Below are 100861 nucleotides of genomic sequence, written 5' to 3'. Positions count from 1 at the left end.
TCACCTCTTACCATTCCGAACAGAGTAGTTAAGCCCGTTAGCGCCAATGGTACTACAATCGTGGGAGAGTAGGTCGCCGCCTTCTTTGAAAACCCTTCATTACTATAATGAAGGGTTTTTTTTATGCCTTATAAGTAAGTATCTTATAGAAATGTGAAAGGATCATGGTAGATCAAACAGAATACTTACTTTACACCTTATACGAGAGTAAACTTCAGATTATAATATGAAAAAAGTATTTAAATATTTGAGTATTGTACTCATTGCACTACTAGGATTGGGTTATGTGTATATAAAATATACTACAGCAGAAGAAGGGGAACTAGCTCCTGATTTCGAAACAACGCTAATTGATGGATCATCATTTAAATTATCTGATCAAAAAAACAAATATGTATTGTTAGATTTTTGGGGATCTTGGTGCGCACCTTGTATAAAAGAAAACCCTAAAATAGTAAAACTGTATAAAAAGTATCCAAATAAACTTACTATAGTCACTTTGGCTTTAGAAAAAGACTCCTTAACATGGAGGAAAGCAGCAAAAAGAGATGGATTCGAATGGAAAAACCAAATAGTACATCAAAATAAATTTGTAATGTTATCTCCAATAGCAAGAATGTATGGGGTCTCAGAAATACCAACTAAGTTCTTAATTTCACCAGATGGAAAACTTATAGGTGAACGTACTTTTGAGGAAATAGATCAATTGTTATCTAATGTTATACTACAAAAAGAATAAATGATGAACTAATCAATATTTATGACCAGTATTTTATAGCTTTACTGCTTTTAATAGTCTAATGATACAACAATCTCCCATAGAAGAAAGGTGGAACTGGATAACTCATGGTTTTGGCTTTATACTATCTATAGTCGGCCTTTTCTTATTAATAATATACAATTCTAACAAAACGTCTTATGGTATTATAGGTATTCTGTTGTATTCGGGTTCATTATTGTTTTTATATTTTGCGTCTACAGCCTATCATTATTCTTCTAATGTCTCCTTAAAAAGAAAGTTCAGAATAATGGATCATATAGGGATCTATCTACTCATAGCAGGGACCTATGCTCCAGTTACATTAATAACTTTAATACATAGTAAGGGAGTATTGTTGTTTATTCTAGTCTGGTCATTTGCATTAATTGGTTCTGTATTGAAACTTTTTTTTACAGGTAAGTTTGAAATCGTTTCGATTATTTTATACTTATTGATGGGATGGTTAATTATGTTAGATATTCAAACATTATCAGATATTGTAGGATCTGCAGCTATTAATTATTTAATGTTAGGAGGAGGGGCATATACCGTTGGAATAATTTTTTATGCCTTAAAAAGAATGCCTTTTGCTCATGTAATATGGCACTTATTTGTTCTAGCAGGAAGTATATTTCATTTTTTGTTTATCCTTAAATTTATCATATAACTTACTTCAATTTTAACTACTTTGACAAAGTTTTTTTTAGAATTTTTAAGCTCCTTTTTATGAAGCTTTACAAATTGCAGTATGAATATAAGACTCTATTTTCTGAAAAAACTCTTCTTTTTTGAAGGGTTTTCTCATATAGTCGCAAAAGCCAGAATCTGGATTAAGTATTTCTTCAATAGTATCCTTGGTATCTGATGCTGTTAAGGCTATAATAGGGACATCTAGATTGAATTCTCTAATTTTTCGCGTAGATTCTATTCCGCCCATATTAGGCATGTTTAGGTCCATTAAGATAAGGTCATAATTCTTTTCTTTAGCCATTTTGATAGCTATAAGTCCATCATCGGCTATCTCAGAATGGTACCCTCTTGCTTTTACAATATTTTGAGTAACAATTTGATTTATCTTATTATCCTCGACAATTAGAATAGTGTAACTCTCATTATTTTTTAATGAAATATATTTTTCAGGAGTATCGATCTCAATTTTTTCTTCTTTTTGTTGATGGATTTCAAATGGAATAGTAAAATGAAAAGTGGCGCCTTGATCCGGAATACTTTTTACTTTAATAGTACCTCCATGCAGCTTAACAAGCTTTTGAACGATATTTAATCCAAGCCCCGTACCAGTTACATGATCTGTGGCACTTGCTTGTGAAAATTTCTCGAATATTATTTCTTGTTTGTCAATAGGTATTCCTCTTCCATCATCTTTTACTTCAAATGTAATTTCAACAGTGTTATCTGTTATAGTCGGGTTCTTAAAATTTAACCAAATGTTTCCATCTCTTGTAAATTTATTGGCATTACTAATCAGGTTGATAAAAATTTGCGACAATCTTACTGGATCTCCAATTAGTGTTGCCGGAATAGTATTGTCAACGTTAAGATGAAGCGTATTTCCATTTTTTTCTGCTTGATACTCAAATGAATTTTTGATGTCATCTGCCAAATTTTTAATGTTATAAACCGATTTATCAAGACAGATTTCGTAAGACTCCATTTTTGTAACTTGAAGTACGTCGTTAATAAGGTTAAGTAGATGATCTGCAGAAAACTTCATTAGTTTTATGAAATTGTAGTTCTCTTCATCTTTGATTCTTTCCATAAGAATAGATGATAACCCGATTACCCCATAAAGAGGTGTTCTAAGCTCATGACTAACAGTAGATATAAATTTAGTTTTAACCGCTGCCAGACGATCAGATTTTTCTTTTGAAATTTTAAGTTCTTTATTTTTTAGGGCTAAGGACTCACCTAGAACTTTTGTTTTTTTATGATTGTAGATGAAAAAACAGAACAATATTAAACACAATAAAAGTAGAGAAAGTGTAAATATGGATATGGTTTTGGATTGTTGGGCTTTTTGAGTTTCTAAGGTCTTTTTTTCCTCACTTACAATTAACTGTTTTTTAAATCTATTAGCCTCTAACTTTTCTATCTCAAGTGCTGTTTGATGATGTTTGGTATATTTTTTTAGTATTACATATGCCTTATCTTCTCTTCCGATTTTGATCAATAGGTTTTCATATTTTTGATAGATTATCATGGCTAACCTAAACAATTCGTTCTTTTCGGCTATTGATGCAGCTTGTTCAAAATATTTTATCGCAGTACCATGTTTTCTATTATAGCCATAATACTCGCCTATACTAGTGTATGTCATAACCAATTTTGATGTGTGTTCAGGATTGTCATCAAAATACTTCTTGCATATTTTTAAGAGCCTAAATGCTCTATCATAGTGTTTGGTTTTTAAATAAATGTTTGCAAGGTTTAACTCTAATATATGTTGGGAGTATTCATTTAGATCTGTAGAGTTTTTGTAGATGTAGTTTATTCTTTTAAGGGCTCTACCGGGCTTATTAAAGCCATCTAAGTATACCAAAGCGATATTGTTATTAATATCTATGGCCAACTCTGGAAACCCTTGTAGTTCTTTTACAAATAAATCTGCAATCTTATAGTTTTCAAGAGCTTCTTTGTAATCTTTAGAATTAAAATAAATTTTTCCTAGTAGATTATACAGACTTCCTTTTAAATAATATTGCTGATTGGTATTGAATTTTTCTGAAACGTCTATAAGTGTTTCGGTAATCATTATGCTATTGGCTCTTCCGATAGAATTTATGTGTTTTTCGGTATGAATGATAGTGTTCTCTAATTCAGAAAACGACATGTCTTCATATTGTTGGGCATTTGCAAAGGAAAAAAATAGATTTATCCACACAAAGCATATATAATACCTCTTGATTTTAGAGCTATTCATTAGATTTTAAGTTTTGGGGCGCCTAAATATATCCAAAATATATTAAAAATCGGTTGAAATGCATAAAAAATATGATGAAAAACCATAAATTATAGATAATTAACCATTATTTAGTAGGAATTAAACTTCATTTTTTGATGTATACCCATTGATTTTGATATTATGATTATTAATAATATAATATATTGATCTCTACTTTTTTACGAAGTGAAAAAAGTGAATTAAGGATGATGGGTATGAATTGTTTGTTTAATTATCTATAAAATCCTTATATTCTAAAAAGAAAGTCTCGAGCTTTTCCATATGATCATATAGAAAAATCATTACTTGTTCCCAGCAATTTTTATTATGAATGTTTACATTCAATAATTCTACATAAATACGGGGTATGATTTTGTAATTTTCTAGTTCATAGTGCTCATCATAGAGAATAGCCTCTAGGTATTCTGATACAAGGATAGTTTTTAAACTTACAAATTTATCATAATAATATGCTCTAACAATCTCATCTGAAGGCTCTATGTCAATAGATACTTGTGCTTTTTTTGTAGTAAAAGAAAATTTTAAAGTTACATCTTTGATTTTGGTATTGTATAATAGCCATTTACGAGGGTATTCTTTCCCGAACGCTGTCCAGAACTCTTGTCTAATTTGTTTGGATTCCTCTCGATTATACATGTTTAAATTAAGAATGCGGTGGCCGTTGCAATAAGAATAACCATTAATTTTGTGATATTAAATTTATGGCCTTCATTACTTTCAAAAAGAATAGTAGTAGAAACATGAAGAAATATACCAATAACTAATGCTGTAATTTCTTTATAATATTTTTGTATCATTTCAAAATGTTCACTAATAAAGGTGCCTAAAGGTGTCATCAAAGCAAAAATTAATAAAGCGAAAACTATAGCATACGTTTTAATTTTTGTTTTTAACAAAAATGTTGTTAAAATCATCGCTACCGGGATTTTATGAATAATGATTCCGGCAAGAATTCCATCCGTATGATGAATAGGAAAACCTTCTAAAACTGCATGTATCCCTAAACTAATAAATAGTAGTTTAGGAATTTGATATGTACCTTTATCAAGGTGTATATGACCATGTTCTGCACCTTTGGAAAAATATTCGAGTATCTTTTGTAGTAAAATACCTATCATAATCCAAATCCCTGTTTGCTTGGCAAAATGGTTATCTTCAAAAACTTCGGGTAGGAGATCAAAAATAGTAATTGCTAATAAAAAAGCACCGCTAAAAGCTAGAAGTAACTTTAAATTTTTCTGATTAGAAGGTTTAAAAATAAAAACTATTAAACTCCCAATAAATACTGCCGCTATGGATAAAATATAATTGTACACTTTACTTGAAGATTAATATAAGTCTATGAGAAGTTTGTTTATTAAATTTTTGCAATTGATAATCTCCAAAAATATCGAGCAAATCAACATTAGCTTTTTCAAAATAGGTTTCGAAATCGGTTAGGGTAATAGCCTTTACTTTCTCGGTAAAGAAAAAATCCTCATTCTGATCTCTAAATCTAATCTCTTTAAGAATATATCCATCGTGTACATACCTTTTTATGTTAAAGATAATTCCGTTACTTTCTTTTGTTTCTTCGGGCACCAAATTTTGGATAACATGATCCACATTCATAAAATCGATAACCCCAAAGCCCTGTTCGGTTAAATTAGATTTTATTGCCTTTATAGTACTAAGATTGTCTTCTTCTTTATCAAAATATCCAAAACTTGTAAATAAATTAAATACACCCGAGAATTTCTCAGAATAAGGTTTACACATATCATGTACCCTAAATTTTAATGTTTCATTTTCAAATTGAGAAGCGTAATCAATACTGTTTTTAGATAAATCTACTCCCGTAACATCGTACCCAAGAGAGTTAAGATAGATACTATGGCGACCTTTTCCACAAGCCAAATCAAGAATTTTTTCTCCTTTTTCAAGGCTAAGGTAACTTGTTAAGTTATCCATAAATTCTCTAGCCTCGGTACGACCTCTGTCTTTATATAATGTATGATAGTATGGTGTATCAAACCAAGATGCATACCACATTGTTGAATCTTTTAGCATAGGGCGCAAAATTAATGTATTTTTGTCTTTTAATTATAGCGAATTCGAAGATAGTGAGTAATTCATTTAAAATGGTAGCCAAAACCTTTTTTGGTTTTGAAGAAATTCTTGCAAAAGAACTTAGAGATTTAGGAGCTCAGAAAGTAGAGATAGGAAATAGAATGGTCAGTTTTTATGGCGATATAGGTTTTATGTATAAAGCAAACTTGTGTTTGCGAACTGCATTGAAAATTTTGAAACCTATTGCTTCCAAAAAAATACGAAATGAAAATGATTTGTATGATTTTGTGCAAGATATAAGGTGGAAAGAACTTCTAGACACAAATGATACATTTGCTATTTATGCTACGGTGAATTCTACTATTTTTAACCATTCTCGTTTTATTTCTTTAAAAGCAAAGGATGCTATTGTAGATAAGTTTAGAAAAGAGACAGGTAGAAGACCTAATGTAGATACCGATTACCCAGATTTAACTATTAATATCCATATCCAACAAGATTTATGTACAATATCGTTAGATAGTTCTGGTGGTTCGTTACATCATAGAGGATATAGAACCGTAACCAATATAGCGCCTATTAATGAGGTGCTGGCGGCTGGTTTGTTATTATTATCGGGATGGGATGGACAAAGTGATTTCTTAGATCCAATGTGTGGTAGTGGAACTCTTGCTATAGAGGCTGCCATGATTGCATGCAATATTCCTGCTAACTTAAACCGAAAAGAGTTTGCTTTTGAGAAATGGTTAGATTGGGATATGGATTTATTTGAGAAAATAGAAGAAGTGTGTCTTAATAAAACTAGAGATTTTCACCATACTATTATTGGAATGGATAAAGCACCATCGGCTGTTAAAAAAGCGCAAACTAATGTTGAAAATGCAAACTTAACAGAATTTGTAAAAATAAAAGATGGTAATTTCTTTGAATCAGACAAAGAAGTTGAAGGATCGCTACACATGGTATTTAATCCTCCTTATGATGAACGATTAGAAATTAACGTTGAAGAATTCTATTCGAAAATAGGAGATACACTCAAAAAGAACTACCCGGGAACTAATGCCTGGTTTATTACCGCTAATCTGGAAGCATTAAAATATATTGGATTACGACCATCTAGAAAAATTAAAGTTTTTAATGGGAAGTTAGAATCAAGATTAGTTAAGTACGAAATGTATGCAGGTAGTAAAAAGGCTAAATACCAAAAATAAGAGTAGTGTATTAGTTTGTGGATAGCATTAAATTAGATCGTTTTAGAATAGTTTATGTTTTTGTTAAGAAAGTATTATTGAAATTACAATAATTTTCTACTTGCAAATATTAAACTATTCACTAATCATCCTGATTTGATATGCACACAAAACTCACACAAGCTTTTTTAGTATCTTTTTTATTGATAATTTCTTGTCAAATTTTCGGACAAAGATCCAATCAAAAAACCACTACACCTTCAGTTTTTACCGACTCTGTTTTTTCAGGTCTTAAAATGCGTAATATAGGCCCTGCCTTTATGTCGGGACGTATTGCTGATATTGCAATACACCCCAAAAATGAAAACATTTGGTATGTTGCGGTAGGTTCTGGCGGAGTATGGAAAACAGTTAATTCTGGTACTACATGGAATCCAATTTTTGATGACCAAACATCTTATTCTATAGGGTGCGTAACAATAGATCCTAATAATAATAATACTATTTGGATAGGAACAGGCGAAAATGTAGGAGGCCGCCATGTAGGATACGGAGATGGAATTTATCGAAGTGATGATGGAGGAGCATCTTGGAAAAATATGGGATTGCAAAAATCCGAGCATATCTCTAAAATAATAGTACATCCGGATAATGCTAATGTTATATGGGCAGCGGTTCAAGGGCCTTTATGGAAAAAAGGAGGAGATCGAGGATTGTATAAATCAATTGATGGCGGTAAAACTTGGAAAAAAACACTAGGAGATGATGAATGGGTTGGTGTAACAGATGTATTGGTAGATCCAAGAGATCCAAATGTAATGTATGCCGCTACGTGGCAGAGACATCGAACTGTAGCTGCTTATATGGGGGGAGGACCCGGTTCTGGAATTCATCGTAGCGTAGATGGTGGAGAAACCTGGAAAAAACTGAACAATGGATTACCAAAATCATGGATGGGTAAAATAGGATTGGCTATTTCACCACAAAAACCAGATATTTTATATGCCGCAATAGAATTGGATCGGCGAACTGGAGCGGTGTATCGCTCGGCAGATAGAGGAACTACTTGGGAGAAAAGATCAGATGCCGTATCTGGTGCCACAGGACCACATTATTATCAAGAACTATATGCTTCTCCACATCATTTTGAGCGTTTGTATTTGGTTGACGTACGAATGCAAATATCAGAAGATGGAGGAAAAACGTTTAATAGAATGAAAGAAGAATATAAACATTCAGACAATCATGCTATTGCATTTAAAAAGAATGATCCTGATTACCTTTTGGTGGGGACAGATGGTGGTTTGTACGAAACATTTGATCTTACTCAAAATTGGAGGTTTATAGATAATTTACCCGTTACCCAATACTATAAAATGGCAGTGGATGATGCCGAACCTTTCTATAATATTTATGGAGGTACTCAAGATAATAGTACACAAGGAGGACCGTCAAGAACAGATAATGTACACGGAATTCAAAATTCTGATTGGAAAATAGTGCTCAATTGGGATGGACATCAACCCGCTACAGAACCGGGAAATCCTAATATTATGTACGCCGAACGGCAAGAAGGAAACTTATCTCGTGTAGATTTAAGTACGGGAGAAGTAATTGATATCCAACCGCAACCAGGAGCAAATGAAAATTTTGAACGTTTTAACTGGGATGCTCCTATTTTGGTAAGTGCCCATAATCCATCTAGGATTTATTTTGCTTCTCAACGATTATGGAGATCAGATAATAGAGGAGATCAATGGACAGCTATTTCTGGAGATTTAACTAAAAACCAGGAACGAATAACTTTACCAATTATGGGCAAAAAACAATCTTGGGATGCTCCTTGGGATTTTTTGGCAATGTCTAATTATAATACAATTACCTCGATCGCAGAATCACCTAAGGCAGAAGATATTTTGTATGTTGGAACTGATGATGGAAGTATCCAGGTTACAGAAGATGGTGGGAGTAATTGGCGTAAAGTAAATGTAGGTAGTATTTCGGGTGTTCCAGCTACAGCATTTGTAAACGATATTAAAGCAGATCTTTTTGAAGTGAATACGGTATATGCAGCTCTAGACAATCATAAGTATGGGGATTTTAAGCCTTATTTGATAAAAAGTATTGATAACGGTAGAAGCTGGAGATCTATTTCGGGAAACCTTCCTAAAAGGACAATCGTATGGAGACTGGTGCAAGATCATGTAAATCCTAATTTATTATTTGCAGCAACAGAGTTTGGAATATATTTTACTGTAAATGGAGGAACAAAATGGGTGAAATTAGTAGGGGATATGCCAACAATTTCTTTTAGAGATATAGCGATTCAACGAAAAGAGAATGATCTTATTGGAGCTTCTTTTGGAAGAGGTTTTTTTATACTTGATGATTATACTTCATTAAGAAATGTTACTGAAGCAAAATTAAAAGAAGAAGGTGTATTGTTTCCTGTTAGAGATGCATGGTGGTATATACCAAGACCAAACCTTAGTTTTGATGATAAAAAAGGAAGTCAAGGGGCATCACATTATGTTGCTCCCAATCCTGATTTTGGAGCGGTATTTACATATTATCTTAAGGATGGTTTAAAAACAAATAAAGAGAAACGACAAGAAACCGAAAAGAAAAATAAAGGAAAAGATATTGTATTTCCAGGATGGGATGCTATAGAAGCAGAACGAATAACGTCTACACCAAAGGTTGTTATTAGTATAGCCGATAGTAATAATAATGTTGTAAGAAGAATAACTGGACCTGTGACATCAGGATTTCATCGAGTTGCATGGGACTTAAAATACCCAGCTCCCGATGCAATCTCAATATATAAACAAGAAAACCCTTTTAATACTCCTCAGGGGTTTATGGTTCCTCCTGGAAGATATACGGCAACGATGTCTAAAGTGGTTAATGGGGAGGTAACATTATTATCTGAGCCAGTTTCTTTTGAGGTAAAGCAACTTCGTAAAGGAACCTTACAAGGAGCAACTCCCGAAAAAGTATCAGAATTTTGGAGAACTTATGAAAATACAATTAAAAAGGTATCTGCTTTAGAATTAAAATTGGATAAAACCGATAAAAAAATAAAGGCAATGAGTAAGGCTCTAGATAGAGTAAATACTGCACCAGGTAGTTTGGATTCTCGTCTTGTAGGATTAACCAAGCGATTTGCAGAAATACAGAAAGCATTTGCAGGTAACCAATCTAAGCAACAAGTAGGTGAAAAAAATAAACCTACTATAGGTTCTCGAATGTTTGCTATTTATAGAGGTGTAGAACGTTCTACTTATGGACCAACAGATACACATCTTAAGACTATGCAAATTATTACTACACAAATGGAATTCATCTCTTCCAAATTTGAAGCTTTGCAAAATGAAATAAATGTGTTTTCAAAAGCACTACAAGATGCTGGAGCTCCTTTTGTTGAAGACTAATTTGAAATTGATTAAAAAGTTTAATGAAATTACTATATACACTAACCTTAAACTAAGTTTTTTTATGAAATCTATTATCAACTATATTACGGTATTATTTTCTTTTTTGTGTATAATCAGTTGTAAAGAAAATAAGTCAACAACTCAAGAAAAACCTGATAATCCGGAAGAATTAACAATAGCAGAGGAATCTTCTGTTACGATTAAAAGAGAAGAAATCACATATAACACTGATTCATTATCTATGAAAGGTTATGTGTCTTTTGATGAAAATATAACTGAAAAACGCCCAGGAGTTATTGTTGTACATGAATGGTGGGGACATAATGATTATGTACGTGAAAGAGCTGATATGTTGGCAGAGTTGGGATATGTGGCATTGGCAGTTGATATGTATGGAGATGGTAAACAGGCTAGTCATCCAGATGATGCAGGTAAATTTGCAATGAGTGTAATGGGTAATATTGACTCGGCGACTGCTCGTTTTAATGCTGCTTTAGAAATGTTAAAATCACATCCATCTGTAGATGCCGATAAAATAGCAGCAATAGGATACTGTTTTGGAGGTAGTGTGGCATTAACTATGGCTAATGCCGGTATAGATTTAGATGCAGTGGCGGCCTTTCATAGTGGAGTGCAGTTGCCTATTATGCCAAATGAAAAGCTAAAAGCCAAAGTATTGGTTTGTAATGGCGCAGATGATCCTTTCGTTTCTAAAGAATCTGTTGTAGCCTATAAAAGTGCTATGGATAGTATAAATGCAAGTTATAAGTATATTGCTTATGAAAATACTACGCACTCGTTTACGAGTAAAGCTGCTGACTCGTTAGGAAAAAAATTTAATTTACCATTAGCGTATCAAAAGGAGGCAGATGAAAAATCATGGAAAGAACTTCAAGAGCTTTTAAAAGAAGCATTTTGATACATAAACAAAGTCTCATATCTATTTAAATATGAGACTTTGTTTTATCTTTTCTTTTTGAAAAATGGTATCAGGTAACTTATAGAATAATTATAGCCTACACCGATACTACTAAAATCATTTGTTCTTCCAAATCCAGGAATATAAAGATTATCAAATCTATCAGGTGTTTTTTCACTTACCAAACTTCTTAAAGAAACACTCGCACCTAAATAGACGTTGTTAAAAAGTTCGGTCTCTATACCTAATACTAATTCTATCCAGCTTGCATTCAAACCATTTTCCTCAATGCTTTCGGTAATACGATTTACCCCAAAGTAATTAGTACCTGTAAATATGGCGTATTCATTTAGAGTTTGATCAAAAGTAGAAAAGCCATATCGCACACCAGCATAGATACTATTTTGCATCCCATACCAATTATCATAAACATTAAAATCTATTCCCGCTCGAATATAGCTTCCTGATCCTTCTACATTTACATTTTCTTCGTCTCGAATAAGAGATTCATTACCAATTTCTCCGGCAATATAAAATTTCTTATATATCCTATAATCACCTACAATTTCAAAACCAGAGTATTTACTATCAACTCCAGAACGAATAAGCTTACTAATATCAATACCAGCTCTAAGCCCATACTTTTCTGCAGGGGGTAATGTATCTCTTGCAGATATTTTCTTTTGTTCTTCTTCTTGCCCCGTTATATGACCAGAGATCAATATTATACTAATGAAAAATAAATACGTGCGCAGTTGCTTCATCGGTTACGTCTTCTCTTTGTACAGTTATATTTTGAATCCAACTACCATCATCTCCTGCTACAGGAGGCGAAATAGTGAGACCTTCATAATTTATTTTAAATCCACAAGCACTACTTACATATTCTTCTACTGCTGTATATTGAAAACTAACAGTATCAGTATTTGATGGAGTTTCATCATTGGTGGTATTAGAATCTATTGTAAACTCATATTCGGTTATAGGTTCATTTGTTCGAAGTGGAATCATAATAGAATCTGTAACAGATGTCAAAGTAAAAGGAGCTTCTACTCCAACTGCTTTTACCTGAAGTTCTGAAGGTGTTTTTACCTCTGTTGCATTATCAAAGTTGATAAACTTTATAATAAGTAGAGGAGTAGTGGGAGTACCTTCTGCACAGATATCATCTCTTTCACAACCAACATTTAGAAATAATAAAAATACAGATGCTATAATTGGTATTATATATTTGTACGATCTCATGTGCTATCTTTTTTCTAATAAAACCACATTTTCTACATGGTATGTTTGAGGGAACATATCTACGGGTTGTACTTTACTAACTTTATATGCTCTATCTAATAACGCAAGATCCCTAGCCTGTGTTGCACTATTGCAACTAACATACACTATTTTTTCTGGAGAGATGTTCAATAATTGCTCAACTACATCCTTATGCATCCCATCTCTAGGAGGATCGGTAATAACAACTTCTGGTTGACCATGCTTAGATATAAAATCTTTGGTAAACACCTTTTTCATATCTCCCGCATAAAATTCGACATTATCAATGTTATTATTACGCGCATTTTCTTTGGCATCTTCAATAGCTTCAGGAACAGCTTCAACACCGATCACTTTCTTAGCGTTTTTGGCAACGAATTGAGCAATAGTTCCTGTTCCTGTATATAAATCATATACTAATTCATTACCAGTAAGGCCAGCAAAATCTCGAGTTACCTTGTACAATTGATACGCTTGTTTAGAATTGGTTTGATAGAATGATTTGGCATTAATTTTAAATCGTAGCCCTTCCATTTCTTCCTCTATAAAATCTTTTCCTGTATGGCAAATCACTTCTTGATCATATATAGTGTCATTTCCTTTAGAGTTTACTACATATTGCAGTGATGTAATTTCTGGAAACTCAGAAGCTATGTAATCTAGTAATAAATTCCTTTTTTCAAGATTTTCTTTAAAAAACTGAACCAAAACCATAATTTCTCCAGTCGAGGCAATGCGAATCATTAAGGTTCTTAGAAAGCCTTCCTGACTTCTTGGATTATAGAACTCAAGATTATTTTGAGTGGCAAATTCATTTACTTTATTTCTAATAGCATTACTTGGGTCTTCTTGAAGATAACATTTTTTTATATTCAATATTTTATCCCACATGCCCGGCATATGAAACCCTAATGCATTTCTATTTTGAATTTCAGTTTTACTTTGGATTTCTTCAAGTGTAAGCCATCTACTGGCACTAAAAGAAAACTCCATTTTGTTTCTATAAAAATACTGATCTTCAGATCCTATTATGGGGTCAACTTCAGGTAATTCTATTTTACCTAATCTAGTAAGGTTGTTTACTACCTCTTTTTCTTTATAGGCGAGTTGATGTTCATACCCCATAAATTGCCATTTACAACCACCACATGTCCCAAAATGATCACACTTAGGATCAACTCTCTTGTCCGACTGTTTGTGAAAAGTTGTGGCAGACCCTTCATAATATGCTTTGCGTTTTTTTGTGGTTTGAATATCTACTACATCACCCGGAACAGCATTGTTTATGAATATAACTTTTCCGTCAGGAGCTTTGGCAACACTTTTTCCCTTAGCACCTGCATCAATTACCTCAATATTTTCAAAGACTTGTCTTCTGTTTTTTCTTGCCATAGCGCAAAAATAAGAATAGAATGCATATACTTAATGATTATTCAAAATATCTTATAAAAAGAAACAAAAAAATGAACCTATTTCGAATTTCTGCGTCAATAGAATAGAAATGAATAAGAAAACAGCTCATAAAGTATTTGATTCTTTGCTGGTATTGCAATGCCAATCAGGAAATAAAAAGGCAATGGCACTTTTGGTTAAGAGGTGGCATGCTAGATTATGTAAACATGCGTATTGGTATACCTATGACATTGAGATTTCTAAAGATATTGTTCAGGATAGTTGGAGTAAAATTCTTTTAAAAATTAGTACCCTTAAGGATCCCAATAGTTTTGGGAGTTGGGCATTGACTATAGTTACTCGAAACGCGATTAATTGGTTACGGAAGCACAAAAAAGAATTAACCCAACTTAAAGAGTATCGAGATCAACATGATATAGATCAAAGAGAACACTATACTAGTAATTCTGAAAATGTATTAGTGCAGTTAAAAAAAGAAATCAAAAAATTACCTAATGAGCAACAAATAGTTCTTAATCTTTTTTATCTCGAAGAGTATAGCGTAAAACAAATAAGTGACATAGTACATGTATCGACAGGAACCGTTAAATCACGTTTGTTTACAGCTAGAGAAAAATTGAAATTAATTCTTAAAAATAAATATGATGAAAAATAAAATGACAGAAATTGATGAATTGATTAAAGAAACTTTAACTCAGGAAGAAGCAAAATTTTATGATGAGTTAGATGAGCAAAACCTTTTTGAAATGATTGGGGGTATTTTTAATACCAAACACCGATGGATTATAATCTTAATGAATATTGTAATGCTAATAGCATTTGTGTTTTTGGTGTATAGTGTGGTACAGTTTTTTAATGCCGAAACTACAAATGAGCTTATAAAATGGTCGACTGCTGGTTTTGTTTGTATGATGTTTGTATCTATGATAAAGATTTTTTCCTGGATGCAGATGGATAAAAATGCTCTGCTAAGAGAAATTAAAAGATTAGAACTACAAGTTTCTTCTCTTGCAGGGAAAGTATCCTAACAGTATTGTTTTATGAAGGGTACGACTGATGTTTTATCAAAAACAAAAAAAATAAGGTATTAACGAGTCTAAAATAAAAAATTCGGTAAAGTTTTATTAATTTTGCAATTCTCTTAGGGATGATTTCTCTCCCACGCTGAATTTTCGAATCTTGTCGAAAGGATAAAGGTAGAGAAGGAATAGTTATTTTATCAATTTAAATTATTAAAAAAATGGCTGTTTTAGAAAAAAAATCGTCACAACATTCAATTGAGTTAGAAGATAAGTACGGAGCTCATAATTATCATCCTTTACCTGTGGTTTTAAGCAAAGGAGAAGGTGTATATGTTTGGGATGTTGAAGGAAAGAAATATTACGATTTCTTAAGTGCATACTCTGCAGTAAATCAAGGGCATTGTCATCCTAAGATTGTTGGAGCAATGGTAAATCAAGCACAGACATTAACATTAACTTCTAGAGCATTTTATAATGACAAATTAGGAGAGTATGAAAAGTTTGCTACTGAATTTTTTGGTTTCGATAAATTGCTACCTATGAATACTGGTGCTGAAGCAGTAGAGACAGCGCTAAAAATTTGTAGAAAATGGGCATATGAGAAAAAAGGTATATCAGAAAATGAAGCTCAAATTATTGTTTGTGAAAATAACTTTCATGGTAGAACAACTACGATAATTTCATTTTCTAATGATCCTGTTGCTCGAAAGAATTTTGGGCCATATACTGAAGGGTTTATTAAAATCGAATACGATAACCTTTCTGCTTTAGAATCAGCATTAGAAAATAATAAAAATGTTGCAGGATTTTTGGTAGAACCTATACAGGGTGAAGCAGGTGTTTATGTACCTTCTGAGGATTATTTGGCAAAAGCAAAAGCACTTTGTGAGAAATACAATGTGTTGTTTATGGCCGATGAAGTACAAACGGGTATTGCTAGAACCGGTCAATTATTGGCTGTAGACTATGGAAATGTAAAACCAGATGTTTTGGTATTAGGAAAAGCATTGAGTGGAGGAGCATATCCTGTTTCTGCAGTTCTTGCAAACGATCATATCATGAATGTTATTAAACCAGGTAATCATGGTAGTACTTTTGGAGGTAATCCTATTGCTGCTGCGGTTGCTGTGGCTGCTCTTGAAGTGGTTAGAGATGAAAAACTGGCGGATAATGCTTTCAAGATGGGAGAATTGTTTAGATCAGAGTTAAATAAGTATATAGAAAACTCGAAGATTGTAAACTTGGTAAGAGGGAAAGGATTGTTAAATGCAATTGTTATTAATGACGATGAAGAAAGCGAAACTGCATGGAACATATGTGTTGCGTTAAAAGAAAATGGTCTTTTAGCCAAACCAACTCATGGTAACATTATTCGTTTTGCACCGCCTTTAGTAATGAATAAGGAACAACTTTTGGAGTGTGTTGATATTATTACCAAAACGCTAAAGGAGTTTGAATAAATACAGATTGAAATTATAGATAAAAAGAAGGGAGATAATAGTATCTCCCTTTTTTATACTTGTATGTATACTATTGATTTAATATTTCTGACCAAGGCATCATAGCCCCGATAAAGATAAAATACCCAAGAATTATTAAAAAGTATATTGAGCTTAGTATAACACCAACTAAAGCACATATTTTACCCGCTTTTAAGTTCTCATATCCCGAATACAAATCTGGATTAGCCAAATACAGCTCTTTTGATTTTTTAGCTAATACTAATGCTATAATACCGAAAATTAATCCAAAAATTCCGTAGCAAAAACAAGTTACAATTGAAACAATACCAAATATTAAGACCAATGTGGCATTTGGTAGTTGTTGTTTAGTTTCCATAGAGGTTTGATTAAAGTTTAAAAATAAAATTGATAATAATAAGAAGACTATTTGAAATATAAAAATATTGTAATACTCGAGCACCATTTTTTAATTTAAACAGCACATGAGCGATTAAATATCCTATCATTAACAACATTGGGATAAGTGCAGGGTACATATAAAAAGAGGCTATTACATCTCCTTTAAGAAGTAAAATAAAACTTCGTTGAAGTCCACATCCTAAACAGTTAATGTGTATTAACTGTTTTGTTGGGCAAGACAACATGTACGATTCTATAAAATGAATAAACTCTTTCAACTTATCCTTGTGTAAATAAAAACTGCCTAGATTTTACATCCAGACAGTTTTGCAAATTATATAAAGTATACGGTTATCCTCCGTATTGTCTCATTAATTCTTGTTGCATTTCCATAATACCGTCGTATCCAACAGTTGCAAATATGAAAATAACATATATTAAATAGATAACACTTAATATCAACCCTATTATAGCTAGGATTTTTCCAGTTTTTACATTTTGATATCCTGAATATAACTCAGGATTTTCGTTATATACAGCAGTAGCTTTTTTTGCCATTATTATAGCAACGATAGCAAAAATAAGTCCTAAGACACCGTAACAACAGCATCCTAATATTGATAGAATACCAAAAACTAAAATAAGGGTGGAATTGGGTAACGTCTGTTTTTCCATAATTTAATGTGATTAGTTAAAAAATAATTTTCATTTTAATTACATAGCTTATTACCATAGTAACAATCGAAGTAATCATTAGTGTAGCTTTAATAAAGCTGTCATATTTAAATTTAACGAAAAGGTTAAATCCTAAAAAAGTTAATAACAATAATAAAGGGTAAATAGCTGGATACATATGAAATGCTCCAGCAAATTCACCTTTTAATAAAAGTGCAATTGACCTTTGCATACCACAACCTAAACAATCAACGCCAAAAAGCTTTTTGTTTAGACACGGGAGCATGTATTTTTCCAAAAGCGAAAAGTTTAATTATTTATTGCAATATACATAATTAAGTTATTTATCGTATTCATGCTTACAAAAATCTAAGAATTGATATTTTTGCATCTATGAATTATAATAAAACAAAGAAAATAGCTAGTATACTTTTGATTATGACTGGTGCCATAGCTTTAATTAGTGAAATAGGTGCTGATATAAAAAATTATTATGTTCAGAGTATAGGTGTGGTAGTATTAATGTTGGGTTTGTTTCTTATTAATTCTGGATTATCATCCAAAACAACATTAGATTCTAAAGAATATTTTGAAGAAGAAGAATGATTAAAAAAGGAGATATTGTATCTGTATTAGATGAGCCTATTTCGGGTAAGGTAATTTCGGTTACTTCTGAAGAAGTTGTTATTGATACTGAAGATGGTTTCGAAATGACATTTTTTATTCGAGAAGTGGTTAAAATCGAATCTGGAGAAATGGTTATCCCTTCTTATGAAGAGGTGAATAAAAACCTCCAGGAAAAAGAAGTTTTTAAGAAAAAACCAAAGAGGCCAATAGCAAAACCAAAAGAACGATATGTACCCGTTATGGAAGTGGATTTACATATTCATAAGCTAGTAAAATCCAGCAAAGGGATGACCAATCATGATATGGTTATTTTACAATTGGATACCGCAAAGAGACAGCTTGATTTTGCTATTCATAAAAGAATACCTAAAATTGTTTTTATACACGGAGTAGGGCAAGGGGTCCTTAAAGAGGAATTAAAATATCTTTTTGGACGTTATGATAATGTGAGAGTATCTGATGCTGACTATAAAAAGTATGGTCTAGGTGCTATGGAAATTTACATTGTTCAAAACCCTAAATAATTCACTATTTAGCAATTGTGATTTCATCTGCGCCAAATTCGATTACTTCTTGCCTTACCTCAATATCTTCACCTAGTAAAGTAACGTTTGTTATAGTAATACTTCTAGTATACGTTATTTCGGTTGCAGTTTGACTTATTTCTACATAGTTAATTGTAACTGTACCATTAGAAGCTGTTAGTTCTCGTGTTACAAGAATATTTCCTGGAGGAACACTTGTGCAAAAATAAGCTTGACCATCGATAGTGGTATCAAATTTTCTATACACTAATACACTTGTGGTGCCATTTAGTGCAAAAGTAGATGTAAGTGTTTCAGGAACTGTGTTAAGCTCAAAAGTCGTACTGGTAAAACCTAGAGAAAATGCTTGATCAATAGTAGAATCTATCTTAAAAAAGACAAAATCATCTCCATTAGAACAATTCTCTAAAGTAGCTGTAAAACTGAAATCATCATTGATAATATCGCCTTCGCTGCATCCTATCAATAACAAACTAAAAATGCAAATTAAAAATACTCTATTCATCATAATATCATCTATAAAGTAGTGGTTCTAGCAACAGTAGTTTCTTTAAAACCAAAAGAGAAATTATCATCTTGAAAATCACCATTATTATCTATAAACTCTATTTGATTGATAATTATGGTTGTCCTATACGTGGTTTGAATTGTATTGTCAAGAGCTGGTGCTACCATAACAGCAGTATTGGTTGATTGTGCATCCAAATAAAACAATGCTCCTGTGTTTGGATCTCTATCATCTCTAGGGTTTCCATTTTCATTAGCATCTTCATTTCTAGTCAAAATACCATCGTTGTCGTCGTCTTCTTCTAGGTAATCAGGAATTCCATCCCCATCGGTATCTCTAGGGTTATCATTATCAGGAATATCATTTGGTATTTCTACACTAGTTAAGATATTATCATTATCATCATCCTGATCTTTATAATTGGGGATCATATCCCCGTCTGTATCATCATCATCTAGGTTTCCATTTCCATTTATATCCTCATCCGCAGCATCAATACCATCATTATCATCTTCTAGAGCAATAATAGTTTCAATTTCTGCCATACCAGAAGAACTAATCAATTCTTCTGTAATGATAATATCGCTAGAAGGAATGATAGAACAATAATAATCAGAAGTAATAGCACTATTAAATTGTCTGTAGATTAAAGTATTTGTTCCATCACTTAAATCAAGTGTTATAGGAGCAGTGGTTACTTCAGTTTCAGAAAAAAGATCACTAACGAAATTATAAGATATTGCTTCGTTTACACTTTGATTAATTTTGAAAAACACAAATTCATTTTCTCCTGCGCCATTACACAATTGAAGATCAACATCATCAAACTCAAAACTGGTTACAATAATATCACCGTCATCACAGGATAAGAAAGCGATGGATAAAAATAAATATAAAAGCTTTTTCACAGACATATATTTTTGGCTACTTATTTTAGATTATCTAATTTCTAACTTAAAGACGAAAGAAAATAGTAATTGTTTTCGTAAACCAAATATTTAACAAATTCAGACAAAAATAAAGTAATTGAAAGATTATAACGAGTCTTGTGAAAAATAATTTTATTTAAACTAGTTTTGCAATTGTAAAAATTACGGATACCATAAAAAATGGAGTGAGTTTTTACAGAATTGATTTATTTTCTTGTATAAATTATAAATTATTTGATTTTCATGCAAAAGGTTTATTTTGATAGTGCAGCAACAACAAAGGTAAGACCAGAGGTTATCAAAAAAATGATTTCTGTTCTTGAAGAAGATTATGGTAATCCCTCTTCTAGTCATGGGTTTGGACGTTCTGCTAAGAACCATATAGAACAAGCTCGTAAAAATATAGCTGGTTATTTAGGAGTGAAGGCTTCAGAGATCATATTTACATCTGGAGGTACCGAAGCAGATAACTTGGCTATTCATAGTGCGGTTAGGGATTTGAAAGTAAAACATATTATTACATCCAAAATAGAACACCACGCTGTATTGCATACGGTACAAGAAATAGAAGTATATAATGAAGATGTTCGTGTAAGTTACGTTGATATACAAAATGATGGAAGTATTGATTATGCTCATTTAGAATCATTATTAAACTCTTTTGATGGGCAAACTTTAGTTAGCCTAATGCACGTAAATAATGAGGTAGGGACTATTCTAGATATAAAACGAGTAGGTGATTTATGTAAAGAACATCAAGCTTTGTTTCATAGTGATATGGTGCAATCTGTTGGGCACTTAGAAGTAAATTTGAAGGAATTAAATGTCGATTTTACCGCAATTAGTGCTCATAAATTTCATGGACCTAAGGGTGTAGGGTTTGCTTATATTAGGAAAAACTCTGGATTAAGACCTTTGATTTTTGGAGGAGAGCAGGAGCGAGGTTATCGAGCAGGTACAGAAAGTGTACATAATATAGCAGGGATGGATGAGGCTTTAAAACTGGCATATGAAAATTTAGAAGAGGAACAAGCTTATGTTGTAGATTTAAAACAGTATTTTGTAGATACTTTAAAAGCTAATATTGAAGGAGTTAAGTTTAATGCCAATTGTTGTGATGCTGGTCATAGTACGTATACATTGATCAATGCTTGTCTTCCGATTTCAGATGAAAAAGCCGGAATTTTATTATTTCATTTAGATATTAATGGTATTGCCTGTTCTAAAGGTAGTGCGTGTCAAAGTGGAAGCAGCAAGGGGTCTCATGTACTTACAGAGATTTTGTCTGAAGAAGATTTGCAAAAACCTTCTGTACGTTTTTCTTTTTCAAAATATAATACCAAGAAAGAGGTAGACTACGTTGTGCAGGTGATAAAGGATTTTATGGCGTAAAGCATCTTTTTTTTGTGATTACAAATTAAGGTTATCAAGACATGAATTGTATTCATGTTTTAGATATTTAATTTAGTATCTTTCTATTTCATAATTTAAAATGATAGAATCATGAAAAAAAAGTTGGCAAAAACAGAAATTTCTCTACAGGATATCTTGGTTGTTAAAAGAATGACGATTTTAGAAAAATCAGCTCAACAAATGATATATGGAAAAGAAGGGTGCGGTGGTACTTTTGCCAAAAACCCTTGCTTTGATTAATAAAAATTGAAGTTTTAAAACTTTATGCCAAGTCTTACATTAAAAACTCTAGGAGTCAAAACATTAGGGATGGCAAATTGTCTTCTACTGGCAGCATCTCTTACAAAAGTATTGGTTATAGAATTTTGGTTGTCGAAAAGATTGTAAATCTCGAAACCTAGATTAAATTCTTTAAAATTATTGAAAAAATTACCCTGCTTTAATCTTTTATTCGCGTCAACGACGACATAAGATACACCAAGATCTGCTCTTCTATAATCAGGTAATCTCGATTGAAATTCGTAAGGGTCTGCATAACTTGGTGATCCACCAGGAACTCCTGTTTGATACACTATATTTAGATACCCCTTTAAACTTGGGATTGAAGGAATATAATCTTGTAAAAGCACACCTATTTTGAGACGTTGATCTGTTGGTCTTGAAATATACCCTCTATCATCAATATTCTCTTCGGTTTTTAGATATCCTAGGCTAACCCAGCTTTCTGTTCCTGGAACGAATTCTCCATTAAGTCTAAGGTCAATACCTTGAGCAAAAGCTTCGGCATTATTCCTTGCTCTATATCTAATGCGAACATTTTCAATAGTATAAGGGTTAACGTCAGTTAGTTTTTTGTAATAAATTTCGGAGGTTAGAATAAAAGGTCTATCCCACATTTTGAAACTGTAATCATTGCCTAAGACAATATGTATTGATTGTTGTGCTTTGACTTCTGGTCGCACCACTCCTAGAGAATCTCTTAACTCTCTATAAAATGGTGGTTGATGGTATAGCCCTCCTGATGCTCTAAAAATCATGTCAATATCCCAGTCGGGTTTGATAGCAATTTGAGCTCTAGGACTAAATACTATTTGTGAATCTGAACCAGCTACAGTATTTCCCGAAATATTCCAGTTGTGTGCTCGTATACCGATATTTGCCCATACCTCATTTTCTTTAATATTAGATCGAATACTATATTGAGCATATCCCGAAATACGATCAATTTGCGCATCGTTGGTAGCTCTTATGCTTACAAAAGGAACAATTGGGCTAGCGAATGGAGTATAGGGTTGGTCATTTACAATATCAATGATAGGAGGTCTTATCGAAAACCCAGCAGAATCTATAATTTCAAATTCTTGTAAACGGTCTCTAATGTCTTCATGGGTATATTTAACACCCCAATCAAATTGATGATTATCAGTAATATAAGTTCCTTTGTGTTCTAAATTAAATATTAAGGCATCAAGATCATTACGGGCATGAGTAAGTTGTGAACCTATACCTTCACTAAATTCTACCTCTCCAAGATCTTCACTTCCAATATCGGTATTAACGGTACCTAGTGCATAAGCTGCAAGAATATCATAGTGTTCCTGTTCTTGAGTTTGGTAAGCAGATCCTATAAGTTTAAGAGTTAAATTGTCATTAGGTTTATAGGTTCCTTTTAATGCGCCAAAATATGTGTCATAACGATCCTCTTCTTGCCCTTGGTAATTAACAACAAGTGCTTGCACGGTTTGTAGCGTACCAAAATTCACCTGTTCTCGTAGGGGTTGATAATCATATTTATTAATCGCGAGATTACCTAGGAAACCTAATTCAAATTTATCAGAAAAATTATAAGACAAATATGTTTGTACGTCAGCAAATAATGGTTGAAAATTAGTTTCAGTTGCTTTTGAATTTACCAATAGACTATTGTCTCTATACCGAAGGCCAATAATACCCGAAAGTTTTTTGTTTTTTGAAATTCCACCTACAGATGCACTACCACCTAGTAAACTTAAATCTATAGTAGCTCCTAATCTAGTCGGTCTTTTATAAGTAATATCTAATACCGAAGAAAGTTTATCGCCATATTTTGCTTGAAACCCTCCTGCAGAGAAATCTACACTGCGCACTAAATCGGTATTCACAAAACTTAATCCTTCTTGTTGTCCTGATCGAATTAAAAAAGGACGATAGACTTCAATTTCATTTACATAAACCAGATTTTCGTCAAAGTTTCCACCCCGAACAGAGTATTGTGTACTCAGTTCATTGTTAGAGCTTACTCCAGGTAAACTCTTAAGAAGTCCTTCAACACCCGCATTGGCAGATGGAGTGGTTCTAATAGTTTCTGGATCTAATGTGATGATTCCTTCAACTGTTTTTCGTTCGCGACCAGAAATTATGACTGTACTTATTTGCTCTACATTAGTGTTAAGCACAGGGTTGAGTTCATATTCTTGATTTTCTTCAAGATTAATAGTAAACTGTAAACTCTTTAAAGCGATATGTGTGATACTTATTTGTACCTCTTGATTTGCTGGGATACTTAACGCATACACACCATTTTGATCTGATTGTGCTCCAGATTTATTGTATGTTACATTTGCTCCTTGTACAGGAACTTTGTTTTCGTCTAGAATGACTCCTTTTAATACTGCCGTTTGAGCAAAAGCATTAAAGCTATTGACGACTAAGAATATTAATAAGAGAAACGGAAAGGGATTTTTCAAAAAATAAGAAGGTTTTAAGGTTTTCTAAAGAATGTTGTTTCAAATGTTGCTCTATTTCCTACATTATCTAACACCACAAGTTTAAAATTATTTTCTGAATCGATAATAATTTTATCATTAAAATCATAAACTAGCATACCGGTTTTGTAATCGTATTCCATTAAAATAAAATCACCGTTGATAGTACCTCGATAGCTTTTTATACCAGATTCTGAGTCGTTAATTTTTATTTTTAAATGTGTAGCACTAGAAATCCATTTTTTATCAGAGACATTTATGGGTACAATAGTTGGTTTTTGAGTATCCGAAAAAAGAGAATATTTACCAAATGTTCTAGTTCTTGTCGAGAAACGATTTCCTTTTTTCGACGTTCTAGAATAAGAAGGTTTATTTTTACCATTTACTCTACCTATATAAAGTTTTTTCTTGTCTTCTTCTTTATAGCGAGAAACATCAAAAACCATGGTCATATTCTTGTGTAGTGGCGTTTCGTTATTATGGATTGAAGCAGTTTCTCCATTCACTGATAAATCAAGATAGGTATCTTCATACACACTTCCTTTTGGAATTAGCAAATCAAAAACACCTGAGTTGTAGGTGAAGTTTTTATTAACTTCTACCAAATCTGGTGTAACTGGTTTGTCTGGAGCAGTAACTATTTTAGTTTGTTTTCCCTCAATAGGTATATCAATGACAGTTGTATTGTTTTTAAAATCTTTTACAAATATTTTGTAGCTATAAGAAAGACTATCTTTAATGTTTACAAAACCATTGTTTTCTTTAATTTTAAAAACGGTTAAGGGGTTATTAGGTTCTATAAATAGTTTGCTAATTCTACTACGGTTTCTCTTGTAATAGCCATAATCAATTAACCTGTTCACATATCGTGTTTCGGAAAAAGAAAAACGATTCATTTCAAATTTTAAGTTTTCTTTTCCATTAATCTGAGTTAGGATTTGATAAATGCCATTTTTATTGGCGGCCATATCTTGTTTGTCTATAGTAGAAATACCAAAACCAATATTACCCAAGGCATTAATACTTTCTGCTTTAAAATTACCATCTTTTTGAGGAGTAAGCTTAAGTCTATAAGGCTCTTGCTTTCCATTTACATGAGCATTTTTGTCTTTACTATATGCCCATAAACTATTTACAATTGGTTTTTGAGTATCCTTAACATCCATTCCAAAACTCATTGGATTCATAGGCCTAGATCTAGAATCTCTGATTTCAAAATGAAGGTGAGGGCCAGAGCTTCCTCCAGTATTTCCGCTAAGTGCAATGGTATCTCCTTGTTTTACTTGTAAAGCATCTGATTTTGGAAAAAGTTCTATTTCATAAGATTCTTTTGCATACTGTCGTTCTTTTACAAAGGCTTCAATTTTTGGAGAAAACCTTTTTAAATGTGCATATACAGAAGTATATCCATTTGGATGTATAATATATAAAGCTTTTCCATATCCTCCATGAGAAACTTTTATGCGACTCACTCTACCTTTTGCAGTTGCATATACATTAAGCCCTTCTTCACCATTGGTTTTCATGTCTAGTCCAGAATGAAAATGGTTTGATCTTAGCTCTCCAAATGTTCCTGATACTACAATTGGGATATCAAGTGGCTGAATAAAGTAACCTTTTGCAATGTCTTTTTGGCCATAACAGACAGAAATCCCAAAAATGATATACCATATGTATTTATACATAAACGATTGTAAAATATGTGTTAATTAACTATAAAACTACTTATTTTTTTGGAGTTAAATACTTTGTAATGCTTTATTAACAGCATCATTTAAATAGCCCCCAGAAATTATTTTTGTTCGTGCCTTATCAACGTTGTTTTTCATGTTTTGGTAATCTTCTAAAGATAAATTTTTTAAAACATCACTTAAATCTTTTAAATTGGATATCGCAATACCTAAATTATTCTCTAAAATAAAAGTACTAATCGCTGCCTTGTCCCAAACAATTACGGGCAGGCCACATAGGATATATAAAGATGTTTTATGCGGGTTGTTAAATTTTAAATACTCTCCATATTGACCACTACATTCTTGAGTAGAAATACCATCCCAGACTAAACCAAAAGACCCCTCAATACGATAAGCTACCACATCTGAAGGAAACGCACCTTGATATGATAGAATTGATTCTTCTTTGGGTACTTTTAGTTTTTGATAATCAAAACCAATGCCATAAAGTTTCATTTTATACTCCTGCTGATGTAGTGTATCCAAGTCGAAAATGTAAGAATTTTTACCTTCACCAAAGCCTCCTGCATAAACAATTTCATATGGTTTCTCACCTTTGTTAGTGTCATTCTGTCTTGGTAGGCCATCATTTAAGATATAGTCAAATATTCCTAAGACAATGATTGGAATATCTACTGCTTGTTCCAAAAACCAATTTTTCATTGCATTATTATGTACTATAATAGCATCAGACCCAACAATTTTTTTCAATTCTTTTGAGGCGTCGCCTGTACGTCCTTTTAGAAACCTAACATCATGCACTATAGTTATTACTCGACATCTTTTTATACGAGCCATAAACATAACATAACCTCTAAATTTATTCAAAGGATATTGGGTGCAAAGAGTACTCTTATAAGGTAATCTTAGTAAAGCGAGACTTATTCCAAAAAAGTTTTTGATGGTTCCTATTGCAGAGTTCGGAATCGAAGATTGTTTAAAACCAAGGTTTTTAAACCCCATTTCTTTTAAAATAGCTTCACAATCAGTTTTAGCTTTTCCAGCAGCATTAAATAAAGATTTATAATTTCTGGAAATGAAATAACCTATCATATTTTAATTTAGTTTCTGGAAGGAAAGATACATACATTTTATTTTTTTATACTATATATTATTAAGATAATTGCCGTGATTATTAATTGATGAATAATGCTAAAGGTTGATTGACCATAAAACCTTAGATTTGACCATTGGTAAATGATTAGACAGCGAGAAAATTATAAAAATGTTGGAAGTGAACGAGAAAAAATATGATTATTTAATAGTAGGAGCGGGCTTATTTGGAAGTGTTTTTGCTCACGAAATGACTAAGAGAAATAAGAAATGTCTGGTTATTGATAAACGAGATCACCTTGGAGGTAACGTCTATTGCGAAAAAAAGGAAGGGATTAATGTACACAAATACGGAGCACATATATTTCATACTAATGATAAGAAAATATGGGATTATGTAAATCAATTTGCAACATTTAATAATTATATTAATTCTCCGCTCTCATTATCTAAAGGTAAATTGTACAATTTGCCTTTTAATATGAATACGTTTTATCAATTATGGGGTACCAAAACTCCAGAAGAGGCAAAAGCGGTAATTAATGAACAAATTGCAAAATATGGTACTAAGTCTCCCAAAAACTTAGAAGAACAAGCTTTATCGTTGGCCGGTAAAGATATTTATGAAACTTTTATCAAAGAATATACAGAGAAGCAATGGGGTAAAAAAGCTACAGAGCTTCCTGCGTTTATAATTAAACGGCTACCAGTAAGGTATACATATGATAACAACTATTTTAATGATATCTATCAGGGTATTCCTATAGGAGGATACAATACAATTATTGAAGGATTGCTATCAGGAATAGAAACAAAAACTAATATTGATTTTTTTGAAGATAGGGTTCAATTAGAATCTTTGGCTGATAAAGTGGTATATACAGGAAAAATAGATGAATTTTTTGACTATAAATACGGCCAGTTAGAATATAGATCATTACGTTTTGAACATGAATTAAAGGAGATAGATAATTATCAAGGAAATGCAGTAGTGAATTATAATGATAGTGAATATGCATTTACAAGAATAATTGAACATAAACATTTCGAGTTTGGAAAACAGCCCAAAACAATTATTACCCGAGAGTACCCCGAAAATTGGGACAGAACCAAAGAAGCATACTATCCAATAAATAATGATGACAATCAAAGGATTTATAAAAAATACAAAGAAGAGGCAAAAGGGATGCAAAATATCATCTTTGGTGGTAGGTTAGCAGAATATCGTTATTACGACATGCATCAAATAATTGCTTCTGCACTTACCAAAGTGACTGAAATTTCGGAGTTATAGATTAATAAACATTGGCTTTAAAATTAGTTTAAAAACTATTGGGTTTTTTCAATTGGTATGTTAACTTTGTGTAACGAAGTATTGTGTAAAATTTATTAATGAGTGATTTGATTGAAATTGTTGATTCTCTTGAGAATAGGATAAGCAAGCTGCTGCATAAGTATGAATTAATGAAGCAGCAAACGGCTAGTCTTAAAGATAAAATACAAGAGTTAGAGGCAAAATCTAAACTTCAGGATAATCAATTAAAGCATTGGGAGGAGAAATTTAGTGCACTCAAAAATGCTAATGCAATACTAGGCAGTGATGAATATAAAAGGGAGACCAAACTCAAAATAAACGCTTTAATAAGAGAGATAGATATGTGTATAGCGCAACTCTCTGAATAAGTTATATATGGCAGAAAAGCTTAAAATCAAATTATCAATAGCAGATCGTGTATATCCGTTAACCATAAACCCTGATCAGGAAGAAGGTTTGCGAAAAGCAGCGAAAAAGATAGATGCTATGATAAAACAATTTGAGCAAAGTTATGCCGTTAGAGATAAGCAGGATGTATTAGCTATGTGTGCGTTACAATTTGCTGCTCAGGTCGAACAAAAAGTAATAGATAAAGATGATGATATGGATACCGTTGCAAATAGACTAAGTGCGCTTAGCGATTTGTTACAGGACCATATGTCATAACGTTCATTAAAATAAATAAGGTTACTGCCTGCACTAGTTGTAATTTTGATAAACTCAACAAGAATTAATTAAAAAGGGTGAGTTTAAGTTGTAAAAGCGCGCCGCCATTGAGCGGATTCTTGAGCAATTTGTTAGCCCTAAACCTGTTTTTACAGAGTTTATACAGAACCTTTACTAGTGCAGGCTTTTTTTATATATAAATACTAACATGGATTATGGATAACACTATATTTTTGATTATTGCTTCAGTTGTGGGGTTAGTAGTAGGTTTTATTATTGCTAAGGTGCTGGAGCGTAGTAAAGCGTCAGAAATTATTAAAAATGCAAAGAAGACATCATCGAGTATCATAAGAGAAGCAAAGAGCGAAGGTGAGTCGATGAAAAAGGATAAAATACTACAAGCAAAAGAAAAGTTTATTGAACTAAAATCTGAGCATGAAAAAGTAATATTATCCCGTGATAAAAAAATTGCTGAAGCTGAAAAAAGAACCAGAGATAAAGAATCTCAAGTCTCTAACGAATTATCAAAGAATAAAAAGCTAAATGTTGAGCTAGAGGAAAAAACTAAGAACTATCAACAGCGTAATGATTATTTAGAAAAGAAACAAGCTGAGTTAAAGAAGCTCCATAAAAGCCAAGTACAGCAATTAGAAGTTATTTCAGGTTTATCTGCTGAGGACGCTAAAGAACAATTAGTAGAATCTCTAAAAGGACAAGCTAAAACTGATTCTATGGCCCTTATTCAGGATACTATAGAAGAAGCTAAATTAACTGCACAGCAAGAAGCTAAGAAAATCATTATTAATACAATTCAAAGAATAGGAACAGAAGAAGCTATAGAGAATTGTGTATCGGTATTTAATATCGAGAGTGATGATGTAAAAGGAAGAATTATTGGTAGAGAGGGTAGAAATATTAGAGCTATAGAAGCTGCTACTGGTGTTGAAATCATAGTTGATGATACTCCAGAAGCAATAATTCTATCATGTTTTGATTCTGTACGACGTGAGGTTGCTCGCCTTTCTTTACATAAACTGGTTACCGATGGAAGAATTCATCCCGCCAGAATAGAAGAAATCGTTAAGAAAACGAGAAAGCAAATTGATGAAGAGATTATTGAAGTTGGTAAACGTACGGTAATAGATTTGGGAATTCATGGATTACACCCTGAGCTTATTAAGACTATCGGAAGGATGAAATATAGGTCATCTTACGGTCAAAATCTTTTACAACACTCTAGAGAGGTAGCTAAATTATGTGGTGTTATGGCAGCGGAGTTGGGTTTAAATCCTAAACTAGCCAAAAGAGCAGGTTTACTTCATGATATAGGTAAAGTACCAGATGCAGAGACAGAAGTACCACATGCGATTTTAGGTATGCAGTGGGCAGAGAAATATGGAGAGAAACCAGATGTATGTAATGCTATTGGGGCTCACCATGATGAAGTAGAAATGACAGCTTTGATATCGCCTATTGTGCAGGTTTGTGATGCTATTAGTGGGGCAAGACCAGGGGCGAGACGTCAGGTATTGGATTCGTACATACAGAGACTTAAGGATTTAGAAGAAATAGCTTTTGCTTTTGATGGTGTTAAAAAGGCTTACGCTATCCAAGCAGGTAGAGAGCTAAGGGTTATTGTAGAGAGCGAGAAAGTAAATGATGAAAGAGCATCAAGTCTTTCTTTTGAAATTTCTCAGAAAGTTCAAACCGATATGACATATCCCGGCCAAGTAAAAGTTACAGTTATTAGAGAAACGAGAGCGGTTAATATTGCTAAGTAATAAGTAATACCAGTTTTTGTTAGAAATAGAAAAAAGGAAAACATTATGATGTTTTCCTTTTTTCATGTTTAGTGAGCATTGCATCTTTCCATAGTAGCGCTTCGGGCATTGTTTTAAAACATTCCAGGTTATTTTTATAAAAGGATCCTTCCATTTCGCATAATAACTTTTGTCTAGGATTCTTAGAAACCACGGCAATACCAATAAGTTTTTGAATTTTTTTAGTCTCGTAATATACTGTAGGATTAACCGAATAAGAGTTAACTCTGTTAGAAATGTAAATAAAGTTTTTATTACTAAAATGTTCTTTTACAAAATCTAATAGTATGGCGTTATGTTTTGGCATAACTATAAAACCTTCAGAGATAGTGTTGATGAGATAGCTATTGTAAACTTCAACTTTTGTAAAGCTTAAATCGTAGTATTTAACCATATTCTTAAGTATAAGTAACTGGATTTAAGTATGGTTAATTTTACTTAAGGTACAATAAAACCTTCAATTTTTAAAATTAAAGATTCGTAATGATAGAAAAAAACGCGTCAATCTTTATACTTTTCAAGAATATCATCTTTCCATTTTAATGCCGCTTTTAAAGTGTCAAATTGCTTAAACTCTTTACTGAAAAATGTTTTTTCGTATTTGGCATGAGCTTTTTGAATAGGATCTTTAGAAACAATCGCAAACCCTTTTAGTGATTTTACTTTGGCTGTATTAATATATATGATAGGGTCTACAGAATAGGAATTTATACGATTAGTTATATAAACAAAAGGGGTATTTTGAAAATGCTTTTTGGCAATATCAACGAGAATAGCATTGTTTTCTTTATCAACAACAATACCTTCGTTCATGACAGCAACTGCATAATTATCATGCAGTTCTAATTGACAAAAGCTCAAATTATGTTTAATCATTATAATTAGTTGACTTGTATAGTTCAAAAAACCTCTTTTTATACAAAAGAGGTTTTTTGATTATGAAATTACGTAATAAAGCCTAAGACTCGGTTGATTTTTCTGCTTTGTTAATTTTGATTGTTAACTCTCCAGAATCGTCATCCATATCCATGAATATACTATCGCCTTCTTGTAGCTGAGCATTAATAATTTCCTCTGCTAGCGCGTCTTCTATATATTTTTGAATAGCTCTTTTAAGCGGTCTTGCGCCATATTGTCTATCAAAACCTTTTTCGGTGATATAATCCTTAGCTTTTTCACTTAGGGATAGCTTATATCCAAGGCCTTCGATTCGACCGTATAATTTATCTAATTCTATGTCAATGATCTTATGTATGTCTTCTCTTTCAAGAGCATTAAATACAATAACATCATCAACTCTGTTAAGAAACTCAGGAGCAAAAGCTTTTTTAAGTGCATTTTCGATTACACCTTTTGCATAATCTTCGGCTTGAGTTTTCTTGGCAGAGGTTCCGAAACCAACACCTTGACCAAAATCCTTTAATTTACGAGCACCAATATTGGATGTCATAATGATAATGGCATTTCTGAAATCTATTTTACGCCCTAAGCTATCCGTTAAGTATCCATCATCCAACACTTGTAACATCATGTTAAAAACGTCAGGATGTGCTTTTTCAATTTCATCTAATAGGATTACTGCATAAGGTTTACGTCTTACTTTTTCGGTAAGTTGTCCTCCTTCTTCGTATCCTACATATCCCGGAGGTGCACCTATAAGTCTTGAGACAGCAAATTTCTCCATGTATTCACTCATATCAATTCTGATAAGCGTGTCTTCACTGTCAAAAAGCTCTTTAGCTAATACCTTTGCTAGTTGAGTTTTTCCAACTCCAGTTTGACCAAGAAATATAAAAGATCCTATTGGTTTATTAGGATCTTTAAGACCTGCACGGTTACGCTGTATAGCTTTTACGACTTTCTTGACAGCTTCGTTTTGACCAATTACCTTGCCCATAATAAGATTGGGTAATTCCGCCAATTTATTACTTTCCGTTTGTGCAATACGATTAACAGGAATACCTGTCATCATTGAAACAACATCTGCAACATTTTCTTCGTCTACGGTTTCTTTATGAAGTTTAGATTCTTTTTCCCATTGTTCTTGAGCAATTGCAAGTTCTTTTTCTAGATTCTTTTCGTCATCTCTAAGTTTAGCAGCTTCTTCATATTTCTGTTTTTTAACAACACTGTTTTTGAGTTCTCTAACTTCTTCAAGCTTTTTTTCCAGATCAAGTACTTTTTTAGGCACATCAATATTGGTAATATGAACTCTTGATCCAGCTTCATCCAGCGCATCAATTGCTTTGTCTGGTAAAAAACGATCAGTCATATATCTGTTTGTTAATTTCACACAGGCTTCTATTGCCTCAGGAGTATAACTTACATTGTGGTGTTCTTCGTATTTTTCTTTAATATTGTTAAGGATTTCGATTGTCTCCTCAATATTAGTTGGCTCTACAATAACTTTTTGAAAACGTCTTTCTAAAGCGCCATCTTTTTCAATGTATTGTCTGTATTCGTCCAGAGTAGTGGCACCAATACATTGTATCTCTCCTCTTGCAAGAGCAGGTTTAAACATGTTTGATGCATCAAGACTACCTGTCGCGCCTCCGGCACCAACTATGGTATGAATTTCATCAATAAAAAGAATGATATCATCATTTTTTTCCAATTCATTCATAACCGCCTTCATACGTTCTTCGAACTGACCTCTGTATTTAGTTCCAGCAACAAGACTAGCTAAATCAAGTGTCACAACTCTTTTATCAAAAAGAATTCGAGATACTTTTCTTTTTACAATTCTAAGAGCTAATCCTTCGGCGATGGCAGATTTGCCAACACCGGGTTCACCTATAAGAAGTGGGTTGTTCTTTTTACGTCTACTTAGTATCTGAGATACACGTTCGATTTCTTTAGATCTACCAACTACGGGGTCAAGTTTACCTTCTTCGGCCATAGCGGTTAAATCTCTTCCAAAATTATCCAAAACCGGAGTTTTAGATTTTTTTCCTGCTTTACTTCCTCCAGATGGGGAGTTAAAAGGGTTTTCCTTAGAACTATCTCCTGTTAAATCATCATCATCTTCAGAGAAAGATTCTGCTTTTGGATTGTCTAAATATTCTTCTTCGTTAGCAATCATATATTTAAATTGGTCTTTAACGTTATCGTAATCTACTTTTAAACGATTTAAAAGTTTTGTTGTAGGATCATTTTCGTTCCTTAATATACACAGTAAAAGATGTGCTGTGTTAATCGAAGAACTTTGAAATAATTTGGCTTCAAGAAATGTAGTTTTTAGTGCCCTTTCTGCTTGTCTAGTTAGATGTAAATTCTTTTTTTCATTAGAAGCTACAGCTACATTTGGATTTGCAGGACTAAGAATTTCAACTTTTCTTCTTAAATTAGTTAGATCTATATCTAATGCATCAAGGATGCTAATAGCTTTTCCACTTCCATCTCGTAATAATCCTAACATAAGATGCTCCGTACCAATAAAATCGTGCCCTAACCTAAGGGCTTCTTCTTTGCTGTACGCAATTACATCTTTAACTCTTGGTGAAAAATTATCATCCATAAATAATCTCTTTCTTTTTCTTAATAACTAAAATAGTAATTTAGAATTACTATGGCAAAAACTATTCCCTTTAATCCAAAATAAACAGATATAGTATGACAAAAGGATAATTTGTCATGCTATATTATGCTACCGAATTTTTGAGGATTTAGGATCTTTTTTTGCTTTTACGGGTAAATAGACAAAAAAAGCTTTAATTATCAAAACCTTCCTTTATAGACTTATTAACGATGGATATGATTCTTTTTGTTAATAAATTACGTATATTACCTAGGTAATTGGGTGTTAAAAACGTCTTAATTTACTTAAATTAGCGCGTTTATTAATTCAATTTTAGAAAAAAGTTTTTTATGACAGAAGGAGAAAAACTCATACCTATCAATATAGAGGATGAGATGAAGTCTGCTTACATTGATTATTCAATGTCGGTAATAGTATCTCGTGCGCTTCCAGATGTTAGGGATGGTCTTAAACCTGTACATAGGCGTGTTTTGTATGGAATGCATGAACTCGGTGTTAGAGCTAGTAGTGCTCATAAGAAATCAGCAAGAATAGTGGGAGAAGTTCTTGGTAAGTATCACCCTCATGGTGATACCTCTGTATATGACACAATGGTTCGAATGGCTCAAGAATGGAGTTTGCGATACATGTTGGTCGATGGTCAAGGTAACTTTGGTTCTGTAGATGGTGATAGCCCTGCTGCAATGCGTTATACAGAAGCAAGAATGCGTAAGATATCTGAAGATATGCTTGCAGATATTGAAAAGGATACTGTTGATCATACTTTTAACTTTGATGATACATTACAAGAGCCAACAGTTCTTCCTACCAGAATACCAGGGTTATTGATTAATGGAGCTTCAGGAATTGCAGTAGGTATGGCTACTAATATGCCACCACATAATTTAACTGAAGTAGTAGATGGTACTATTGCTTATATAGATAATAACGACATCGAGATTGATGAGTTAATTACTCACATAAAAGCACCAGATTTTCCTACTGGGGGTATTATTTATGGCTATGATGGGGTTAGAGAAGCTTTTAAGACAGGTAGAGGTAGGATAGTAATGCGTGCCAAAGCAACTTTTGAAGAAGTTAATGGTAGAGAATGTATTATTGTTACTGAAATCCCTTACCAAGTCAATAAGGCAGATATGATCAAGAAAACTGCCGATCTTGTTAATGATAAAAAAATAGATGGTATATCTACTATACGTGATGAATCGGATAGAAAAGGTATGCGTATCGTATATATACTTAAGAGGGATGCAATACCAAATATTGTTCTCAATCTTCTTTATAAATATACAGCATTACAATCTTCGTTTAGTGTAAATAACATTGCACTTGTTAAGGGAAGACCTCAGTTGTTGAATGTTAAAGAAATGATTCATCATTTTGTCGAGCATAGACATGAAGTTGTTGTGCGTCGTACAAAATTCGAACTAAGAAAAGCAGAAGAAAGAGCTCATATACTAGAAGGTTTAATTATAGCTTCAGATAATATAGATGAAGTAATAGCCTTAATTAGAGCATCTGCGAATGCAGATGAAGCAAGAGAGAAACTTATCAAACGTTTTAAACTTTCAGAAATTCAGGCAAAAGCAATTGTAGAGATGCGTCTTAGACAGTTGACAGGTCTTGAGCAGGACAAGTTACGTGCTGAGTATGATGAAATAATGAAGACGATAGAGGATTTAAAAGATATCCTTGATAAGAAAGAACGTCGAATGAATATTATCAAAGAAGAACTTATCGAAATACAAGATAAGTACGGTGATGATCGTCGTTCTCAAATCGAATATGCAGGAGGAGATTTAAGTATAGAAGATATGATTCCTGATGAGAAAGTTGTAATAACAATATCTCATGCAGGTTATATCAAGCGTACCTCGCTTAACGAATATAAGAAGCAAAATAGAGGAGGAGTTGGACAGAAAGGTAGTACTACCCGTAATGAAGATTTCCTTGAACACTTATTTGTGGGTACCAATCACCAGTATATGTTGTTTTTTACTCAAAAAGGAAAATGTTTCTGGATGAGAGTTTATGAGATACCGGAAGGGAGTAAAACTTCAAAAGGTAGAGCTATTCAAAATCTTATAAATATTAGTTCTGATGATAAAGTGAAAGCTTTTATTTGTACTCAAGATTTAAAAGATGAAGAGTACATTAATAATCATTATGTCATAATGGCAACGAAAAAAGGTCAGGTCAAAAAGACATCTTTGGAGCAATACTCTAGACCTAGAACCAATGGTATTAATGCTATTACCATAAAAGATGATGATGAGCTATTAGAAGCAAAACTTACCGATGGTAAGAGTCAAGTGATGTTGGCCGTTAAGTCTGGTAAAGCAATTCGTTTCGAAGAAGAGAAAACCAGACCGATGGGTAGGGGAGCCTCTGGAGTACGTGGTATACGTTTGGCTAATGATACTGATGAAGTTATAGGGATGGTTGCCGTAAATGATATGGAAAGTAATATCTTAGTGGTTTCAGAAAATGGATATGGTAAGCGTTCAAAATTAGAAGATTATAGAATTACCAATAGAGGTGGTAAAGGTGTTAAAACAATTTCGGTTACAGATAAAACCGGAAATTTGGTTGCCATCAAGAATGTTACTGATTTAGATGACTTAATGATTATTAATAAATCAGGTATTGCTATTCGTTTATCTGTTGAAGATTTACGAGTTATGGGAAGAGCAACGCAAGGTGTTCGTCTTATTAACTTAAAAGGTAAGGATTCTATAGCTGCAGTAGCAAAAGTTATGCACGACGAAGACGATATTGAAGAAGAAGAAGGGGTAGATGAAACTACTATTTCTGAAACTGATTCGAATATTGATTCAGATGGCACGAATATTGATAAGAAAACAGAAGAATAATTAAATCCCATTAAAAAAATCGAGTGATGAAGACAAAATTTATCTTAGTATTATTCCTAGCGTTTAGTGCTATTGGATTTTCTCAAAAACAAGGATTAAAGGCTGCAACTAAAGCCATTAAATCTGGTAATTTAGAAATAGCAGCTGATGCATTAAAAGCAGTAGAAGGACAGTTGGATCTTGCTGACGAAAAAATGAAAGCACAATATTACTTTCTTAAAGGTCAAGTATTATCTACTTCTACAGATTCTTCTTTAGATAAGGTTGAAGGTGCCGCTAATGCTTTTGCAAAATCTATTGAAATTGAGCAGGCAGCTGGAAATGCTAAATACACTGCTGAAGCAAGTCAAAAATTACAGACATTACGTCAATCTTTAGTAGAAAATGCAATTAAAGATCAAAATGCTAAAAATTATAAAGGAGCAGCAGATAAACTATATGTTGGTTATAAAACGAATAAGCAAGATACTATCTATCTATATTACGCTGCAGGTAATGCGGTAAATGCAAAAGATTATGATGATGCGTTAGTATACTATAATGAATTGAAAGATCTTGGATTTAGTGGTATTACAACCGAATTTATAGCTACCAATAAAGAAACTGGTGAAATTGAAACTTTTGATTCAAAACAAACTAGAGATCTTACTGTTAAAGCGGGTGGTCATATCAAGCCTGATACTCGTATTACAGAATCAAGAAAAGGAGAAATAGCGAAAAACATTGCTCTTATCTACATTACTCAAGGTAAGGATGAAGAGGCAATGAAGGCTATTGAAGAGGCGAAATCTGAAAACCCTAATGATTCTGCATTATTACAAGCCGAAGCTGATGTGTTTTATAAGTTAGGAAATATCCAAAAATATAAGGAGATCATGGAGCAAATTGTAGCTAATGATCCTGAAAACCCTGATTTATTATATAATTTAGGAGTAAGTGCTTCTCGTCTTGGAGATAATGAACAAGCTATGGAGTACTATAAAAAGACTCTAGAGTTAAAAGAAGATTATACGGCAGCACAAATTAATATCGCTGCTCTAATTTTAGGTAAAGAAAAAGGAATTGTTGATGAGATGAATAATCTTGGTACTTCTAGTAAAGACTACAAGCGTTATGATTCTTTAAAACAACAAAGACAAGATCTTTATAAAAGTACAGTACCTTACCTTGAAGGAGCTTTAAAGAGTGATCCTGATAATGTAGAAGCAGTACGTACATTAATGAATATTTTCTATCAGCTAGATGACCCAAAAGCTGAAGAGATGAAGAATAAACTAAAAGCTTTAGAAGGAGGCAACTAATTCTTTTAAAAGTTTAAAAATTGTAAACCGGAATATCATCTGATATTCCGGTTTTTTATTGATATAAGATCAAGATTATTTTGCATTATAAGGTATAAGGTTTTTCCACTTCCAAGGAGTATAGAGGTCTGCTAAAGCAACTTCTAAAAGTTCTTTAAAAATACCATCTCCATTATCACTATTGGTCATAATCATAATTCCTTTCCCAGCTTTAGGAAATACAATAGAATAGTGTCTAAACCCGTTACTGTGTCCTCCTTTAAAAGCACCCCAACCATAAGGAGACTTTAGTGTACCCCACCCTAAGCCATGGCTTAAGTTAATATTATCATTTTCATTAGTGTGTTTTGCTGTTAACGGGCCAAATTGCCTCAGAGAATTAATCTTAATTTGAGGTTTAAAAATTTCATTCCATGATACCGGAGTAATAATTTTATGTTGTAATACTCCTTCCATAAATTTGCTGTAATCTTTTGCCGTGGTTTCTAAAGTTCCACCTGCTCTAGGTTCATTATCAATATCTTTAGGGTGTAGTTTCCCTATTTTAGAATGACCATAAGCAAAATTATTTTCGAATGAAGGATTCCATTGGTAACTTGAATTATGCATACCAAGAGGAACGAATATTTTCTCTTTAACTAGTTCTTCAAGGTTTCGATCAAGTAATTTTTCTAATACCACTTGTAAATAGATAAAACCTTCTCCAGAGTAACTGTAAAGGCTGCCAGGTTCAAAGTTCACACGTAATTTTTGGTCATCTTCATACCAGCGAGAATTTTTAAAACCCGTAGTATGATTTAGGCACATTCGTGCTGTTATTTTATGATACAACGTATCTGTTTTTAAAGAAGAGAAATCATCATGCCATCTAGTAAGCGGTTTGTACTCATATATTTTTTTGGGCAAATAAGAAGCTAAAGGAGTGTCTAAATCAATCACATTCTCTTCTACTAATTTCATGACAAGTACAGCAAAAACAGCTTTGCTAAAAGAAGCGCCATACATATTTGTAGAATCCGATAACAATTCTTTGTTCTCATAATTTTTATATCCAAAAACCCTTTGATAATCAATCGTATTATCATTTAAAACGGTAATTGCAGCTCCATGTACTTTAGCATCATGGAGTAGTTGTTTAATTTTTGAGGTTAAAGAATCTTTACTAATAGTCGATCCATCTAATCGCGTTATATACTGGTTGGATGATGCATTTGTGCAGCTACCAAAAGTCAAGGAAAATAAAATCATTAGAGTTCCCAGAGTTTCTAATCTTTTATTCTTTTTTAAAAATGGTATTGACAATGGGTAATAACATTTTTGAGAATTTACAGCAGAGATTACATTTCTGATCATCATGATGATACTAAAAAGGATAACAGCTATAAAGAAGAAAAAAGCTCCGGGTAATATAACTAATGTAATTATTGATATTATAAAAAGAATAGTAATGGTGATCTGAAAATTGATAATAGCACGCCCGTGTTGATCATAAACTTTGTTATCCTCTCGTTTGTGAATCCATAGAAATAAGGGAATAAAAATATTGCATAAAGGAATAACTACCCCAATAATAGGAGCACCATGCATTAACAGCAGCCACTTTTTTTGAATGGTTTCTTCTTTTGGATTTTCTATGATTAACAAATCTTCGACTTCAATATCTAAGGCAGTGGCCAAAAGTTTTATAGTTTGCAAATGAGGATTTACATCTCCCTTTTCTATACGTTGTATCGTTCTAATAGTAACCTGGGTTTTTGCCGAAAGTTCTTCTTGAGAATACCCTTTAAGTTTTCTTTGATAAATTAAATTTTTCGCTATTGATTGATCTTCCATAATTTTTTGATTTTTGTTTGAAACAAAGCTATCAATAGCTCCTAGTTTTTACTACGACATTTAGGTGTCACCTATCTGTCATTCCATTGTTTTATTAGGTTCTAGAGAATAAATATAACCGTTTAGGGAATAAAAAAAGCTTTTGAAATATTCAAAAGCTTTTTTTATTATGATATATAAATTGATTTTTTTATCTCAATTCAGCTCCTAATTTATTTTCAAAATTATGCTGCAGTTTATTCATGATTTTGTCAATTTGTTTATCCGTAAGAGTTTTATGTTCATCTTGTAAAATAAAACTTACAGCATATGATTTTTTACCTTTTGGCAAATTCTTACCTTGATATACATCAAATAAATTTACATTCTTTAAGAGGTGCTTTTCGGTTTGTCTAGCGATAGTCTGAATATCTTCAAATTTAACAACATCATCTATTAACAATGCAAAATCTCTACGAACTTCAGGAAACTTGGGGATATCTTTATATTTTATTTTAGTATGCTTGGCATATGCTAAAACATTATCCCAGTTAAAATCGGCATATAATACTTCTTGAGAGATCGAAAAATGCTTAAGCACTGATTTTTTTACAATACCGAACTCAACAAGTTTTGTTTTTCCAAGACTAAATATAATACCTTCAGAAAGAACATCATTTTTGAAAGTAGAGGTTTTTAATTTCTGTATCCCTAATCCTAATCGTTCTAATACTGAAGATACAACACCTTTTAAAAAGAAAAAATCACTAGCTTGTTGTCCAGTTTTCCAACTCTCTAAAGCTCTGTTACCAGATATGAGAATTCCTAAATGTTTGTTTTCAACTCTTTCTTCATTATAAGAATGATACGTTTTTCCAAATTCAAATAATTTAAGATCTGATCGTTTTCTATTAATGTTATGAGATATGGCTTCTAATCCAGAAAATAACAGGGATTGGCGCATAACCGCTAGGTCATTACTTAATGGGTTAAGCATAACAACATTATTTTCACCCTTTAGCTGTTCACTAAGCTTTGTATACTCGGGTGAAGTAAGGGAGTTAGCCAACATTTCGTTAAATCCTTGTCCTACCAATTGATTTGATATCGTATTCTGCACATTATAATCAGAAAACTTATCTATATTAGATATTGAAGCATTCAACTTTTGTGTAAATCCGATGTTGTTATAACCATAGACTCTAAGAATTTCTTCAATAACATCGGCTTCTCTTTGTACATCATTTCTGTAGGCAGGAATTGTTAATCCAATTCCAGTTTCAGATATGCTATTTATTTTTATGTCTAATGACGAAAGTATGCTTTTAATAGTATCCTGAGGAAGTTCTTCTCCAATTAACTTGGTTGCGTTTTCAAAGGATAATAAAACTTGAAAATCTTCGAGTTTCTTAGGGTATAAATCAATGATTTCACTTGATATATTACCACCTGCAAGTTCTTGTATCAACAAAGCTGCTCTTTTTAAAGCATACTCGGTGATATTTGGATCGATACCTCGTTCAAATCTAAAAGAAGCATCGGTGTTTAAACCATGTCTTTTGGCGGTTTTTCGGATGCTTACTGGATTAAAATAGGCACTTTCTAAGAAAATTGATGTTGTAGTTTCAGTAACTCCCGAATTAATCCCACCAAATACACCAGCGATACACAAAGGTTTTGTCTCGTCACAGATCATCAAATCTTCTTCGTGCAATTCTCTCTCTACTTCATCGAGAGTGGTAAATTTTGTTCCTTTCTCTAAAGTTTTAACTTCAATTTTATTACCATCGATATAATGAGCATCAAACGCATGTAATGGTTGCCCAAGTTCATGCAACACATAATTAGTTACATCTACGACATTGTTTTTAGGAGTAATACCTATTGCTTTTAATCTATTTTGTAACCATGAAGGAGACTCCTTCACTTTAATATCAGAAATGGTAACCCCGCAATACCTAGGAGCCAGACTTGCATCTTTAACCTCGATATCAATTTTATGTAATCTGTTTTCAACCCTAAAATTACTTACAGAAGGAGTGATAAGTTCAATCGTAATATCTTTTTGTAAAAGCCCAGCTTTAAGATCTCTAGCGGTTCCCCAGTGACTCATTGCATCGGCACGATTTGGTGTAAGCCCTATTTCAAAAACAGTATCATTTTCGATATCAAATATTTCTGAGGCTTTGGTACCGACAGGAATATCGGTATCAAGTATCATAATACCATCATGACTTTGTCCTAGGCCTAATTCATCTTCTGCACAGATCATTCCGTGACTTTCTTCTCCACGAATTTTCCCCTTTTTTATGACCCATTCTTCTCCTTTATCATCATATAACTTTGTTCCTATAGTTGCCACTGGTACTTTCTGCCCTGCAGCCACATTAGGAGCACCACATACGATTTGAACAGGATCTCCATTTCCAAAATCAACTTTGGTAACTTTTAATTTATCAGCATTAGGGTGTTTCTCGCAACTTAATACTTGTCCTATAATAACTCCTTCTAGGCCTCCTTTTAAACTTTGATAGGTGTCTATTCCTTCAACCTCAAGGCCCAAATCTGTAAGTAATTCACCTGCTTGTTCTGCATCCCAATCAAGATTGACAAATTGTTTTAGCCAGTTGTATGAAATTTTCATTGATGATTTTTCTAAATTCAGTCGGTAAAGATAATATATTGCCAAGAGGTTACAAACAGTATTATTGGCTTATCTTAAATAAAATGCTATTCGTGATCGAATGCATTGTATACATATTTATTTTTTTCAAAATTTTAATGAAATAGAAACTGTCACGTAAGTTTTGAGTAACTTTCCGTACTTTTTATATAAAGCTTTATCTAATGAAAAAAACAATCTTATTAATTTCTATTTGTACACTTATTCTTAACTCTTGTAAAAAAGAGGAAACTAAAAAATCGATAGATTTTAAAAGTGGCCCATGGAGAGCCAGTTTAATGGTCGAAGAGGATAAAGAACTTCCTTTTTTGTTTGAAGTAATGGATGATCAAACCTTGAGAATATTTAATGCTGAAGAAACCATAGAGGTAGATGAAGTAGAGATTAATGGAGATTCAATTCTGATTAAATTCCCAATATTTGAAGGATATGTAGCTGGTCGTTTTAAAGATTCGATGACTATTTCGGGTAGCTTTATTAAAGAAAGTTTGAATAGGGTAGTACCTTTTATTGCAAAATTTGGAGCGCAGGATAGATTCGAAATTAAGTCAAAACCTTCAAAAAATATAACGGGTAATTGGGAAACAGTATTTAGCGAGGATAGTGAAGAAGATAGATATATTGCTAAAGGTATTTTTAAACAAAATGGAAATATTGTTTCAGGTACTTTTAGAACCACAACAGGTGATTACAGATTTCTCGAAGGAGTAATAAATGATAACCAATTTCGATTATCAGCTTTTGATGGAGCTCATGCCTTTTTATTTACAGGGCAGGTAACCGATAGCACAATGAATGGGCATTTTTATTCTGGTAACCATTGGAAAGAACCTTTTGTAGCTAAGCGTAATGAACACTATGAATTACCAAAAGCAGATTCTTTAACTTTTTTAAAAGAAGGATATGACGCTTTAGCCTTTAGTTTTCCGGATGTAGAAGGGAAAACAGTTTCTCTATCTGATAAGCGATTTCAAGACAAAGTGGTTATAGTTCAGGTTATGGGCACATGGTGCCCAAATTGTATGGATGAAACCAAGTATTATGTGGATTATTATAATAGAAACAAGGATAATGAAATAGAATTTGTGGCATTGGCTTTTGAATATGCGAGAACCGAAGAAAAAGCCTATAAAGCTATTAATAGATTAAAAAATAAGTTACATGTACCGTATCCAATACTTTTGGCACAACATGGCACTTCAGATAAAAAGAAAGCTCAAGAAAAATTACCAATGTTAAATCATGTATTATCGTATCCAACCACAATTTTTATTGACAAAAAAGGTAAGGTAAGAAAAATACACACAGGATTTAACGGACCCGCTACTGGTGAAAAATATATTAGTTTTAAAACAGAATTTGAAGGTTTTGTGAAAGAGTTGTTAAATGAGTAAATGTGTTTAACAATCAATTATGACTTTGTATTTGAGTTTAACACTACCGTAACATTAGGATTGATGATAACCTATTAAATTGCCCAAGTAGATCTTGTATCTACCCAATTTTATAATTAATTCAAAAAGTCAGTCATGAAACAAACCAGCCTGCTCACGGCATGTATTGCTAGCGCAATGATGTTGTTCTCAACGCAAACAAATGCGCAATTAAAAACACCAGAAGGAAGTCAAAGATCACAAGTAACCCAACGAGTGGGTATCACGGATATAACTATTGATTATGGGAGACCGAGTGTAAAAGAACGTGAAATCTGGGGTAAACTAGTACCTTATGGTTTTAATGATCTTAATTTTGGGACTTCTAAATCTGCTCCATGGAGAGCTGGAGCTAATTTGAATAGTACTATAGAGTTCACCAATGATGTTAAAATAGAAGGAAAAGATATTAAAGCAGGATTATATGGATTGCATATAGCTTTAAAAGAAGATGGTGGTGCAACTATTATACTGTCTACTAATTCTACATCATGGGGAAGTTATTTCTATGATGAAAAAGAAGATGTTTTGCGAGTAGATGTTCAAACTAAAGAAGCGGCGCATACCGAGGTTTTAACTTTTCTATTTCCATCAGTTGAGGCGAATAGCACTATAGCTGCTTTACGATGGGAGAAAAAAGAAATTCCTTTTAAGATTGATGTTGATGTAAAAAATATCGTAATGGAAGGAATTAAAAACGATTTACGCAACACTACAGGATTTACTCAAACTACATGGGATAACGCAGCTAACTATGCATTTAATGCAGGAGAAGTGGATCAAGCACTAGAATGGGTTAATGCTTCTATAAGTGGAAACTTTTTTAGTAAAGAAACTTTTGCAAACCTATCTCTTAAATCTCAAATTTTGGTAAAGCAAGGTAAAACGGCCGAAGCTTTGACTTTTGTAGACAAGGCAGCTAAATTAGGTAACGCCACTCAAGTATTTAGACTAGGAACAGGGTTAATAGGACAAGGACAAAAAGATAAAGCGTTGGATATTTTGAAGAACAATGTTAAAAATTCTAATGGGGCGTGGCCATCTAATTATGGATTAGCCAAGGCATATGCAGCTACAGGAGATTATAAAAATGCTATCAAAGCGATTAATACTTCTATGACTAAAGCTCCAGATAGATTTAAAGGAAGATTAACAGGAGAATTAGAAAAATTAAAAAAAGGAGAAGATATTAATTAAATCTCCTTAAAAATGATGCATTATAAAACGAGGTCCGTTATTGGATCTCGTTTTTTGTTTGTTTAAAAGGGATCAAAACATTAATACCATTTGCATATATTAAATTAGCGTATTAATGTATCTTTGCGCAACCAAATTTATATACATGAGCAAAGCCGTTTACATAGCCACTATTGAACCTAATAGTGGTAAATCTATTGTTGTTTTAGGGATGATGCGTATGCTTCTTGGTAAGATTGCCAAAGTAGGGTATTTTAGACCCATAATTGACGATCCTGCAGCAGGAGAAGTTGATAATCATATCAACACCGTAATATCTCATTTTGAACTGGATATTAATTTTAAAAATGCCTATGCGTTTACCCGTAGCGAAGTACTTCAAAAATATAATCAAGGAAAATCGGGAGAAATCATTGATGGTGTTATCAGAAAATATAAAAACCTCGAAGAAAAGTTTGATTTCATACTTGTAGAAGGAACTGATTTTTCTGATGAAGGGAGTATTATTGAATTTGATATCAATGTTATTATCGCTAAAAACTTAGGTATACCTGCCGTTATTGTGGCCAGTGGAGTTGATAAAAAGAATGAAGAAATTGTAGCTAATCTAAAGCTAGCCTTTGATACATTTAATAGTAAGGATGTTGAGATCATGACGTTGGTAGCCAATAAAGTTACTCCTGGTTGTGAAAAAGATTTGGACTCCCATTTTGAAAAAGATTTTGGTGGCGATGTGGATAGAATCATTATACCGAAGGTTAATTCTTTGATTAATCCTACAATAAAAGAAATTGTAAATGAGCTGGGCGGAAATGTATTGTTCGGTAAAGAATATCTAAATAATCAAGCAGGTAATTTTGGAGTAGGAGCGATGCAGCTGCGTAATTATCTTACTCACCTTAAAGATAACAGTTTGGTAATAACTCCGGGAGATCGCGCAGATATTATATTAGGGGTATTACAAGCTAATATTTCTGACAATTATCCAAAAATTTCAGGAATAATATTAACGGGTGGCATAGTACCAGAAAAATCGATTCTTAAGCTGATAGAGGGCGTTTCTTTATCTTTTCCTATCATATCTGTGCCCAGTGGTACATTCTCTGTAACTAATCAAATTGGAGCTATTAAATCGAAGATCTATTTAGACAATCTACAAAAGATAGATACTTCGATTAGTACTTTTGAGAAATATGTAAATGAAGATGAGCTTGCTGATAAACTTATCACTTTTAAATCTGAGAGTCTAACTCCTAGAATGTTTCAATATAATTTACTTAGACGTGCTTTAAAACATAAAAAACATATTGTATTACCCGAGGGGTCCGATGAGAGAATTTTAAGAGCAACATCTCGATTATTGGCATCAGAAGTTGTTGATATTACGTTGATAGGTAATGAAAAGAAAATTAAGAACAAAGCCGTAAAACTTGATATTCCTATTGATTTCAAGAAGGTGAAAATTATATTTCCTACAGAATCAGAACACTTTGAGGATTATGCACAAACTTTTTATGAACTACGAAAACATAAAAACGTAAATCTTGATATGGCCAAGGATATGATGGCAGATGTCTCTTATTTTGGTACTATGATGATTTATAAGGGGCATGCAGATGGTATGGTATCAGGAGCTGTTCATACTACACAACACACAATACGACCAGCATTACAATTTATAAAAACGAAGCCGGGAGTTAAGGTTGTATCATCGGTATTTTTTATGTGTTTAGAAGATAGAGTTTCAGTTTTTGGAGATTGTGCTATAAACCCTAATCCAAATGCAGAGCAATTGGCAGAAATAGCAATTTCATCTTCAGAATCGGCTGCAGCTTTCGGGATCGAACCCAAAGTAGCTATGTTGTCATATTCTTCAGGAACCTCTGGTAAAGGTGAAGACGTAGAAATTGTAAGGAACGCTACGGCTATAGTTAAAGAAAAACATCCAAACCTTAAGATTGAAGGGCCTATCCAATATGATGCCGCGGTAGATATGAGAGTAGGACAAAGTAAACTCCCTAATTCTGAAGTTGCAGGTCAAGCAAGTGTATTGATATTTCCAGATTTAAATACTGGAAATAATACATATAAAGCTGTACAAAGAGAAACAGGAGCTTTGGCTATTGGTCCAATGCTTCAAGGGTTGAATAAACCGGTAAATGATTTGAGTAGAGGATGTACGGTAGATGACGTATACAATACTGTAATTATAACGGCAATTCAGGCACAAGGATTATAAAGAAATATAAACATGAGAATATTAGTACTAAATTCAGGAAGCTCTTCTATAAAGTTTCAACTGTTTAATATGCCAGAAGCAGCTGTTATTTGCTCTGGCCTTGTAGAACGAATAGGATTAGATAATGCTATAATCAATTACACTACAAGTTCTGATAAGATAGAAAAAGTGAGTCCAATTAAGACACATAAGGATGGCTTACAATTGATAGCAACATACTTGATGGATAAAAAAATAGGAGTACTACAATCGGCTTCAGAGGTTGATGCAGTAGGGCATCGTGTAGTTCATGGAGGGAGTACTTTTTCTAAAACAGTGTTGATAAATAAAGAAGTGAAACAAAAGATAAGCGATCTTTCGGCTTTGGCACCACTTCATAATCCAGCAAATCTTGAAGGTATACTGGTAGCAGAAGAAATTTTTCCTCAAGCCAAACAAATAGCCGTTTTTGATACTGCATTTCATCAAACTATACCGGTAGAAGCACACAAATATGCTATACCTAATAAGTATCTTGAAGAGAATAATATAAGACTATATGGTTTTCATGGTACAAGCCATAAATACGTTTCACAAAAAGCCATTGAGTATCTTGATAAAGATGCAGCCAAAATAATTACAATTCATTTAGGTAATGGTTGTAGTATGACTGCTGTAGAAAACGGAAAAAGTATTGATCATACCCTAGGATTTGCTCCTATGAATGGATTGATTATGGGTACAAGATCTGGAGATATCGATCCCGCGGTCATATTTTATATGGTAAATGCTTTAGGTCATTCTTTGGATGAAGTAAATATGTTATTACAAAAAGAAAGTGGAATGCTGGGGCTTACTGGATATAGTGATCTTAGGGATATAGAAGCTGAGGCCAATAAAGGAAATTCTGATTGTAGATTAGCATTAAAGATGAATGCATACCGTATCAAAAAGTTTATAGGATCCTATGCAGCCATAATGAATGGATTAGATGCTATTGTTTTTACCGCAGGTATAGGCGAGAATTCTGATGTGATCAGAAAGATGGTTTGCAAGGATATGGATTTCTTGGGATTACAATTGGATAAAGAAAAGAATGGTATAAGATCTAAGGAGATAAGAGATATAAGTTTACCTTCATCAAAAACAAAAATATTAGTAATTCCAACAGATGAGGAATTAGAGATTGCCAAACAATCTTTTCAATTACTAGGATAAAGTTTAATTAAGGATGAATATTGATTCATCCTTAATTAAAAAGAGGTTTTAAAATATAACACAATTACCTCCCCTTTCAGAACAATAACCAGGTACACAAGATTGTGTTCCAGAATTGTAAATGATCATGCATTTACGGCTTCCGCAACATCGCACTCTTATGATGGTGTCTGAACCTGTTATTTTTGCTTGTTGTTTTCTATCCAGTTGTTCTATTCCTGGAAATTTTAAGAGCTTTTTCATTGTTTATGATTAGATATAATGAATTGTCGATTAACAGCGAACAGATCGCGCAGTAACGCATCCGCAAACTGTATATTTTGATGTAGCGGTAGGAACTCTTCCTCCTTTAATCATATTAGAGTTTGCAATTGCGATCGTCTGTTTGTCTAGTTTTAAAGTTTTAATGTCTTTTTTTTTCATAATGAGATGATTTTGTGTTATAGTATAATGAAAAAAGGTTGAGTCACAGACTCAACCTTTGTAATGTTATTCTTTCTAGTAGAATATGCAACCACCCCAAGAAAGGCAACGGCCTGGCTCACAAAAACTTCCTCCAGGAAAGCTAACACGGCATTGATTAGGACTACAGCAACCGCCAAATCCGGCACCGTTAATCTTTACTTGTTCTTTTCTACTGAGTTTTTGTACCCCGTTTAATTCTAAGATTTTTTTCATAAGTGAATATTTAAAAAGTTAATAATTCTAATACATTTTATGCAAGAAAGAGACATCTACCGTCGCTACTGCATGCACCAGGTTCACAAAATTGGATTCCAAATTCTGGAAAACTGATTTGACAACCTCTACCAGAAGGACAACAAGTAAGAACTCTGCGAGCTCCATTTATGTGTACCTGTTGTTTTCTACTTAATTTTTGTACTCCTGTGAGCTCTAGAATCTTTTTCATAAATAGCTTCTTTAAACAATTTTAGGCCCAAATACAATTCCCGTTTGATTGGCAATATCCAAAATCGCACCATTCACCTCCATTTGGGAGTCTAGTACAACACATATTTGGCGCTCCGCAATATACTCTGCGGCCCCAAGATCCTTTAATTCCTTGTTGTTCTTGTTTGCTAATAGTTTGAATTCCTGTTAGTCCTAAGATTTTTTTCATCTGTTAATAGGTTTTTAAGAGTTAATGAAATTGATACCTAAAAATATTAGAAAGACCTTTAGGTCACAAGTTTAAGTTCTTGATATTTATAAATTTCAACAACTAATTGATTTGCGAATACTGCTCTTGTATAAGATATATACTGTAAACAATGGTAACTTTAAAATGAAACAAAAAAGATATAGGGAAAGGAAAAAGGAACATGAATAAAAAAAGGCAAATCTTAAGATTTGCCTTTAATTCTTTAAGCTTTAAAAGAAAATGAAATGGCCTTCTAAAATTTTAGATTTTTTCATTTTGCGTAATATATTAAAGTTGGATGATAAATTTACTTTAAATAATCCATAGTCGGTTACCCGAAAACCGCAATATTTATGAGGGAATATTGCTTTAAATAGAGTATCGCTTTAACTATTTACGGGAGCTTCGTAAGAGAACTCTGGTGTATACCGTAAGAAATAACTTATTAACATTTATGTTTTTTATAAATAGCTGATAATGAATCATTTACGATGGTTTTGATGTTAAATGATACATTATCAACATACTACATAACTATTTGGTAACCTTTTGGGCTGGTATCTTTATTAAAATAATTTTAGTTTCGGCTTGATTAAAAGATACTAACTCACAACAACACAATGAAAAAAGTACTACTATTGCTGCTGGCAGTTTCGGCTATTGGATATAGCCAAGTCCCAGCGTATTACAATGATGTAAATATAAATCTTACGGGGCAATCTTTACAGACAGAATTAGGAACAAAAGTTACCAATACGCATGTAACTTTTCTAACATACACACCTGGAGTATGGGATGCTTTAAAACAAAGCGATATAGATCCAACTGATGCATCTAAGGTTATTTTGGTGTATGGATTTAATGATACAGATGGTAATTCTACTACCGATAGAACCCGTGGAGTAAATAATAACGGAGGTGGATCTACAGATTGGAACAGAGAACATGTATATCCCAAATCTTTAGGTAATCCTAATTTGGGTACAGAAGGACCCGGGGCAGATGCCCATCATTTAAGGCCTGCCGATGTACAACGAAATTCTTCACGCGGAAGCAGAAAATTTGCTGATGGATCAGGGAACTCAGGTGCAACCTCTCAAGGACATTGGTATCCTGGCGACGAATGGAAAGGAGATGTAGCACGTATGATGATGTATATGTATATTAGATATGGAAACAGATGTCTTCCTAAAAATGTAGGGATAGGAGCTGCAGCCACAAGTGATAGTAATATGCTTCAGTTGTTTTTAGAATGGAATGCAGAAGATCCTGTTTCACAATTAGAACTTCAAAGAAACCCTGTTTTAGAGAGTGTTCAAGGTAATAGAAATCCATTTATAGATAATCCTGCATTTGCTACTAAAATATGGGGAGGACCACAAGCCGAAGATAGATTTGGAAATACTGGTGGAGGAGAAGATACTGTAGCTCCAGGAACACCTTCAAACCTTGTGTCGAATAATACTACAGAAACATCTACCATATTAACATGGAATGCCTCTACAGATAATGTTGGGGTTACTGGTTATGATATATATAGAGATGGTTCTTTACTTAATACTAGCTCGACGGCTAGTTTTAATGTATCCGGACTTACTGCTAATACAACATACACCTTCTTTGTGAGAGCCAAAGATGCGGCAGGAAATGTATCGGCAGCGAGTAATACCGTTAATGTAACTACTCAAGACAATACTTCGGGAGGAGGAGTAGCAACAGAATTATTTTTTTCAGAGTATATCGAAGGATCTTCTAACAATAAGGCATTAGAAATAGCTAATTTTACTGGAGTTGCGATTAATCTTTCTGGATATGCTATCAAGAAACAAACTAATGGTTCTGGATCTTGGTCTTCTGGATTAAATCTTTCGGGAACTTTGCCAAATAACGAAGTTTATGTGGCAGCAAATAATTCAGCAACTAATACGATCAAGAATGAAGCTGATGTATTGTCATCATCTACAGAAATGGTTTTTAATGGAAATGATCCAGTAGGTTTATTTAAAAATGGAGTTTTGATTGATGTTATTGGAACATTTAGTGGAGGTTCTTCTAATTTTGCCAAGGATGTAACTTTACGAAGAAAATCAGAAGTATCATCTCCATCTACAAATTATACAACTTCAGAGTGGGATTCTTTTTCTCAAAATACGTTTGGTGATCTGGGAAACCATACTTTTAATGGAGGAGGAGGTTCTGGCCCAGATACTCAAGCACCTTCGATACCATCAAATTTAACCGCTTCGAGTATTGGGCAAACTAGTGCTAGTTTATCTTGGTCAGCGTCTACAGATAATATTGGAGTAACGGGATATACTGTATATCAAAATGGAACTCTTTTAGGAACGATTGCTACAACTAATTATAATGTTTCTGGGTTAACTGCAGGTACAACATATAGTTTTACAATAGCTGCTTTTGATGCTTCGGGTAATAATTCGAGTAGTAGTAATGCACTAAGTGTTACTACGCAAGATATTGTAGTTTCTTATTGCTCTTCAAAAGGAAATACTGTCAATTATGAATTTATAGATTATGTTGGTGTTGGTGGGATTTCTAATACTACTGCTGCCAATTCTGGATATGGAGATTTTACCGCACAAGTAGGGAATTTATCTTATGGTTCAAATACAATTGTATTAAGTGTTGGGTTTGTAAGTGCATCTTATAACGAGCACTGGGGAGTATGGATAGATTTTAATAAAAACGGATCTTTTGAATCCTCGGAGAAAGTTGTATCAGGATCTACATCTAATGCAGGTAATTTATCATACAATTTTACGGTACCCTCTAATGCAACGGTTGGAAATACAAGAATGAGAGTCTCTATGAAGTGGAACGGCGCTCCCTCTCCTTGTGAAACCTTTGGTTATGGAGAAGTTGAAGATTACACAGTTACAATAGGGGCATCTTCTGCAAGAAATACAGAAGTATCAAAAGTAAAAATAGATGGAGAGTTGGGTAATGAAGGAAAAGTATTTTCGTCTGAAGTGTTTCCAAATCCAACATCTCAATTTATAAACTTAAAATCTAGTGACAATAGAGAACTTAGTTATAAGTTGATGGATATGAATGGACGTTTGGTAAAATCGGGTATAGCTAAACGAAATAGGATAGAATTAGATGAGGTGATCTCGGGGTTATATGTTTTAGAAACATCTGATGGAGGGCATACAATAACTCAAAAAGTAGTAATTCAAAAATAAGTGTTAATCAAATTTAGAATTATTAAGGCCCGCTTGTTTAAGTGGGCTTTTTTATTGTTAAGTTACATAATACAGCGAAGTGATATGTATTTGTATTGAAATCAAATAATGGGTATTGTAAAGAAGCCTATACATAAACACTATAGTATACGATAGTATATATAGGGTTAACTTCTAAATGCATTACTTTAGAAATTAGTGAAACCTAAGTGTTTTAATACTAGTATTTTCCGACTAAATACATGTCTTCTATGTTGTATTTATGGAAAACAGTAAGTCTTATTATTATTTTAAAGCCCCTTTACTTTCTGTATGTCTATATTTTTTGGGGTATTCCAGCGTTTTTGTAAAATTTCCTCCATCTAAATGTGTTTTAACCGTAAGCATTTTTGGGTTTTTGTTTGTAACTTTAAGTATATAGAAAATCTCAAATAAAGGACCGGTAATAAGACGATTAATTAAAAACCTTGTATGGCAAAAAATACAATATTTTAATACGTCTGCAATATTTTCACACACACTCATTATAGTCTTTTATTACTCTTAAAACTTTTGATTTATGTTACTTGCAAATTTATGTATGTGACAATTTAGATTGATGCGCTTTATGCGCAATTGATTAACTAAGTAAGCATTGTGTTCATTCTTGCAATTTAGGACATGTTTTTATAGCACTGGTTCAACAGAAATATTTCTCTGAACGTTATTCCCTGGTGCCGTCAAACCTTATATTTTTTATGTAGGTGATGTTAAAGATATATGTCTTAAATAAAAATAGCCCTTTGTGTAATTGGAAATAACTAGAATGATGAGTATATCTGCTAATTTTAATGTGTTTTGCGATAAATTGAAAGTTTCGACTAAGAAGAAATCAATAATTTCACTACGGTATAATTCTATATGTAAAAAACTTAATAATGATTTTTGGGATATAAATACCTATTGTGGAGGTATTTATGTAGGTTGCTACGGTAGAGAGACTGCAAACAATAGTACAGAGACGATCGAGATGCTTTTTGAAATGCCATCTCGTATGTACCAACTATATTCTGACAAACCAAATAACGGTCAGTTCTTATTTCTTGAAGATGTTAGAAGATCAATATCGGCGATATATCCTAATACGGTAATAGAACAAGATAGTCTGGAGATCAAGGTTTGTTTTTTTGATAAGATGTGTTTTAAAATAACTCCTGTTTTTTTTAAGGAAAATAATACGCATATATATGCAGATCCTAGAAAAGGTGGAACTTGGGAAACGAAAAATTTCAGTAAGGAAAAACAAAGTACGACCATGTTAAACTTAGCCGCCAATGATAATCACAAAAGGCTTTGTAGGATGGCAAAAATTTGGAAAAAAAATGCCAAAGTCCCAATTTCCGATATGTTAATTGATACCCAGGCTTATGAGTTTTTATTATTCTGGAGATATAGAAATAAATCGTACTCATATTATGATGCAATGTGCAAAGATTTCTTTAAGTATTTAATGGAGCAAAAACCATTAAAAAAGGATTGGAAAGCTATTGGGGATTTTCTGGTTATTCCTAATACGTTTAATTTTAGATATAAGGCTATAATTGCTCATGAAAAGGCAGTAAGAGCTATGACTTTTTCTAAGAATAATCAACAATGGTTAGCCGCTCAAAAATGGAAAGAAATATTTGGTAGTGAATTTCCCGATACGATTGTGGTTGAGAATCAACTCAATACTTTAGAGGAGAATGCGTCTAAGACCTATGAAAGTCAAAAAAAACGCGTCAAGGTTCTAACTGGACAAAGATACCTGTTTGTTACACTCCAGGTATTGTTCGCGCTTACGATTCCTATTGCACTTTTAGTTATTGAATATACACCTTACTTGTATCTAGGGACTTCTTTATTTATTACTGCAATCTTGTGTTTTACAATTTCTTTAGTGTACGGAAGAACTAATAAATATAATACGATATTACGATACAAAGTATCTGCAAAATTAGCTTTACGGGTTAAGGAGCAGATTCATCAGTTAATTTTGGATTTAAATACTCATGATGTAGATGTGGCATTGATACGAGAGAAAAAGAAAGAGGCTGCATCCAAACTTAGAAATATTTATAGAGGAACTTCTTCCAAAATAAGTAAAGGTTGTATCGAAACCTTTGAGAAGTTAAAAAATAGTGCTATTATAGATACCTCTCAAAAATCATCAATAATCTCTGCATCTAATATGGCAATGGCAGAAAGAAGTAAACACAAACTTTATAAGAGCACTGTATATAACATATAATTGACTATAGAAATTAAGTGTGTATTTATAAATCGTAAAAGATACTTTTCTTTATGTTTCAATATGCCTTAACATTTTGGTTTAACGAGATTATTGATAGTAATTACTTATCTTGTAAAGAAATAACCAACACATTATTTGGGGAATGCTCAATTTTACACAGCTCAAGCAGGCTCTTATCAAAGAGGGACCATTTGCACTTTTTTTATGTATTGTTTTACTAGGAATCTTACCAGCAATAGAAGATTTTTCTCTTTTTGCAATTTTTGGATTTTCAATAACGAAATTTTCGATTCACGAAGAATTTAGATTGCTATACGCTATTCCTTTATACCTCATACCGATTGGATTGATTTTGGTTATGGGGGGTAAAAACTACTATCGTATAGTTGGATTGTTACCTGCTTTTTTTGCTGGTTATGTGCATTTGGTGGGTAGTTCAGAGGAATTTTCGTTGGATACATACCAAGCCCTAATTGGTATACTTCATTTTATATGTTATAAAATAGCTTTTCTATATTTTATAGTTAAAGGTAAATTACGTTCAATACCGTTTTTATTAACCCTTATTGTCGTATGGATTTTACTGGATATTCAGCATCTCATATTATTTCTTACGTATACGGTTTTGATACGTTTTCTTTATCTAGCGATTAAACAGAACATAGATATTTTTAGAGAAACGGGCCTCAAACAAACGGGTAAGCTCACTGCAAAGTCGTTTTTGTATTGGTCTCCTCTGTTAATTTTTATTATTCCTGGTGCAATTATGAATAGTAAGATGAATAAGACATCTATAGATAAGATTTATGATAATACTTTTATCATGTCTACAAATGAAGATAGAAAGTACAAAAGAGACCAGTTTGAGAAAGATCTTGAATTTTCGTTAGAAGCTGAGATGATTTGTATGCAAGAGGCTATCAAAAATAGTACAGAACAATTAAATATTATTGCCACAAATAATACAAAAGATTTAGATACTGAAGTAGCTGGAGTGTATGCGGGTATATTTAAACCGACATTACCACAAATGGCTCCGTTTTTTAAAAAAGATGATTGTGGTTTTTGGGGAAAACTTAATTTTCCTTGCCAAATGAAAAATAGTGCAAAAGGAACTGTTAATGGTATTTATGCCAAACAAAGAAGAGAATTCTTATCAGCTTTAATAGTTGAGGTGAGAAATTCGGCTATTGAAATTCAAAATGGAGTGAAGTCATCAACAAATGATATCAATACAACTATCAAGAATCAAATGCATACCTTAACCCAAGGGGTAAAGCGTACTATACAATCTACGTTTGATACGATTACTTTTATTAACCTATTGTTGGATATAGCCTTTGGTTTCCTGATTTTGAAGAGTTTTATGTACGTTTTTTCTAGAGTTGCTTTCTCGTCTGATGATGAAAATTACGTTACACTATTAGAATCTGATGGAAATATTAGCAAAGGAAAATTAAAAAATACGGGTAATCAGTATACAATTAATCCCGAAGAGACCAAAGAGAACTATTTTTTATCACGTTCGTTCGAACCTAGCGGAAGGGCTCCAAAGTTTTCGTTACCGCAATGGAAATCAGCTATACTAGCAAGGCTTTTTACTCGTAATTATGCAATGAATAAAGTAGTTATGAAATCAAGACCCGAAGAGGTGCACTTTAAAGCAATGGGGAGTCATGAATTTGTAGAATGGGATATAAAAGAAGGTGAGGAGGTAATATTTCATTTTAGAAATTTTGTAGGGATGAGTGAAGGGGTTAAGATATCTGCTGTGGTAAGTTTTAGACTAACTTCTTTATTATTTGGTCGTTTGATATTTACAACAGCAAAAGGACCGGGTAAATTGATATTATTAACAAAAGGAGAACCAATAACTCATGGTCATATAGGAGCTAATGCCAGTGTAGCAACGAGTAGAATATTGGCATGGCAAAAAAATACGCGCTTCAATGTAGAATCAGAACTAAATATCGTAGATGTTTTTATGAGTGGTATTTATCTTAAAAAGAAAGATGATGATCTAATTCTTATTGATGCCGATATGAAAGGTGCTTCCAAAAATGGAATCGTAAGGTTTATTAAGAGTTTTATACTTCCAATTTAGAATGTTATATCCCGTTTGCGCGTAAAAACTATTTTTTGCCTTTAAGATAATCCAATAGAAATTTTGTAACCAATGTGGTCCAACCATTGGTAAAACTTTGTATAGTAAAGTCGTTGTGATCTTGAGGGAAAGAGTCCAAACCACTATGCGTGAGTTTCAGGCGAGTTTTAGTACCTTCTTCAATAAGATCAAAAGTTACCAGAGAATAACCATCAAGATGCTCATATTCCCAACTATACTGTAGTCTTTGATTAGGAATAACCTCTGTTACTTTACATAAATGAATATACTTTTCTCCAGTATTTCCTTGCCCAGTAAAGGTAAACTCAAATCCCACTATGGGCTCAAATTTAGGTAGATCAAAGTACCATTTTTTCATTTCATCCGTATTGGTTAATGCTTTCCAGATAGTTTTTGCTGTGGCATTAAATACCTCTTCTACGATTACTGCTTTCATAATTATAGTTTTTTTGGTGAATCAATATGATCATTTGGTTGTTCTACAACTTTTTTTAATGCATGTAATTTATTTGTCCAAAAAGTCCTGAATTGATCTGTCCACTCATATACTTCGTTGAGTTTCTCTAACTGAACTTCGCAGATACGTTCTCTACCTTTTTGCTGTACTACAATAAGATCACATTCTTGAAGTATTTTGATATGCAGAGAGACCGCTTGTCGAGACATATTGAAATTTTCCGAAATTGAATTCAAATTTTTACTACTATCTGCTAATAATCCAATTATTTTTCGTCTTGTTGGATCCGCAATAGCCTGAAAAACATCTCTTCTAGCTTCCATATTATGCAAGTATTTGCTTGCAAATATATATGTAAGTATTCGCTTGCGCAAATATTTTTAAAGAAAATAAAGTTTTTGTAATATTGGAAACCCTATTTTATAGTTTTCATGGATGACTGTCCGAAGTAATTTTTAATATCAAAATCGGTCATTGGTTGTAAAACACCAAATACGATTTCCTTATATATTTTATTGGTTATCGAGCTAGGTGCAAGAAATTTTGACCCCATAATATGTCTGGTTTTCGTAACAATTTCTTCAGCATAATGCGTAGAAATATATTTGGACATTAAAGAGTTTTCAAATGCTTTTTCTAAAGATAATATGTCATTTTTTTTGAATTTCGAAATCATTAATCCTGCATCTTTACATAATTGATATGCAACCTTATATTTCATAACTAATTCACCGATACTTATCAAAAAAGTTTCAGATTCAGATAATACAGTATTGTTTTTAATTTTGGTTTTACTAAACTTTTTCAACTCATGGATAACACTTAAAGTGGCACCTAAATATGGTGCAGGTATTAATGCCTGAAACCATGTCCTTTGGTATATTAATATTTTTGATGAGGTTTCTTCTGCATTCGCCAAATCAATTGCATTATCACAATGTACTTTTAAGTTTTTTATTTTTACCGATTTAGTAAAAGACCCTTCCATCGTTCCTCCAAATGCAATATCCATAAATTCTATATTGTTGCTACGTGATGGAATAAAAAATACTGTCTTTGTATGATCGGGCAATGTCGCCGTAAAGACCAAGTAATCAGCGATTTCAGATAGTGACATAAATGAGGCCTCTCCATTGATAATGTAATGTTCATTTTCTTTTTGTGCTAGTATGCTCTTGTTATCACTTATATTTTTGAAGGTTCTAACAGAACCTGTGTTAGCGATTAATAATCTCTGATGTTTTATTTTTTTTAGTAATGTTTCTCTTTTCCAATATTGTGTACTTTTTATTGAGAATGGATAGCACGATATTGACGCCAAAATATAATAGTGCATAGATAATGCTATAGACACAGGAATAGATATTTGACCAATTTTATGAAGAATATCAAAACATTCTTGATGTACAATTTCTATACTCTTTTCATTACAAGGAATAAATGGCAATCCAGAAGCTTTAAACAACATGTAAAACTCTTCATAATCTTTGGTTTCTGTTACTTCTCGGAGTTTGTTGCATATTTTTTCCAGTTGATCTTCATATTTAGCATGCCTTTTGTTGGTGGTTTTTATTTTCATCATTGAGTTTTTTAATTCAAATTGATTTATGATTGGTATTCTAGAGATTTGGAAACCAAAAAATTTGAGCAGCCATAAATATTCCAAAAACGGTCATAACAGATAGAAACAAAAGGAGTATTCCCATAATATATTTTCCTAGAGAGCTCGATTTACTTTTAACAAATAGATAAAGTTCAAGAAAAACTAATGGTAGTAGATAATTTGCTAGATATAAGAACTTATCAAAAGGGCCTGTAAGGTCTTGAGTTGATCCAGGAGCAGTACCATTATGTATAAAGATCCACAAGCCAAATCCTATTCTGAAAAACCACACGCCACTAACAACCATAAAAGTTCGTAATGCCCATTTATGATGGGCATCAAAATTACGGGCAATTGCAGTGCGTATGGTCATTATGGCAAATATGACAATAAGAAGTGCGTTTCCTGATATGGCTAGTTGACCAAAGAACCCACCAACTAAAGCTTCACGACCCCAAACCATGTATAATGCTCCCAAGCTTATTATAATAGCCGTTACTATATATAAACGCCCGCTTCGACGATGAAATGAAGGAAACTTTGTTCTTAGTATTGGGATAAATTGTAAAGGCCCTCCAAAAGTAATTACAAAAGCCAATAATATATGAAGCAATACAAATGCATTACCTAAGTAATCACCCTCTATAAAACCGTGGATCATTCGTCTTGTCCATTCTGCTAAGTTACCCTGGACAAGGGATCCTCCATAGAAAACGGCTATGTAATAGGCAAATAGCCATTGGCCCGCTACGGCTACAATAAACCAAAAACTCGATGTTAATTTTAGTGCATTTTGCGCACTAGAGTACTTATGCCATAAGGCATTAATAGTAGTATTAGATGATTTCATTTGTTCGTTTTTTTAGTACACTTGTGGTATACTGATTGATGATGAATGAATGATGTTTTAGTTTGTATTAAGATGTAATTTGATTAGAATTAAATCCTTTTATAATAAGCCAAATGGCGATACATAATTGAGTTAGGCCTATAGGTAGATATAATATCATTAAACCTTCTCCAAAAAATGCCCAAATAATGTTTGCTGTCATTATAACAACGGCCAAAAAACCTAATGTAGATAGAATTCTTGGAATTAATTTAGACACATAGAACAAATAGTATAAGGTAGATAAGAAAAGACTCCCAACAAGCATATCGATCATATGTGTCCAAAATCTTATCTCATAAAATAAGTCACCTAATCTTTGAAAATTACTAATATCAGAGGATGAGGCCGTTGTGAATGATTCGCTTAATGATAATAGTGATAATATAATGGTGTTATCTAATACACCTACAGTAAAACCAATAATGCTAAAGCTTAAATATCCTATGGCAATATTTCTATTTTTTTTCTGAAAGATTGATAGTAGCATAATAGCAACTCCAATATTGATAGAACTTAGTAGAAATCTAAGTAGGGTAGTTGCTATTATTAAATTTGAGTTAGCGATGATTTTGGTTAAATAATCAGGATCGAATACAATTGGTCCAAGTATATAAAGATTAATTAGGACTCCCATCACAAATTGAATGAGAAATACGATACCGATTATTCTTCCGATTTTTTTAATTGAGTACATAATGTTCGTTTTTTAATTGATGATTGATTGATGATTGATTACTTTAAAATGGTGTTATACATATAGTTTAATTAGTTAGAAAAATCTATTTCATTAGAGTTTCCTGTTATTTTTATTGTTGCATTTTTTGCAGTTTTACACATAACAGAAGAGTAGGAGAGTTCTAATCTTCCTGTACAGTTACTACCAAATTCTAATTGCAAGTTTTTCCCGTGTACCTTACCTTTTGTCTCAAAACTCACTCCTGTATTGGTTACTAATTGATCTAATTGATTATTTGTTATTAGGATTACTATTGAATCTTCACTGCTTGTTCGCTTTGTTTTTTTAATCGTTAATTCGTTATCTAATACTTGAACATCGATATAAGGCATTAAATTTTCAGGAGCATTTATTAATATTTGTTGAGTACTATCCTGTTTAAAAACAACATTGATATAATGATCTAAATTGATTTTTGTAAAATGTTCAACATCTATGTTTTTTCGGATATATGCACTGTCTTCTGGGATTGCGCCTTTTTTTATGTTTCGATGAATCGAAAGTTGAAAAGACAAGAAAAAAAATAACACTACACTAAGTGCGATTAATATCATTAATTTACTTTTTTTCATGATCTATATTGTTTAGATATTGATTAAATGAGTTGTTCACTTCTTTGATATTAACATTAAGTAATCCCATTTTTTTAAATACATCCGGTAAGGTTGTTTCAATAAACTCGTGTCTTTTAATATCAAGAACTTTATCATACCCTTTTTCTGAAACGAAATAGCCAATCCCTCTTTTATTATGGATGACTTCTTGTTCTTGAAGATGAGTAAAAGCTCTTATTGCGGTATTTGGGTTTACTTCGACCATCATAGCGACTTCTCTTACAGATGGAATCCTTTCATTTTCCTGCCATCGTTTTTCGAGAATATTTTCATAGAATAAATCCACTATTTGTAAATAAATCGGTTTACTGTTGTCAAAATCCATGGTTAAACCTCTTTTTCAACTAACTTAAAATATGTGGCAGCAAGAAGTAATGGCGTTAAGATCCCCATAAAAGCAAATTTTCCTGCTCCAGAGAAATCTTTAGATGTAAGATCAAAAGCTTCTGCAGCTAAATCCTCACCTGAAAACACATCATAGCTATGATTGAGAATACCATAAAACATAAAATTATAGATCATTAAACCAAAAATTAATAGTAAAACGGATAATAATGTTTTACCAATTCTATTTTTCTTAAACCTAAGAGCACCGTACAAGAATAGAGGTTGTATGATAGCATAAAATGTAACTGCTCCCCAATATTCTTCAGAAAATATGGATACCATATGAAAAGAAGTTTCAGAAAACATGCTTCCTATCAAAATAGCAAGTTGTCCTATTATAGCTCCAAGAACAGTAAGAATAATAGTAAAAAGGATTACTGTACTGAGCCAGGCCGCGGCTATTCTTTCTAGTGATGATACAGGTAGCGAAAAATAGAGATGGTTGGTTTTTTGATTTTGGGCTTCTTTAAAAACAGAAAAAGTAAACAGTATGCCAAGTATAATGTAAAACTTGCCAAATACACTGGCAAAATCATATGAAGATAAAACAAGATCTCCTCTAAGACGAATAAGAAACGAAATAAAGAAAAGTCCACATACAACATATAAAGATGTAGTAATCGTACTCTTGAGTATAGTCAAGTCTCTAAGCATAAAAAGACTTATCCTTTTAATATTAAATACGCTTTTCGTCATAACTGGTTTTAATTGCATAATTTACCCGTTCTGGTTGATCTAAAACGGCATTAAATAATAATTCAAGATCAACTTCGGTTTCATTTTTTCCTTGCCGCATGAGAACAGCTTTTCCTCCAAAAGCAGATTCAGAATAAATAATTGATTCAGGTTTAGCCTGAGAAGGCTTACCAAACCAAAGATTTTCTGAAACATTGCTTAGCGATTGATCAAAAGCAACACGCGAATGATCTAATATAATAACATGATTGATTAGACTATGTAAATCCCTTACCTGATGTGTAGAAATAACAATACACTTACCTTGATCAACAGCAGAAGCCATAATTTTTCTAAATTGACTTTTGGAAGGTATATCTAGGGCGTTTGTGGGTTCATCCATGAGCAATAGTCTGGTATTGGTGGCAATACCAAATGCAATAAGCACTTTTTTCTTCTGACCAAAGGATAGTGTAGATATCTTTTGATTAGGAGAAAGTTTAAATTCTTTAATAAGTGTATAAAATTCTTCTCTAGAAAAATTAGGATAGAAAGGAGAGTTTATATACTCATAAGCTGAAATTTTAAGTGAAGGGAGCTCAAATTCTTCTGGGACTATAAAAATATCTTGAAGACATGATATGTTTTGTCTTGATATTTTATTTCCAAAGGCTTGATAAATACCAGCCTTTGGAAATAGTAAACCTGTCATTATTTTCATTAAAGTACTTTTCCCTTCTCCATTTTTACCAAATAAACCATATATATTACCAGGAGCAAATTGTAACGATATATTATCGAGTACAATTTTACTTTTAGGATAATAGTATTGAATATTATTTAAGGTTATCATATCTAGTGTATTAGTTATCTAGTACACTTCAAAACTAACTAAGTAATATGAATAAAACAAGAAAAAATAATTTTATTTATGATTGGGTTATAAATGAAGAGGCTGTTTTTCAACTATTTATACTAGCTAGACCCCTTTAAACATTGATGAAAGTAATATTTTACGTTTTTATACCCTGATTATTGGATTGGTATATATAAGTCTACAATACATTTCTTTTCTGGATGGTCATTAAAATTGTTATGATATATTTCAAAAGGGTTTTGTTCTGATTTTTTATATCCGTTTTCGTTCATCCAAACAAAAAGACCACTCCAAGATTTTTCAAATTCTTGAGGACTAATCTCAAAACTACCTACAATATATTTTCCTTGTTCTATGGTGGTTAATCCAATTTCTCCGCTAGTATGTATTGGTTCATCTAAAACAATACCAACACTTTTTCTAATTTTATCAGGAGAGGTTACTTTGTAACTATCATGATACATAGTAAGCAATTTAAGATTTGGCCTATCCATAAGGCCATGGGGAGTAGCCCATTTAATCAACTTATTAAAAGTAATATCCAAACCGTGTTCTCCTAAATGAGAGATAAAAGCAAGATCTAGCTGTTGTATTTTTTTAATTTCAATTTTTGCATTCATATTAATCCAATTTTTAAGATTATTAATGTTGCAAATGTATTCTTCAAAAACGGTGTTCTCTTGTCCGATCTTGCTTTCTACTTGACATATCTTGCTATACTTGCTCGGACTTATTTTTCTAAACTCTGAAGGACTTATACTATAGAATTTTTTGAACGCTCTGCTAAACGAAGAAATACTGTTAAAACCATATCGTAATGAAATTTCTGAAATTGTAATTTCTTTCTGCCGAAATAGGGTAGAAGCTGCTTTTTCTATTCGTTTTCTGGTAATGTATGTATTTAGAGTTTCATTAGTCATGATTTTAAAAATACGATGAAAATGAAACGGAGAATAATGAGCAACTTCAGAAATTAACTCTAATGAAAGTTCGCTTTCTAAGTTATCATCGATAAATTTTAAAGCATTATTAATACTACTAGAATAGTTATTTCTAATTTCGTTATTGTTGATATTCATTATATGAACAAAATATTTTTTACAGTTTTAAAAATCTCCTTGTTTTACTCTATTTTATTAGGGCTGAATTAATATAATCCTGGTATAATTGTCTGAGATTTAAATGTCTATACGGTGATAATTGTATCATCAAAATATAGGCTAATTCATGCTCTAAATCAATTTTAAAATAGGTTCCTGCTGCTCCCCCCCAGCCATACACTTGTTGTAATGCATCGATACTATTTCCGCGTATAGCAAACCCTAATCCAAAACCAGCTTCACCTCTTGGTAAACGAATTCGTTCATGATACTTTCTTACTCCTTCTAAATGATCAGTTAACATTAAATCAATGGTTTTTGGTTTTAAGATTTGAATGTTATTGTACTGTCCTTTATTAAGTAGCATCCCACAAAACCGCAAATAATCATACGTTGTAGATACCAGTCCACCACCGGCATTCATGAGTGTAACTTCTTGCACAAACCTATTATCTCTTGAGTTTTCGACTACAACTAATCCAGTTTCTTCTTGCCACCTGTAACCAGCACCAAACCTATTTATTTTTTCTTTTGGTAGTTGAAAATGAGTGTCATTCATACCTAAAGGAGTAAATATATTTTCTTTTAAATATACATCTAGTGATTTACCAGATAATACTTCTATGAGATAACCACAAATATTAGTCGATAATCCATATTGCCAATTTGTACCTGGCTCGAATTGTAAGGGCAACTTACTTAGTTTTTCTACAAATTCTTTATTAGTTTTTGAAGTGTTTAAATTGGCATTATAATAGAACTGATTTAAAGCCGAATTTCGAGTTCTACCATAATTAAACCCCGAAGTATGTGTAAGTAGGTCAACAATTCTAATAGGTTGTTGAACAGGAATAAGAGTGGTGTCTGAATAGACAAACATTTCTTTAAATTCTGGAATGAACTTGTATAGGGGATCTGTTAATTTAAACTTATCTTCTTCAAATAATTGCATTAAAGCAACAGAAACTATTGGCTTAGTCATTGAAAAAATCCTGAATATACTTTGCTCATTAAGTAATCTATTCTCTTCAATATCAGAAAAACCATAACTGTCGAATTGAATTAATTTGCCCTTACGTAAAATTGCAGTTTGGATTCCTGCGAGTTGTTTTTCATCAACTAACCTATGAAAATGTGCATTCATTTTTTTTAGAGAATCGCTGGACACATCAACTAATTCTGGTTTTACTAAATCGAAATTGTCGGATTGGGCTATTAATGTTACGGGGATAAGAATTGTAAAAAGAATGGCTACAATTATACTTTTTATTTCTTTCATTTTCTTTTGATTGGATGACGTCTTAAATATAGGGTAAGTTGAGCAGAAAATGAATTATTGCTTTTGATAAAAAGGAGCTGGTTTTAGGGTTTATAGTCAAATTTGTACCTAAGAATATCTTATTTCTTTTCAACGATACTTATCTGTATCGGTGTTATTTAATTCTTGTTTTAATCTTTTCGATAGCACTAGTTTTATTTTTTTGCCAATAACTATAATGTAGAGGAAAACTTTTAATTCCTGTTCTAGCAAGTGTTTTATATCGTTCAAAGGTAAAGGCTTGTGTAAACATTCCTGGGTAGCCTATTAGGTCAATAAAATAATTATTATTGTTGTGCGTAATCAAAATATCAAGTATGCTACCGGCGATAGGGTAACCACATTGAACATTATCATAGTTTAATTTTAATAATTCGTGACGCACTTCATTTTGAAATTCATCTTGATATAAATTTTTATTATCAAAATGAGAAAATTCTTTAACGAATTTAAAATATTGATAAAGCAAACTTTTTTGATTTAATGAAGTTTCTGAAATCGACTTGAAGATGATTTGTTGTGATTTTGCTCTTGTAATAGTTACATTTAGAACTTCGGGTTTATTTACATGAATAAAGGTAGAGGGATGACTAGAGTCGCAAACGCAAAACGATAATAGTATGATATCACGTTCTGATCCTTGAAAGTTGTATGGAGAACCACACAGTAGATTAAATTTTTTAAGTGTATTTAGATCGTATTTTTCTTTTAGAAGTTTGTTGATAAATACAACTTGTTTACTAAAAGGAGAAATAATTCCAATTGTTGGAATTCTTTCTCCTGTTTCATATTTTTGAATTATAGTATTAAGTTTACTTATGACTGCTTGAGCCTCGATTTCATTTATACCTTTTTCATTTCTTTTTCCCGACGTACTGATAACTTCTATTTGATCATTTAAGATATGTTTGGGTGAAGATTTTAAAATTTCGAGTTGACCTTCATAAAATTGTTGATTGCTAAATTCAATCAATGAAGGTGTCGACCTGAAGTGTTCTCTCAAAAATGTAATTTGCTCCTGCTTTGAAATTTTTGAAATAAAAAAGTCTAAAATACTCCTATTTCGATAATCAAAAATTTTCTCCTCAGGTAATTGATATTTTTTTCTTAAACTGGCTTGCTGATCGCGAGAGACAAATGAATAATGCCTTAGTTGGTTTGGATCTCCAACAATTATTACTTTACTAGCCCTATATAGAGCGGGTAGAGCAGAGGCAATATCGCATTGAGTAGCTTCATCAATTATTACGAGATCAAAGAGATTTTCTTGTAAAGGAAGAACTGAGTTTAATTGAGAAAGGTTTGCAAGCCATATAGGGAAAACTTTTAAAATGTTTTTTTGCTCAACATTGTCTAAAAGATTTTTGTATTCCGTAAAACTAGACGAATCTAGAGCATCAAAAAATAATGAAATATCTTTCCTGAAGATCTTAAAATTGTCTCTTATGTTTCCTTGGATTTTACGTTTTGAGAAAAGACTTATTTCTTTTTCTAAAGACTGTAATACGGCTTCTATTTCTCTGAATAACAACCATAATTTTTCGTGATCTGATGATATAATTTTTAAGTAAAATTTACGCCATTTCTCGAGAAAATTTAATTCTGATGAGAACTCTAAATCAGATATTTCGAGTTCCCTTTCTACAAATTTTTCAAACCCTTCTTCTAACTGCTCTAATTTGTCGTATAATTTTTTTATTCTTGGTTCATTTAATGATAGATTTTGGCGTGCCGTAATTCCGCTTAGATATTTCCTGATTTTTGATTTAAGACTTAATTTATAATTAATTCCAGTGGTATGAATCAAATAATCTTTTAATTTAAAATCATCTTGAAGCATTCCTCTTAACACTTCTACCGCCTGTTTTGTTTTAGATACAACTAATACAGACTGATTATTGATTACGGCGTCTGATATGATAGAGGTAATAGTGTATGTTTTACCGGTTCCTGGTGGACCTACTATAACAGAATTAGTGAATTTATATGCATTTTTTAGAGCATTAAATTGATCAGAGTTTAAACGAGATTTATAAAAACTAAAATTAAATTCTGACTCTAAAGTACTAGAGTTTACTAAATTTTCAATTGAAGTATTAAATTTGGCTTTCTTTGCCATTTCATCTAAATCGTTTAGAACTCTTAGTGAAGATTCGGATTTTTTGATAAATACAGTCCCGGCGGCTGGAACAATTTTAAATTCGCCATCATTGTAAGTTGTTTCAGATAAGTGTTTTCTAATTTTACGTACAGGCCATACCGAAGGAAAGAGAAGTAGCTCATCGGTATTTACATTCAAAAAGAACTTATCAAATATTCTTTTTATACCAATCATTTCCTTCTGATCGTTTATTAGTAATTCTGAAATTTCTTTTATAAACTGATCTTTGCTCAAAGTAGAATCTTTGATTTCGAGCTGGGTAAGTACTGCTCTGTTAATGATTAAAGCAGTTTTGTCAATTTCGAGAAATTTATCATCATCTATAGTCTGAATATCGACAGGAAATAGAAATAAAGGTGCACAGAGTCTTTTATCTTTTGAAAAGGAATTTTCTTTTTCACCTAATAAAAAGAAACATCCGTAAAAGAGTTTTTTTTCAAGTTTATAAAGCTCAATTTCTTTTTCAAGCTCTACGATCTTGGTATTGAAATAAGGAATAATAGGAAGTTTTTGGTGTAATAGTTCTTCTGTTTTCGAAACAAACCATTTGAATGTATGTTTCTGCGCCAAAATGTTGTTTACTTCAAATTCTTTATAATCTAACTTGTAACAATCTTTAAAATAGTTATAAAAATTTTTAGCGTTGTATTTCACTTATTTCGTATTTATAGCAATAGATTTGGACAATTCCCTTTTTACAAGTTCGGCAGTAAAATAAGTACTATTAAGCTTACCGTAAGTGTTTTTTTACTTATTAAAGCCTTATTAACTAAGCAATACTCGCAATTAGAATTAGTCAAATATATAAATTGTAGCGAGGTATTAAATGATATAAATAATATACTTAGCCATTTCACAATAATTTACAGTACTTTTTGGGTTTATAATCCAACTAGAGTTGCAATCATTTGTGTAAAATGTATCGTATTACTTTGAAGAGAATGTTTTTTACGCTAAATGAATAACATTAGAACCAATGAGAAAGAAATTATATATAGTGTTATTTTTTGCCTGTTTTGTATCATAAAAACATAAGCACTAACCCTATTGACTAGCGCTTATGAGGTGTTTAATTATTTACTCCAAGCAAATTTTTGAAATGGTTCATCTACAGGTGTGTTAGCTATATGATTGGTATAATTGCTAATTACTTTTTGTGCTAGCCCCAAGATAATTTCCAGTAATTGGCGCTCTCCATATCCCGCATCATAGAAAGCTTGAATTTGTGAAGCATCGATATTACCACGATTTCTTACGATACTAAGTGTTGTATCGTGTAAAGCCTGTAATTTGGCATTGGGCATTGATTCTTGATTCCTTAAGGCTTCGGTCAACGAAGCATCGACTTTCATCATATGGGCGATTGCTGTATGCGCAGGTACGCAGTAATGGCAGTTATGCTCTACGTTAATGGTTTGCCAAACTACTGTAAGTTCTTCAGCATTAAATGAAGTGTTTTGAAAAAGACTATGCAGTGTTTTGTATGCCTCTAATAGTTGAGGAGCTTCTGCCAACACACCATGTAAATTTGGTAACATACCAAAGGATTTTACAGATGCTTCTAGCGAAGCTTTAACTTCTTGTGGTGCTGATTTAATACTGTGAATTTTTAATGTACTCATAATTTTATTTTTATGTTATAAATTAAATAGCTAAACGATCGTTTAGTTATGGGTTAAAAAAATTATACGTTTTTGAAGATATGTTCTATATAATTATCTAATTGCTTTTTATTGAATACTCTAGAAGCAGATGATAGCCCGAATAGCGAAATAAGTAGATAATCGGCTTGTAGCTTAATTGTAGCTTCATCCTTAGTGATATCTTGCTTTAAACTATTAGTAAATACTTGTTTTACTTCATACATAAATTTTGATAATGCTTCTTTTATCTTTTCGTCTGCATCATCTCTAAGCTCATTAGCTGTATTCGTCACTAAACAGCCTTTCCCAATCTCTTTTTCTTTGGCAAAATCAATAAAATCATAGAAATATTGTTTTATGCCTATGATGCCATCTATAGAAACCTTAAGCTTATTAATAATTTGATTTAGTTCTTGTTTATAGCACTTAATACTTTCAAGAAAAACTCCATTTTTACTACCAAAACTTGAATAAATAGAGAATTTATTAATACCCATTTCTTTTTCGAGCATTTGCATAGAGGTAGTTTCATAACCATTACGCCAGAATAAATTCATCGCCTTTTTGATTACTTCTTCTTCCTTATATTGTTTTGCTCGAGCCATCAGGTTTTATATATCTTGTACAAAGCTAAACAATCGGTTAGATATAAAATGAAACTTTAACTTTTGTTTAAATTATGTACATGAAAATAAGGATAGGGTAAGTGATAAAAACTCCTAATTGTTTAGACTTTCTTTAAACGCTATAACATCCGAAAGATAAATTTCATTTAAGAGTTCATTGTAGACATCGTCACGTTTGGATTCTATATATTCTTCTGCCTTTGAAACATGATTTTTTGCCTGTTGAATATCTCCAAGTTTGTGATATGCCTTTGCCATCCCTAAATATGACTCTGGTGTGGTTTGCGATTGTTGTAATGCTCTATCAAATTCAGAAATTGCTTTTTCATAATTTCCAAGTTCGTACTCGCATAGGCCTAGGTAAACAAAAGTATGAATATCGGCCCAATCTTCTTTTTGGTTTTTGATGCTACGATTAAACATATCAATAGCTTTTTGATATTCTTTTTTACCGTAGTAACATTCGCCTCTTAAAAAATCAATATCCTCTCCCCAAGGCGCATCTATTACATTGGGAGTTAACTTATCGAGGCGATCAAAATCTTTTAATGCATTATCAAAGGATCTTAATTTTCTTAGTTTTAACCAACCTCTATATCCAAGATGTATTTTGGGATCTATTTGTACTGCTTTATCCAAAAGCTCACTACCTTTTGCATATTGCCCCATTTTATTAAAAGCAACAGATTTTTCAAAATATAGATCGGAGTTATCTGCGTTTTGAAATATCAATATATCAAACATCTTTTGGGAAAGATACATGCCTTGAGCATGTTCGGCAACTTTAAATCTGCCATCTTTTGACGAAAACCCAACAAAGTAGACTATGATTATCGAATAAGAAAAAAATAAAACGGTAAGAACAATTTTAATTATTTTTAAAAACTTTTTCATGAAATTTAAAATATATCATTGATTTTACCATCCTCTATTTTGAAAGTTAATACATAATAACTATCAAAATTTTGTTTTTTTCGGCTTCCAGGGTTCCATTTTTTTAGTTTCTTTATCTTTTCTTCAATATGTCTAATATTTCGTTCTTCGAAATGATTTTCTTTCAATTCAGTATCAACAGTTTTAACCCTAAAACGACCAATTTCGCCATTACAATTTACTACAAATCTAAAGGTAATAAAGCCAGAGTTTTTAAATGTTAAGTTGGACATTAGTTCTGAAAATTGCCTTTTAATTTCTTTTTCGCCATTAGAATAATTCGTACCTACGCTATAGTATTGAAAAATTCTATCTTCATTACATACTTCAAATTTAGAATCATCAATATTTTTATTAAATGCAATATCTCCAATTCGATGTGTACCCTGGTAATAGATCCAGCATGTTATTAATAATGCTAATAAAAAGCTCACTAACAAAAGAAGGTTTAGTTTGTTTTTCAATTCAATATTTAGTTTTAAAAGGTAATTAGTTTACAGAATATTTCTTAGAATTTAATTCTCTAGCCTTTTATAGGTATAATTATTATCGAGCACATCATCTTTATCTTTAAAAACAAGCCTGTCATTATCTAATGTGAGTATGATATATTCACGATTACCTAGGGAAAGAATCGAATCACTAATTTTAAATGTAGAATTTGACTTAGCCCCAGTTTCATCAATAATTAACGTATTATCTGGATTAAAAGTCATAATTATTTCAGGAAGACTTTCAATATCAGATGTCGAGCGAGGGTTATTAATCGATACTATTTCTGTATTATTTAAGGAGTTTTTTTCTTCAGTTTCTTCAACCCAGACCCATTGTCCAAGGAGTTTTTTAGTCATTTCGGATTGAGCATACCCCGAACATAATCCACAAAAAAATGTAAGTATTATTATTGTTTTTATCTTTTTCAACATATCAAGTAGGTTTAGGTGTAGATACATAATAGATAAAAACACTAATATGCTCTACATTGGTTAAAGATACTTAATACTTGTGAATTCTTTATTATGAAATAGAACAACAATTAATAGAATAGTCTATCATTTTTATTGATTTACAGTTTATTGGGATAAGATAGTCTAATATGTATTAGAACTAATAATAGAAGTATTTTAATCGGTTAACGTTTTGATATAAAAACCTTTGATTTTTACTAAATCAATAACATCTTCATGTAATAAATTGGTAGTGGCTTCAATTCTAAGCACATTATCAATATCTTCAAGGTCAATAGACCATCTAATAATATCTGAGTGATTGTTGAAAACGGACTTTAAAGAATTTACTTTTTTCTTTGATTTAATATCGGTTTGAAATATGAGTATTTCCATAATATAATTTAATATTATTCTAAATCTGATTTTGAGGAGGAGTCTTGATTTTCATTCGATTGTCTCTCTACATACTGCTTGTAATAGTCATCACCTTCTTCTTTCCAAAATTTGTCATAATATTTCCATTTTGAAAAATCGGTTTTGGATTCTTTTTTGCATTTATCACTAGAATGTTTTGATGATTTTTTACTACCGCTACTACCACAACCTCCAACTAGTATTTTTAGTAAAATAAATAAACCAACGGCTTGCCAGTATGTAAGTGTAGTTAGTCCAAAAATTTCGGGCATAAGCCAATTCCATAACCACATTATTACAAAACCAAATAGAATGACTAATCCTGTTATGGCTATTGCACCAAAAATGATCATTCCCACAATCTCTATTGGTGATTTCTTCCTGAATTTATGAGTGAAAAAATTTGTCATGATATAATAATTTTATGTTTGTTTATTTCTATTTCAATTTTTTTATAGAGTATTCCTATTGCCCTGTGTCTTCGTGACATAAGCGTTCCTATAGAAATTCCAGTTTCGGCCGAAATTTCTCTATACGAATACCCTTCAAAGTCTACAGCGATTATAATATCTTTATAGGCAGGTTTTAACTGTTCGATGCATTTTTTTAATACCACTATCATTTGATCCGAAGTGTAAGAACTTTCAGATTGATTTAATACTTCGACCAGGTTTAATAAATCTTTATCAATGTCTACAGAGTTTGATTTTTTTGTAGTTCGCATTACATCAATAATCTTGTTTCTTATAGATTTATAGACAAAGCCCGCTACATTGTTAATCGGAGCAGATCTGTCTGCTCCCGAGAATAGTTTTAAAGCAACATCCTGGATAATATCTTCTGCATCGCGATTGGCTGTGTCACTTATTTTTGTGCTCACATACATCTTGAGAGATGTATATTCTCTTCCAAAAAATTCTTTAAGCTTTTTTGTGTTTTCTGATTCCAAATTCGATAAAACCTTTTTATGAGGGGGCTTTGTTTAAAAAGACGATACTTTTTTAATTTATTGCGTTTTTTAATAGTTTTAATTAAAAAAAACATAAATAATGCGAACTTGATTTAAAGCTACAAGCTTTAACTTAAGATAATTAACGTAGGTGGTGGCCTATTTTTTGTCAGGAATATTTTGATATCCCATTAGCGATAACATTTGCGTTGCATATCGTATTCCTAGCGTTCTATACCCTTCAGAATTAAAATGTGCGTTATCCATACCGGGACATCCTTGCGATGAAATAATATGTGCTGTTGTTATTACTTCGGGTAATTTATTTATTATTTCATTCATCTCAGAACAACAATTATTGTTACCCGAAAACACTTCACCAGCTAATAGGGGTACATCATTAGAATTTAAAGAAAGTTCGACGAGCATATCATTGTATATTTTATTCACATACTTGGGCCATAAACTATCTCCGGTATTGGTTTCTCCTTGATGCAAGAGAATTCCTTTAATTACACCATCTTTCTGTGCTAATTTGGCAAGGTTAATTAGGTGCAAATATGGGTTTCCGTTGTAATTTGCTATTTTCGAAGTAAACCAACGTTCTTTATGAGTCCTGTCGTAGTTGTGATATTGATCTTTATCAAACAATCTAATGTCGCAACCTCCTATAGCGACATTAATCACCCCAACTTTGATGCTGTCGGGAAGATGTTTAACCATTGTTCTTCCAAAATAATCAGTAGGGGATAAACCTGATTCGCATTGGCATAAAGGAGGAATCGCAGTATACCATTTACCTTTTGTTCTTTTTGGGGTAGAACAATCCAATGACTGCATGACCTGAAAGCGATTATCTACAATTTTATCTTGCTCTTCTATTTTACCTTGCCCTTCCATATTTGATTGCCCAAAACAGAGATAAATATGAAAATTAGAATCTTGCGCTAATACATTCATGCTTAATAGAAATAATCCTGTAAATACAATAAATCTCATCTTTTTCATATCTTATTTTTATTAAGGGTTAAGAAGAAATTCTAAATAATTACTCAATCATAAAAACCAATTAAGAGAGATTCACCAAATCATTATCATCAAATATTCTCTACAAAATCTAAAAAGACCTTTTTGTGAAGTTCGAAATCCAGATTAGCTGAAAGTGCAACCCTCACAATATAGTCCTTATCTCCTTCTTTAGTTGTTCCTTGAGTAGAAGTTGCCGGGATTGTCCAGTAACATCCTTTTAATTGTCCATAGCTTACACAGAATTTACTTTCTTGAGGAATTTCATTAATCATTAAATTGATTAATTTAAGATTTAGTGCTCTTTTATAAGTTTCTTTTTCTTCGTCGGTATTACCTTTGGTAGGGAGGTCTAAGGAAAAAACGGAAGGCGTAAATCCTTGTTGTGCCAATTCTTCTGAAACAAAATTGATTTTCGCCTCGGGTAAGTTTGCGTTGATAAAAGTAACAAACTCACGCGTGATCTTATAGGCATCATTAATTCTTTGATTCATAGAAGGTAATTGCTTTGCTAATATTTCATATTGAAGATCTGTAGCTTCATTATCACAAAGTCTTAGATGCAATGCAATTTTTTGCATCAGAACTTCAGCTTTTTTATTTGCTACACAATAACCAGCAGTACATTGCCCACCACTCGGAAATTTAGATCCACTAACATATGCGATGGTCTTAACCGAAGAGAGCATATTATCCTCACCTAAAAAGTGTACGTTAGGGCAAAATGTTTGATCCAAAATAAAGACTGGATCAATAGCCGTTTTACCATTTTTAGTTTTACGCTTCTTACTTAAAACATTTTTTAATTTTTCAAGATCCGGAACTTCAACTCTCGGATTTGTAGGGATTTCGGCAATGATATATGGAATTGCATCTTCATTAGCAATTTTATCCAAAACTACATCAATACTCTGCACCATATCTTTACCACCATCGACCGGTAAATCCATTACTTCAATATTATCATTACAAGCGGCAACTCGTCTAGCCTGATCATTTGTCCCTCCATAACAATTTGGGGGAACGACAATTTTAATAGCCTTTCCTTTATGGTTTTCTAGTGCATCATGTACCAATCCCATAACAATTGCATACTGCATGGATAATCCACTAGATCCAACTAATGCTTTGATATTTGTACCCGTAATCTCTTTAATTGACTTTAAGACAAGTGATTTGTTGGCCTCAACATTGCTATTTTTATTAATTACAGAAGATTGCTCTAAAAGATGATTTAAGGCAATTAGCGTATTGGCTGGTGTCATAGCAATGGTCTCTCTCCTTCGTACATGCTGAATTTCTGAAATATAACTTTCATTTTGTGCACCATTTACTAATAAAACACTACCTAATTGAGGGTGAATATTGATAAAAAAGTCCACATTTTGAGTGAGGTCAAAATTACAGATATCATCTTGTTGCGAAATAAAAACTGTACTGCCGTCAAATACAGGAATATCTTCTGTATTTTCAATTCTTTTTAAATCAAATTGATATCCATAGATACTCTTTACGATATCGGGATCAAAAAAACTCGGTAATTCACCTTTATAAATTATTTGAGTGTTTTTATTGGCTAGTAAATTCTTTCTTAAAACTGCCAAAACCGGAACCGTTTTTGATGAAAAACTAATTACATTTTCTGCTTTTATATTGTTTAAGTTAGCCACTACCCATTCTAATACACATGATAATGGATGACCTAACCGAATATAGTCATATGCCGTAGGCAATTCACTTAGAGATGATAACTGAAAATTATTGTTATTAAATAGGGTTTCGAACTGTTCTAAAAATTCAGTCTTGGCCAATTCTTCGTCATAAATATCTAGTCGATGGGTTGTTAGATTCAACCAATCAGCAGGCATATTCTCTAGTACATTTTTAATATAATTTAGCACTGTATTGCTTAGCATAATTTTCACCTTTATATAAACCGGCAATATACATTAATTAGGTTTTTTTTTGAAGTGTTTTTGGACGTTTTGTTTGGTCATACCTTACAACAAATATATGTTGAGTTTAGAGATAACCTTTCGTATTGGGGTGTTGAATTTTAATTTTAAAACGAAACAGAGTAATTCAAATACTAACTAACAAATTCGAAATGTATCTATATTGTTTTAAGTATATAAGATTTTCAAATCAAAAATAGAATAGTGCTAATTTGAAAATGTAGATATGTAAAAATGATCAGTTTCAGAAATTTTATCATTAGTCTCCTTATAGTCTTTTAATTTGAAAATTTTTGATTTCCTTACTTCTGAAAAAACTTTACCCAAAAAAACCAGAAAAACCTTTTGATCTTTTGATTTGATTGATTGTGTTATTTTTTGAAAAAATGGATTAAATATATTTTCGTCGAAAGGCTCCCAAAAATATAATACCAAACAGTTATAATCAGGCAAACTAAAATTTAATGCATCTCCACAATATGAATCAATATTTTTACATTTCTGAGTTTCAGTTTTATAAATACTAATGTTCTTTTCTGCTATTTCATTAAGGTATTTGGAAATTTCTATCCCAATAATTTTTTTAAAAGGATATTCAGATGCTATTAATAGATTCCGTCCCATTCCAGACCCTACATCGATAAATATTGAATTATTATAATTTATATTATATTTTTTTAGAGAATCAAGAGCTAAATGCATAGATTTTATGGGAGTAGGGTGGTATCTAGCTGAATTCTGATATCTATCCATTGAAATTGAATCGTGTAACATAAACTGTTCCTTTATTACCCCAGTTAATGTGCCAAATTTATTATCAAAAGAATCTTGACTTTCTCTTTCAAGAGTAATAATGTCAAAAGCGTTATTATTACTCTTTTCTTTAATAAACTTAATTAAATCTATGACGTCGACCTTTTGATAGAATAAGTAATATTTAACAATATTGTAGACATTTTCTATAACTAATTGATTGTATTCACTTAATGACTCATGAATTAAAAGTGATACAAAGTTGTTTTCAGATTCAAAATTTGAAATATTTCTAATTTTATCCTGGTTATTTTCAAAAACTTTTAAAAGTTTCGTCCATAATTTATCTTGACTCATTTTTTAAGAATATTTAAAACTTGTTTGATTCAAATTAACAAGTTCTGTTTTATTATTAAATTTTTAAACCAAACTTAAAAATCTATATTAATTATTTTATATGTTGTTGCATTAAGTTATTCTTCAATTCTATTATATTTTTTTAATGTTTTAATTAGTAAATCATGAGGAATGGCATATACTTTATTTCCATTGACACCTTCCATATCTTCTGCTGCTATCATTGCGTTTACAATTGCCTCCTCCACAGCTTGCACTGTACTTTGAAAAAACCAACTAATTTGGTCATTAGACATACTCTTTACACTTACAGTTTGATCTCTACTAAAAGCATTTTCATTAGCAGTTGAAAAGGCAATGAAAATATCACCAGAACCATTGGCACCTCGCCCACCTACGTTCCCTATACCTATTGGAACTCTTTTCGCTATTCTTTTAAGTTGATGTGGGAGTAATGGAGCATCTGTTGCAACAACAACAATAATAGACCCATCTCCTTCATTTCTATTCGGTACTGCAGGTTTTTTCATTTCATAATTCAATGTGTCTTGTAGTTCACGACCTACCGGAACACCGGCGATGGTTAGATTGAATTTAGCTCCAAAATTGGCTTGCACTAATACGCCCACGGTATATGTTGAATCTGCGACTTTGAATTGTCGAGAAGCTGTTCCAGTTCCTCCTTTAAAACCTAAACACATCATTCCGGTTCCACCGCCTACATTACCCTCTTCTATTTTACCAGTAGTTGCATTACTAATAGCTTCCAATACGTGCTCTTCTTTGACATGAAAACCATAAATGTCATTTAGGAAACCATCATAAGTTTCCGCAACTACCGGATATGTATACCACCAATTCTCTCCACTATACCAGTTTGTGTCTACATACCATTTTAATACCGCATCTCTCACTACTCCCACACTGTTGGTATTTGTTATCATTATTGGGGTTTCTAAAAAACCAGATTCAGTAACCCAAGTTGTACCAGTCATTTCACCATTTCCATTCAAACTATACCAATTAGCGAAAACTGGACTGAATTTTTTTGCTTTTCCTCTTGGGAATATTGCTGTAACTCCAGTTCTGACAGGCCCTTTCCCGAGTATATTTTCTCCTTTTCCTGAAATAATTGTAGAATAACCCACTTCGATACCTTTTACATCTGTTATCGAATTTAATTTACCAGGATTACCAAAAAAAGGAATTCCTAAATCTCTTGCTCTTGGTTTTTGTCCAAATGATTGACAACAAATTATTATGATTGCAAAAAATGTAAATACTTTATTCATATTGCTTAATTTTAATGAGATGTAATGTTTAATGTATGTGTTTTAAAAAGGTAAAATGTTACCAAGAAATTAATTCTCCGGCATTAAATTTGTAAAAAATTTTATTAAAAATCTTTATGCCCTAACAAATATACAAGAACGGATCGATTTATTACTAATAAGATATGATTACATATATGGTGTTTTATGCACAGTTTTTTGTGTTCATTTTTTATGTCGAAAACGTTACCTAAAGGTCAATACATTATTATCTTGATGAAGAAAGGGAAATTTCTTTTGCCCTTAAGATTTGATTTACAATTTTCTACTAGAGATATTTTATTAGTAATCTAATAAAGATTGATAAAATTGTCCGTATATCAGTTTCAGAATGTTCTTACGCTCAATTTTCTTATGAATTAAAATCTTTAATTTCAAAGAAATGAATTTGAACTTTTATTTATTCTATATAGCCTATCGAAGAATTACAACCGCCAGAAAGTTCAATAAAAATGCATTCATAAATTACGAAGATTAAGAAAGCCGAATCTAAAGCTTAATTTTAGCAAGAATACCTTTACGGATTATATACATTATTAATTAATGTATTTTTTCAATGTGATACATTTCCATCATTTTTCTTTCCATTATCTTTTTTGGCATATGCTTTAAAAGAAAATTTCTAATATTCGTTCCGTATTTCCAATGGGCCATTTTTCCGGTAGTCCAGGATTGTTTTACTATTGTATTTACCTTTGATTGCCTTTTTTTTTGGAACAATTCAAAGACATTTTGATTTGGATTTTTTCCTATTAGATTCCCCAAGTAATAAGCATCTTCTATGGCTTGGGCACCACCTTGCCCCATATTGGGTGTAGTTGCATGCCCAGCATCGCCAATCAAACAAATATTACCTTTTGACCAATTATCGAGAGGTTTAAGGTCATTGATGTCATTTCTTAAAATATTGATTTTGGGAGTAGCTTTTATTAAATTATGTACTAATGGATGAAAACTATTAAACATTTTCAAAAGTTGTTGTTTGATTACATCGTTGTCATCTTTTTGATTTGGTTTATCTAAGACTACAGCAAACCAATACACTTTATCTTTTGCTATTTTTGAAATACCGAAACGAATCTGATTTCCCCAGAGTTCCATTCCTCTATTTTCAAACTCTTTATCCAATGTAATATTAGCAACACCTCTCCAACAGGTTTGCTCTGAATACCTTGTCTTACTCTCTGGAAATAGTTGTTTTCTTATTTTTGAATGTATCCCATCAGCCCCAATCAAAAAATCCGTTTCAGATGTTGAATTATCTTCAAATTTCAATTTGATTTTTCCGGAATTTAATTTTTCAAAGGATTGAAAACTTTTTCCTAAAAATATCTTTTCTTGTGGTATTTCTTCTAATAATATTTTTTGAAGTTCGGCTCTATGAATTGCTATTGTAGTATATCCAAATGTATCTTTAACAAGATCTTGATAGTTGTCTGAAAGTGGAGATAAATCTGCTTTTCCTAGAGTAATTCGATCAATCGAATTGCCTTTTGATTTTACTCTATTAAATACATTCAAATATTCCAAAACTTGTAAAGCATTGGGAGCAAGCCATATTCCAGCTCCAACTTCATTTATCTTTGGTGCTTTTTCAAATAATTGATACTCAACACCTTTTTTCTCAAATGCTAAAGCGGTTGTTAACCCGCCAATACCTGCTCCAATTATTGTGTATTTCATTTTCAGTTTTATATTATAACTAATGAGTATTGTATAATTAATTATAAGAAAGTAGAAGAGTACTCTACCATTATTTTATTCGATTCTGATTTTCATCATTTTATAAGATTCCAGTTTTTTCAAATCTAAAATCTCATTCGTATTCTCGTTAAAATTATCTATTTGTGTATTGATCACAAAATAAATGTTTCCGTCAAAAATGTCAAAAGTGGTTGGGATTTTAAAACTATCTGTAAACTCTACTATTCTTTCATTTTCAAGTATTTCGGTTCCAGCATTGTTAAGTTTAAACTTAAACAGGCCATTTTTTGTTTTATCCCTCCAAGCGTTTACTATTCCGTATAAATTATTGTTGTAAAATTTTAAACCGTCTATGCCTGAATAATCTTCTTTAGGCTTATTCATAATTTTTTTTGATTTGATGTCAACAACTCGAATTCCTTTGCTTGATGCTAGATATAAATATTCATCATTATCAGAAATTGTAATTCCGTTAGAGTGGGAAACCTCTTCAGAATCTATATAAATTTCGATAGTCTTATTGGGTCTTTGAATTTTATAGATTTTGTTACTTTCTGAATCGGTCATGAAAATCTCATTATTAGAACTAATAGCTAAATCATTCAAGTAATGAAAATTGGAGTCGTTAAGAGAATAGGAATCAATGAGATCTCCTGTTGGAAGTTGTAAAAGTAAAAGGATTGATTTGTTTTTATCTTCTGTAAGACTGTTGCCTAGATCGTACAAAGTGTCTCCTTTAATTGTCATTCCAAAACCAGCTAAGTAATTATGTTGATTAGTTTCTAGAAAAACTGTAGGGTTATTGCCATCAAGTAAACTACTTACTATTTTATTTTTTTTTAAACTATTCAGGTACAATTTTTTTGTACTACCATCAATAGCAATACCTTCAGGTAGCAAATCCTTCTCAAAATCGAGTAGAATCAATTCTGGCTTTTTACGTATGCACGATAAGAAAACAAGTAAAGTAAAGCATATAAAAATCGATTTAGTATGTAAGATTTTTTTCATTTTAAATAATTATGCTTTGTAAATAATAACTAAGGTTTCATATACTTTTTTAGTATTTGTTATTTTCTTTCAAATACTTTACAATTATTCCAAGTTGTCCTAAATGGTAAATATCGTGATGAAGCATACCATTGATAACAAATCTATATTCATAATTGCCTTTAAAATCCGTATCATAATATTCTTCATTCAAAAACTCATCGTCTTTTGATTTTAATAAGTCAATCAATTTAAATAAGGTATTATCATACTCTGATTTGATCTTTTTCCAACCTAAAGGTTTGAGTTGATCGTTTGTTAGCCAGTTTTCTTCACAATCATCTGTCTTACTCCCTTTGCCAGTCTGGATTTTTAGGATTGTTTCTTTTCTCCATAATGTTAAATGAGAAATTATTTCTGCAACACTATGCAAGTTTTCAATAGGTCTTAAAAAAACTGTGTTCTCATCTATTAGTTTTAATTTACTATTAAAAGTGCTGCCTATCCATAATTTTCCATTTTGGATCTCCTCTAATTGTTGAATAATGTTGTTGACAAGGTATTTCATTCTAATTAATGTTAACCATTTTTACGTTTTTTAAAAGTCAGAATAATTATAATTATATTCAGATTTGAATTGAGATTTAATTATAAATTCTTTTTTAGTAGCTACTTGCATTAACTTAAGTTGAAAATCCCCTTTTATTAAAAATGCATTTATTGTCATACCTTTTCCGCCGGCTATTTCTGTAAATTCTTTCTCTCCTTTTATTTCTTCTATTGATTCTATATTAAATTTGTTTTTATCGTCTGGGATTATCACAAAATCAAAATGCAAGATCTTTAAAAAATCTTCTTTATTCATTGTTCCATACGTTTCTAGCATTTTGTTATACGTATCTATATTTAATGCTTTTGTGCAGTATACATAACTTTCATTTTTGAGAAACTTTTCGTCACTTTCAATTCCATCTATGGTGTATGATCCAACTTCTAACATATGAGGTAAGGTATTTTTCTTAGCATTGAAATAAATCTCATGATATTTATCATCAAAAATACCTTCTGGTATCTCAAAACTTAATTCATTTGTCAATCCGATTTCTTTACTTCCCGAACCTTTAAATTCAAAGTTTACTCCTTGTATTTCTTTATTGTTAATTTGAACTTTTACAAAGTTTGCTGATTGATTTTCATGATTATTGTCGCTACCATGCTGTTCGGGTATTATGGTTTCTTGCGATATTGTATTATCTATTTGTGGTTTAGGGTTTTGCTTACAAGAAAATAGGATTATACAAATTGATAGTAAAAAAAAGTTTTTCATTTTTGTTTATTAATTGTGATTAAGGTTTTGGTAGTGGTGTTTTTATAATTCTTCTACGATTTCAATATTATTCCCGCAAGTATCATTAAATACTGCATATTTTGTCGTTCCCATTGTAGACGGTTTCACACTGAATTTCACGCCTAACTTAATTAGTCGCTCATATTCAAAATCTACATTGTCAACATCAAATTGAGTGTATGGAATTCCAGCTTCCATCAATGCATCCTGATATATCTTAGATGGCTCAAAATGATTAGGTGCAGGTTCTAATAATACCTCAGGTCCATCTTGCGCCTCTTTTGAGACTAAAGTTAACCATCTATTTCCACCATCTAATGGTTTGTCTTTTTTTTTTATGAAACCTAGTTTTTCTGTATAAAATCTTAAAGCCTTTTCTTGGTCTCTAACCGGAATGCTAATTAGTGTTACTTTCATCTTTGATATTTTTTATTGGTATTCCAAAGTTCAGAATTCTGAGTGTAATTTGCTTCTTGAAAGTTGCTCTTTTTGAAATCTCGTAGGTGATTTTCCCGTTTTGGTTTTAAATAAAGTACTGAACGAACCTAAACTTTCAAATCCAACAATAAAACAAGTTTCAGTTACAGATGTTCCTTTGATTAGTTGTTCTTTAGATTTTTCAATCCTTTTATCAATTAAGTATTGTCTAGGCGTAAGGCCATAATGTTTTTTGAATAATCGCAACAAATGATACTTGGATACAAAGTGAAAATGAGATAATAAATCCAAATTCAAATCACTGTTATAGTTATTGTCAATATAACTTCTAATTTCAATCACAGTTTTTATTTGTTCCTGGTTTGAGTAAATAATGTCATTTATTCTATTAATTTCTTTTTCGTAAAAAGTCATTCATATATTTTTCTATATTACTATCAACATCTAGGCTATGTTATGTGTTGTAGTTTAGATATCTTTTAGAAAATGTATTACAACATTTCTAGAATCAATCATAGCCTTTATTGTTCCTTCGCTTGTGCCTCCAAATAAAAATTTATGCTTTTTAATACCAGTTAAATTCATAGATTGATATTCAGGGATATGTTCTGGCTTTTTTTTATCAAACCAAACAAATTGATGCCCACAATTTTTATAGGATACATGTTTGATATTAATACTAAGATTACTTTTTTCTATGTTTGATTGCATCAAACTTGCCATTCTTGTAGAAGGCCAAACTAAATCATCTTCTCCCGTTAAAAGAAGTACATCACATTTAATATTCTCTACATGTATTCTAGATGTATTAAGTTGTTCAGCATCATCAAAAATGGGATCTATGTATTTTTTGTAAGTAATCATTCCCGCTTTATCATTAAAGCTATTCAATTGTGCAAAAGGAATTTCATTTCCGTTTAAACTCCAAGAAGATTTTTGTACTTCATTTTTACTTACACCTACATGATTTGGTAAGACAAAAGCACTTGGGGAATAACATATTATTGCATCAACAAGGTTATAATGACTTGCAAAAGTTAAAGCATATTCTGCTCCCTTTGAAATCCCTAATAAAACCATTTTCCTATTTGGGAATTTATCTTTTGCCCATACAAGGATTTTTTTTAGGTACTCTAATGGTACCAATTCAATTTCTTTTGGCAAATTCTTTTTACCTACATAAGCGATAGACAAAACATCATATCCGTTTTGAACTAATCCAAAAAGATATTTATCTGGGATATAACTGCCTCCCGAACCCGGAACAACTATTACAAGAGGATGATCTGAGTTTTTAGAATTTGCTATGAGTTTGGAATGAACCCCATTGAGATCTATTGTACTTATAAAAATATCCTCCGGAATCCTTTTGCATCCAAAAGTCAAAACACAAAATATGTACATTAAAAATTTATTCATTTGATTTAAATACAGACAATTATTTTTGTTTAAGCATTAATGTAATCATTTTTATACATGGTGTTTTATCTTGATTTTATTCAGTAATTTTATTAATTAGTTCGATTCCTTTTTCTAAAATCTCGTCTTTTTCAGTAGTTGTTTGTTTTACATAGTTCGTTGGGACATATTTTTCTCTTATAGTTCCATTTACATGATACAATTTTGTAGTTGATAATTTATATCCATAGTTTCGATACTTAAAACTAAAGTCATAAACTTCACCAGCTAGTCTTCTCATTTCAGAACCAACAATTTCGGCTCTTTCCATTCCTTCAAAACCTATTGCCAATCCTTCTCCCATACTACCTGTCCAACGACCAACTAAAACCACAACAGGTTTTTCATATTGATTCAAACGAGGACTAACGTATTCGACCCAACTTCGTTCAACATCTGGATTGTTTTCTGATTTTGCAATGTATGAGTGCTTTTGATATGGTTTAGGCTCTTTTATAAATCTACTCATAATACCACGAGCTTCATATGTGTCACCACCAAAAATTGTATTTCTTAAATCTATAATAAGACCTTTTGTGCTTGATAGTTTGTTTAATACGTTGTCAAACTCACCAACCAAATTATCATTTCCAAGTGAATTATTTATTCTAATAACCCCAATTCCGTTAACTGTTTTTGATGTTAAAAGGGAATCATTATTTTTTATCTTGATATTATCTAAGTCATACTTGATTACTCTGTTGTTAGCTAATTTTAAACTCAATACTCTGGGTTCGTTATACCTACCAGCCAAAATTTTATTAGCAATCCATTCTTTAGTTTCAGGAAAGCTTTTATCATTACAGTGCGTTGGAAAATCTTGTATAACTTGTTCAAAATCAATACCGTTAAATTGTGTGATTTCTGCTCCAATTAGGTTGTGTTCAGGGTTTTCTATTTGTGTTTGCCAAATATTTGTTACGACTGGCTTTCCATTATCTATGGTTATATAAATTGGAGCAAAAAGACGAAAAGAAGAATTTCTATTTGTTCTTAAAATAATGTGATTATCATAAAACTCGTCTAGTAAATATTCAAAAAACAATACAATCTCTTCTTCTGTTTTTATGTTTGGGATTTCTTTTTCGTAGTGTTCTTGGATACAATTTAAATCTACCTTTTTTTCTTGTAGGTAAGTGTAATTATGTGATATATCGTTTATGATTTTGCCTAAATCTTCTTTAATTTTATTTTGATCAATTTTATTTTCTTGTGAATTAACACAAGAGAAATTTATAAGAGTAGTGATTATTAAAATAAGATTTTTCATAAATAATACATTGTTTTTTTAATTGAATAGAACGCTATAAGTGTGTATAGACAAGAATTAATTGATTCATCTCATATATGATAAAATCACATATGTCTTTGAGGTACGTTATTTTTTGTTTTTGTACAGTTCGATTGCTTTTAAGTATTTCATTGCACCAGATTCTGTTTGGTCATATAGATATCCATTCAATTCAGGGTAGTTTTTGTCAATCCAGTTTAAAAGCTCATTTCTGTTTTTGAGAAATTTCTTAACATTAAAAATCTCGTATTCAACTCTTTCAACTCTGGTTATTTTATCATTATCAAATCGGATAATTTCATTCCAAACCATTGGCTCTTCATGAAGAAAAAAGATTCTTTTATCTATTTTAGAAATTTTTGTTTTTACAATTTCATTTTCTTGTTCAATTTCAAGAATTTTATATGTTGGTTCAAATACCGAATCCCACTCCAACCATTCAACATATCTTTTTTGAGAAAAAGATTCCTGGTAATCACTTTCACTTTCTCTAATCACAATACTATCCCCTAATATTGTTCTTATTCCAGAATGATCAGAATTATTAAGAATATTGTAGTATTGTTTTGCGATTTCAAGTTTGTCATTTCTTTTTTCAGAATTTTTACAAGATGTAAACCCAAAGGCCAATAATAATGAAAGGATTATAGTTTTACGCATTTGTATTTGGTTTTCAGTATTGTGTTATAGAAAGGTATTGGTTATGTAATTAGGTACGTAATTTAACAAATAAAAGCCGAACATAAAATCAGATAAGGTTTTCTAAAAGTAGGCCATAATGAAGCAATTAATTATACATTTTGGTAGCCACTGTTTTATCCAACATCGTATTCATGATTTGTTAATGATAGATTAATTTAGTATTATTGTGATATTAAAATGATATCACATGAAAATAGAAACTAAAGTTAAAGCAACAAATGGTTATGTAATGCTTCTCGTGTTAATGGTCACAATTATTATTATGGTAATAGGTCTATTATTGATCAAAAATTTATCTTTCTTGATCTTAGGAATATTTGCAATATTTATAATTAAAGGTTTTTTTATTGTCAATCCAAATAGTTCAAAAGTGTTAGTTTTATTTGGAGCTTATAAAGGGACTGTTCGTGAAAATGGATTTTTTTGGGCTAATCCTTTTTTTACAAGACAGAAAATTTCATTGAGAGCTAGAAATTTTGATAGTGATAGAGTTAAGGTAAATGACAAAATTGGCAATCCGATTATGATTAATGTAATCTTGGTCTGGAAGGTTGCTGACACATATAAATCGGCTTTTGATGTTGATAATTATGAAGAATTTGTAAAAGTACAAACAGATGCCGCTGTAAGAAAACTTGCGGGGTCTTACCCATATGATAATTTTGATGACGAGCAGGCTAAATTTACTTTAAGATCGGGGATGGATGAAGTAAACGAAGCCCTAGAGAATGAAATTACCGAACGTTTATCTATTGCCGGTATAAAAGTAATGGAGGCAAGAATAGGATATTTAGCATACGCTCCAGAAATTGCAAGTTCAATGCTAAAAAGACAGCAGGCAGTTGCCATAGTGGCGGCTAGAAAAAAAATAGTTGAAGGAGCTGTGGGCATGGTAGAAGATGCATTGCATAAATTATCTACAGATAATATTATTGACTTTGATGATGACAAAAAAGCTTCTATGGTAAGTAATTTAATGGTAGTTTTGTGTGGTGATAAGGAAGCTGTCCCAATAGTAAACGCAGGAACTCTAAATTCTTAATTGTGAGTAAAAGAAAATCATTTGCACTTCGAATAGACCCAGATATCTTTAAACAAATAGAAAAATGGGCAGACGATGAGTTTCGTAGCGTTAATGGACAAATTGAGTGGATTATAAATAAAAGCTTAAAGGAAGCAAAAAGATTACCAAAAAAAGATCAAAATAAAGATATTAACTCAAATGAATAGTTAATTGCAACTAACCATAAACGACAAGGTGTATATTTGGGTATAATTCTTCTCTTAGAAAAAAGGTTTCAGATGTTATCGACCTTTGGATATGAATTACTAATCAGTTATAATCACATGTATGGTATAGTAGTACTTTTTTTACTTTTTTAGAAAAACAACATTTCTTCTGTACTTGTCATAAATATGTTTAAATTCAATGAAATAGATATTTGTTCGAGTACTTTTAAGGCTATCACTACTAGAAAAATACAAGATATTATCATCTTCAATTAATTCTGGATAAAGGTCACTGCCTGTAGTATTAATTTCTTGAATATTTTGTGGTAAAGACCAATCATTATCTAGTTTAAAACTAATATATAGATCACCATAAGGCGAGAGGTTCTCTGCCCTTTCCGAAGCTTCAAAGATGATAATATTCCCTTCTTTATTCACCTCTAAATTCCATTCTCCTTTTTCTGAATTCAAGGAATTTCCTAAATTTACTGGTGAACCATAGGTATTATTTGTTTTTTTTACAATATAAAGGTCACCTTGGCCATATCCTAGATTACGGTCAGAAGCCAAATATAGATTGCCATATTCATCAGTTTTAATGCAATATTCATTTTGAGAAGAATTGATAGGATTATCTAACCTAATTGGTGTTCCCCATTTGTTGTTTTCGTTTCTTTCTACTTTCCATATATCCTGCGATGCATTGTGGATTCCGTCATAAGGTCTCTGGGAAATAAAATAAAGAGTTTTTCCGTTATTGGTAAGATGGGGAGCACTGTCGTCATATTGACCAGAAAAAGGTGCTAATTTAGGCTTTGACCATTTTTGGTTTTTTTTGATCGAAAAATATATTGAGCTTTTAATATTGCCCTTTCCCCATTTGTCATTACTTTTCGAAAAGTAAATCTCTGAACCCGAAGACGAAAAGCTTGGAGCATATTCTATTGCTTTGGTGGATATATTATTCGCTTCAAAAACTAATGCTTTAAATTGCCTTGACGTATTTTTACAGCTACTAAAAAGAATTAATAGCATACCTAAACTAATTATTGGAAATAAATTATTTGGAATCCCTAATTTTTTCATTTCATGTGCTACAAACGTTAAATATATCATAACTAGAGCGGGGGACAAGCTATTATTTATGAATAATACTATACATAAGCCTAATTTCCAAAAATACCTGAATCTTTTTTGTTAGCATTAACTCACGATAATTTTTATATGGTGTTGTCAATAGTTTTTATTTTACAGCGCTATTATATGTTTTTAAAACTTCTTGTTGTTTTCCTTCATTGAATTTTACTTCCGGTGTTAATTTTCCATCTTCGACGGCATACACTTTCCAAATTCCATGTCTTAGTCCGTTTTTCATTAAACCTACATCTGCCAAATACCCTTTGTCGTGATACCATTTCATTAGCCCATTTGCTAATCCACTTTCATAATTTCCCTCTAAAATTAGAACACCATTGCTTAGCCATTCTTTATGTACCCCTTCTTTTTTTCCATCTTTAAAAGTGCCTTCACTTTTTATCTGTCTGTTTTTATAGAATTCTTTCCATAACCCTACTTTTTTACCTTGTTGGTAATTGTTGTCTTTTGAATGGCCGTCAATTATTTTTTTCTCTTTTTTATTCTGTTCTGTACATCCGTAGTTGTTTGATAAAAGTAAGATAATCATCAGCAACTTTATCAGTATACTTAATTTCATTATGTAATAGTTCTATCCATTAATACTATCAAGATTTTTTAAATAAGCACTTACCAAAACAATTGAATATACACTTTGTTGTGCTTTTTTTACAATTTGGGTAAATAATAACTCGAATTTACGAATTGCAAAATAGATGTTTATATCAAGTAAATGTAGTAGTTTTAGATTGCCAGAACCTTGCATTACAAAATTTGGCAGAGATGTATAGCTTAAATAATTATCTTAGCTACCCTAACAATTAGAATACCTTATATTTTTATTATGAGAAAATCAATTTTTCTGTTTTTTATCTTCATCTTTTTATACCAAATTTCATCAGGCCAAGAGAGTTCTCAATGGCTACGTTTTCCGGCATTATCTCCTGATGGTAAAACTATAGCCTTTAGCTATCATGGTGACATTTATACGGTACCATCTACTGGAGGAACAGCTACTATTCTTACAATAAGCGATGGCTATGATCATATGCCTGTATGGTCTCATGATGGTTCTCTAATTGCTTTTGCTTCAAATAGGCATGGTAATTTTGATGTTTTTGTGATGCCATCAAAAGGAGGTACCTCTAAACGACTAACATTTCACTCTTCTAATGATAGCCCTAGCGATTTTAGCCCTGATGGTAATTTCGTTTTATTCTCATCTTCGCGTTTAGACTTACATACTAATCAACAATTTCCTTCTTCCGTCTTACCAGAATTATACAAAGTACCAATTAAGGGAGGTAGAGTAGTACAAGTTCTAACTACGCCTGCAGTCAATACCAAAATAAGTAAGGATGGAAAAACACTACTTTTTCAAGATTCAAAAGGATATGAAGACCCACTTCGCAAGCACCATACATCATCTGTTACTCGTGATATTTGGAAGTATGATGTCGAATCTAAAGCTTATACACAACTAAGTACGTTTAATGGAGAAGACATGAATCCCGTTTTTGCGAAAGACGGGAATTCTTATTATTTCTTGAATGAATCTTCAGGTAGTTTTAATGTATATAAAGGGAGTCTCTCTGGAGGAGCCTCTCAACAAATTTCAAAGTTCAAGACTCATCCTGTTCGTCATCTAAGCATAGCTTCAGATGGTAAGCTGTGTTATGGCTATCATGGAAGAATATTTTTACAAACAGATGGAGCTGAACCTCAACTTGTTGAAATAGATATCCGTTCAGATTTACGTAATATACCAATAAAAACATTATCTGTAAATGACAATCTTACTGAGTTTGATGTTTCTTCTAATGGAAAAGAAATAGCTTTTATTAAACGCGGTGAAGTATTCGTTAGTTCTATTAAAGATGGAACAACAAAGCGAATTACGAATACCCCCGAACAAGAGCGCAGTGTATCTTTTAGCCCAGATGGTAAAGCTATACTTTATGCTAGTGAACGCAATGGAAGTTGGAATCTATATGAGACTTCGCTAAGTCGTGAAGAAGAAAAGTATTTTTTTAATTCGACAGTTTTAGAGGAGAAAATTATTCTCAATTCAGATTCCGAAACTTTTCAAGCAAGTTATTCTCCTGATGGCAAGGAAGTAGCTTTTCTTGAAGAACGCACTAATCTTAAGGTCATCAATCTAAAAAGTAAGGAGGTACGCGAGATTATACCGGGTAATAATAACTACTCTTATTCAGATGGAGACCAATTCTATGAGTGGTCTCCTGATAGTAAGTGGTTTTTGGTGAATTATTTAAGAAATAGCCAATGGATAGATCAAGCAGGTCTAGTCAATGCATCTGGTAAAGAACCTATTATTAATATATCTCCTACTGGTTATGGTGCACATTCTCCACAATGGATGATGGATGGTAAAATGATTACATGGTATTCTGCCAGAAATGGAATGAAAAATCATGCAAGTTGGGGAACTGAAATGGATTTTTATGGTATGTTTTTAACACAATCTGCTTGGGATAATTTTAATTTAAGTGAACTAGAATCAGAGTTGATGTCTGAAGAGAAGAAGAATTCAGGTTCAGAAGGTGATAAGGATGAATCAAAAGACAAAAAGAAAAGTGAGGATAAAGAAAAACAAGTAGATCCTATTCAATTGGAGTTGGATGGGCGAGAAGATAGAATTATTCGATTGACAACCCATTCTTCAGATCTTGGAGCAGCAGTTATTTCCAAAGACGGTAAAATGCTCTACTACCTTGCGAAATTCGAGAAAGGTTATAATCTATGGGAAACTAATCTTCGTACTAAAGAAACAAAAATTCTTGCTTCATTAAATGCAAAAAGTCAAGGTGATATTGAAATGGGACCTAAAGGAGAAATTCTTTATATTCTATCTAATGGTAAAATGAGTAAAGTTGATCTAAAAAAAGGAAAAGTGGAAGGTATTTCTATTAAAGGTGAAATGTTACTTGATGAAATGTCTGAACGTGCTTACTTAGCTGAACATATTTGGCGTCAAACGAAGAAGAAGTTTTACCGTAAAGATATGCAAGGAGTAGATTGGGATTTTTATAAAAAAGCCTATTTCGTTAAACTGAAAGATATCAATAATAATTATGATTTTGCAGAGCTAATGAGTGAAATGTTAGGTGAATTAAATGCCTCTCATACAGGTGCAAGTTATAGAAGTTCTAATCCAAATGGAGATAAAACGGCTTCATTAGGAATCTTCTTGGATCAATCTTACTCGGGTGATGGATTAAAGATTGTTGAAATTATGGACAAGAGTCCGTTAAAAAATAAAAACAATAAATCAAGAGCTGGTCACATAATACAATCAATAGATGGTGTGAAAATCAATAAGGATATGAATTATTATCCACTCCTTAATCGTAAGGCTGGTAAAAATACATTACTTACTTTCTATGATCCCGAATCAAAAAAATATTGGGAGGAAACAGTAAAACCAATTAGTAGCAGAGAATTAAGCCAAATGCGTTATGAAAGATGGGTTAAAAATTGTAACCGTCTCGTTGAGCAACTTTCTGATGGTAAGTTAGGTTATGTTCATGTTCGAGGAATGAATGATGAGAGTTTTAGAAAGGTATATGATGATGCTCTAGGAAAACATTATGATAAAGAAGGACTTATTGTGGATACTAGATTTAATGGTGGAGGTTGGCTTCATGATGATCTAGCAACATTTCTAAATGGAAAATCTTATATGGATTTTAGACCGAGAGGTCAAAATTTAGGATCAGAACCTCAATTTAAATGGAATAAACCATCCGTTGTAGTAATGAGTGAAAGCAATTACTCTGATGCTCATATGTTTCCTGTTACATATCGAGCAATGGGTATTGGAATGCTTGTAGGTATGCCAGTACCTGGAACAGGTACTGCGGTATGGTGGGAAAGGTTACAAAATGGATCTAGGTTCGGGATACCAATGGTCGGTATTCTTGATACTAAAGGTAAATATCTTGAAAATCAACAATTAGAGCCAGATATAAAAGTTGCATTAGACCCGGAGATTGTAATTACAGGAAGAGATCAACAACTAGAGAGTGCAGTCAATGTGTTGTTAAAGAATTAATTTTTAATTATGCTAGTTAAATACTTAAACTTGTTGGTTATAACAATTAAGGTTAAGTAACAAATTTAATATATAAGCTAGAAATTTAGCTATAATTTATTTTACATCCTGTTGTACTTTAGTTATTGTAAAAGTTTTAATTCTTTCTCAATACTTGCTTTTATTTTTAGTAGAAAGTTTTGTTTGATTTTTCTAAAGAATTTTACCATTGGTTAATGGTTTGTGGTAATAAAGCACAATGGTATTGTATATAAAAAGTGGAGGGTTTGAATGTTCAGGCTTTTCAGATAATTCTTGTATCTTTTAGATGTAGGGATTTTCAAACTCTTACCCATCGGCCCCTATTTTATATATACGTAGTTATATACTGGCGCTATTTATATTGTGATTAATATCCAATAAACAATAGCACTACAAAACGCAGCAATCGGTAAAGTTAGTAGCCAAGAAAGTAGAATATTTCTAATCACTTTTAAATCAGCTTTTTTGGTCACAGTCCCTATTCCAAAAATCGAACCTACCGATACGTGCGTTGTTGAAACAGGTAGTCCGTGAACACTGGCAGTTGTAACCAAAAGCCCAGTAATTAAATTAGCTGTAAACCCTTGACCACTATTCATTGGTGTAATTTTCTTACTCATCATTTCTCCAACTTTTTTTGCGTTTATAAGACCACCTACGGCCATTGCTATAGCTACAGCAATCATTCCCCATTTAATATCCATTGCATTAATAACAATTAGTAATCCTACAATTTTCGGTGTGTCATTTAGTCCTCTGGCAAAACTTACTACACCCGCACTTGCATAATGTGCAAAATCCAATAGTTTTTGTGAATTAATTCCTAAAAAGTTTCCTTTGTAAGCCTCAATACATTGTAATTCATTTGATATTTTGATGCTCGCCCGTTTTTTGTTTTCGACAGATATAAATTCATTTGTGTTATTGTCTTTTATGACCGGAATTCTTTCTTCTCCAACACATACGCAGGTTTCTTTAGTAACTCCAATAATTTTTCTTAGTTTTTTAAAAACCAGATATGCTATAAAACTGACTAATGCCGCCATAAGTGGACTAACAATTAAAGGCATTAAAAAAGTGCTGCCTAACTTTGCGAAATTAAACGAAGTTCCAACAGCAACAATTCCACTACCAAATAATGCTCCTACCAGACTATGAGTTGTTGATATAGGCATTCCAATTTTAGTAGCTATAAAAACGGTTATGGCAGCTCCAATAGCAATAGATATTGCAAATTCTGGAGATTGAATTAAAGAATCAGGGACTAAACCTTTTCCTGAAAAATTTTTCACTAATGTTCCAGCCAAAAAAATAGCTGCCACTGACCCTGCAAAAGTTGTAGTAGTCGCCCAAATTATTGCTTTTTTATAATTAAGAGTTCCGCTACCAAATAAAGTAGCAACTCCTTTAAAATTATCATTTGCTCCATTACTATATGCAAGAAAACAAGCTGCGCCAAAGAGAATTATTAAAATCATAAATTAGAATAGATAATTTTATAATAGTCGCATAACAATAATTTTAATTACAAAAAAAGCTTGATGAAAGTAACTAGTTCAAAGCTTGCATACAACGTTTAATATATGTGCCTTAGTTGTGCAAAATGTTACCTAACCCAGGACACTTCGTCACAGGTTTTAAACATTCTTTAGCTTTAAAATCATTTCGTATTATAGGCATTTGAAAATCAATCAATTAAGAGCTAATGGCTGTGATCACATATATAGTGTTATTTACTTTTCTTTCTTTTTTACTTGTTCAACTTTCCGTATGGACTTGATATTTACTTTTTCTATATCCGTTAATAATTGGTCAACGTTTTTATTAATCCTAATATACCAACTTTGTTTTTTAAAGTAAGTATCCATTTCTCCTCCGCTTTTAAAAATGTAGTTATATCTAGCAAATATTTCATTTCTCATTATCTGTAAATCCTCAAGATTCAATGATTTTAGATAATTATCATTAATTAAGCTGAAAATAGTATCAATGAATCTACCCGAGTAATATTTTGATAAATTATCACCCCCGAATTGTCCGAGTTCATATTCTCCTTCTTAGACAAAGAGTAGAGCAGGAGGATTTCCCAATTTTAAACACTTTTGATTATTATAGGTTACAAATTCGCCATTACTTTGGTCAGAAAAGAATTTGTTTCCTTTAATTTTTACATTTGTATAGTTTAGATACAGGGGATGCCGACCAAGCTTATCTTCATTTTCCTTTACCCACTTATATGATTTGAGCTGAGCACAAATAATGTTTTGATCTATAGATAATGTTATTTGAGATTCTGCTTCCAAAAATCCGAAGAAATAAATTCCTTCATATTCGTTTAAGGATTCGACACTCCAAACACTAATTTTATTTTCATCAATTTTTTCACCGCCCATTACTTGGCCAAAAGAAAAGTTAGAAATCAGAATTAATAATAATAGTGCTTTTTTCGTATTTCAAATTGCCATTTTTTTTCTTAAATGAAGTTGCTGATTCTTTAAAATGAGATTTAAAGCTTTTCGAGAATACCGGCAAACTTTTATCCTTACTTATAGGTAATGTCAGAAATTGAATAGCGACTGCGAATCAATAACGATGCTGCTTTTTCCAATCGAAGTCGAAGAATCAATTAGAAAGGTGTTTTGCCAGTGATACCGCGAAATATTCTGCTTAAATGAAATTTCGAGAAATTAGGAATCTTTGTTAGTTTATTCAAAGAGAAATCATCGTCCAAATTTTTTTCAATGTAATCAATTACATTATTTATTCTGCATTTATAATCATTAAGTTTGTTGTAACTAAATCTTGTTAATTGCTAGTGTTATTTCAAGACTTCGTCAATCATTTTTTTTATTTCAAATTCTTCTATTTCGTCAACATTTTTGATTTTAATATGTCTCATAGATTTTCCAGTTCCTTCTATTAAATGACTATTGGTTTTTACTTTGTCAAATTCGAAAAAACCAAGAGTAACTGCTTTTTTTGTTGTTCTTAAATAACAAAAATCCTTATCATTTGCATACACTGGTCTATTCCATTTAAATTGTTCCTTTACATTAGGAATTAAAGCGAAGATTAATTCTCTCAATTTGTGTAAAATCCCTTTATTATTCTCCTCTGAATTTTCGATATATGTAGTAACTTCTTGATTCATTATTAATTCTTTTTTGATTTTAAGAATAAACTCAATATTAGTGAAAATGCGATTCCAGTAATTAGGTTCCCAACAAAAGAAAACTGTGCTTGCATTGTGGTACTATAATATTTTGTTTGCTCATTAATTTTCTTAATCATTTCGGTTTCGTTCAGGTTTTGGTTTGATAGTTTTTCGGTCAAAACAGTTGTCATATCAGCATTATAGTTAGGATATATTACTTCATAAAATAATAATGTAAATAACGCAGAAAAAATTGCTGTCGCAAGACTTACTATAAACCCAGTAAGAAAGGCGCTTTTGAATGTAAGGTTTTGGGTAATCCTTTTAGTGTTTGAAATACTTTTATATATACCTAACAGAAGAAAAATGTAAAGAGAAATAAATAGGATTGTTCCACCAATCATTAGTTTATCTTTTTTAATGGATTCTGGTCCAACAAAATTTAATACCAATAGAATTAGCATAAGCAAGGTTCCTGCAAGCGCAATTAGAAAACCTGATTTTACCGAATACAATGTTTTTTGATTCATAATTTAATTTTAAAAGTTATTCGGCAAATTTGATATTGTTCGATGAAATTTCCTTATTTCAATGGGTGGAAAAAAAGGTGGATTTTTACAATACCAACAAAATCAAGGATTTAGTTGTTTATCTTCTCAAATAACTCTTTTCGGTTTTTTACTCCAACCTTTTTGTAAATGTTATTGATGTGCGTTTTTATAGTAGATAGTTCAACAAACATTTCATTCGCAATTTCTTGATTTTTCTTCTTTTTCAAAATCTTTAAGGTTACTTCTTTTTCTTTTGAAGTAAGATAAAAAGAATCAATTTTTTTTAATTTTTCTTTTTGTTTGTTTTGCTCTATGAAAATTCCAAAAGAAAATATTAACAAGATGAAAGGTACGAGTAAGAGAGAATTGATATAATCAATTTGTGTAATTCCATAATAACTCGAAAAATAAACAACATTAAAAGTCAATACACAGATAACAATCAAAATTGTAAGTCCAATTAAAAATAGTTTTGTATTATCTATTTGTATTTTCATTTCTTTTGTTACGTTTCTCTTGCATGCAACATTTAATATTATGTGTCGTACTGGATTTTTATGCACTAACTTTTTTGGCTTCGTTCAGATCTTAAATATACGAAAAAGCCATAAACGAAGTATAATTTATGCTATGGCTCATATACATTGTTGTACGTTTGCTTTTATCTCCTTTAATTAGGAGAATTGAGCCCTAACTTATTTCCTTCTGTATCTAAAAACAGAGCAAAAAATCCACTTTCATCGGCGTGTGCTGTTTTTGGAATAATGATTTTCCCGCCATTTTCCTCAACTTTGTCAAGGATAGTTTGCAAATTATCTCCTCCATTAAGATAAATGGTTACACCATCAGTAGACGGTTTGAAGTCTTCTCCTTTCATTATTACTCCCGTGATTGTTTGGTTTTCATAAGGAAAAATTCCCATTTCCATTCCTGGTATTTCCATTTTTTCAATGTTAATATCCAAAATTGCTTGGTAAAAATCTATTGCTCTTGAAATATCAATTGCAGGTATTTCAAAAAGGGAAATAAAACTATTCATATCAGTCATTTTTTTTTCTACTTGTAAATTTTGCTTTCCTGTTTCAGAATTGGCTTTGTTTTGCTTGTTACAAGCAACAAGACCAATGGCAAACAAAATGGTTAGGTTTAGTATTATTCTATTCATTTGTCTTAGGATATTTTAAGGAAGCAAAATTATTTTGAATAGGTGATTTGAAATTGTAAAAATGCGACACCGAATACTATTTATAGAAAAGGGTGGAAAGAGCCATATTTTCGTTTCCTAAAAACTCTTTTGGAGTGGTTCCGATAAATTCTTTAAAATCCTTAATAAAATGTGCTTGGTCGAAGTATTCACTTTCATAAGCAATGTTTGTTAGGTTTTCCTTATCATTGATAATCATCTTTAAAGCTGTCTGTAAACGCAATACCTTACCTAACTGTTTCGGACTAATGCCTATCTGCTTTCTGAAGTTTCTTTCGAGTTGTCTTCTTTTCGATAAGTCATCTTTCAGTATTTTATTAATAGAACTATTTCCATTAGTTTCAAGAAGGGTATCTACGGTAATTTTTACTAAATTTTCGATGGTTGTGTTTTGATTAAGCCTATCTAAAAGAAATATTTCAATGATTTCAATACGTTTTTGAGTACTGGTTGCTTGAAAGATTTTCTGTTCTAACTTTTTTGCAGGAGTTTCTCCAAACAAACATTGGATTGGTGTTTCAATATCTATCAAATTTTCCATAGGAGTAGAAACAAAGTTTGAGAATCCGTAAGGGTAAAAACAAATTGCAAACGAGTCTACATTTCCTAAAGGTTCTATAAAATAGGATTTTGTTCTTTGCCCCATTATCATAGCATTTGGGTGTATTAGAAAATCATCTTCAGATATGTAACGCTTAATCTTATCTTTAAGGTTAAAAGTCATTTCAATACAGCCGTCAGGAATAATTTTTTGCTTCTGATTGTTTGGATCAAACGGAACCTTCAAGGACCAATAAAATTTGACTAAAGCACTTAAATCAGGGTGTGGTTGAAACGTTTGATAATTCATTCACAATTTATTTTTTTTAGTGACACACAACGTTAAATATATGTGTCGTAGCAGTGCAAAATGTTACCTTGCTTTTCGATTTTTCTGCGCATTGGTTGCTAACTTTTACTTTCTGCAAGTATTGCGCCTTACCAAAAATTAAAATAACCATTGGATTGATCACGTAGCTGGTATGATTGGATAAACACAGTGTTATGTAACATTTTTCAATTCCTTTGAATCCAATCAACTAACCTTTTATTGAAAAGCTCACTTTGTTCATATTGTGGAGTATGTCCGCTTTTCTCAAACAAAGAAACTGTTAGGCGAGTTGATTCTTTACAGGTTATATGCCAGAGAGTGGAAGGAGCAATGTAATCACTTTTTCCAATTGCTGCAAAAACAGGAATATCTATTTTTTCTTTTGGCGAACATAGATCATATTTTGGCATTACTTTACCAAATAAATGATATAAAAAGTCTAAATTATAGTTAACCCTTTCAAAAAATTGTGTAGCATCTAAATTTTCATCGTGCCATCTTTTTGGACCAGAAGCGACTAAACTTTTAATAAAAAGTTCACGACGATTTAATGTGTCGTTTTTTTCTTTTTCAAATTGCTTTAGTTTTTCGTTATACAGTAACTTTCTTTTTTCGGACGCATTTTCCCAGTATGTTTTCACAGAGTCTTTATATTCTGTTGTTCCCCAAGTTCTAGGGGTTGCCATCATCACAACGTGAGAAACGTATTTTGGATGTTTTTTGGCATATTTGTGAGCAACTGCTCCTAATACAGAATGTCCTCCAATTATAAATTTTTCAAGCCCTAATACAGACCTCAGCGTATCAATGTCTTTAAATAGATTGTCTATATTATATTCTGAAAGATCAATTGGCTCATATTCCTTTGCATTAAACCTCATTTCTATAGAATATAATCGGAAATTGTTTAGAAAGTCTTTTGAAAAATATTCAGGATCTGACCCTATTAATAGAAAAGGAGTTCCCTTTCCTTTAATAGAATAATTTAAG

At 31.9% G+C, this 100861-nt stretch carries 97 protein-coding genes, 1 rRNA gene and 1 other RNA gene (1 of these 99 running past the window's edge); 30 read left to right on the top strand and 69 right to left on the bottom strand.

Annotated features, from left to right (window positions below; genetic code table 11):
- The 3 genes from rrf to DK508_RS13660 form a co-directional block, all read left to right on the top strand.
- Positions 1–85, top strand: a 5S ribosomal RNA gene (gene rrf, locus DK508_RS13670); the annotation flags it as partial.
- A gap of 141 nt (positions 86–226) precedes the next feature.
- Complete coding sequence (locus tag DK508_RS13665) at positions 227–739, top strand: TlpA disulfide reductase family protein (protein WP_109301308.1); 513 nt, start codon at positions 227–229, stop codon at positions 737–739.
- 61 nt (positions 740–800) lie between these two features.
- Positions 801–1427: a hemolysin III family protein gene (locus tag DK508_RS13660; RefSeq protein WP_109301307.1), complete on the top strand. Its 627-nt coding sequence runs from the start codon at positions 801–803 to the stop codon at positions 1425–1427.
- Between the two features lie 57 nt (positions 1428–1484).
- On the opposite strand, the gene DK508_RS13655 is transcribed toward DK508_RS13660, so the two are convergent.
- The 4 genes from DK508_RS13655 to DK508_RS13640 all read right to left on the bottom strand — a co-directional run bounded on the left by DK508_RS13655 (position 1485) and on the right by DK508_RS13640 (position 5789).
- The gene (locus DK508_RS13655; protein ID WP_109301306.1) at positions 1485–3698 is read right to left on the bottom strand and encodes an ATP-binding protein; all 2214 of its coding nucleotides are present in this window, start codon (positions 3696–3698) and stop codon (positions 1485–1487) included.
- A gap of 249 nt (positions 3699–3947) precedes the next feature.
- The gene (locus DK508_RS13650; protein ID WP_109301305.1) at positions 3948–4376 is read right to left on the bottom strand and encodes a DUF4268 domain-containing protein; all 429 of its coding nucleotides are present in this window, start codon (positions 4374–4376) and stop codon (positions 3948–3950) included.
- Between the two features lie 2 nt (positions 4377–4378).
- The gene (locus tag DK508_RS13645) at positions 4379–5056 is read right to left on the bottom strand and encodes a ZIP family metal transporter (protein ID WP_109301304.1); all 678 of its coding nucleotides are present in this window, start codon (positions 5054–5056) and stop codon (positions 4379–4381) included.
- 1 nt (position 5057) lies between these two features.
- Positions 5058–5789, bottom strand: coding sequence for a class I SAM-dependent methyltransferase (locus DK508_RS13640; protein WP_109301303.1), 732 nt, complete (start codon positions 5787–5789; stop codon positions 5058–5060).
- Positions 5790–5860: 71 nt separating this feature from the next.
- Between DK508_RS13640 and DK508_RS13635 the strand changes: the two genes are divergently transcribed.
- The 3 genes from DK508_RS13635 (at position 5861) to DK508_RS13625 (ending at position 11335) form a co-directional block, all read left to right on the top strand.
- Entirely contained in the window at positions 5861–7000 is a 1140-nt protein-coding gene (locus tag DK508_RS13635) for a class I SAM-dependent RNA methyltransferase (RefSeq protein WP_109301351.1), read from the top strand.
- Positions 7001–7140: 140 nt separating this feature from the next.
- The gene (locus tag DK508_RS13630; RefSeq protein WP_109301302.1) at positions 7141–10413 is read left to right on the top strand and encodes a glycosyl hydrolase; all 3273 of its coding nucleotides are present in this window, start codon (positions 7141–7143) and stop codon (positions 10411–10413) included.
- A 64-nt stretch (positions 10414–10477) separates the two neighbouring features.
- Positions 10478–11335 carry a dienelactone hydrolase family protein gene (locus DK508_RS13625; protein WP_109301350.1) on the top strand — a complete coding sequence of 286 codons (858 nt, stop codon included), beginning with the start codon at positions 10478–10480 and terminating at the stop codon, positions 11333–11335.
- 44 nt (positions 11336–11379) lie between these two features.
- Here the strand turns inward: DK508_RS13625 and DK508_RS13620 are convergent, their stop codons facing one another.
- Genes DK508_RS13620 through rlmD form a run of 3 tightly spaced genes read right to left on the bottom strand, consistent with a single transcriptional unit; the run spans position 11380 to position 13993 of the window.
- Positions 11380–12099: a DUF6048 family protein gene (locus DK508_RS13620; protein ID WP_109301301.1), complete on the bottom strand. Its 720-nt coding sequence runs from the start codon at positions 12097–12099 to the stop codon at positions 11380–11382.
- Positions 12065–12580 carry a DUF6452 family protein gene (locus DK508_RS13615; protein WP_109301300.1) on the bottom strand — a complete coding sequence of 172 codons (516 nt, stop codon included), beginning with the start codon at positions 12578–12580 and terminating at the stop codon, positions 12065–12067. Before DK508_RS13615 ends, DK508_RS13620 begins: the two co-directional genes overlap by 35 nt.
- 3 nt (positions 12581–12583) lie before the next feature.
- A complete protein-coding gene (gene rlmD / locus DK508_RS13610; protein ID WP_109301299.1) occupies positions 12584–13993 on the bottom strand; it encodes a 23S rRNA (uracil(1939)-C(5))-methyltransferase RlmD in 1410 nt (469 codons plus the stop codon).
- Between the two features lie 109 nt (positions 13994–14102).
- Between rlmD and DK508_RS13605 the strand changes: the two genes are divergently transcribed.
- From DK508_RS13605 to rocD, 3 genes are all read left to right on the top strand, one after another.
- Positions 14103–14669 (top strand): RNA polymerase sigma factor, encoded by a 567-nt coding sequence (locus DK508_RS13605; RefSeq protein WP_109301298.1) that lies wholly within the window; start codon positions 14103–14105, stop codon positions 14667–14669.
- Entirely contained in the window at positions 14659–15042 is a 384-nt protein-coding gene (locus DK508_RS13600; RefSeq protein WP_109301297.1) for a DUF6768 family protein, read from the top strand. The genes DK508_RS13605 and DK508_RS13600 overlap by 11 nt, the downstream gene beginning before the upstream one ends.
- Positions 15043–15254: 212 nt before the next feature.
- Positions 15255–16496 carry an ornithine--oxo-acid transaminase gene (gene rocD, locus DK508_RS13595; RefSeq protein ID WP_109301296.1) on the top strand — a complete coding sequence of 414 codons (1242 nt, stop codon included), beginning with the start codon at positions 15255–15257 and terminating at the stop codon, positions 16494–16496.
- Positions 16497–16566: 70 nt separating this feature from the next.
- On the opposite strand, the gene DK508_RS13590 is transcribed toward rocD, so the two are convergent.
- From DK508_RS13590 to DK508_RS13575, 4 genes are all read right to left on the bottom strand, one after another.
- Positions 16567–16875, bottom strand: a complete 309-nt coding sequence (locus DK508_RS13590; protein ID WP_109301295.1) for a CCC motif membrane protein — start codon at positions 16873–16875, stop codon at positions 16567–16569.
- Positions 16876–16885: 10 nt separating this feature from the next.
- Positions 16886–17176, bottom strand: coding sequence for a DUF2752 domain-containing protein (locus tag DK508_RS13585; protein ID WP_160114713.1), 291 nt, complete (start codon positions 17174–17176; stop codon positions 16886–16888).
- Positions 17177–17249: 73 nt separating this feature from the next.
- Positions 17250–17573, bottom strand: a complete 324-nt coding sequence (locus tag DK508_RS13580; RefSeq protein ID WP_109301293.1) for a CCC motif membrane protein — start codon at positions 17571–17573, stop codon at positions 17250–17252.
- Positions 17574–17589: 16 nt separating this feature from the next.
- Complete coding sequence (locus tag DK508_RS13575) at positions 17590–17805, bottom strand: DUF2752 domain-containing protein (protein WP_370443848.1); 216 nt, start codon at positions 17803–17805, stop codon at positions 17590–17592.
- Between the two features lie 161 nt (positions 17806–17966).
- On the opposite strand from DK508_RS13575, the gene DK508_RS13570 reads away from it, so the two are divergent.
- Together DK508_RS13570 and DK508_RS13565 are read left to right on the top strand one after the other, a co-directional pair.
- Entirely contained in the window at positions 17967–18179 is a 213-nt protein-coding gene (locus DK508_RS13570) for a hypothetical protein (RefSeq protein WP_109301291.1), read from the top strand.
- The gene (locus tag DK508_RS13565) at positions 18176–18724 is read left to right on the top strand and encodes a Smr/MutS family protein (RefSeq protein ID WP_109301290.1); all 549 of its coding nucleotides are present in this window, start codon (positions 18176–18178) and stop codon (positions 18722–18724) included. Before DK508_RS13570 ends, DK508_RS13565 begins: the two co-directional genes overlap by 4 nt.
- 4 nt (positions 18725–18728) lie before the next feature.
- On the opposite strand, the gene DK508_RS13560 is transcribed toward DK508_RS13565, so the two are convergent.
- Positions 18729–19253, bottom strand: a complete 525-nt coding sequence (locus DK508_RS13560; protein ID WP_160114712.1) for a hypothetical protein — start codon at positions 19251–19253, stop codon at positions 18729–18731.
- 8 nt (positions 19254–19261) lie between these two features.
- A complete protein-coding gene (locus DK508_RS13555) occupies positions 19262–20161 on the bottom strand; it encodes a hypothetical protein (RefSeq protein ID WP_160114711.1) in 900 nt (299 codons plus the stop codon).
- 264 nt (positions 20162–20425) lie between these two features.
- On the opposite strand from DK508_RS13555, the gene DK508_RS13550 reads away from it, so the two are divergent.
- Complete coding sequence (locus tag DK508_RS13550; protein ID WP_109301287.1) at positions 20426–21574, top strand: cysteine desulfurase family protein; 1149 nt, start codon at positions 20426–20428, stop codon at positions 21572–21574.
- A 111-nt stretch (positions 21575–21685) separates the two neighbouring features.
- Complete coding sequence (locus tag DK508_RS21185) at positions 21686–21835, top strand: hypothetical protein (protein WP_160114710.1); 150 nt, start codon at positions 21686–21688, stop codon at positions 21833–21835.
- Positions 21836–21849: 14 nt separating this feature from the next.
- Here the strand turns inward: DK508_RS21185 and DK508_RS13545 are convergent, their stop codons facing one another.
- From DK508_RS13545 to DK508_RS13535, 3 genes are read right to left on the bottom strand one after another with little or no spacing between them, the layout of a single operon-like run.
- Positions 21850–24321, bottom strand: a complete 2472-nt coding sequence (locus tag DK508_RS13545) for a TonB-dependent siderophore receptor (protein ID WP_109301286.1) — start codon at positions 24319–24321, stop codon at positions 21850–21852.
- Positions 24322–24335: 14 nt separating this feature from the next.
- Positions 24336–26024 carry a M23 family metallopeptidase gene (locus tag DK508_RS13540; protein WP_109301285.1) on the bottom strand — a complete coding sequence of 563 codons (1689 nt, stop codon included), beginning with the start codon at positions 26022–26024 and terminating at the stop codon, positions 24336–24338.
- 54 nt (positions 26025–26078) lie between these two features.
- On the bottom strand, positions 26079–27125 hold the full coding sequence (locus DK508_RS13535; protein ID WP_109301284.1) for a beta-1,6-galactofuranosyltransferase: 1047 nt from the start codon (positions 27123–27125) through the stop codon (positions 26079–26081).
- A gap of 181 nt (positions 27126–27306) precedes the next feature.
- On the opposite strand from DK508_RS13535, the gene glf reads away from it, so the two are divergent.
- From glf to rny, 5 genes are all read left to right on the top strand, one after another.
- The gene (gene glf / locus DK508_RS13530; RefSeq protein WP_255411326.1) at positions 27307–28419 is read left to right on the top strand and encodes a UDP-galactopyranose mutase; all 1113 of its coding nucleotides are present in this window, start codon (positions 27307–27309) and stop codon (positions 28417–28419) included.
- 98 nt (positions 28420–28517) lie between these two features.
- Entirely contained in the window at positions 28518–28808 is a 291-nt protein-coding gene (locus DK508_RS13525; protein ID WP_109301282.1) for a hypothetical protein, read from the top strand.
- 7 nt (positions 28809–28815) lie between these two features.
- A complete protein-coding gene (locus DK508_RS13520; protein WP_109301281.1) occupies positions 28816–29106 on the top strand; it encodes a cell division protein ZapA in 291 nt (96 codons plus the stop codon).
- A gap of 52 nt (positions 29107–29158) precedes the next feature.
- Positions 29159–29266, top strand: a non-coding RNA gene (gene ssrS / locus DK508_RS13515) — 6S RNA.
- A gap of 55 nt (positions 29267–29321) precedes the next feature.
- A complete protein-coding gene (rny, locus tag DK508_RS13510) occupies positions 29322–30887 on the top strand; it encodes a ribonuclease Y (RefSeq protein ID WP_109301280.1) in 1566 nt (521 codons plus the stop codon).
- Positions 30888–30930: 43 nt separating this feature from the next.
- Here rny and DK508_RS13505 read toward each other — a convergent pair whose 3' ends face one another.
- From DK508_RS13505 to DK508_RS13495, 3 genes are all read right to left on the bottom strand, one after another.
- Complete coding sequence (locus DK508_RS13505) at positions 30931–31320, bottom strand: hypothetical protein (RefSeq protein ID WP_109301279.1); 390 nt, start codon at positions 31318–31320, stop codon at positions 30931–30933.
- Positions 31321–31427: 107 nt separating this feature from the next.
- Positions 31428–31802 (bottom strand): hypothetical protein, encoded by a 375-nt coding sequence (locus tag DK508_RS13500; RefSeq protein WP_109301278.1) that lies wholly within the window; start codon positions 31800–31802, stop codon positions 31428–31430.
- An 82-nt stretch (positions 31803–31884) separates the two neighbouring features.
- On the bottom strand, positions 31885–34443 hold the full coding sequence (locus DK508_RS13495) for an ATP-dependent Clp protease ATP-binding subunit (protein WP_109301277.1): 2559 nt from the start codon (positions 34441–34443) through the stop codon (positions 31885–31887).
- A gap of 350 nt (positions 34444–34793) precedes the next feature.
- On the opposite strand from DK508_RS13495, the gene gyrA reads away from it, so the two are divergent.
- On the top strand, positions 34794–37337 hold the full coding sequence (gene gyrA, locus DK508_RS13490) for a DNA gyrase subunit A (protein WP_109301276.1): 2544 nt from the start codon (positions 34794–34796) through the stop codon (positions 37335–37337).
- Positions 37338–37363: 26 nt separating this feature from the next.
- Positions 37364–38638: a tetratricopeptide repeat protein gene (locus DK508_RS13485; protein ID WP_109301275.1), complete on the top strand. Its 1275-nt coding sequence runs from the start codon at positions 37364–37366 to the stop codon at positions 38636–38638.
- Between the two features lie 75 nt (positions 38639–38713).
- On the opposite strand, the gene DK508_RS13480 is transcribed toward DK508_RS13485, so the two are convergent.
- Both DK508_RS13480 and pheT read right to left on the bottom strand, forming a co-directional pair.
- Complete coding sequence (locus DK508_RS13480) at positions 38714–40471, bottom strand: serine hydrolase (RefSeq protein ID WP_109301274.1); 1758 nt, start codon at positions 40469–40471, stop codon at positions 38714–38716.
- Positions 40472–40661: 190 nt separating this feature from the next.
- Positions 40662–43094 carry a phenylalanine--tRNA ligase subunit beta gene (gene pheT, locus DK508_RS13475; RefSeq protein ID WP_109301273.1) on the bottom strand — a complete coding sequence of 811 codons (2433 nt, stop codon included), beginning with the start codon at positions 43092–43094 and terminating at the stop codon, positions 40662–40664.
- Positions 43095–43297: 203 nt separating this feature from the next.
- On the opposite strand from pheT, the gene DK508_RS13470 reads away from it, so the two are divergent.
- From DK508_RS13470 to DK508_RS13455, 4 genes are all read left to right on the top strand, one after another.
- The gene (locus DK508_RS13470) at positions 43298–44527 is read left to right on the top strand and encodes a peroxiredoxin (protein WP_109301272.1); all 1230 of its coding nucleotides are present in this window, start codon (positions 43298–43300) and stop codon (positions 44525–44527) included.
- A 135-nt stretch (positions 44528–44662) separates the two neighbouring features.
- Positions 44663–45763, top strand: a complete 1101-nt coding sequence (locus tag DK508_RS13465; RefSeq protein ID WP_109301271.1) for a DUF2911 domain-containing protein — start codon at positions 44663–44665, stop codon at positions 45761–45763.
- 145 nt (positions 45764–45908) lie between these two features.
- Entirely contained in the window at positions 45909–48002 is a 2094-nt protein-coding gene (pta, locus tag DK508_RS13460) for a phosphate acetyltransferase (RefSeq protein ID WP_109301270.1), read from the top strand.
- A gap of 12 nt (positions 48003–48014) precedes the next feature.
- Positions 48015–49199, top strand: coding sequence for an acetate/propionate family kinase (locus tag DK508_RS13455; protein ID WP_109301269.1), 1185 nt, complete (start codon positions 48015–48017; stop codon positions 49197–49199).
- Positions 49200–49247: 48 nt separating this feature from the next.
- Here DK508_RS13455 and DK508_RS21180 read toward each other — a convergent pair whose 3' ends face one another.
- The 4 genes from DK508_RS21180 to DK508_RS13440 form a co-directional block, all read right to left on the bottom strand.
- Positions 49248–49442, bottom strand: coding sequence for a hypothetical protein (locus DK508_RS21180; protein ID WP_160114708.1), 195 nt, complete (start codon positions 49440–49442; stop codon positions 49248–49250).
- Positions 49443–49472: 30 nt separating this feature from the next.
- A complete protein-coding gene (locus DK508_RS21175; RefSeq protein WP_160114707.1) occupies positions 49473–49622 on the bottom strand; it encodes a hypothetical protein in 150 nt (49 codons plus the stop codon).
- Positions 49623–49914: 292 nt separating this feature from the next.
- Positions 49915–50109: a hypothetical protein gene (locus DK508_RS13445; RefSeq protein WP_109301267.1), complete on the bottom strand. Its 195-nt coding sequence runs from the start codon at positions 50107–50109 to the stop codon at positions 49915–49917.
- Between the two features lie 21 nt (positions 50110–50130).
- Complete coding sequence (locus DK508_RS13440; protein WP_109301266.1) at positions 50131–50319, bottom strand: hypothetical protein; 189 nt, start codon at positions 50317–50319, stop codon at positions 50131–50133.
- A gap of 641 nt (positions 50320–50960) precedes the next feature.
- Here DK508_RS13440 and DK508_RS13435 point away from each other — a divergent pair.
- The 3 genes from DK508_RS13435 (at position 50961) to DK508_RS13420 (ending at position 57922) form a co-directional block, all read left to right on the top strand.
- Positions 50961–53546 (top strand): endonuclease, encoded by a 2586-nt coding sequence (locus tag DK508_RS13435; RefSeq protein ID WP_109301265.1) that lies wholly within the window; start codon positions 50961–50963, stop codon positions 53544–53546.
- An 805-nt stretch (positions 53547–54351) separates the two neighbouring features.
- Positions 54352–55815: a hypothetical protein gene (locus DK508_RS13425; RefSeq protein WP_109301263.1), complete on the top strand. Its 1464-nt coding sequence runs from the start codon at positions 54352–54354 to the stop codon at positions 55813–55815.
- A gap of 145 nt (positions 55816–55960) precedes the next feature.
- Complete coding sequence (locus DK508_RS13420) at positions 55961–57922, top strand: AIM24 family protein (protein ID WP_109301262.1); 1962 nt, start codon at positions 55961–55963, stop codon at positions 57920–57922.
- Between the two features lie 28 nt (positions 57923–57950).
- On the opposite strand, the gene DK508_RS13415 is transcribed toward DK508_RS13420, so the two are convergent.
- From DK508_RS13415 to DK508_RS13255, 33 genes are all read right to left on the bottom strand, one after another.
- Complete coding sequence (locus tag DK508_RS13415; RefSeq protein WP_109301261.1) at positions 57951–58379, bottom strand: SRPBCC domain-containing protein; 429 nt, start codon at positions 58377–58379, stop codon at positions 57951–57953.
- A 2-nt stretch (positions 58380–58381) separates the two neighbouring features.
- On the bottom strand, positions 58382–58723 hold the full coding sequence (locus DK508_RS13410) for a helix-turn-helix transcriptional regulator (RefSeq protein WP_109301260.1): 342 nt from the start codon (positions 58721–58723) through the stop codon (positions 58382–58384).
- A gap of 92 nt (positions 58724–58815) precedes the next feature.
- Positions 58816–59979 (bottom strand): acyl-CoA dehydrogenase family protein, encoded by a 1164-nt coding sequence (locus DK508_RS13405; RefSeq protein WP_109301259.1) that lies wholly within the window; start codon positions 59977–59979, stop codon positions 58816–58818.
- Positions 59980–60019: 40 nt separating this feature from the next.
- Positions 60020–60853 carry a DUF2306 domain-containing protein gene (locus tag DK508_RS13400; RefSeq protein ID WP_109301258.1) on the bottom strand — a complete coding sequence of 278 codons (834 nt, stop codon included), beginning with the start codon at positions 60851–60853 and terminating at the stop codon, positions 60020–60022.
- Positions 60854–60920: 67 nt separating this feature from the next.
- Entirely contained in the window at positions 60921–61589 is a 669-nt protein-coding gene (locus DK508_RS13395; protein ID WP_109301257.1) for a DUF4386 domain-containing protein, read from the bottom strand.
- Positions 61590–61660: 71 nt separating this feature from the next.
- A complete protein-coding gene (locus DK508_RS13390; RefSeq protein WP_109301256.1) occupies positions 61661–62203 on the bottom strand; it encodes a GIN domain-containing protein in 543 nt (180 codons plus the stop codon).
- Positions 62190–62570 (bottom strand): GntR family transcriptional regulator, encoded by a 381-nt coding sequence (locus DK508_RS13385; protein WP_109301255.1) that lies wholly within the window; start codon positions 62568–62570, stop codon positions 62190–62192. The genes DK508_RS13390 and DK508_RS13385 overlap by 14 nt, the downstream gene beginning before the upstream one ends.
- Before the next feature lie 2 nt (positions 62571–62572).
- Positions 62573–63328, bottom strand: coding sequence for a hypothetical protein (locus DK508_RS13380; RefSeq protein WP_160114706.1), 756 nt, complete (start codon positions 63326–63328; stop codon positions 62573–62575).
- Positions 63309–64160 (bottom strand): ATP-binding cassette domain-containing protein, encoded by an 852-nt coding sequence (locus DK508_RS13375; protein WP_109301253.1) that lies wholly within the window; start codon positions 64158–64160, stop codon positions 63309–63311. The genes DK508_RS13380 and DK508_RS13375 overlap by 20 nt, the downstream gene beginning before the upstream one ends.
- 179 nt (positions 64161–64339) lie before the next feature.
- The gene (locus DK508_RS13370) at positions 64340–65263 is read right to left on the bottom strand and encodes a GyrI-like domain-containing protein (protein WP_109301252.1); all 924 of its coding nucleotides are present in this window, start codon (positions 65261–65263) and stop codon (positions 64340–64342) included.
- A gap of 49 nt (positions 65264–65312) precedes the next feature.
- Complete coding sequence (locus DK508_RS13365; protein WP_109301251.1) at positions 65313–66563, bottom strand: serine hydrolase; 1251 nt, start codon at positions 66561–66563, stop codon at positions 65313–65315.
- A 154-nt stretch (positions 66564–66717) separates the two neighbouring features.
- Complete coding sequence (locus tag DK508_RS13360) at positions 66718–69417, bottom strand: ATP-binding protein (protein WP_109301250.1); 2700 nt, start codon at positions 69415–69417, stop codon at positions 66718–66720.
- 419 nt (positions 69418–69836) lie between these two features.
- On the bottom strand, positions 69837–70385 hold the full coding sequence (locus tag DK508_RS13355) for a carboxymuconolactone decarboxylase family protein (protein WP_109301249.1): 549 nt from the start codon (positions 70383–70385) through the stop codon (positions 69837–69839).
- Between the two features lie 62 nt (positions 70386–70447).
- The gene (locus DK508_RS13350) at positions 70448–71011 is read right to left on the bottom strand and encodes a TetR/AcrR family transcriptional regulator (RefSeq protein WP_109301248.1); all 564 of its coding nucleotides are present in this window, start codon (positions 71009–71011) and stop codon (positions 70448–70450) included.
- A 114-nt stretch (positions 71012–71125) separates the two neighbouring features.
- A complete protein-coding gene (locus DK508_RS13345; RefSeq protein ID WP_109301247.1) occupies positions 71126–71926 on the bottom strand; it encodes a tetratricopeptide repeat protein in 801 nt (266 codons plus the stop codon).
- 5 nt (positions 71927–71931) lie between these two features.
- Positions 71932–72399: a hypothetical protein gene (locus DK508_RS13340; RefSeq protein ID WP_109301246.1), complete on the bottom strand. Its 468-nt coding sequence runs from the start codon at positions 72397–72399 to the stop codon at positions 71932–71934.
- An 81-nt stretch (positions 72400–72480) separates the two neighbouring features.
- Positions 72481–72891 (bottom strand): hypothetical protein, encoded by a 411-nt coding sequence (locus DK508_RS13335; RefSeq protein ID WP_160114704.1) that lies wholly within the window; start codon positions 72889–72891, stop codon positions 72481–72483.
- Between the two features lie 198 nt (positions 72892–73089).
- The gene (locus tag DK508_RS13330; protein ID WP_109301244.1) at positions 73090–73308 is read right to left on the bottom strand and encodes a hypothetical protein; all 219 of its coding nucleotides are present in this window, start codon (positions 73306–73308) and stop codon (positions 73090–73092) included.
- 14 nt (positions 73309–73322) lie between these two features.
- The gene (locus DK508_RS13325) at positions 73323–73739 is read right to left on the bottom strand and encodes a hypothetical protein (protein ID WP_109301243.1); all 417 of its coding nucleotides are present in this window, start codon (positions 73737–73739) and stop codon (positions 73323–73325) included.
- Positions 73736–74278: an RNA polymerase sigma factor gene (locus DK508_RS13320; RefSeq protein ID WP_109301242.1), complete on the bottom strand. Its 543-nt coding sequence runs from the start codon at positions 74276–74278 to the stop codon at positions 73736–73738. Before DK508_RS13320 ends, DK508_RS13325 begins: the two co-directional genes overlap by 4 nt.
- 159 nt (positions 74279–74437) lie before the next feature.
- The gene (locus tag DK508_RS13315; RefSeq protein ID WP_109301241.1) at positions 74438–75286 is read right to left on the bottom strand and encodes a sialate O-acetylesterase; all 849 of its coding nucleotides are present in this window, start codon (positions 75284–75286) and stop codon (positions 74438–74440) included.
- An 89-nt stretch (positions 75287–75375) separates the two neighbouring features.
- A complete protein-coding gene (locus DK508_RS13310; RefSeq protein WP_109301240.1) occupies positions 75376–77220 on the bottom strand; it encodes a PLP-dependent transferase in 1845 nt (614 codons plus the stop codon).
- 246 nt (positions 77221–77466) lie between these two features.
- Positions 77467–78369 carry a class I SAM-dependent methyltransferase gene (locus tag DK508_RS13305; protein ID WP_109301239.1) on the bottom strand — a complete coding sequence of 301 codons (903 nt, stop codon included), beginning with the start codon at positions 78367–78369 and terminating at the stop codon, positions 77467–77469.
- A 116-nt stretch (positions 78370–78485) separates the two neighbouring features.
- A complete protein-coding gene (locus DK508_RS13300) occupies positions 78486–79661 on the bottom strand; it encodes a P1 family peptidase (RefSeq protein WP_109301238.1) in 1176 nt (391 codons plus the stop codon).
- Between the two features lie 579 nt (positions 79662–80240).
- Positions 80241–81383 carry an FAD-dependent monooxygenase gene (locus tag DK508_RS13295; protein WP_109301237.1) on the bottom strand — a complete coding sequence of 381 codons (1143 nt, stop codon included), beginning with the start codon at positions 81381–81383 and terminating at the stop codon, positions 80241–80243.
- A gap of 75 nt (positions 81384–81458) precedes the next feature.
- Positions 81459–82415, bottom strand: coding sequence for a hypothetical protein (locus tag DK508_RS13290; protein ID WP_109301236.1), 957 nt, complete (start codon positions 82413–82415; stop codon positions 81459–81461).
- A gap of 49 nt (positions 82416–82464) precedes the next feature.
- Positions 82465–82962: a DinB family protein gene (locus tag DK508_RS13285; RefSeq protein ID WP_109301235.1), complete on the bottom strand. Its 498-nt coding sequence runs from the start codon at positions 82960–82962 to the stop codon at positions 82465–82467.
- 30 nt (positions 82963–82992) lie between these two features.
- Entirely contained in the window at positions 82993–83721 is a 729-nt protein-coding gene (locus tag DK508_RS13280) for a hypothetical protein (RefSeq protein WP_109301234.1), read from the bottom strand.
- Between the two features lie 42 nt (positions 83722–83763).
- Complete coding sequence (locus tag DK508_RS13275) at positions 83764–84159, bottom strand: VOC family protein (protein ID WP_109301233.1); 396 nt, start codon at positions 84157–84159, stop codon at positions 83764–83766.
- Positions 84160–84189: 30 nt separating this feature from the next.
- Positions 84190–84594, bottom strand: coding sequence for an AraC family transcriptional regulator (locus DK508_RS13270; protein ID WP_109301232.1), 405 nt, complete (start codon positions 84592–84594; stop codon positions 84190–84192).
- A gap of 54 nt (positions 84595–84648) precedes the next feature.
- A complete protein-coding gene (locus tag DK508_RS13265; protein WP_109301231.1) occupies positions 84649–85599 on the bottom strand; it encodes an acyl-CoA thioester hydrolase/BAAT C-terminal domain-containing protein in 951 nt (316 codons plus the stop codon).
- Between the two features lie 76 nt (positions 85600–85675).
- The gene (locus DK508_RS13260; protein ID WP_109301230.1) at positions 85676–86908 is read right to left on the bottom strand and encodes a S41 family peptidase; all 1233 of its coding nucleotides are present in this window, start codon (positions 86906–86908) and stop codon (positions 85676–85678) included.
- A gap of 108 nt (positions 86909–87016) precedes the next feature.
- Positions 87017–87589, bottom strand: a complete 573-nt coding sequence (locus DK508_RS13255; RefSeq protein ID WP_109301229.1) for a hypothetical protein — start codon at positions 87587–87589, stop codon at positions 87017–87019.
- A gap of 229 nt (positions 87590–87818) precedes the next feature.
- On the opposite strand from DK508_RS13255, the gene DK508_RS13250 reads away from it, so the two are divergent.
- Together DK508_RS13250 and DK508_RS13245 are read left to right on the top strand one after the other, a co-directional pair.
- A complete protein-coding gene (locus tag DK508_RS13250) occupies positions 87819–88673 on the top strand; it encodes an SPFH domain-containing protein (RefSeq protein WP_109301228.1) in 855 nt (284 codons plus the stop codon).
- Positions 88674–88675: 2 nt separating this feature from the next.
- Positions 88676–88861: an Arc family DNA binding domain-containing protein gene (locus DK508_RS13245; RefSeq protein WP_109301227.1), complete on the top strand. Its 186-nt coding sequence runs from the start codon at positions 88676–88678 to the stop codon at positions 88859–88861.
- Positions 88862–89002: 141 nt separating this feature from the next.
- Here DK508_RS13245 and DK508_RS13240 read toward each other — a convergent pair whose 3' ends face one another.
- Together DK508_RS13240 and DK508_RS13235 are read right to left on the bottom strand one after the other, a co-directional pair.
- Positions 89003–89947 carry a hypothetical protein gene (locus tag DK508_RS13240; protein ID WP_235016409.1) on the bottom strand — a complete coding sequence of 315 codons (945 nt, stop codon included), beginning with the start codon at positions 89945–89947 and terminating at the stop codon, positions 89003–89005.
- A 157-nt stretch (positions 89948–90104) separates the two neighbouring features.
- Positions 90105–90545 (bottom strand): toxin-antitoxin system YwqK family antitoxin, encoded by a 441-nt coding sequence (locus DK508_RS13235; RefSeq protein ID WP_160114703.1) that lies wholly within the window; start codon positions 90543–90545, stop codon positions 90105–90107.
- Between the two features lie 294 nt (positions 90546–90839).
- On the opposite strand from DK508_RS13235, the gene DK508_RS13230 reads away from it, so the two are divergent.
- The gene (locus tag DK508_RS13230; protein ID WP_109301224.1) at positions 90840–94070 is read left to right on the top strand and encodes a S41 family peptidase; all 3231 of its coding nucleotides are present in this window, start codon (positions 90840–90842) and stop codon (positions 94068–94070) included.
- A gap of 377 nt (positions 94071–94447) precedes the next feature.
- Here the strand turns inward: DK508_RS13230 and DK508_RS13225 are convergent, their stop codons facing one another.
- The 9 genes from DK508_RS13225 to DK508_RS13185 form a co-directional block, all read right to left on the bottom strand.
- Entirely contained in the window at positions 94448–95569 is a 1122-nt protein-coding gene (locus DK508_RS13225) for an inorganic phosphate transporter (protein ID WP_109301223.1), read from the bottom strand.
- 255 nt (positions 95570–95824) lie between these two features.
- The gene (locus tag DK508_RS21585) at positions 95825–96061 is read right to left on the bottom strand and encodes a YARHG domain-containing protein (protein WP_370443847.1); all 237 of its coding nucleotides are present in this window, start codon (positions 96059–96061) and stop codon (positions 95825–95827) included.
- Between the two features lie 87 nt (positions 96062–96148).
- On the bottom strand, positions 96149–96484 hold the full coding sequence (locus tag DK508_RS13215; protein WP_109301221.1) for a hypothetical protein: 336 nt from the start codon (positions 96482–96484) through the stop codon (positions 96149–96151).
- Between the two features lie 425 nt (positions 96485–96909).
- Entirely contained in the window at positions 96910–97242 is a 333-nt protein-coding gene (locus tag DK508_RS13210) for a DUF1801 domain-containing protein (RefSeq protein WP_109301220.1), read from the bottom strand.
- A 2-nt stretch (positions 97243–97244) separates the two neighbouring features.
- Positions 97245–97775: a DUF4199 domain-containing protein gene (locus DK508_RS13205; protein WP_109301219.1), complete on the bottom strand. Its 531-nt coding sequence runs from the start codon at positions 97773–97775 to the stop codon at positions 97245–97247.
- A 110-nt stretch (positions 97776–97885) separates the two neighbouring features.
- Positions 97886–98293 carry a response regulator transcription factor gene (locus tag DK508_RS13200; RefSeq protein WP_109301218.1) on the bottom strand — a complete coding sequence of 136 codons (408 nt, stop codon included), beginning with the start codon at positions 98291–98293 and terminating at the stop codon, positions 97886–97888.
- A gap of 173 nt (positions 98294–98466) precedes the next feature.
- A complete protein-coding gene (locus tag DK508_RS13195) occupies positions 98467–98961 on the bottom strand; it encodes a VOC family protein (RefSeq protein WP_235016408.1) in 495 nt (164 codons plus the stop codon).
- A gap of 76 nt (positions 98962–99037) precedes the next feature.
- Positions 99038–99850, bottom strand: a complete 813-nt coding sequence (locus DK508_RS13190; protein ID WP_109301217.1) for a helix-turn-helix transcriptional regulator — start codon at positions 99848–99850, stop codon at positions 99038–99040.
- 206 nt (positions 99851–100056) lie between these two features.
- Positions 100057–100861, bottom strand: partial view of an alpha/beta fold hydrolase gene (locus DK508_RS13185; protein ID WP_109301216.1) — the 3' portion only. 134 nt of this gene lie beyond the right edge of the window; only the last 805 of its 939 coding nucleotides appear in the window; the start codon falls outside the window, past its right edge; the stop codon is at positions 100057–100059.

Source organism: Aquimarina sp. AU474, assembly GCF_900312815.1.
GTDB lineage: Bacteria > Bacteroidota > Bacteroidia > Flavobacteriales > Flavobacteriaceae > Aquimarina.
This window is presented reverse-complemented; position numbering and strand designations above follow the sequence as displayed.

Coding starts and splice junctions, on each gene's coding strand:
- DK508_RS13665 (WP_109301308.1), top strand. CDS start 227: ATGAAAAAAGTATTTAAATATTTGAGTATTGTACTCATTGCACTACTA.
- DK508_RS13660 (WP_109301307.1), top strand. CDS start 801: ATGATACAACAATCTCCCATAGAAGAAAGGTGGAACTGGATAACTCAT.
- DK508_RS13655 (WP_109301306.1), bottom strand. CDS start 3,698: ATGAATAGCTCTAAAATCAAGAGGTATTATATATGCTTTGTGTGGATA.
- DK508_RS13650 (WP_109301305.1), bottom strand. CDS start 4,376: ATGTATAATCGAGAGGAATCCAAACAAATTAGACAAGAGTTCTGGACA.
- DK508_RS13640 (WP_109301303.1), bottom strand. CDS start 5,789: ATGCTAAAAGATTCAACAATGTGGTATGCATCTTGGTTTGATACACCA.
- DK508_RS13635 (WP_109301351.1), top strand. CDS start 5,861: ATGGTAGCCAAAACCTTTTTTGGTTTTGAAGAAATTCTTGCAAAAGAA.
- DK508_RS13630 (WP_109301302.1), top strand. CDS start 7,141: ATGCACACAAAACTCACACAAGCTTTTTTAGTATCTTTTTTATTGATA.
- DK508_RS13625 (WP_109301350.1), top strand. CDS start 10,478: ATGAAATCTATTATCAACTATATTACGGTATTATTTTCTTTTTTGTGT.
- DK508_RS13620 (WP_109301301.1), bottom strand. CDS start 12,099: ATGAAGCAACTGCGCACGTATTTATTTTTCATTAGTATAATATTGATC.
- DK508_RS13615 (WP_109301300.1), bottom strand. CDS start 12,580: ATGAGATCGTACAAATATATAATACCAATTATAGCATCTGTATTTTTA.
- rlmD (WP_109301299.1), bottom strand. CDS start 13,993: ATGGCAAGAAAAAACAGAAGACAAGTCTTTGAAAATATTGAGGTAATT.
- DK508_RS13605 (WP_109301298.1), top strand. CDS start 14,103: ATGAATAAGAAAACAGCTCATAAAGTATTTGATTCTTTGCTGGTATTG.
- DK508_RS13600 (WP_109301297.1), top strand. CDS start 14,659: ATGAAAAATAAAATGACAGAAATTGATGAATTGATTAAAGAAACTTTA.
- rocD (WP_109301296.1), top strand. CDS start 15,255: ATGGCTGTTTTAGAAAAAAAATCGTCACAACATTCAATTGAGTTAGAA.
- DK508_RS13590 (WP_109301295.1), bottom strand. CDS start 16,875: ATGGAAACTAAACAACAACTACCAAATGCCACATTGGTCTTAATATTT.
- DK508_RS13580 (WP_109301293.1), bottom strand. CDS start 17,573: ATGGAAAAACAGACGTTACCCAATTCCACCCTTATTTTAGTTTTTGGT.
- DK508_RS13575 (WP_370443848.1), bottom strand. CDS start 17,805: ATGCAAAGGTCAATTGCACTTTTATTAAAAGGTGAATTTGCTGGAGCA.
- DK508_RS13570 (WP_109301291.1), top strand. CDS start 17,967: ATGAATTATAATAAAACAAAGAAAATAGCTAGTATACTTTTGATTATG.
- DK508_RS13565 (WP_109301290.1), top strand. CDS start 18,176: ATGATTAAAAAAGGAGATATTGTATCTGTATTAGATGAGCCTATTTCG.
- DK508_RS13560 (WP_160114712.1), bottom strand. CDS start 19,253: ATGATGAATAGAGTATTTTTAATTTGCATTTTTAGTTTGTTATTGATA.
- DK508_RS13550 (WP_109301287.1), top strand. CDS start 20,426: ATGCAAAAGGTTTATTTTGATAGTGCAGCAACAACAAAGGTAAGACCA.
- DK508_RS21185 (WP_160114710.1), top strand. CDS start 21,686: ATGAAAAAAAAGTTGGCAAAAACAGAAATTTCTCTACAGGATATCTTG.
- DK508_RS13540 (WP_109301285.1), bottom strand. CDS start 26,024: ATGTATAAATACATATGGTATATCATTTTTGGGATTTCTGTCTGTTAT.
- DK508_RS13535 (WP_109301284.1), bottom strand. CDS start 27,125: ATGATAGGTTATTTCATTTCCAGAAATTATAAATCTTTATTTAATGCT.
- DK508_RS13525 (WP_109301282.1), top strand. CDS start 28,518: ATGAGTGATTTGATTGAAATTGTTGATTCTCTTGAGAATAGGATAAGC.
- DK508_RS13520 (WP_109301281.1), top strand. CDS start 28,816: ATGGCAGAAAAGCTTAAAATCAAATTATCAATAGCAGATCGTGTATAT.
- rny (WP_109301280.1), top strand. CDS start 29,322: ATGGATAACACTATATTTTTGATTATTGCTTCAGTTGTGGGGTTAGTA.
- DK508_RS13505 (WP_109301279.1), bottom strand. CDS start 31,320: ATGGTTAAATACTACGATTTAAGCTTTACAAAAGTTGAAGTTTACAAT.
- DK508_RS13500 (WP_109301278.1), bottom strand. CDS start 31,802: ATGATTAAACATAATTTGAGCTTTTGTCAATTAGAACTGCATGATAAT.
- DK508_RS13495 (WP_109301277.1), bottom strand. CDS start 34,443: ATGGATGATAATTTTTCACCAAGAGTTAAAGATGTAATTGCGTACAGC.
- gyrA (WP_109301276.1), top strand. CDS start 34,794: ATGACAGAAGGAGAAAAACTCATACCTATCAATATAGAGGATGAGATG.
- DK508_RS13485 (WP_109301275.1), top strand. CDS start 37,364: ATGAAGACAAAATTTATCTTAGTATTATTCCTAGCGTTTAGTGCTATT.
- DK508_RS13480 (WP_109301274.1), bottom strand. CDS start 40,471: ATGGAAGATCAATCAATAGCGAAAAATTTAATTTATCAAAGAAAACTT.
- pheT (WP_109301273.1), bottom strand. CDS start 43,094: ATGAAAATTTCATACAACTGGCTAAAACAATTTGTCAATCTTGATTGG.
- DK508_RS13470 (WP_109301272.1), top strand. CDS start 43,298: ATGAAAAAAACAATCTTATTAATTTCTATTTGTACACTTATTCTTAAC.
- DK508_RS13465 (WP_109301271.1), top strand. CDS start 44,663: ATGAAACAAACCAGCCTGCTCACGGCATGTATTGCTAGCGCAATGATG.
- pta (WP_109301270.1), top strand. CDS start 45,909: ATGAGCAAAGCCGTTTACATAGCCACTATTGAACCTAATAGTGGTAAA.
- DK508_RS13455 (WP_109301269.1), top strand. CDS start 48,015: ATGAGAATATTAGTACTAAATTCAGGAAGCTCTTCTATAAAGTTTCAA.
- DK508_RS21180 (WP_160114708.1), bottom strand. CDS start 49,442: ATGAAAAAGCTCTTAAAATTTCCAGGAATAGAACAACTGGATAGAAAA.
- DK508_RS21175 (WP_160114707.1), bottom strand. CDS start 49,622: ATGAAAAAAAAAGACATTAAAACTTTAAAACTAGACAAACAGACGATC.
- DK508_RS13445 (WP_109301267.1), bottom strand. CDS start 50,109: ATGAAAAAGATTCTAGAGCTCACAGGAGTACAAAAATTAAGTAGAAAA.
- DK508_RS13440 (WP_109301266.1), bottom strand. CDS start 50,319: ATGAAAAAAATCTTAGGACTAACAGGAATTCAAACTATTAGCAAACAA.
- DK508_RS13435 (WP_109301265.1), top strand. CDS start 50,961: ATGAAAAAAGTACTACTATTGCTGCTGGCAGTTTCGGCTATTGGATAT.
- DK508_RS13425 (WP_109301263.1), top strand. CDS start 54,352: ATGATGAGTATATCTGCTAATTTTAATGTGTTTTGCGATAAATTGAAA.
- DK508_RS13420 (WP_109301262.1), top strand. CDS start 55,961: ATGCTCAATTTTACACAGCTCAAGCAGGCTCTTATCAAAGAGGGACCA.
- DK508_RS13415 (WP_109301261.1), bottom strand. CDS start 58,379: ATGAAAGCAGTAATCGTAGAAGAGGTATTTAATGCCACAGCAAAAACT.
- DK508_RS13410 (WP_109301260.1), bottom strand. CDS start 58,723: ATGGAAGCTAGAAGAGATGTTTTTCAGGCTATTGCGGATCCAACAAGA.
- DK508_RS13405 (WP_109301259.1), bottom strand. CDS start 59,979: ATGAAAATAAAAACCACCAACAAAAGGCATGCTAAATATGAAGATCAA.
- DK508_RS13400 (WP_109301258.1), bottom strand. CDS start 60,853: ATGAAATCATCTAATACTACTATTAATGCCTTATGGCATAAGTACTCT.
- DK508_RS13395 (WP_109301257.1), bottom strand. CDS start 61,589: ATGTACTCAATTAAAAAAATCGGAAGAATAATCGGTATCGTATTTCTC.
- DK508_RS13390 (WP_109301256.1), bottom strand. CDS start 62,203: ATGAAAAAAAGTAAATTAATGATATTAATCGCACTTAGTGTAGTGTTA.
- DK508_RS13385 (WP_109301255.1), bottom strand. CDS start 62,570: ATGGATTTTGACAACAGTAAACCGATTTATTTACAAATAGTGGATTTA.
- DK508_RS13380 (WP_160114706.1), bottom strand. CDS start 63,328: ATGACGAAAAGCGTATTTAATATTAAAAGGATAAGTCTTTTTATGCTT.
- DK508_RS13375 (WP_109301253.1), bottom strand. CDS start 64,160: ATGATAACCTTAAATAATATTCAATACTATTATCCTAAAAGTAAAATT.
- DK508_RS13370 (WP_109301252.1), bottom strand. CDS start 65,263: ATGAATATCAACAATAACGAAATTAGAAATAACTATTCTAGTAGTATT.
- DK508_RS13365 (WP_109301251.1), bottom strand. CDS start 66,563: ATGAAAGAAATAAAAAGTATAATTGTAGCCATTCTTTTTACAATTCTT.
- DK508_RS13355 (WP_109301249.1), bottom strand. CDS start 70,385: ATGAGTACATTAAAAATTCACAGTATTAAATCAGCACCACAAGAAGTT.
- DK508_RS13350 (WP_109301248.1), bottom strand. CDS start 71,011: ATGGCTCGAGCAAAACAATATAAGGAAGAAGAAGTAATCAAAAAGGCG.
- DK508_RS13345 (WP_109301247.1), bottom strand. CDS start 71,926: ATGAAAAAGTTTTTAAAAATAATTAAAATTGTTCTTACCGTTTTATTT.
- DK508_RS13335 (WP_160114704.1), bottom strand. CDS start 72,891: ATGTTGAAAAAGATAAAAACAATAATAATACTTACATTTTTTTGTGGA.
- DK508_RS13330 (WP_109301244.1), bottom strand. CDS start 73,308: ATGGAAATACTCATATTTCAAACCGATATTAAATCAAAGAAAAAAGTA.
- DK508_RS13325 (WP_109301243.1), bottom strand. CDS start 73,739: ATGACAAATTTTTTCACTCATAAATTCAGGAAGAAATCACCAATAGAG.
- DK508_RS13315 (WP_109301241.1), bottom strand. CDS start 75,286: ATGAAAAAGATGAGATTTATTGTATTTACAGGATTATTTCTATTAAGC.
- DK508_RS13310 (WP_109301240.1), bottom strand. CDS start 77,220: ATGCTAAGCAATACAGTGCTAAATTATATTAAAAATGTACTAGAGAAT.
- DK508_RS13305 (WP_109301239.1), bottom strand. CDS start 78,369: ATGAGTCAAGATAAATTATGGACGAAACTTTTAAAAGTTTTTGAAAAT.
- DK508_RS13300 (WP_109301238.1), bottom strand. CDS start 79,661: ATGAATAAAGTATTTACATTTTTTGCAATCATAATAATTTGTTGTCAA.
- DK508_RS13295 (WP_109301237.1), bottom strand. CDS start 81,383: ATGAAATACACAATAATTGGAGCAGGTATTGGCGGGTTAACAACCGCT.
- DK508_RS13290 (WP_109301236.1), bottom strand. CDS start 82,415: ATGAAAAAAATCTTACATACTAAATCGATTTTTATATGCTTTACTTTA.
- DK508_RS13285 (WP_109301235.1), bottom strand. CDS start 82,962: ATGAAATACCTTGTCAACAACATTATTCAACAATTAGAGGAGATCCAA.
- DK508_RS13280 (WP_109301234.1), bottom strand. CDS start 83,721: ATGAAAAACTTTTTTTTACTATCAATTTGTATAATCCTATTTTCTTGT.
- DK508_RS13275 (WP_109301233.1), bottom strand. CDS start 84,159: ATGAAAGTAACACTAATTAGCATTCCGGTTAGAGACCAAGAAAAGGCT.
- DK508_RS13270 (WP_109301232.1), bottom strand. CDS start 84,594: ATGACTTTTTACGAAAAAGAAATTAATAGAATAAATGACATTATTTAC.
- DK508_RS13265 (WP_109301231.1), bottom strand. CDS start 85,599: ATGAATAAATTTTTAATGTACATATTTTGTGTTTTGACTTTTGGATGC.
- DK508_RS13260 (WP_109301230.1), bottom strand. CDS start 86,908: ATGAAAAATCTTATTTTAATAATCACTACTCTTATAAATTTCTCTTGT.
- DK508_RS13255 (WP_109301229.1), bottom strand. CDS start 87,589: ATGCGTAAAACTATAATCCTTTCATTATTATTGGCCTTTGGGTTTACA.
- DK508_RS13250 (WP_109301228.1), top strand. CDS start 87,819: ATGAAAATAGAAACTAAAGTTAAAGCAACAAATGGTTATGTAATGCTT.
- DK508_RS13240 (WP_235016409.1), bottom strand. CDS start 89,947: ATGAAAAAATTAGGGATTCCAAATAATTTATTTCCAATAATTAGTTTA.
- DK508_RS13235 (WP_160114703.1), bottom strand. CDS start 90,545: ATGATTATCTTACTTTTATCAAACAACTACGGATGTACAGAACAGAAT.
- DK508_RS13230 (WP_109301224.1), top strand. CDS start 90,840: ATGAGAAAATCAATTTTTCTGTTTTTTATCTTCATCTTTTTATACCAA.
- DK508_RS13225 (WP_109301223.1), bottom strand. CDS start 95,569: ATGATTTTAATAATTCTCTTTGGCGCAGCTTGTTTTCTTGCATATAGT.
- DK508_RS13215 (WP_109301221.1), bottom strand. CDS start 96,484: ATGGGCGGTGAAAAAATTGATGAAAATAAAATTAGTGTTTGGAGTGTC.
- DK508_RS13210 (WP_109301220.1), bottom strand. CDS start 97,242: ATGAATCAAGAAGTTACTACATATATCGAAAATTCAGAGGAGAATAAT.
- DK508_RS13205 (WP_109301219.1), bottom strand. CDS start 97,775: ATGAATCAAAAAACATTGTATTCGGTAAAATCAGGTTTTCTAATTGCG.
- DK508_RS13200 (WP_109301218.1), bottom strand. CDS start 98,293: ATGAAAATACAAATAGATAATACAAAACTATTTTTAATTGGACTTACA.
- DK508_RS13195 (WP_235016408.1), bottom strand. CDS start 98,961: ATGAATAGAATAATACTAAACCTAACCATTTTGTTTGCCATTGGTCTT.
- DK508_RS13190 (WP_109301217.1), bottom strand. CDS start 99,850: ATGAATTATCAAACGTTTCAACCACACCCTGATTTAAGTGCTTTAGTC.